Genomic DNA, 114,811 nt, shown 5'->3' with positions numbered 1-114,811 from the left:
GGCGGGCTCGATGGCCGAGCCGGGCAGCACGTCGTGGAACTGGTTGAACAGCACCTGCTTCCACGCCCGCTCCAGGTCGGCGCGCGCGTCGTGGCCGGCGACGGCGGCCCAGCGCTCGGCCGACAGCACCGCCGCCTGCGCCCGCCGCTGCCACGCCTTGACGCCGGAGTGCGAGGAGTAGCAGCCGGCCGCGTGGTGCTGCAGGTCGTCGCGCCACACCGGCAGCTCGGCCAGGCCCTGCTCGCCCAGGCGCTTGGCCATCTCGTCGAAGTAGCGGCGCGGCGAGGACATCGTCAGCTCGCCGAACGTGCCCATCCGGTCGTAGCGGTGGATGGACTCGATGTTGGCCTTGGTGGGGCCGCCGCCGTGGTTGCCCACCCCGTAGAAGATCATCAGGTCGCTCAGGGAGCGGTCGAGCTGGCCCAGCGCCTTCTCCGTCTGGCCGGCCACCTCGCCGGGCGGGCTGCAGTACTCGAACGGGATCCGGTAGGCCAGCACGCGGCTGCCGTCCGGGCTCTCCCACCAGAACATCGTGCCGGGCAGCTCGGCCTCGTGCGGTCCCGGGCGCAGGAAGCAGTAGGAGTCCATGCCCTGGCCGCGCAGGATGGCCGGGAGCATGGCGTTGTGGCCGAACGGGTCGACGTTCATGCCGACCGTCGCGGTGACGCCGAACTTCTCCTTCAGGTAGCGCTGACCGTACAGGCCCTGGCGGGCGAACGACTCACCCGAGGGCATGTTGCAGTCGGGCTCCACCCACCAGCCGCCGACGTTGACCCAGCGGCCCTCGGCGACCCTCTCCCTGATCCTGGCGAACAGCTCCGGGTCCGACTCCTCCACCCAGGACAGGAGCACGACCTGGTCGCAGGTGAAGACGAAGTCGGGGTACTCGTCCATGCGGTGGATCGCCGACCAGAACGTCGCGCGGGCCTCCTGGTAGCCCTCCTGCCAGGGCCAGAGCCACACCGGGTCCAGGTGCGCGTTGCCGATCATGTGCAGGGTGCGGTCGGGCGCGGCCGCCGGGCGGGGGGCGCGCGGCAGCCCCTGCGGCTGGGCGCCGGAGGGGGCGTTGGCCATGGGGGCGGGCCGGCTCTTCATGCGGCCGCCCAAGCGTCGACCTTCTCGCTGATCATGTGCAGCATCAGTGTGTGGATCTCCTGGATGCGCGGCGTTTCCGTGGCGGGGGCGAGGAGGAGGTGGTCGGCGTGCTCTGCTGCGGCGCCTCCGTCTCCGCCGCCGAACAGTACCGTCACCGCGCCGTTGCTCCGTGCGGTTTGGAGGGCGCTGACCACGTTGGGCGAGTTGCCGCTGGTGGTGAACGCGGCCACGACGTCGCCGGGGCGGGCCAGCGCCTGGACCTGGCGGGCGAAGACGTCCTCGTAGGCGTAGTCGTTGGCGATGCACGTCATGACCGTGGCGTCGGTCGTGAGCGTGACCGTGGGGAGGGGGCGGCGGTCGCGCTTGTAGTGGCCGATCAGCTCGCCGGTGAGGTGCTGGGCGTCGGCCGCGCTGCCGCCGTTGCCCAGCGTGTAGAGGGTGCCGCCGCGGGCGAAGGTCTCGATGATCAGGTCGGCTGCGGCCTCGACGGCCGGCACCAGCGCCGCCATGCCCCGCGCGGCCGCCAGGTGCCCCTCCACGTGCTGGGCGAGCACCGACGGCAATTCCGCCGGCACCGGATCCACCCCTTCCGACGGCGCCCGGCCCTCCTCCGGCGGCGCCGCCTTCTGAGACACGCTCCCGGACGCCTCCCCCGAACCGGCGGCCCCGCCCGAACGCGCCGACGCCACCTCGGAGCACGCCTCCTGCGCGGCGCGCGACGCCTGCCGCACGCCGGGAGGCCCGGCAGGGGACGCCTCACGCACGAGCACGGGCGCCTCCCCCCGCACCGGGCGGTCCTCTTCCTGCGCTGCCGGGGACGCCTCCACCGAGCCCGCAGCGCCGCCCGCAAGGGACGGGCGGCGCCCGCCGGTCCCCGGCACTGCCCCGTCCGTGAGGGGCGCGCGCCCAGCGGTCAGACGCGCCTGGGCGGACGTGCCCCCGGACGATGGGGGTGTCTCACGGGACGCACGCCCGGGCACCTGGGACGCCCCAAAGGACGCACCCCCCGACGCCTCGGACGCCCCGAAGGACGCACGCCCCGACGCTTCGGACGCCCCGAAGGGCGAAGGGCCGGTGGCGGGGGACGGGTGGGTGGCGGGCGAGGGCCGGTCAGGCATGAGAGGACTTCCCTGAGAGGAGGAGGTCGTGGGCGACGGCGCCCGCGCCGACCACGCACACACCCGCGCCGAGCTGCGCCAGCTCGATGCGCGCGCTGCGGGCCGCGGGCGGCATGGCGTCCCTGGCGACGACGGCGGCGACGGGGTCGAGGAGCCGGGCGCCGGCCCGGGTGACACCGCCGCCCAGGACCACCAGCTCGGGCTCGAAGGCGTTCACCAGGTCGGTGAGCGCGCTTCCCAGAGCCCATGTGGTCTCGTCCCACACCTCGCTCGCCAGCGGATCCCCGGCCGCGGCGGCGCGGACCACGTCCTCCGCGGTCGGCCGGTCGACGGCGGACAGGAGCGAGGCCCGGCCCGAGGCCAGCGCCTCAAGGGCGCGCTCGGCGATGGCGGTCCCGGACGCGTACGCCTCCAGGCAGCCCAGGCGCCCGCACGTGCACTTGCGCCCGCCGGGCCGCACCATGACGTGCCCGAGCTCGCCTCCGTTGCCGGCCGCGCCGCGGTGCAGGCGCCCGCCGATGACGGAGCCGCCGCCGACGCCGGTCGAGATGGTCAGGTAGAGCATCGTGCTGGTGCCGCGGCCCGCGCCGTACCGGAATTCGCCCAGCGCAGCGGCTGTGGCATCGTTCTCAAGCGCGGCGGGCACGCCGAACGCCTCCGCGGCCATCGCGACCACCGGGACGTCGATCCAGCCCGGCAGGTGTGGCGGGCACTCCAGCACGCCGGCGGCCGCGTCCAGCGGCCCTCCGCAGGAGATGCCGACGGCGGCCACCTCCGGCAGGCCTGCCTCGGCGACCGCCTTCCTGCCCAGGTCGAACAGCCTGGTCAGCACGCGCTGGGGCCCCTCGTCCCTGCGGGTGGGGGTGACCTGCCAGCCGTGGATCCTGCCGTCGCCGGTGACCACGCCCGCGGCGAGCTTGGTGCCGCCGATGTCGAGGGACAGGACGGGGGGAAGATCGTGCTGCATTGGGCCTCCGAGCGGGAACGCGTGCCGCGTCAGGGTTGTGACATCGTTCCCACACGGGATCCTAGGGCGGCCTTTCCCACGGGTCAACGTAAGAGATGGGAGAAATGTCAGATCATGGCCGGGGGCGCAGTCGACTCCCGCGCGACCAGATGCACGTTGAGCACGGTGGTGACGGAATCGGCCTCGGGCATCACGATCCGCTCGTCCAGCCGGCGCACGGCGGTCGCACCGAGGTTGAAGGTGTCCTGGGAGACCGCGGTGACCATGGGCGAGACCATGCTCATCCACGGCGCGTCGTCGAAGGCCACGAGGCTGACGTCGCCGGGCACGCGCAGCCCCAGCTCGTGGATCGCCCGCCAGACGCCCTCGGCCAGGACGTTGTTCGCGGCGAACACGGCGGTCGGCCGGTCGGGCCCGCGCAGCATGTCGAGCGCCCGGCGCCGCGAGTCGGCGACGTCCCAGCCCGCTGAGACGACCAGGTCGGGGTCCACCTTGATGTCGCCTGCCCCCAGCGCCTCCAGATAGCCCTGGTAGCGCTCGTAGCCGGTGGTCCAGTCGGTCTCGTCGATGAACAGCGCGATCCTGCGGTGCCCCAGCTCGACGAGGTGCGCGGTCGCCGTGCGGGCGCCGACCCGGTTGCCGACCACGACGCCGTCGGTCGAGCCGGCCGCGAACTGCCTGTCGACCTCGACCACCGGGATGCCATGGGAGGACAGGTAGGTGGACACGACCGAGGAGTTGGGCGTCACGATCACTCCGGCCACCCGGAGCGCGACGAGCGCCTCGGCCGCCTCGCTCTCCGCCTCGGCCGACAGGCTCGTGTCCGCCAGCACCATCGTGTAGCCGCGCTCGCGGGCCTCCCTGCTCGCCCCGGCCGCGAGCTCGGCGTAAAAGGGGTTGCGCAGGTCGCTCACCAGGACCCCCACGGACCTGCTGACCTGTTGCTTGAGCGTGCGGGCCATCACGTCGGGCACGTAGCCCAGCTCGGCGGCCGCCCGCAGCACGCGCTCGCGCACGTCGCTGGCCGCGTATCCGCGCCCGGTGAGGGCCCGGGAGACCGTGGAGCGGGAGACGCCGGCGGCCTCCGCGACGTCCTTGATCGTGGGTCGCCTGGAACGGCTGAGGGGGGTGCGCCGCTCTATGGTCATCGAATCCCTTCCGCGACCACGTCGACCAGGGCCTCGGCGTGCTGCCCGAGACGCAGATCGCCGATGGTCAAGTCGACTGCGAGGCGAACGCGGCGTCGCGGCACGACGTCGGCACCGAGACGGAGATGCACCTGCTCCATACCCCCTCCGGGGACCCTAAGCGTCAGTGACCCGTGTTCGCGCTCCCAGCCTGGGGGAACGATGGGCTCGATGGTGGCGACGGCCTTCTCGGGGAAGGGGTTGCGCACGGTGGCCGTGAGCGTGAACTCGCCCCCCGCGGGGACGGTCGAATAGTACGGCGTGAGGCGGCACAGCACCCCGTCGGCCCCCAGGTCGAACTGGTCCAGCGGCAGCAGGTCGAAGTGGAGGGCGACCAGCTCCTCGCCGCGTTCGGTGAGCATGTGCAGGTAGTCGTCGTCCACCCAGCGGGGCCTCCAGTGGCCGCTGACCATCAGGTCGGGGCGCAGCCGCCGGTAGAGGGCGGCGCTCTTGCGGTAGTCCTCGATCCTGAACCTGTTCTTGTACTGGAAGTTCAGCGTCTCCTGGCGTTCGCCGGGGATGCCGCATCCGTCCTGCTGGTCGCCGGTGACCAGCACCCGGTGGCCGTCCACCTGGAACTCGTACGCCGCCGCGAACAACGTGTGCCCCGGCAGGTCGTGCACCGTGATCTCGTATTCCCGCCACCGCACCGTCTCCCCCAGCTCCAGCACCCGGTCGGAGGGGATGGGGTCGAACCACTGGCACGGCAGGTCGTGGTGAAGCGGCGTGGCCAGGATGGGCGCCATGTGGGACGGCGCCCAGATCTCCGTGCCCTCGACGTCGCGCAGCAGCGGCATGCCGGCCACGTGGTCGTCGTGGTAGTGGGTGGGCAGGGCGACCTCGATGCCGGTGACGCCGTAGTGCTCGCGCAGCGCGGGCAGCGAGGCCAGCCAGGGGCGGCGGGCCGCGCGGGAGGTGTTGTGCACCAGACCGGTGGACATGTCGTAGCCGAAGTCGAAGACCAGGGCCGCGCCCGACTCCGACAGCAGGACGTAGCTGTGGGAATTGGCGCTCCTGTTCATGAGCAGGTGGGAGGTCACCTCGACGAACGGGTTGGCCAGCAGGCCCTTCACGTCCCAGGGGTGGGGGCGGCGGAAGTTCACGTACCGCTGCATGGAGTCGGAGAGCTGCCTCAGCGCGCCGGCCGGGTCGGTCATCGGCTCGCCGTGCGACGGCAGTAACACCTCGAGCTCCTCCCGCTGGAGGAGCTCGCAGCTCAGGACGGTCATGGCCGGGCCCTCGTTCTCGGTGTAGGACCACTGGGTGGCGGCCAGCGACCACACCTTTCCGGGCGCATAAATGAGGTCGCCGGTGAAGGCGACCTTTCCGACCACGTAGGTGACGGACCCGGGTGTGTGCCCGGGGGTGGGCAACACGCGCACGTCCACGCCTCCGTACGTGGCCGTCCGGTATTCGGGCACCACACCCGCCACGGGCACCGGCTCCAGCAGCGAGAACCGGTCGTCGCGCAGGTCGTAGTCGTTGCTGAGCTGGCGCCCCGACCACATTTCGCCGACCTTCTCGAACAGGTCGAGCTCGACCGGCGGGACGTGGATGGGGATGCCGGCCCCGACCGCCCTGGCCAGTCCTTGTGCCTGGTCACGGTGGTGGTGCGTCATGAGGACGTGGGTGATACGGTCTATTGCCAGCTCGTCGAGGAGGTCGAGCACGCGGCCGGAACCGAAGTCGATCGCGATCCCGGTGCGCTCCTCCCCCGCCTGCACGGGAGCCGCCACGACGTAGACGTGACAGGTGTCCGCTATGCGGAAGACCCCGGGCACAACTTCGGTTACATCACTGCTCACGAGGCACGATTGTATCCGGTATCGTTCCCACAATGGATGCCCTGGAATGGATCGTCCCCAGCCCGAAGAAGGCCACGATCGGCGGGTCCCATGTGGATCTGAGCGGGTGCCTGATCCAGGGCGACGCCGCCGTCGGCACCGCCCTCACCGCCCTCCACGCCACCCTCACCCCCTCCCTCGTCTCTGAGATCGGCGCCCAGCAGGCCGTAGCCACGGCTGAGGACGGGGGCGAGCCGATCACGGCCGCGGCCGCACACAGCTCGGACGCGCACAGCGCCCCAGCAATCGGCGTGCGGGCACGTGGCGCGCGGGCCGATGTGTCAGCCGCGGAGGCCGGGACGCGGAGCGGAGCGGTGGCATCGGGGACAGGGATCCCGGCCGGCGCTTCCGTCCTGGTGGAGGTGCTGGTCGATGAGACGGCCGGGCTGCCCGCCGAGGGTTACACGCTCACCGCCGATGACCGCGGCGTGCTGATCGTCGGGGCCGACCCGGCGGGGGCGTTCTACGGCGCTCAGACGCTGCTCGCGCTGGCCGCCGCCCCGTGCGAGGAGCACGAGAGGTGCGTGCCCGCGTGCGAGGTGCGCGACTGGCCGGACCTGCCGATGCGGGGCACCATCGAGGGTTTCTACGGCACCCCGTGGACCCACGCCGACCGCATGGAGCATGTGCGGTTCTCCGGCCGGCACAAGCTCAACACCTACGTGTACGCCCCCAAGGACGACCCCTACCACCGGGAGCGATGGCGGGAGCCGTACCCGGAGGAGGAGCTGGCGCGGCTGGCGGAGCTGGTCACCGAGGCGGCGGCGCAGCACGTGCGGTTCGTGTTCGCGTTGAGCCCCGGCCTGTCCATGGTCTACAGCGATCCCGCCGAGCGGGCCGCGCTGCGGGCCAAGGCCGAGCAGGTGTGGCGGGTGGGCGTGCGCGAGTTCGCGCTGCTCTTCGACGACATCCCGCCGGAGCTGCGGCACGAGCCGGACCGGGCGGTGTTCGGCACGGCGGAGGGCGCGAGCGCGAGCGCCCACGCGGCCGTGTGCCGGGACTTCGCGGCGGAGTTCCTGGCGCCGCGGGGCGCGGAGCGGCCGCCGACCATGGTGCCGACGGACTACGCGGGGACGGAGCGCACGGCGTACCGGGACCGGCTGGCCGAGGAGTTGCCACCGGACGTGCTCGTCTGGTGGACGGGGTCCGACATCGTGGTCGGCGAGATCACGGCGTACGACATGACCGCGGCCGCGGCCTCGTACGGGCACCGCGTGGCGTTGTGGGACAACTTCCCGGTCAACGACTTCGACTTCGCCCGGGTCTTCCTCGGGCCGCTGGTCGGGCGGGCGACCGAACTCGACGGAGTGCCGCTGGCGGGGATCACGGCCAACCCGATGGTGCAGGCGGCGGCCTCGCGGCTGGCGCTGACGACGGTGGCCGACTACGCCTGGCACCTGGCGGCGTACGAGCCGGTGCGCTCGCACCGGCGGGCCGTGCGGCTGCTGCCGGGCGCCGCCGAGCTGCTTCCCCTGGTGGAGGCGTGCTCGTCGTGGCCGCCCGGCGACGACCAGAGCCCGGCCCTGACGGCCCTCTGCGCCTCCGCCCTGAAGTCCTCCACCCTGAAGTCCTCGGGTCCCGACGCCTCCGCCCTGAAGTCCTCCGCTCCCGACGCCTCCGCCCCGAATTCGTCCGCTCCCGACGCCCCCGGTGTCTCGGCCCCGGATGCCTCCGCCCTCGGGGCCTCCGCTTCCGACGGCGAGGCGCCCGCCGAGCGACTGCGAGCCGAGCTGACGCGGCTCGCCGAGTTGCCGGCGGACGTGCCCGGCCCGATCGCCAGGGATCTGGCCCCGTGGGTGGCCGCCGCCAAGGACATGGCCGCGGCGGGCCTGGCCGCCCTCGACCTGCTCCCGGACGGCACGCCCACCGGGCCGGCGAGCGCCGCCGAGGACCGGGTGGCCGCCGCCGAGCAGGCGCTGGCCCGCGCCGAGGCGCACGAGGCGAACGTCCTGCGCGGCGTGATCCCGCCGTTCGTGCGGGCCGCACTGGAGCGCGCGACGCTGAGCACGACGGCCTGACCCGCGACGGGCCGTTCCGCGCGCACGCGAACCGGCCCTCCACGCGGCGGACCGCCGGCTCCAACACAGGGACCGGCCCGCACGCCGCCGGCCGGCCCGTCCGTTCGAGCGTCCGCTTACAACGACAGCACCTGGCCGGCGGTGGCCAGGCCGGCCTACAGCGACAGCACCTGGCCGGCGGCGACCAGGCCGGCCTGCAGGGCCGCCACGTCGACGTCCTGCACCGCCTTCCCGCTCCCCGCGGCCTGCGCCGCCGCGAGCCCGGCCGCGTGGCCGAGCATCTGGTACTGGACCTCCATCCGGATCGACGAGAACGCCACGTGCGACGCCGACACGCACACCGGCACCAGCAGGTTCGCGCACTCCTCCCGCCGCGGCACGATCGCGCCGTACGGGATCGGGTACGGCGGCACCCCCACCGACAGATACCCCTCGGTGACCACCATCGGCACCGGGTCGGGATGCTCGTACACCCACCGCCAGGTCCGCTGCACCTCCCGGATGTCGAGGTGGTAGGACCCCATCGCGATCACGTCCTCCTGCGGCCGCGCCTGGACGAGGTCGTGCTCGGTGAGGTGTTTCTCCCCCAGCATCCGCCGCGCCTCCCGCACGTACAGCTGGTGCGGCAGGTGACCGGTGTCGGCGAACTCGTCGGCGGGCAGCCCCCACCGCCTGAGTTCCTCCCGCACGTGCGCGGGGACCTCGGGGTCGTGGGAGAGGAAGTACAGCAGGTCCTGGGCGTGGTGCAGGTGGTGGAGCCGGATGCGCTCGCGTTCGGCGGGCCCGGCGTCGGGGTAGGCCCACGCCGACCGGTCGAGCACGCTGAGCGAGAACGGCCCGAGCGAGTTGCCGTCGCACTTGCCGTTCGGCAGGTTCGGCTCCAGCCCGACGAGCCGTCCGGCCCGGGGCTCGATCCCCTGCTCCCGCCAGTGCCTGAAGAGCCGCCGCCCGAGCTCCCAGTGCTCCTCGTCGTACCCGGGCCGGCGCTCGAACGGGATCCGGTCGGGCGCGGTGGTCATGCAGACGCGGTAGCCGTACGACATGACGCCGCCGTCCCCGGCGCCCACGTCGGCCATCGGCCCGTCGGCGACCTGCGGGAGGAGGGAGCCGTCGGCGCCGAACGGGGAGATCCACGGCGGGAAGTTGTGCATGCCGGGCACGACCTCGCGCCGCCCGGCGAACGTCTCCCCGTGCAGCGAGCGGTCCTCGCGGCCGACGCGGTAGCTCACGCCGGCGGCGGCCAGCAGGTCGCCCTCGTAACTCGCGTCCACGAACGCCCCGGCGGCGAAGTCGCCGCGCGCCGTGGCGACCGAGGAGATCCGGTTGCCGCCGGCGACCACTGTGCGCAGCGGGGCGTCGAACACGACCTCCACCCCGGCGCGCTCCAGCCACGACAGGAAGATCTCCTCGGCGACGTGCGGCTCGGGACCGGCGTAGTGGCCGGGCGCGACGCCGTACGCGTCGGCGACGGCCTGGCGGAACTCGGCGGCCATCCCGCCCAGCACGCGCGGGTCGCCGAGGTCGGTGTAGCCGAGCCCGCCCGACGTCATGCCGCCGACGTGCCGGCCGTGCTCCAGCAGCACGGTGTCGAGGCCGCGCCTGGCGGCGGCGACGGCGGCGCACACGCCGCCCGACGTGGCCCCGTACACGACGACCTCGGCCTGTCTCACCGGCGCCACCACTGGGCGACGAGCCGGAGGTCGTCGCCGGTGATCTCCTCGAGGGAGTTGTCGATGGACTCGACGTAGTACAACGCGGGCACGCCGAGCGCGGGCTGCGCCTGGGCGTAGGCCAGCCAGTCGGCCCGGCTCGGCATCGGCCACTGGTCGGTGTCGATGAGGTGCCCCGGCATGGCGTGGGCGGCGACCGCGTGGCGGAAGCGGAGCTGGTCGACGGCGGGGACGGGGTTGTCGTGGAGGTCGCGTTCGAGCACGTCGTTGAGCCTGATCATGTCGCTCACGTCGCCGAAGGCGGGGTGCGGGGTGTGGGTGACCATCAGGGCACCGGGTTTGACGCGCTTGGCGGCCTCGTACAGGGTGGCCAGCAGCTCGTGCAGGAGCGCGAGCCCCCAGGTGGAGCCGTACGACTTCAGGTGCGACCCGCTGGGGAACCACTGCGTGAAGTCGATCTTGAATCCGTCGGCGTCGAGGTCGCCGAGCAGCCGTTCCATGATCTCCTGGACGCGCAGGCGGTAGGCCGGGTTCGACGGGTCGGCGGCGACGGCGCGGCCGCCCGCGTCGAGCACGCACTCCTCGGCGGGCAGCCCATCCGGCGACCAGGCCCGCCACCACAGCAGCACGCGCTGCCCGCGCGCGTGCCTGGCCGCGATCCACTCGCGCAGCGCGGGCCACTTGGCCGGGTCGGGTCGCGGGTCGCCGTAGGTGAGCTGCCAGCGGTCGTCGATGACGACGGTCCCCGGCACGAGCCCGTGCTCCTCGAGCCGGGACAGCCACTCGTCGTAGAGGTCCTGCCGGGACAGCTCCACCGGCGACCGCCCGTCGGCCCGGGCGCACTGGGCGCCCCAGCCGCAGAAGATCGGCTCGCTCCACCAGGCGTGCCGCTCGCTGACCGGCCCGGCCGGCGCCAGACCGTGCTCGACCAGGTCGTCGCGGTGGTGCGCGATCGCCTCCCAGGGGGAGGAGGCGGCGCGGAAGACGACGGCGGGCGAGGCCCACGAGCCGCGTACCACCGTGTGGCCCTCGTAGTCGAAGCGCAGCAGCGTCCCGCCGTCCAGCGGCTCGTACGCGAGCTCGGTGAAGGTCAGGTCGGTGATCCCTGCGCGGACCGAGGCGCCGAGCCACGGCCCGGCGGGGATCTGGGTGGCGCCCTCCGGCTCCTCCTTGGTGAAGGCCAGCACCAGCGGCGGCGGCGAGAAGACCGCGTGCAGGCGCCCCGGCGAGGCGTCGCCGATCACGGTGAGCGCGAGCGGCGTGGACGCCGGCCGCACGACCTGTACGGGGTGCGTGGGGGTGGGGTTGAAGACGCCCCGGGCGTGCAGCCCCGTGCGGAACGTGCCGGCCGCGCGGGAGTTGAGCACGGCCCGCCCGCCGAGCAGCGTCACGTCGCTGAGCACGCCGTCACCCTCGACCCGCACCTCCAGCGCGATCGTCTCGGGGGTGCAGGTCAGCCGGACCGTCTTGGCCTCCCACTGGGTGGTCCGCTGGGGGAAGTCGATGATCGCCACATTGCCGCGTTCGACGAGCACGGGCGGGAGGGTCTCGTACGTCTCGTCCCGCCCGCCCATGGTGCTGACCGAGGCGAGGAGGCTGAGCGTCGTCCAGCCCTCCAGTTCGGCGCTGGGATCGGTGCGGGAGACGGTCAGGCGGTAGTGACCGCTGTCCAGGAAGTAGGCCTGGTCGGTGGTGGTGATGTGCATGTCTTAGCCGAATGCCTCGATCCTGGGCAGGTCGGGGACCGTGCCGCCCCCTGCGATGAGCTGGGCGTAGTATCGCCCGGAATCCTTGATGGTCCGTACGCCGGTCGCGTAGTCGACGTGGACGAGCCCGAACCTGGGCCGGTAGCCCAGCGCCCACTCGAAGTTGTCCATGAGCGACCAGTGGAGGTAGCCGCGCACGTCGGCGCCGGCCGCGAGGGCCGCGCGGACGGCTTCGACGTGGTCGCGCAGGAACGCGATCCTGCGGTTGTCGTGGACCAGGCCGTCGTGGGTGGGGGTGTCGCCGAAGACGCCGCCGTTCTCGGTGATCATCAGCGGCGTGCCGGGGAAGCGGCGGCTCAGCCCGATGAGCAGGTCGCGCAGCGCGCCCGGGTTGATCTCCCAGCCCTCGTCGGTCCTGGCCACGTCGCCGCTGGGGCCGACCACCCGCCAGGGGAACGGGTTGGGCGGCGCGGCCGCCATGACGCGCCTGGTGTAGTAGTTGATGCCCAGGAAGTCGCTGCGGCCGCCGATGGCGGCCTCGTCGCCGTCCCGGACGAAGTCGAGGCCCTCACCATTTCGCCGACCGAGCGCCCGCTCCCAGTGCTCGCGCATGTCGTCGGGGTAGCCGGCGCCGAGCAGCGGGTCGAGGTACCAGCGGTTGACGTAGCCGTCGGAGCCGGCGGCCGCCGCCCAGTCCGCCTCGCTGTCGGTGGCCGGGTCGCAGGGGAAGAGGCTGAGCGCGCAGGCCGCCTTCGCGCCGGGGTACGCGTGCAGCACGTCGGCGGCCGCGCCGTGGCCGAGCAGCACGTGGTGCCCGGCCTTGACGGCCGTGCCCAGGTCGGCGACGCCGGGGGCGTGCAGGCCCAGCTGGTAGCCGAGCAACGCGATGATCCAGGGCTCGTTCTGGGTGATCCACCAGGTGACGCGGTCGGCCAGCCGGCCGGCGACCGCCTCGGCGTACGCGGCGAAAGCACTCACGGTCGAGCGCCGCGCCCAGGTCAGCGCCGCCGGCATGTCCCAGTGGTTGAGCGTGAGCACCGGCTCGACCCCGGCCTCCAGCAGCGCGTCGACGAAGCGCTCGTAGTGGTCGAGCGCCTTCGGCTCGGCACGCGTGCCGTCCGGCATGACCCGCGACCAGCCGGTCGAGAAGCGGTAGGCCCGCAGCCCCAGCTCCTTGATCAGGTCGATGTCCTCGCGCCAGCGCAGGTAGGAGTCGCAGGCCCGGGAGCCGTCGCCGCCGCCCTCGATCGCGCCGGGGCGCCGGCAGAACACGTCCCACACCGACTCGCCGCGGCCGTGGTGCCCCTCGATCTGGTACGCGGACGTGCCTGCGCCCCAGAGGAAACCGTCCGGAAATGTCATCCCTTACTGCCTGTCGTCGCGATGCCTTTGACGAAGTGCTTCTGGCCGAGGAAGAACACGATGATCATCGGGACCGTGGCGATCACGCTGGCCGTCATGACGATCTCCCAATGCCACTCGCCGCCGAAGCCGAACTGGTCGAGCAGCGCCTTCAGCCCGCGCGGCACCGTGAAGGTGGAGGAGTCGCGCAGGTAGATGAGCGGCCGCAGCAGGTCGGTCCAGGCCACCTGGAACTCGAACAGCAGCGTCACCACGACCGCCGGCTTGCACAGCGGCAGCGCGATGCGCGTGAAGATCTTCCAGTTGTTCGCGCCGTCGATCTTGGCCGCCTCGAACGGCTCGCGCGGCAGGCCGAGGAAGAACTGCCGCAGCATGAAGATGTAGAAGGCGCTGCCGAACAGGTTCTGAGCCCACAGGGGCGTCAGCGTGCCGACCATGCCGAGCGAGTTCCAGATGAGGAACACCGGGACCATGGTGACCGCGCCCGGCAGCATCATGGTGGCCAGCACCACGCCGAACAGGAACCCTCTGCCCGGGAAGCGGAAGTAGGCGAAGCCCCACGCCACCATAGCGCTGGTGATCGTCACGGCCACCGCGGCCAGCACGGTCACCAGCAGCGTGTTGAACATCCACAGCGCCATCGGCGCTTCCTGCCACACCTTGATGTAGTTGTCGAAGGTGAAGGTCTCGGGCAGGATCCGGTGGTCGAACACCTCGCTGCGCGGCTTGAACGACGCGCTGATCAGCCAGACGAACGGGTAGATGAACGCGGCGGCGAACGCGCTCAGCGCGGTCCACGTCAGGATCAGCCTGATCCGCCGTCTCACGGCTGTCCCCCTTCGTAGTGGACGAAGCGCCTGGTCACCAGGATCTGCACGGCGGTGATCGCCATGATCACGATGAACAGCAGCCAGGCCAGCGCGGAGGCGTACCCCATGTGCAGGAACTCGAAGGCCTGCTGGAACAGGTAGATGGCGTAGAACAGCGCGGCGTCGTTGCTGTAGGTGGTGTTGCCGGAGCCGAAGAACGCGGTGTACGCCTCGGTGAACGACTGCAGCGCGTTGATGCTGTCCACGATGAACAGGAAGAACAGCGTCGGGCTGATCATCGGCACGGTGATGCGCAGCGTGCGCCGCCACCAGCCGGCGCCGTCGACCAGCGCGGAGTCGTACAGCTCCTGGGGGACGCCGCGCAGCGCGGCCAGGATGATGACCACCGAGGACCCGACCGTCCACAGGCTCATCAGCACCAGGCCGGGCTTGACCCAGTCGGGGTCGGTGGTCCAGGCGGGGCCCTCGATGCCGAAGACCCCGAGGAAGCTGTTGATCAGGCCGTTCTGGCCGTTGAACAGCATCAGCAGCAGGATGCCGACCGCGACGGGCGGCGTCATCTTCGGCAGGAAGAACGCGGTGCGGAAGAAGCCGGTCGCCCTGGTGGCGCTGTTGAGCAGCAGCGCCAGCCCCAGGGAGACGACGAGCTGGGTCGGCACCGACATGATCATGAAGATGAACGTGTTCCTGAGCGCCAGCCCGACCTTGGGGTCCTCGAAGAGCGTGACGTAGTTGTCGAAACCGATGAAGTTCGGGTCGTTGATGACGTCGTAGTCGGTCAGTGAGAGGTAGGCGCTGTTGATGACGGGCCAGGCGGTGAAGATCATGAACCCGATCAGCCACGGGCTGATGAACAGCAGCGCCGCCCGGGTCTCGATCCACCGCATGGACCGCCATCGCGGCGCCTTGGCATGAGACCTGGCCATGTCAGTTCGTACGCTTCGTCCAGCCGGCCCACGCCTTGTCGAGCGCCGCCTGCGCGTCCTGCTGCGCCTTGTCGAGCGCGGCCTGCGGGTCCTCCTGGCCGTTGAGCACCCGGTTGACCGCGTCCTGCCACGCCTTCTTGAACTCCGCGTCGGCCGGGTTGGCCGGCAGGCTGAAGGTGTGGTCGTTGGCCTCGTAGAAGGCCTTGACGCCGGAGTCCCACGGCTCGCCGCCGGAGGTGAGCATCTTCCTGACCTCCTCGTCGGCCTTGACGTTGCCGGTGAGGATGCCGGTGAACGGCTTCTTCTCCTGGTTGCGCTTGTCGAGGCGGGCCTGGGCGGCGGCCTTCCAGGAGTCGACGAGCGTCATGGTCTTGGCGAAGCGGCAGGCGGCCGCGGCGTTCTTGGAACCCTTGGGGATGGCCCAGGCCGAGCCGGAGGAGTACGCCAGCGGCTGCCCCTGCGGGGTGCGGAAGGTGTCGAACACGAGCGGCGCCTTCGGCGAGACGTCGTTGAGCACGTTGACGTACCACTGCTCCATCGGCATGGCGCCCAGCTCGCTCTTGGCGAACTGGTTGCCCTTGCCGAAGAAGTCGGCCGAGTCGCGCACGGCCTTGACCTTGGCGAAGCCGCCCTGCGCGTCGTAGATGCCGACGGCGAACTCCAGCGCCTTGACCACGGCCGGATTGTTGAGCTGGGCGGTCTTGCCGTCGGCCGACAGCAGGTCGGCGCCGTTGGCCTTGGCCCACAGCGGCAGGAACTCCGGCAGCTTGCTGTCGTAGCCGATCACCTTGAGCTTGCCGCCGGGCGCGCTGTAGAGCTTCTTGGCCGCGGCGGTGACCTTGTCCCAGCTGGAGCCGTTGACGTCGGCGATGGTCAGGCCGGCCTGCTTGAGCAGGTCCGCGTTCGCCATCGTGATCTGGACCTGGTTGAACTCCGGGATGCCCCAGATCTCGTTGCCGAAGGTCACCTGGGCGATCGCGTTCTTGTTGTACATCGAGGTGTCGATCTGCTCGCCCTGGATGCACGCCGTTAATGGCACGATGGCGCCCCGCGAGGCGAAGGTCCCGATCTGGTCGCGGTTGGCGTAGATGATGTCCGGCGGGTCGCCGGCCGCGACCGAGGAAAGGAACTGCTGGATGTCGAGGTCGCCCTCGATGAGCTTCACGTCCGCGCCGCCGAGTGACGCCTTGGCCTTCTCCACCCTGGTCGTGCCGACCTCGTCGGTCGCACCGAAGCCCATGACGGAAATGGTGCCCTGGAACGTGGCGCTCGGGTTGAACTGGCCGGGCGACTGCGCCGGGGCCGCGCCGCCGCCGGTGCCCTTGGCGCAAGAGGTGACCGCCAGAGCGAGTGACACGGACAGGACGGACCAACGGACGACGGGGGATCTCATTGGGGGTTTCGCCTCCACACTGATCAAGCGGAGCATCAGGCATGCCGATACGGCCACGTGGCGCCCAGGCCAGTGTGGCAACGTTCACACATCTGAGAACGTACCCATACCGCTGAAATCCCGTCAACCACTCATTTCACAGCGTTTCGCGGTCGTTAAGATCGCCAACGATGTGGGACGCGCGCATCTCCTTCCCAGTCAGGCCCTGCCTACACGCTTTTTCGCTCCCCCGATGTCCCCGCCCGCAAGCGAGCGCTTTTGCGGTGACGGCACGGGAGGGAGCCACGGCCCGCGCCCGGACGAGGGCACGACGGACACACGCGCCACCACCCGCCCGGGACGAGCAGGTCACCGTGGCCACGACGGGGCATCGGGACGAGCCGCATGCGGCCGAGACGCGCGCCTCCGCCCCGGCGGCACGTGAGCGCGTCCAGCCCGGCGCACCTGCTCGCCTGGGTGGGGCGGAGGCGCCGCATCACTTCGCCGCCCCGGAGGAGGCCGCCGCCCGGGGCGATGCCTATCCGTGTCCGCACCGCCACCTGCGCACCCCCGTCGGCCCGCTGGCGGAGGTCCCGGACGACAGGGACGGCACAGACCGAGGTGACCGGGCGGCCCGGTGGGGCGGCCCGGCGGGGCGGACGGCGGGATGCCGGTGCGGTGCCTGCACGGGAAGGGGTCACGGCCAGTGCCCGGACGAAGGGGGCGGGGCACGCAGAAGGGCCCGGCCTCGCGGGGAGGAGGCCGGGCCCTCGGTGCGGAAGACGCCCGGGCGGGGAGTGGGCGCCTTCGGCGGGAGGCGCCTCAGGGCAGGCGGCGCCTCGATGGGGGGCAGGGATCAGTGCGGGGTGGCCTGCTCCGCACCCACGCCGGTCAGCGAGCGGACCTCGATCTCGGCGTACTTGGCGGCGTTGTACTCCTTGCTGAGCACCGTGCCGAGCCAGCCGCACAGGAAGCCGATCGGGATCGACAGGATGCCGGGGTTGCTCAGCGGGAACCAGGCGAAGTCGGCCGTCTTGAACAGCGCCGTCTCCGAGCCGGACACCACCGGCGAGAAGATCACCAGCACCAGGGCGGAGACAAGGCCGCCGTAGATCGCCGAGACCGCGCCGGCCGTGTTGAACCGCTTCCAGAACAGGCTGTAGAGGATCGCGGGCAGGTTGCCCGAGGCCGCCACGGCGAACGCCAGCGCCACCAGGAACGCCACGTTCTGTCCCTGCGCGAGGATGCCGAGGCCGATCGACAGGCCGCCGATGACCAGGGCGGAGACGCGGGCCACCACGACCTCCTGACGCTCGGTGGCCGTGCCACGCTTGAAGACGTGCGCGTACAGGTCATGGGCGAAGCTGGAGGAGGAGGCCAGCGTGAGCCCGGCGACCACGGCCAGGATCGTGGCGAAGGCCACGGCGCCGATGAGCGCCAGCAGGATCGTCCCGCCGACCGGGCCGAAGATCTCCTGGCCGACGGCCTGCGCCAGCATGGGCGCCGCGGTGTTGCCCGCCTTGTCGCCCGCGACGATCGCGTCCTTGCCGACCAGGGCCGCCGCGCCGAAGCCGAGGACCAGGGTCAGCAGGTAGAAGCTGCCGATGATGCCGATGCCCCACAGGACCGACTTGCGGGCGTCCTTGGCGGTGGGGACGGTGTAGAACCGGATGAGGATGTGCGGCAGACCCGCCGTGCCGAGCACCAGCGCCAGACCCAAGCTGATGAGGTCGATCTTGCCGGCGAGTCCCTGGGCGTCGGTGCCGTACTTCAGGCCGGGGATGAGGAAGCTGCCGGGGTTCGCCTTCGGGCCACTGGTGGCGGCGGCCTGGCCGAGCAGCGCCGACAGGTTGAAGCCGAACTTGCCCAGCACCAGCACCGTCACCAGCGCGGCGCCGCCCATCAGCAGCACGGCCTTGACGATCTGGACCCAGGTGGTGCCCTTCATGCCGCCGAACACCACGTACACGATCATCAGCGCGCCCACGCCGACGATCGTCCACGCCTTGCCCGCGTCACCGGTGATGCCGAGCAGCAGGCCGACCAGCGCGCCCGCGCCCACCATCTGCGCCAGCAGGTAGAAGATGCTGACCACGATCGTGGACACGCCGGCCGCGGTGCGGACCGGGCGCGGGCTCATCCGGAACGCCAGCACGTCGGCCATGGTGAACTTGCCGGAGTTCCGCATCAGCTCGGCCACCAGCAGCAGCGCGACCAGCCAGGCCACCAGGAACCCGATCGAGTACAGGAACCCGTCATAGCCGGACAGCGCGATGATGCCCGCGATGCCGAGGAACGAGGCGGCCGACATGTAGTCGCCGCCGATGGCCAGGCCGTTCTGCACGCCGGTGAACGACCGGCCGCCCGCGTAGTAGTCGGCGGCCGTCTTGGTCTGACGGCTCGCCCAGAAAGTGATCCCCAGGGTGGCGGCGACGAAGGCGAGGAAGAGGATCATTCCCAACGTGGTCGAGCTCACTTGGCCTTCTCCTCAACCTCGTGCCGCAGCTTGTCGGCGATCGGGTCCAGCTTCTTCTCCGCGTGCTTGGCGTACGCCCACGCGATCCAGAACGTGGACACGAACTGCAACAGGCCGAAGACGAGCCCCACGTTGATGTCGCCGAGCAGCTTGATCCCCATGAAGCCGCGCGCCCACCCGGACAGCACCACATACAGCAGGTACCACGCGAGGAACGCCACGGTCATGGGGAATGTCCAGGCGCGGAAGCGCCTCTTCAGCTCCTGGAACTCACTGCTCTCCTGAACTTGTTCATAGACCGATGCGTCATGTTCTCTTGTTGTCACGAGACCTCCACTGTGATGCGGATCACGCTCAACGTAAGAGGGGAACCTACCCGGCGTGGAGGGCCGCAGAGGGGTTGTTCGCCGAGCCGCCTCCGTCCGGCGATGAGTTAGGCAGGGTATGCGGTGAATGGTCCGTTCAGCACGACGAACGGTCGCTAGGGCAGGCCCCAGGCGGCCGCGCTCCCGTTCGCCGGGACGTCCCGCGCGCCCGACGGGCGGACGCCGCGCCGGGCGACCACGGCGGTCGCGCCCTTGCGGAGCGGGATCTCGATCGTGTCCGTCCCCCGGTACGGCAGCCGGCCGCCCCGCTCGTCGCGCACCTCGAACGGCCCGGCGATGCCGTGCCTCAGCTTGGGCGGCTCCCCCGCCTCGCTCCTGACCCTGATCCAGTCCGTACGCCCTTCGCTCCGCGAGGCGTCCACCACGAACGCCCCCTGCGTCCTGAGCCGTTCGACGGAGACGTCGGCCCAGGTGGCCGAGACCGCGGGGAACACCTTGACCACCCCGCCGTGGCTCTGCACGAGCATGTCGAGCAGCGACTGGGCGGCGGCCAGCGGGCTCTCAATAGCGAAGTTCGACCCCTCCCTGTACATGGTGTTGGGCGTGATCGCGCAGTTGTCGACCACGTTGCCGTCGATGAAGAACCGCAGGTGGGACAGCGCCTCCTCCGGATTGCCGAACAGCGTCTCCATCGAGGAGGCGGCCGCGAAGCTGTAGCCGTGCCACCGCTCGCGCATGCTCGTCCAGTGCTCGAAGCTGCGCCGGTCGAGCGACTCCTGCAGCGGATAGATCCACAGGAGGTGCGAGTAGTGCCGGTGCGACTCGGCGAGCGGCACGTCCGCCCCGATCATGACGCCCTGATCGTTCCTGTGATACGGCACCAGCCGCTCGAGGATCTCCCGCCACCGGGGCCCGCGCGGGTCGTCGACGCGGAGCCGGGCAGCGGTGTTGAGCAGGGTCCGGCAGCCCCAGCGGATCAGCGACAGGTCGTAGGTCGCGTCGGAGGCGTTGGCGTACTCGGGCGAGCGGGTCTCGGGCAGGTGCAGCCGGCCGTCGGAGCCCTCCACCAGGAACCGGGCGTAGTAGTTGATCGCCCGGGTGAGCACCGGAAGGAGCACGTCCCTGAGCACGCCGGCGTCCATGCTGTGCCGGTAGGCGAGCCAGACGTTGTGCATGGCCCAGGTGAGGTTGCCCGTGTGGTCGTTCGGGCTCACGCCCGGGATGCCGACGTAGCGCGGCCCCGGCCGGAGCATGCGGTCGCCCGGATGGCACAGCGCCCAGGAGTCGCCGTCGCGGTATTCGGGGCGGACGTTCAGCTCGAGATTCTCGTGATATTTCCGGAAGGTCGTGGTGATGGCGTCCAGCTCCGGGTGGTTGGAGCCGTTGATCAGCGGATAGGCGACCTGGACGTTGAGGTTCCACCAGATGTTCGTCCAGCTGTTGCCCACCTCGGGGAACCACGGCCCCCATTCGGTCACCACCGGGGCGTTCTCCCGGGTGGCGGAGGCCATCTTGTAGAGCTGGATCCAGTAGAAGCGCTGCAGCCTCTTGTCCGGGATCGATACCAGGCTGCGCCGGTAGAACCGCTTCCACCGGAGCCGGTGTGCCAGGACCTGGGCCTCCGGGTTGCCGTCGAGCGTCTGGCGCACGGTCCGCACGGCCTGCTCGACGCCGGTCGAGTCCGGGTAGCCGTAGGCGATCGTGGCGGCCAGCAGGCGCCGGGAGCCCTGGCGGGCCTCGCGCCAGGCGGTGGTGTAGCCGCCGCCCGCGTGCATGGGCTGCTCGACGTGCCCGTCGGCGACCACCGGGTCGGGGTTGCCGGTGTAGTCGGGCGGGCGGCGGATCGTTCTGGTCGTGTGGGATGGCAGCGGCGTGAAACCCCACGCCGCCGTCTCCTCCCCCGCGCTGGGCGCGAGGGACACGAGCAGCACGTCCCGCTGGTCGAGCACGAGCGCGCTGAGCCGCACGCTCCCCTGCGAGGTCGTGACCGTGCCGGTCAGCTCGGCGTGCTCCAGGTCGAGCCGCCAGTCCACGGCCGTGACGGTCCCGGCGAAGGTCAGCGTCAGGTAGCCGATGGGCAGCCGCGAGTACCCGATCGCGGCCTCCCACTGGCCCCGTTGGTCCTGCACGAGCGAGTGGTTGAGCATGAACCGCAGCACGTTGCCCTCGCCGGACCTCTGGTAGAGGTGCACGCCGAGGAACCCGTTGCCGAGGAACGGCCCCTCCTGCCACCCGCCGGGCAGACGCCGCCACACCATCGCGGCGTCGGCCAGCACACCGCCGTGCACGTCCGCGCCGGGCGTGGCGGGCGCCCACGCGACAGGGGAGGTCACCGCGGCCGTGGCGGCCGTCTCCGTGCCGACCGCCACCGCGGCCGCCCCGGTCGCGGCCATGAAGGCGCGGCGCGAGATTCCGGTCATCGGGGTCCCTCCAGGGAGAGTGCGAACAGGTGCAGCTGGGGCCGGGTGAGCGCGGGCAGGGTGAGCGAACGCAGCTCCTTGGCCGGATCGAGCGCCGCCTGCGTCTCGAACAGGCCGACGCGCAGCGTGTGCGCGCCGTTCTGGCCGTGCCGGTGGGTACAGCGCAGCACCTCGGTCGTCCCGGCGCCGGGCTGGCCGCCCCAGTCGGGCAGGACGAACGGGACCTGGGCGGTGGAGCCGTCGGCGTACGCGGCGGTCAGCGCGGCGCTGACGCTGCCGGACGTGCCGGCCCCGAGCAGGCGGACCTTGGCGTACGTGCCGGGCGGCACTGTGATGGTCTGGCCCTGGCCGGTGACGTTGTTCTCGACGCCGTCGCCGTAGGCGGGGAAGACGAAGCTCAGCCCTTCGTGGGTGAGCGGCCCGGCGGGCGGCAGCTCCTCGGCCGGGTAGGTGTAGCCGGAGCCGTCCACGTTCCCGTCGGTCATGGCCTCGTGACTGGAGACGCCGTCGTTGTCGAAGTGGGCCGACAGGTCCACCGGCGTGGTGGGCCCGGGCGGCGGGACGGGCGGCAGGCCCCACGGCTCCCCCGGCTTGGCTATCTTGACGGGCGCGATGACCAGATCGGGACGGCGGCCGGTGTGGAGCAGGACCTCCCGGCCCCGGCCGAGGGTGATCTCGGCGATGCCCTCGCCCAGGTCCTTCACCTGGGCGGGCCGTCCGTTGTCGAGCACCGCGGTGAGCGGCCCGTCGAGCCCGTGCCTGATCCGCAGCGGCTCCCCCGCCAGGCTCCTCACCCGGATGAAACGGGTGCGGCCGCCCTGCCGTACGGCCGAGACGAGGAACGCCCCCTCGGTCCTGAAGTCGTGCAGGGTGACGTCCTGCCAGGCCGCGGGCACGGCGGGGAAGACCCGCACGATCCCGCCCCAGCTCTGGCAGAGCATGTCGTGGATGGACTGTGCGGCCGACAGCGGCGTCTCGATGACCGGCCCGCCCTCGGCGTAGTGGGTGTTGGCCCGGCACGGGAAACGGCTGGCCGGGTCGAAGAACCTCTCCAGGTAGGACAGCGCCGTGTCGCCCCGGCCCATCATGGCGTAGAGCGAGGACGCGCCGGTGTAGCTGTAGCCCCGGTGCGCGCTGGTCAGCGACTGCCAGTGGACCACCGACTTCTCGATGAGCTCCCGGTTCTCCGGCTGGTCCCAGTTGACCAGATAGAGCGGGTAGACCATGAGGAGGTGGGAGTAGTGGCGGTGGGACTGCGCGTACGGCGTGTTCGCGCCGATCATGAAGCCGTTGGCGTCCACGGGGTAGTCGGCGAGCTTGTCCAGCACCTCCTGCCACTTTGCCCGGAGCGGGTCGTCGATGCGGAGCCGGCTCGCGGAGTCCAGCAGCGTCCGGCAGCCCCATCTGATCAGCGCCAGGTCGTAGTTGGTGTCCTGCGGCGGCGTGACGGGGTATTCGGGTGACAGCGTGCTAGGCAGGTGCAGCTTGCCGTCGCCGCCCGGGGTCAGGAAGTGCAGGTAGTAGTTGATCGCCCGGCGCAGCAGCGGGAAGACCGTGTCGCGCAGCAGCTTGTCGTCCATGGTGTGGCGGTAGGAGAGCCAGGTGTTGTGCAGGGCCCAGGTGAGGTCGCCGACCTCCGCGCCCGTACCTGGCCTGCCGACGCTCCGGGTGCAGAACATGTCGGAGCTGCGGCCCACACCGGCCGAGTCGGCGCGGTAGGCCTCGGGGACGTTCCTGACGAGCTGCTCGCGGTTCTGGTGGAGCGTGCTGGTGAGCGAGTCGAGCTCCAGGTGGTTGGAGCCGTTGATGAGCCAGTACTCGAGCTGCACGTTGAGGTTCCACCACACCGCCGGCCACGGGGTGGGCTCCAGCCAGGGGCCGGTGGTGGCCACGACCGGGCCGCCCGCCCGGCTCGCCGAGGCGATCTTGTAGAGCTGGATCCAGTAGAAGCTCTGTAACCGCTGGTCGGGCAGGGAGACGAAGCTCTTGCCGTAGAAGTCGTGCCACCAGTCGCGGTGCCGTTTGCGCATGACCCCGTAGGGCCGGGCGTCGCGGATCTTGCCGAGCGCGGTCTCCTGGGCGTCGGCGGACGGGAAGCTGTGGGCCACGGCGACCAGGAGCGTGCCGTCCTCGACGCGGTAGGCGGTGGCGGTCTGCCCGCCTCCGGTGAGCGGCTGGATCACCTGCTCGATCCCGTCGGCGGTGGCGGTGGTCCAGGGCGGGTTGGGGGTGTAGCCGCTCGGTGGAGCCTCCGTGGACGACCGCGGGCTGACGGCCTCCTCGGGGTGGAACGTCCAGCGCACCTGCTCCCCGCCGCTCGCCCCGGCCTTGACGACCAGGATCTCGTCGTGCACGAACGCGGTGAAGGCGAGCTCGCCCTGGTCGGTGGTGATCGTGCCGGTGACCTCGGCGTCGTACAGGCTGAGCCGCCAGTCGACGGCGGTGATCGTGCCGACGGGGTCGAGGGTCAGGTGGCCGACCGGGAGGCGGCAAGTGCCCCAGCCGCTGCCGAACTGGGGACGATGGTCCTGCACGCGGCCGTGCTGCACGGTGAAGCGGATCTTGTTCTGGTTCGGCTCCTGGTAGACCATGCTGCCCAGCAGGCCGTCGCCGAGGAAGGGGCCCTCGTGCCAGGCCTTGGGCATACGGCCCCAGATGAGGTCCTGGCCCTTGAGGAACTCCGGCCAGGACAACCGCTCCCGCAGCCGCCACGGACCGGCGTGCCCGGCGGCGTGCGCGACTGCGGGAGCAAGGGCGAGCGCGAGCCCGCCGGCGGCGGTGCCGAGCACGGCGCGGCGGGACAAGGGGTGATCGTCGGGGGGTGTCATCACGTCTCCAGCTCACAGTCCATACATCGGATCTTTGACGTGTATGACACATGGATTTGACTCCGTCAACCCACCTAGATCGCCAGCTGAAACCTTCAATAAACCTTCCTTTCTACTCCCAATGGCTCTAGCCTGCGGATAAGCAGACCCGCGGACCTCCCGCGCATCACCGCAAAATCTCGTGCCGGAAAATTCGTTGGAGGTATCCATGTCACCTCGCCCGGCGGCCTCCGCCCTCGCCCTGCTGGCCGTGCTGCTCTCCGCGACCCCCGCGAATGCCGCCGCCGACCCCACGGACGGCTGGCGGCAGACCACGTTCACCTACAACCTGCAGAAGCCGTGGAACCTGAGCCTGAGCCAGCGCTACGCGTACGACTCGGCCACCGGTACGCACCGGATGTGGGTCTACTCGACCGACGAGCCCATGACGGAGGGCTCGGCCACGGACCCGCGCACGGAGATGCGCTGGAAGCAGGAGTACACCTCCGGCAAGCACATGTGGGACGCCGACGTGTACGTCCCCGCCGGCACGGACGGGGCCACGGTCATGCAGATCCTGCGGGTCAGGCACCCCGCGGGCACCCCCGCGACCGACTTCATGGTCAACGCGTTCAACCAGAACGGCGGCACCATCAGGATCTACAACGGGACCGTGCTCAAGACCGGTGCGTACAACACCTGGTTCAACCTCAAGGTCGCGCACGACGCCACCGCCGGGAAGATCGAGGTCTACCTCGACGACCGGCGCGTGGCCACCGTCTCCGACCGCGGCCCGGCCACCCGCCACTTCAAGAACGGCGTCTACCACCACGGGAACGGCCGCGCCGAGGCCCGCTTCCGCGACATCCGTTACTGGGTCAGCCCTTGACCGCGCCCGCCGTCAGCCCCTCCATGAGCCTTCTCAGCAGCGGCCTCACCATGGAGGGTGTCAAGGAGGAGGTGTTCCGAAACGATGGCCAGAACACCGCCGCCCGCGCGGTGCCCTCACCACTCGGCCTTCACCGACGACCGATCGGCGTGATCTCGCCTGACCCCCTGGCCACCAGCTCCACCGGCACCTTCACCCGGCGCGACCCCTGGGCGGGGTTCAGCAGCAGGTCCACCGCGCCGCGGGCGAGCCGGGCCACGTCGTAGCGGACCACCGTCACCCCTGGGCTGAACACGTCGGCCAGCGCGAAGTCGTCGAACCCGACGTACGCGGGCCGCTCAGGACGCTCCCGCAGCGCCTGCAGGATCCCGATCGCCGCCCGGTTGTTGGTGGCGAAGAACGCGGTCGGCGGATCCGCCAGATCCAGGAGCCTCGCGACCTCGTGCGCGACCCGCCACGGGTCGAACACGCCCCGCACGACCAGCGCCTCGTCGGCGGCCAGCCCGGCAGCGTCGAGCGCCGCGCGGTAGCCGGTCGTGCGGTCGTGGACCGAGCTCAGGCCCTCGTCGTCGGAGATCAGCGCGATCCGCCGGTGGCCGCGGGCGAGCAGGTGGTCGGTGGCCGCGCGCCCGCCCCGCACATCATCGAGCACCACCACGTCGGCGTTCTCCAGACCGCGCGGGACGCGGTCCACGAAGACCGTGCGGAGGTTCGGGTGCTCGGCCAGCCAGGCGTGGTCGGCCGCCGACGGGACGACGATCAGGGAGTCCACGCCGCGCGCGTACATGGACTCGATCAGCATGCGCTCCTTGTCAGGGCTCTCCTCGTACGAGCCGAACACCACCAGCGCCTCGTGGTCGGCGGCGGCCGCCTCCACCGCGGCGGCCAGGCGCGAGTAGAACTCGTTGGAGATGTTCTCCATCACCAGCCCGAGCGTCATCATGCTCGCGCCCCTGGCCAGGCGGGCGGCGGCCTCGTTGCGGCGGTAGCCGAGCGCGCTGATCGCCTCGTGCACCCGCTGCTGCAGGGAGGCCCGGACGTGCGGCTCCTGGTTGACGACCCGCGAGACCGTCTTGAGACTCACGCCCGCGTGCCGGGCCACGTCCGCCATGGTCGGCTTGCGCGCATCGGCTGTGCTCATGGCCTCACTCCGTTCGGCGGCTCGGTCGCCATATGCCGCCGCCCTCCCCCGTCGCTCCTTCGTCGCTCCTCCTCCAGGCGACGGCACTTCCTCGCTGTCATACTCTGCCCCCATGGATGACGAATGGATCTGTGGCCGGTTGGGTGAGGACGAGCCTTGGGTGCTGGGCGCGGTCAACCCGCCGGTGTTCGAGAACTCGCTGTTCACGTTCGCGACCGCGGAGGAGCTCGGCGAGGCGGTCAGGAACGAGGACGAGCGGTACGTCTACTGGCGGGGGACCAACCCGACGGTCGATCTCGCCCAGCGTAAGCTGGCCGCGCTGGAGCGGGGAGAGCGCGCCAAGTGTTTCGGCTCCGGGATGGGCGCCATCTCGGCGACGATCTCGTCGCTCGTGTCGGCCGGCGATCACGTGCTGGTGCTCGGCGCGGTGTACGGGCCCACCACGCAGTTCCTGCGGTATCTGGAGAAGTACGGCGTCACGCATACGCACGTCGGCGACCTCGCGGGATGTGACAGCGCTATCAGGGCGGACACGCGCCTACTCTACTTCGAGTCGCCCTCCTACATGGCCTACGCCGTCGTCGACATCGAGGAGGTGACGGGGTGGGCGCGCGAGCGCGGGCTGGTGACGGTGATGGACAACACCTGGTCCACGCCGATCTTCCAGAAGCCGCTGACGATGGGCGTCGATCTGGTCGTGCACTCCCTGTCCAAGTACATCGGGGGTCACAGCGATCTGGTCGGGGGTGTCGTGGTGGGACCGGCACGGTTGATCAGGCCGCTCGCCCTGACCGAGTACCAGCTCTACGGCGCCGCCATGTCGCCGCACGACGCGGCCAAGGTGATCAAGGGGCTGCGGACGCTGCCCGTGCGGATGGCGGCCCACGAGGAGCGGGGGCTGGCGGTGGCGCGGTTCCTGGCCGACCATCCGGCCGTGCGGGCGGTCAACCATCCGGGGTTGCCGTCGCATCCGGGGTATGCGATTGCGATCCGCCAGATGTCGGGGTTCTCCAGTTTGTTCAGCATCGAGCTGGCGACCGATTCACGGGAAGAGGTCGCGATTTTTCTCGATAAATTGCGGCATTTCAGGATCGGTGTGTCCTGGGGAGGCTTCGAGAGCCTGGTGAACGCGCCCGCGCTGTCCACCGAAGAGAGCGTGCGGGCCACCATGGGCATCCCGGTCGGCCTCGTCCGCCTCTCGGTCGGTCTGGAGCCCGCCGACACGTTGATCAAGGACCTCGGGCTAGCGCTGGAAGGGGTCGGTCGCCTAGCGTGACTGACAGCGCTGTCTAACCCCCCAGGCGCTGACTCGAACCACCGCGGAGGCTCCCCATGAGAAAGCCCCTCCTGGCGACCGCGGTCGCCGCCACGCTGGTGCTCGCGGGTTGCGGCTCCGGCGGATCGTCGTCCTCGGACGAGGTACGGCTCCGCATGATCGAGAGCCTGACCAGCCCCGAGCGCACGAAGCTCATCAAGTCCCTGATCGCCGACTTCGAGAAGGCCAACCCGGGCGTCACCGTCGAGCTCGTCTCGCCGCCGCTCGACAGCGCCGACCAGAAGATCACCCAGATCCTGCAGACCAAGAAGGACCTGGACGTGCTGGAGGTGCGCGACCACACGGCCAAGTCCTTCTCCAACAACGGCTGGCTGGCCGAGCTGCCCACCGCCGACTGGCCCGGCTGGTCGGACCTGACCGAGCTGGCCCAGAAGAAGGCCGTCGAGGTCGGGGGCAAGGCCTACCTGATCCCGTACGGGTTCTACCAGCGGACCCTGTTCTACCGTACGGACCGGGGCATGGCGCAGCCGCCGACCACCTGGCAGGAGCTGTACGAGGCCGGCAAGAAGATGACCTCGGGCGACCGGTTCGGCTACTCGTTCCGGGGCGGCAAGGGCGGCGCCGACTACGCGGTCCAGATGATCAGCGCGTACAACGGCGACAAGCTCGACCCCGAGAAGTCCTTCTACCTGAAGGACAAGCGGACGATCTTCTCCACTCCCGAGGCCGCCCAGGCCATGGACCTGTACGTCAAGATCTTCAAGGAGGCGTCCCCGCCCGACTCGGTGTCCTGGGGCTACCCGGAGATGGTCCAGGGCTTCACCTCCGGCGTCACCGGCATGCTCATCCAGGACCCCGAAGTGATCAAGACGGTGGAGGACAGCGGCGTCACGGCCTGGTCCACCGCCCCCATCCCCAAGGGTCCCAGCGGGTACGCCTTCCAGCCCGTCGGCTACGCCGGCTGGGGCGTCACCTCCTTCACCAAACACCCGAAGGAGGCGGTCAAGCTCGTGCAGTTCCTGTCGGAGGCCAAGCAGAGCATCGCCTTCGCCAAGGGCAACTCGCTCATCCCGATCTCCAAGCAGGCGCAGAACGACCCGCAGTTCTCGCAGGGCGCGTGGAAGGCGTACCTGCAGGCGCAGCAGGACCCCAAGCAGGTGATCACGATCAGGCCGGTCGACTACCCGGGCTGGAGCCAGTGGGGGGTCGACTCGGACCGAGACGTCCAGTCCCTGCTCACGGGCAAGAAGAGCATCCCCGAGGTGCTCAAGTCGTGGGACGCCTTCTGGACGGACCAGGCCAAGAAGGTCTCATGAGCGCTCCTCCGCGCACCTTCACCGCCCGCCGGGCCAGGTTCATCGCCCTGTGCCTGCTGCCCGGCGTGGTTTTCGTGGCGCTGTTCACGTACTACCCGGTGATCCGGGGGGTGGTGATCGCCTTCCAGCGCTACAACCTGTTCGACATCACCTCGACGCCCTTCGTCGGGCTGGACAACTTCCGTGCCGTGCTGGCCGAGGACCGGTTCTGGACGGCGCTGCGGAACACCGGCACGTGGGTGGCCGTGTCGCTGTTCTTCCAGTTCTTCCTCGGGTTCGGGCTGGCGCTGCTGCTCCGCAGGCACTTCCGGGGGCGCGGGCTTTACCAGGCGTGGGTGTTCTTCCCCTGGGCCATGTCGGGGTTCCTGATCGGGCTGCTGTGGCGGTGGATGTTCAACGGGCAGTTCGGAGTGATCAACGACCTGCTGCTCAAGACGGGGATCATCGATCAGCGCATCGGGTTCCTGGCCACGCCGGGGTGGGCCATGACGTCGGTCATCGTGGCCAACGTCTGGTACGGCGTGACGTTCTTCGCCATCATGATCATGGCCGCGCTGCAGTCGGTGCCCAAGGAGCTCTACGAGGCGGCGGCCGTCGACGGGGCCTCGCGGCTGCGGCAGTTCTGGCACGTGACGCTGCCGCACATCCGGCCCACGCTGGCGCTGATCGTGCTGCTGCGGATCATTTGGATCCTGAACTTCCCCGACCTCATCTACTCGATGACCGGCGGTGGCCCCGCCGGCAGCACCGACATCATCACGACCTTCCTCATCCAGCAGGTCATCGGCGGCGACTACGGCCGGGCCGGCGCGGTCGGCCTGCTCGTCCTCGGCCTGCTGCTGTCGTTCAGCGTCTTCTACCTCAACGCGACCAGATTCGAGAAGGCCAGATGAGACGAGTTGCGACCGCGGCCAAAGTGGTGGTGCTGGCCGCCTGGCTGCTGATTACCCTGTTCCCGCTCTACTGGATCGTCATCACCTCGCTCAAGCCCAAGCCCGAGATCTTCTCGATGCCGCTCAAGTACTGGCCGGGCACTGTGACGTTCGAGCACTACGCGGAGCTGTTCGAGTTCGCCGACTTCGGGACGTACCTGCTCAACAGCCTCATGGTGTCCCTGGTCGCGGCCGGCGTCGTCACCGTGATCGGGGTGCTGGGCGGCTACACCCTCGCCCGCTTCTCCTTCCCCGGCCGCGGGACGGTGATGATGGCGTACCTGGTCACCCAGATGCTCCCGCTGTTCATCGCGCTCGCCCCGCTCTACCTGCTGATGTCCGACCTCGACCTGCTCAACCGGCTCGCCGGGCTCATGCTCGTGTACGTCGCCATGCTGGTGCCGTTCTCCACGATCATCATGCGCGGCTTCTACGAGCGGGTGCCGGTCGCGCTGGAGGAGGCCGCGCAGGTGGACGGGGCGTCGCGACTGGAGGCCATGGTGCGGGTGGTGATCCCGGTCATGCTGCCGGGGATCGCGGCGACGTTCATCTTCGCGTTCGTCCAGTGCTGGAACGAGCTCTTCCTGGCGATCACCTTCATCGACAGCGAGGACGCCAAGACCATTCCGGTGGCCATGAACTCCTTCATCACCCAGTACGACATCGACTGGGGCTCGATGGCGGCCGCCACCGTGGTGTCCGTGGTGCCCACGCTCGTGCTGTTCGCCGCCATCCGCCGCTACATCGTGGAGGGGCTGACGGCGGGCGCGGTCAAGGGCTGACCGAGCGTCGTACCCCGCACCGCCCCGTCCTCTGGCACACCCGCACCCGTTCCGCCTGGGCAAGCCGTTACATGAGTCCGTTACTCCGGGAGGCGGCGCTCGGCTTGCGCGGCCCCGGCTGGATGCCGGAGCTGACGCCGCAGGCGGCTATGAACCGCGTCGCGGACTGCGGCGACCTCGCCTCAGCCGGGATTCGGAGAGTCCCCACCCGGCACTATTCCTCCAGAAGCTGTCGGGTCGCCTCGGCCCGGTGTTCGGCGAGCTGCCGGCTCTCCTCGACAAGGTCATCAACCCCGCCAGGCTCATCGTCCGTTCCGCGCGAGGCCGGAACCAAGGTCGGGGAGCGGCGGTCCACCGGTCTGATAGGTGAGATCGCGCAGCTGGCCTGCCGACCATCGACCATATTCAGCGAGAACCCCGTCCATGATTTCGGCGAACTCGGTATCGATGTCGACGTGCGGCGCGTCGATCAGGTGGACGATGCATTCGCGGTATCCGGCGAAGGGGTCGGCGCTCTCCTCGACCTGGATGACACCTGCTTCAGACAGGTCCCGTTCGACCTCCGCAAGACGAAGGCTGTGCGGACCGTAGTGACGCCGGCGCCACTCGACGCCAGATCCGGGCGGAAGGGACCGCTGCAGGGCCAGTTCATAACTCTATGGTGGTCGTCTTGCTACCCTGCGTTGCGGATCAGCTAGGAGGACCGGGGGCGCCAGTCGCCGCGGTCGAGGTCGAGGTTCTCCGGGGTGTGCAGGCGGACCATGGTCCTGGCCACGCCGGGCGGGACGCGGTGCGGGGTCAGGAAGGACACCGCCACCATCACCGCGAACGCGATCGGCACCGTCCACGCCGCCGGCTGGGCCAGCAGCGCCTTCATGAAGCCGCCGTACGACGTCCCCGTGATCGTGGCCAGCACCGCGGCGCAGGCGAGGCCGCCGCCCACGAACAACCCCGCCAAGGCGCCGGTGGTGGTGAGCCGGCGCCACCAGATGCCCAGCACGAGCAGCGGGCAGAACGACGAGGCCGCCACCGCGAACGCCAGCCCCACCACGTCGGCCACCGGCAGCGCCCGCGCCCACAGCGCCAGCCCCAGCGGCACCGCCACAGCCATGAGCGTGGCGATCCTGAACGAGCGCACGCTGCCCTTGAGCAGGTCCTGGGCGATCACTCCGGCCACCGACACGGTCAGCCCCGAGGACGTGGACAGGAACGCGGCGAACGCCCCGGCCGTGACCAGCGCCGTCAGCAGGTCGCCGAGCGTGCCGCCGATCATCTTCGCCGGCAGCGTCAGCACGACCGTGTCGGTGCGCGCCAGATCGGGCGCGTAGAGGCGGCCGAGCCAGCCGTACACGGCGGGCAGCAGGTAGAAGGCGCCGAGCAGCGACAGGACCACCAGCGTGGTCCTGCGGGCGGCCTGGCCGTCCGGGTTGGTGTAGAAGCGCACGAGCACGTGCGGCAGCCCCATGGTGCCCAGGAACGTGGCCAGGATCAGCGAGTACGTCGAGTAAAGCCCGTACTCCTTGGCCCCGGACAGCGGCATCTGCCAGGTGGCCGCGTCCTGCGCGCTGACCCCGGGCGCGCCGTCGGCCTGCCAGGCCAGCAGCAGGAACACCAGCGGCACGGCCAGCGCCGTCAGCTTGAGCCAGTACTGGAACGCCTGCACGAACGTGATCGACCGCATGCCGCCGGACAGCACGTTCACCGCGACGACGACGGCGACCAGCAGCCCGCCGACCCACACGGGAGCGCCGGTGATCGTACGCAGCACCAGCCCGGCGCTCTGGAACTGCGGCATCAGGTAGAGCCAGCCGATCAGCACGACGAGCACGCTGGCCGTGCGGCGCACGGTCATCGACTCGAGCCTGGCCTCCGCGAAGTCGGGCAGCGTGTACGCCCCGGAGCGGCGCAGCGGCGCCGACACCAGCACCAGCAGCACCAGGTAGCCGCCGGTCCACCCGACGGGCAGCCACAGCATGTCGACGCCGAAGGACAGGATGAGCCCGGCGACGCCCAGGAACGAGGCCGCCGACAGGTACTCGCCGCCGATGGCCGAGGCGTTCCAGAGCGGGCTGACCGTGCGTGAGGCGACGTAGAAGTCGGAGGTGGTGCGGGAGAACCTGATGCCGAACGCCCCGATCAGCACGGCCGCCACGACCACAACCAGGACGGCGGTCAGGCTCATCGGCGTTCGACCAGTTCGGCGAAGTGGCGTTCGTTGCGCTCGGCCTGGCGGACGTACAGCCACGCGCCGATGACGAAGGCCGGATAGATCAGGCCGGCGAGCACGGCCCACGGCAGCGGCACGCCGAGCAGGTGCACCTCGCGCAGCTCCGGGATGAGCAGGAACAGCAGCGGCAGGCCGCCGACCACGCAGGCCAGCACGGTGCAGACGAACAGCGCCAGCCGGAACTGCGTGCGCAGCAGCGAGCGCATGTAGACCTCACCGAGCCGCGTCTGCTCGTCGATCTCGCGGGTGGCGGGGTAGCGGGGGCGGCGGGCGGCGGCGGTGCGCGGGCTCGTCACGGTGACACGTCGCGGCGTGTCCGTCCGCCGGAAGGCGTCGACTCTGCGGGGCGGGTCCTCCCGCCGGGAGGGGTCGCGGCGCGCGGGGTCGGTGCGCGGGAGCGGCCCGCGGCGGCCGGGGCGCGGTTCGGGGCTCATTCGGTTCTGCCTTTCCGCGCGCGGCGTACCAGCAGGTCGCGTAGCTCGCGGGTGTGCCTGCGGCTGACCGGGATCTCCGTGTCGCCCACCCGTACGGTGCACTTGCCGGAGTCTATGTGCAGCTCCTCGATGTGCTTGACGGCCACCAGGTGACTGCGGTGCACCCGGACGAACCCGGCCGAGGCCCAGCGTTCCTCCAGCGTGGCCAGCGGGATGCGGACGAGGTGGCTGCCGGCCGCGGTGTGCAGGCGCGCGTAGTCGCCCTGCGCCTCGACGTACATCACGTCGGCGCTGGAGACGAACCGTGTCACCCCGCCCAGTTCGACGGGGATCGTGTCGGTCTCGCTGCCTTCGACGGGCACGTCGGCCGACACGGCGACCCGCCGGATGGCCTCGGCGAGCCGCTCGGGGCGTACCGGCTTGAGCAGGTAGTCCTCGGCCTTGATCTCGAAGGCGTCCACGGCGTGCTCCTCGTACGCCGTCACGAACACCACCCGGGGCGGGTTGGCGAACTGCGACAGCAGCCGCCCGAGCACCACCCCGTCGAGCCCGCGCATCCTGATGTCGAGGAACACCGCGTCGATGGGCCTGCCGTCGGCGATGGCCCGGTCGAGCAGCCGCAGGGCCGCGGCGCCGTCCCTCGCGGTGGCCACCTCGCCGATACGGGGGTCGGCGCGCAGCAGGTACGAGAGGTCTTCGAGGGCGGGCAGCTCGTCATCGACCGCGAGGACCCGGAGTTGTGCCATAGATAGTGATAAAACCGACAACAAAGATCGAGGTCAACGGGCAGATACGCCTGGGTGATATTTCGGCAACCTGATGTTGACCTTGGTGCCTGCCCCTTCGCCGGTCTCGACGACCAAACCGTATTCGTCGCCGTAGACCTGGCGCAGCCGCTCGTCCACGTTGGCCAGCCCGACGCCGCCGGCCGGGACGATCTCTCCGGCGAGGATGAGGCGCAGCCGGTCGGGGTCCATGCCGAGGCCGTCGTCCTCGACGCTGATGCGGCACTCGGACCCGGCGTCCTCCGCGACGATCGTGATGCGGCCGACGCCGTTGCGGCTCTCCAGGCCGTGCCTGACGGCGTTCTCGACCAGGGGCTGCAGGCACAGGAACGGCACCGCGACCGGCAGCACCTCGGGCGCGATGCGCAGCGTGACCTGCAACTGGTCGCCGAACCTGGCCCGTTCCAGTATCAGGTAGCGGTCGATCGAGCGCAGCTCCTCGGCCAGCGTGGTGAACTCGCCGTGCCGGCGGAAGGAGTAGCGGGTGAAGTCGGCGAACTCCAGCAGCAGCTCTCTGGCCCGCTCGGGATCGGTGCGGACGAACGAGGCGATCGTGGTGAGCGAGTTGTAGATGAAGTGCGGCGAGATCTGCGCCCGCAGCGCCCGCACCTCGGCCTCCATGAGCCGGGTGCGCGAACGGTCGAGCTCGGCCAGCTCCAGCTGCGAGTCCACCCATCCGGCCACCTCCTGGGCGGCCCTCACCAGTCCGGCCGAGGCGCTCTGCCCGTAGGCGGCCAGCGCGCCGACGACCCGGTCGTCAGTGGTCAGCGGCACGACCACGGCCTGCCTGATCGGGCATTCGAGCAGGTCGCAGTCGATGGTCAGGACCTGGGTGCGGCCGTCCTTGAGGGTGGCGGCGGCGTGCTCGAACGCCTGCTCGGCGTGGTGGTCGTCGCCGGCGCCGTCGTACACGAGCAGCCGCTCGCCATCGGTGATCGCCAGGGCCGCCGAGCCCAGCAGGGCGCGCAGGTGCTTGGAGGCACGCTCGGCGCCGTCGGCCGTGAGCCCGGCCCGCAGCGGCGGCCCCGCCAGCGAGGCGGTGTGCAGTGTCTCGAACGTGGCCCGCTCGGCCGGGCTGGTGCCCAGCTCGCGGCGGCCGCGCATGACCCGCCACAACACGATCGCGGGCACGCCCATGAGCACCGCGACCACGGCGACCCCCACCAGGTACTCCACGCGGCCTGAGCCTAGCGCGCAGTCAGAGTGCCTCGGCGATCCTGGCGGCGTACGAGGCGGCCTCCTCGGCGGAGTCGTATTTCGTACGCGGCCAGAAGAACCCTCGCAGCCCGTCCTTCTTGTGCCGGGGGACCACGTGGACGTGCAGGTGGGCCACGCTCTGGCTGATGCGGTTGTTCATGGCCACGAACGTGCCGCCGGCCTCCAACCCGGCCTCGACGGCCCGCGCCATGGCCTTCACCCGCTCGAAGAACGGCCCGACGTCGTCGAGGTCGCCCAGCGTCTCCACGTGCGCCCTGGGCACCACCAGCACGTGGCCCTTGAAAACGGGCCGCACGTCGAGGAACGAGACCGCGACCTCGTCGGACCGCACCACGTGGGCGGGCCGCTCACCGGCGATGATCTCGCAGAACAGGTCGGCGCTCATCGGCGGGCCCGGTCGGCGAAGGCGGTCCAGCTCGTCATGTTGGGCCCCGACCACTCCTCCGGCGCGTGCAGGAACCGCTCCCCCACGCGCTCGCGCAGCCGCTCGGGCACCTCCGGCACCTTCGCGCCCCGGCAGTGGTAGACCAGCCCGCCCCCGCGCTGCCCCATCGCCATCCACGGCAGCCACGGCGAGACCCGGCACCAGGAGAACACGCACGGCACGTCGGCCGCGCCCGAGTCGAGATCGGCGGCGGAGACGAAGAACTGGAACAGCTCCAGTGCCCGGTAGGTGTCGCTCGCCGAGTTCTCGGGATAGTCGGCGACCTTGAGCGGCGACGGGTAGGCCAGCCGGACGTCGACGTTGTAGACCACGTGGCCGCCCAGGCGCGTGACCGGCACCGGGTAGGCGCCGAGCCGCTGGTTGACCGGGTCGTTGAAGACGTGCTGCACCTCGACGGCCCGCCCCGTGAACGGGTTGTCCCAGGTGTCGATCACCTGCCGGGTGCGGGGGTCGAGGTAGAGCGCGGCCTCCCTGGTCAGCAGCTGCCAGCCGCCGTCGGACTCGACGGCCCTGGCCACGTTGACGCCCTCGAACCCGAACAGGTGGTGGGGGCCGTCGTCGTCCTGCCACCCGTATACGTCGCCGGTCCAGTACGAGATCGCCTCGGCGCCGTCCGCGGAGGCGCGTACCCGGATGAAGTCCATGATCGGAGACTAACCCGTGACGGTGACGGAGAAGACGGCCTCGCCCGACATCCGCCTGCTCTCCTCGGTCTTCGGCGTGCGGTCCTGGCCGCACCGCCAGCAGTCGTGCAGCCTGATCTCGGTCGTCCCCGGCCGCTTGGAGTTGAACACGAAGTACGTCGTGCCGCCGGCGCCGACCCCGTCCCCCTCGCGTTCGTGCTCCTCGCTGATGTAGGAGGCCACCTTCGTGTCCGGCATCGCCGCCAGCGACCAGCTGTCACCCACCGACGGATTGGCGGGCACGGCCAGCGAGAACCGCTGGCCGGACTTCACCTCGACGCGGACGGTCGCGCCCTTGGCGCCCTTGACCACCGTGCCGTAGTCGCTCACCGCGGTCCCGCCGCCGCACCCGGCCGCGAAGGTGGCCAGCAGGGCGGCGGCGACCATATGACGCATCATTCCGGCAGGTTATCGCCCTGCGGCGGATCCCGGGGCACCGCGTACGGCTCCCGCTCGGCGGGTTGCCCCTCGGCGATGCGGCGCTCCCTCATCAGCTCGGCGTCCAGCTCCGCGCCGAACAGCAGCGCCATGTTCGACAGCCACAGCCAGACGAGGAACACCACGACCCCGCCGAGGGCTCCGTACGTCCGGCCGTAGGAGCCGAAGTACGCGACGTACAGAGCGAACCCGCCCGACACGACCACCCACAGCGCCACCGCGAGCACGCTCCCCGGGCTGATCCAGCGCATGCCGGGCTGGCGCACGTTCGGCGCCGCCCAGTACAGGAGCATGATCAGCCCCGCGGCGACGAGCACCATCAGCGGCCACTTGAGGATGTTCCACATGACCACCACCGCCGGCCCCAGGTTCAGCGCGCCGCCGACGGCCTCGGCGATGTCGCCGGTGAGGGTGACCGCGATCGCGCCGAGCGCCAGCAGCACGGTCGCGAGCACCGTGAGGCCGATCCTGAGCGGGGTCGTCTTCCAGAACGGGCGGCCCTCCTCGATGTCGTAGATGGCGTTGCCCGCCCTGATGAAGGCCGCCACGTAACCGGAGGCGGACCACAGGGCGAGCACCAGCCCGGCGACCGCCACGACGCTCGCAGCGCCGCCGCCGTGCTGGGCGGCCTCCGCCCCCTTCACGATCAGGGTGCGCACCTCGGCGGGCACCAGCACCACGACGCTGCCGACCAACGCCGCCGTGTCGTTCCTGCCGAGCAGCCCGAAGACCGCCACCAGCACGATCAGCGCAGGGAACACCGACAGCACCGCGTAGTAGGTGAGCGCGGCGGCCAGGTCCTGGACCCGGTCGTCCTTGAACTCGACGACGGTCCGCCTCAGTACGTTCCACCAGCTTCTGCGGGGGAGCTCGCCGGGCCGGTCCGGAACGTCACGGGGGGAAGGCGGCACTACTTGTCCTTGCGGCGCCTCATCATGCGGCGCACCACGAACGCGGCCACCGCGCCGGCGGCGGCGATGAGCAGCACGGGCCGCTTCTTCGCTTCCTCGGCGGCGTCCTTGACCCGGTCGGGCGTGGCCTCGCTGACCTTGTCCGCGACCTCCGAGGTCTTCCCCTTCACCATCTCGGCGGCCTCGGTCGCCTTGCCCTTGGCCGTCTCGGCCGCGCTGGTCGCCCGGCCCTTCACGTCGGCCTTGCCGGCCAGCTCGCTCACGGTCTCGCCGAGCTGTTCCCGCGTCTGGCTGATGTTCTTGCGCACGTCGTCGTCCTCTCCCTCGCCATGGCTCCCGCGCGCCCCGCGCAGAGACTCCTCCTCGGTTCGCAGGCTTTCCGCAGCCTCGGACCGTTCATCTCGTATGGGGGCTTCCGGGATGAATGTCTCGTGTTCTTCGCGGGCGGCCTCCGCCTGCCGCGCGTTCTCCGCCGCACCCGGGCGCGTCGGGGGTACGTTGATGGACTCCCGCTCGGTCGGCGTGCCCACGGTCGCCCTCCGCGCGCCGACGTCACCGGCGTGCTGATCGCTGTATCCGGGGTCGGTCTCGCTCATCGCCGTGCCTTCTCCCTGACCATGTCGATATCGGCCTTGACGCTCGCGATGGTCTCCTCGGGGACCGGCGGCGTGGCTCGTTTCACCTGGTTCTTACCGATCATGCCGAGCACGGCGGCGACGATGAACAGCGCTCCCGCCACGATCGCGGCGGCCGCCCAGCCGGGCATGACCAGAGCGAGGAGCAGGATGACGGCGGCCACGAGCGCGGCGCCGCCGAGGAACGCGACCGTGCCGGCCGCGCCGAACAGGCCCGCGCCGAAGCCCGCCCGCTTGCCCTTCTCCGTGAGCTCCATCCTCGCCAGGCGGAGCTCGTCCTTGACCAGCCGGGAAACCTGGTCGGAGAGATCGTTGACCAGCTTGTGGGTGTCGTTCACGTTCGCCTCCTCCGCTGAGGAAGGCGACTACCCAGGCGCAAGGCCTTCTATCACGCGCTATTTGCGCTTGGCGGCCTTGAGCACGAAGCCGAGGACCGAGAGCACGGGGTCCTTCGGCACGTCACACCAGTTGTCCGGCTGCTTCGGCTTGCTCCACGGAGACGGGAGCTCGCACGGCGGAGCCTGCGGCTTGGGCCGTTCACACCACGATCCGGGAGGGTTCATACCAAGAATTCTACTCCTCCAGGTATGGGATATATAAGCCGCTGCTCATGAATGAGGGCTTCTCACCGATGAGGTGGGAGCGGCGCCAGGGCGTCGCCGTTGCGGACGGGCACCTCATGCCGCGGATGCCAGACGGACTCGATCTTGCGTCGGCGGAGGTAACCTGCCGAGGTGCTGGTACACGGGGTTTGGACGGCGGACGGGCTCGCCTTCTGGGCGGAGACCGACGTGGCCGCCGTGACTCCGTCCGGCCGTCCGCGCGGGGGCGACGTGGCACGGCGGCATCCGTTCGCCGCGCCCGCGTCCGACGTGGCCGACGCGCTGGGGCTGGAAGACACGCCGGCCCGGACGCTGGAGCTGCTGCTTCCCGGCTCGATCAAGGAGCCGCTGCCGTCGCCGGAGACCGGGCGGCTCGCGGAGGTGGCCCGGCCGCGGCTGCGCCTGTGGCAGGTGCCGGCCGTCGTGCCGCCCGCCGCGGCGGCGCTGCGGGTGCTGGGAGAGCATCCCGCCACCGCCACGATGCGTCACTGGGCCGCCGTCGCCGACTTCGCCCGCGACCTGGTACGCCGCGGCCGCGTCATCCCCCAGCTCGTCCCCGGCCCGGCTCCTGCCGTCCCCGGCACCGGCCACGTGGGCGACGCCATGGCCCCTGACGCCCCGGGCGATGCGGCGGTGAGCGATCACGGTGCCGAGCGCGACGGCGGCGCCCGAGCGACCGCCGCGGCATCGAGCGGGACCGCTCCAGCCGGCGTCGCTGCCCAACCGACCGCCACCCGGCCAAGCGGCGGCAGCCGCGGCGACGTCTCGGCCGGCAGCGGTGGTGGCGGTGCCAGGTCTGGTAGCGGTGGTGGCGGCGGGCGGGAAGGCAGGTTCGGTGCCGCTGGTGGCGCCTCGGCCGACGGCTCTGGGGCCGATGGGGTCGTAGGTGTGTGGGCTCTCCCCCTGGCCGACGCGCGGGCCGTGTGGCGGCCTGTGGTGACGGGGGCGGACGCCGCGTACTTCCGGGAGCTGGCGCTGGCCATGCCGCCCGCGTGCCGTACGTCCCGCACCGAACGTCCCTCCGCCGGCGTGCTCCGCGAGGCCCTTGAGGCGTTCACCGACGCGATCGTCCGCCACACCCTCACCGCACCCCTCGTCGCCCGCCCCAAGACCCTCCAGGACCGCTGGCTGGCCGCGCTGACCGGCGACGACCCCGCCTGCCCCGACGTGCCCGAGCTCCGCCTCGAGCTGGAGAAGTGGCACACCGCCGCCACGGCGGCCGAGGGCGCGGCACGCGTGTGCTTCCGCCTGCTGGAGCCTGACGACATCGACGACTGGCGGGTCGAGCTGGCGCTGCAGGCCGCCGACGACCCCAGCCTCTACGTGCCGGCGGCCGAGCTCTGGAGCGGCGAACGGGTGCCAGGCCTGCCCTCGATCCCGGAACGGGAGCTGCTGGCCGGTCTGGGCCGGGCCGTCAGGCTCTACCCCGAGCTCGACCGCGCCCTGCGCGTGCCGCGGCCGAGCGAACTGGCGCTGGACACGGCGGGGGCGTTCGGGTTCCTGCGGCAGGCCGCGCCGCTGCTGCAGGCGGCCGGGTTCGGGGTGCAGCTGCCGCGCTGGGCCGGCCGTACGAGGCTGGGGCTCAAGCTGACCACCAGGACGAAGACGCAGACGGCGGCCGTGAGCCAGGGGTTCGGCATGCGGGAGCTGGTCGACTTCCGCGTCGACCTGGCGGTGGGCGACGAGACGATCAGCGAGGCGGAGCTGGCCGAGCTGGCCAGGCTCAAGGTGCCGCTGGTGAGGGTGCGCGGCCAGTGGGTGGAGCTGGACGACCGGCAGCTGAAGGCCGCGCTCAGGGCCGTGGAGGGCGAGCGTACGGGCGAGGCCACCGCGGCCGACATCCTCCAGCAGGTCATCCAGAGCGACGACGAGCTGCCGCTGCTGGAGGTCGACGCCGACGGGGTGCTCGGCGACCTGCTGTCCGGCCAGGCCGAGCGGCGGCTGGAGCCGATCAGGACCCCTGCCGGGCTGGACGCCACGCTCCGCCCCTACCAGGAGCGCGGCCTGGCGTGGCTGAGCTTCCTGTCGCAGCTGGGGCTGGGCGGGGTGCTGGCCGACGACATGGGGCTGGGCAAGACGGTCACCACGCTGGCGCTGCTCGTCCACGAGCGGGCCGAGACCCCGACGCTGCTGGTGTGCCCGATGTCCCTGATCGGCAACTGGCAGCGGGAGGCGGCCAGGTTCGCACCGGGGCTGCGCGTCTACGTGCACCACGGCAGCGGCCGCGACGCCGCCCTGATCGGGGAGGCCGACCTGGTGATCACCACGTACGGCACCGCGTACCGCGACCTGGAGACGCTCAAGCAGCACGAATGGCGCCGGGTCGTGTGCGACGAGGCCCAGGCGATCAAGAACAGCGGCACCCTGCAGTCCCAGGCCGTGCGGTCGATCCCGACGCCCACCCGGCTGGCGCTGACGGGCACCCCGGTGGAGAACCATCTGGCCGAGCTCTGGTCGATCATGGAGTTCGCCAACCCGGGCCTGCTGGGGTCGCGGTCGCGGTTCAGGACCAGGTTCCAGGAGCCCATCGAGGCCCGCCAGGACGAGGAGGCCGCGCGGGCGCTCAAGCGGGCGACGGGCCCGTTCGTCCTCCGCCGCCTCAAGACCGACAAATCCATCATCTCCGATCTGCCGGAGAAGCTGGAGGTCAAGGAGTGGTGCCCGCTCACGCCCGAGCAGGCCTCGCTCTACCAGGCGGTCGTGGACGACATGCTGGCCAAGATCGCCGGCAGTGAGGGCATCGAGCGGCGCGGCCTGGTGCTGGCCACCATGGCCAAGCTCAAGCAGGTCTGCAACCACCCGGCCCACCTGCTCAAGGACGGCTCCCGGCTGGCGGGCCGGTCGGGCAAGCTCACCCGGCTGGAGCAGCTGTCGGAGGAGATCCTGGCGGAGGGCGAGAAGGCGCTGCTGTTCACCCAGTACGCCGAGTTCGGCACGATGCTCCAGCCCTACCTCGCGGGGCGGCTGGACCGGCCGGTGTTGTGGCTGCACGGCGGCCTGCCGAAGAAGACCCGCGACCGCCTGGTCGACCGGTTCCAGAACGACCCGGAGCCGATGCTCTTCGTGCTGTCGCTCAAGGCGGCCGGCGTGGGGCTCAACCTGACGGCCGCCAGCCATGTCGTGCACGTGGACCGCTGGTGGAACCCGGCCGTCGAGGACCAGGCCACCGACCGCGCCTTCCGCATCGGGCAGCGCAAGAACGTCCAGGTACGCAAGCTGATCTGCGCGGGCACCCTGGAGGAGCGGGTGGACGAGATGATCGAGCGCAAGAAGGCCCTGGCCGAGCGCGTGGTCGGCACGGGCGAGGAGTGGCTCACGGACCTGTCCACCGACGAGCTGCGCGAGGTGTTCGAGCTGACCGCGGAGGCGGTGAGCTGACCATGGAGTGGTACGACGGGCCGATCAGGGTCGAGGGCGGGATCAAGGCCCGCAGCCGGCGCGGGTCGATCGGATCGACCTGGTGGTCCAGGCGGTTCATCGACATCCTGGAGCGCATCTGCGACAAGGGCCGGCTCTCGCGCGGCCGGGCGTACGCCCGTCAGGGCCAGGTGCTCTCGATCGACCTGACCCCGGGTGAGGTGCGGGCCGCCGTGCAGGGGTCGCGGCGCACCCCGTACGAGGTCGTGATCAGGATCGAGGCGTACGCCGAGAGCCGCTGGGCCGCCCTCGAGGAGGCCATCGCGGCGCAGGCCGTCTACCGGGCGAAACTGCTGGCCGGGGAGATGCCTTCGGAGATCGAGGAGCTGTTCGCCGCGATGGGCGTCGACCTGTTCCCGCGCGACCTGGACATGGACTGCTCGTGCCCCGACTGGGGTTTCCCGTGCAAGCACCTGTCGGCGGTGCTCTACCTGCTGGCCGAGTCGTTCGACGACGACCCGTTCCTGGTGCTGGCGTGGCGCGGGCGCACCAAGGAGCAGTTGCTGGGGTCGCTGGCCGCCGAGGACGGCGAGGAGCTGGAGGTGGCCGACGTGCCGTTCGCCGACCGCCTGGCCGACTTCTACGCCCCCGGCGCGACGGCGCACCGCCCGGAGCGCCGCCCTGCGACCGCCGCCCCGGACCTGCTGCTGCGCGTCTTCCCGCCGCCCGCCGACCTGGCCCTCGTGCTGGGCCCGGCCTACCGGGACCTGGCCTAGCCTCCTTCCCGCACGTCGCCACGACTCACCCGCGCATGTCCGCCGCCCCGTTCTTCGGTGGGGTCCCCACTGAGGAGGAGTCGAAGGGTGCCAGGCACCGTGGCGTTGAGTGCTAGGAAGCGGCACGTGCGGAACACGGGCCTGGCGCGCCCACCACTCCGTTCCCGAAGGGATCGCTCCCCAAGGGACGGCGCGGCGAGGAGGAGCGCAGGCCGCCCAGGGCGACGTGCGGAAGCCTGCCTAGCGGTCCTCGAAGGAGGCCGGGACCATGACGCGGACGCCGTTGGGGACCACGCGGAGCCGGATCGGGGTGCGCAGACGCACCTCGCCGTCCACGTCGGCGGCCATCGGCGGGTCGGTCTCCAGCAGCATCTCCCGCCCCATCACGAACGGCCCGCCGGCGAGGCTGCGCCAGCGGCCGGTGGTGGCCCTGATCAGGGTCTCGCCCAGCAGCCGCAGCTTCTTGCCCGAGCCGAGCTGGTAGGCGACCAGCATGCCGTTGTCGATGCTGATGTCCTTGGCCACCTGCCAGCCGCCGTGGAAGCGGCCGTTGGCGATGTTGAGCTGGTGGGTGAGCAGCTCGTGGCGCTGCCCCTCGACCGTGATGTACGCACGGAACGGCCGGTGGTTCGGCAGGATCGTCAGCGCGGTCAGCGGGTAGGCGGGCCGCCCCACGACCCTCTTGAGCCACGGCTTGACCTTGCCCGCGACCTCGACCGACACGCCGAAGCTGGCCAGGTTGGCGAACGGCCGGTCGTCGGCCATGCCCAGGTCGATGTCGGCCACCTTGCCGGTGGCGAACACCCGGATGGCCCCGGCCAGATCGAGCGGCAGGCCGAGGCTGCGGGCGAAGTTGTTGGTGGTGCCGAGCGGCAGCACGCCGAGCGCCACGTCGCGGTGCGCCACGTGACGCACGGCCGAGGAGAGCGTGCCGTCGCCGCCGCCCACGATGAGCAGGTCGGGCTTGGTCTCCAGGGCGGTGTCGAGCAGGTCGCGCAGCCGCTTGGGGTTGTAGACCGACAGCTCGGCCAGCGGCTCGAACCCGAGGTTGTGGATCTGCTCGATGACCTCGAAGTAGTGGCGGCGGCCCCGGCGCGAGCGAGTGTTCACCACCACCGCCACCCGGCGATCCCTCAGGATCGCCTCAGTGTGCTCCGACTTGGTGCGCAGCTCGCTCATGGTCATCAATCGTAGGGGCAGAAATCGCACCCTGAGGCCGCCCGCTGAACGCGGCCGGCCTTGGGGCCGCCGGGGGACCCCGGCGGCCCTCCTCAATCTACTTCTTGGGCGGCACCACTTGGACAACCGCTCCCAGATTGCCTGGAAGCGGGCTGACCAGCTTGAACTGGACGCCCAGCGCCTTGCCCTCGTCACCGGGGTTTCCGGTGCCGAGGACCGAGCCAGCCGCCACCTGGCCGTACAGCTCGGTGGCCGGGGTGCCGTCCGCGTGTACCACGCGGGTGGTGTACGCCTGGTCGCCCTTCGACGGCACGACCACCGAGGCGTCGAAGTCGCGGTACGCGAGCGCCCCGTTGAGCACCTCCAGACCCGGGTACCAGGTCTTGGCGTCGGTGAAGTGCGGCACGCCCTTCTGCGCGGGGAAGTCCGTGCAGTACTCGCTGAACGGCTCGTCCGCCGCCTCGATGCACTCCTTGAACGGGTACGTCTTCCCGAAGCCGAACGCCGCGTTCGACGTCTGCACCCGCCCCTGGAGGTTCTTGTTGGCCGACGGGTCCTTCTCGGCCGCGGTGCCGGTGCGGCGCAGCGGCTCGTAGTGCGAGTCCACGATCAGCAGGCTGCCCTTGGGCCCGAGGCTCGGCGGGAGCCGCAGGGTGCTGGCGAGGTTGTTGTTGACGTACGTCGAGTCGCGGTACCACACCAGCAGGCCCGGCGCGTTGTACTTCAGCTTCTGCACCTTCCAGGCGCCGTCGCGCTGGTAGTCGGTGTCGTAGGTGTACTGCAGCCCCTTGTCGAAGCCGTCGAAGTTGCGCCACTCGGCCAGGTAGAACCGGGAGATCTCGCGCTCGCCGTTGTTGCGCGTCCAGCCCTGGCCGCTGGTGTTGGTGAACGTGCCGACGACGGGCTTCCACCCGTTGTCGCCGCCCTCGACGTCGTCGCTCCACACGGCCGTGCCGCCGTTGGTGAGCTGGAAGTCGTCGACGTGCCAGCCGCGCTCCTGGAAGGCGGCGTCGGTGTTGAACGTCAGCCGCAGCTTGATCGTCTGCCCGGCGAAGGGCGTGAGGTTGACGTAGTCGTGCCGCCAGCCGCCGCTGTCACCGGTGAGGCCGTACTTCTTGTTGCCGAAGGCCTTGAGGTTCTTGTTCGGGTCCGGGTAGTCGTCCGGCGTGCTGACCTCGTTGCCGGCCTCGTCGTAGACCTTCTGCTGGGCCCACGTCTGGCCGCCGTCGGTGGAGACCTCGACGAAGCCGAAGTCCCAGTCCTGCTCGATCACGAAGTTGTTCCACATCCACAACTTGAGATCGGTCCCGGCGGGGACGGGCAGGTCACGGGTCAGCGTGAGGTTGGCCCAGTCCTGGTCCAGGCCGGTCCACCAGGCGTTCGAGCCGCTGTGGACGTCGATCATCTTCTGCGGCGTGGAGGCCAGGTTGACGCGGATGCCGTCGGCGGTGAGCTTGGGCGTGCGCGAGGACTGGCCGACCGTGACCAGCTTGGCGGCGTCGCCGGGGTTGAACACCTTCGGGTTCGCCCAGCCGAGCACCCACTTGTCCCACAGGCCCATGTGGGCAGGCATCGACTGGAAGATCGGCCCGGAGTGTGAGCCGCTGGACATCAGGTCCCAGAAGTCGACGGCCGAGCTGGCCTGGCCGGAGGTGTCGTACAGGTCGGGCAGGCCGAGGTCGTGGCCGTACTCGTGGGCGAAGACGCCGACGCCGGAGTCCTCGGGCTGCACGATGTAGTTGGAGATCTTCTTGTCGGTGCCGGGGATCTTGTAGCCGCCCGCGACCGCGCTGGAGTGGGCCCAGATGGCGTAGGTGCCCTCGGCGCCGCCGTCGGCGGACTTGTCCTTGCCGGCGTGCACGAGCACCAGGTGGTCGATGACGCCGTCGGGCTCCTGGTGGTTGCCGTCGCCGTCGGCGTCGGAGATGTCCTCGACGTCGTAGTCGGCCCACCGGAAGCTGGGCTGGGCCTGGGCGAGGGCGTTGACCGAGTCGATGGCCAGCTGCTGGGCGCCGAGCGGGTTGTCGGGGTGGCCGGACATGTCCTGCGGGGCACCGCCGCAGGCCGCGGCGCCGTACCAGGCCTCGGAGTGCGGGACCTTGATCCAGCCGATCGCCGACCCGGTGACGGAGTAGGTGCCCTTCGACATCTCCTCGTACATCTTCTTCATCGTGAAGCCGGAGATGTCGATGCCGGGCTTACCGTCGCGCGGGTCCTTCAGGTCGGGGCGCACGCGCTCGGTGATGCCCTTGTCGCTGTAGAGCATCTTGTTGAAGTGCTCGGGGCTGAAGTCCTTGACCCAGAAGGAGTTGTTGTCCTTGTGCGGCAGGCTCGCCGGGTCGGGGATGTTGTTGTGCAGGGGGCCGTTCTTGAGCGTTCCAGGCGGCTCGACCACGCAGTCGTCGGGCGCGCTGTCGACGGTGCGCAGCCGGTTGAAGCCGGAGAAGTCGTCGCCCGCCTGCTCGTTGAACTCGACGAGCAGGGTCAGGAGCTTGGCCGTGCGGGTCTGCCTGGAGTTCTTGAAGATCCATTCAGCGGGGTTGCGGCCGGTCCTGATCGCCTGGTCCTCGCGGGCGGCCAGAATGCGGCCGGCGGCCGGGTTTCCGCTGGTGAACTTCCGGTCGAACTTCTCCGCGGGGGTGAGGGAGCGGGAGTTCCGATCGGTGAGGCGGGGCTCCTCGTGTTCCTTGTCGACCTGGGGCGGGGCGTAGTTGATGTAGAAGTCGGCAGCCGACGGCTCGTAGGTCGCGACGGACGCCGCTTGAGCGCTGGGGGCGGACAGGGCGGCGCCGAGGAGTGCGATCGCCGGGAGAGTTGCTAATAAGCGCTTCGTGCTGGGCACCAGGAACCCTCTCTGCCCGGGGTGGCCGGGCGCATGGCCATGGGGTATGCAATGCCGGACGCTAAAGCTTGACTCAACCCGTCGTAAAGTACGTTGTTGAAACGTGATCAAACTACGACAAATCAGAACATCAGAAGCGCGGCCACGACCCCGCCCGCGACCGCGCCGCCGTAGCAGATCACCGCGATGATGAGGTCGAACCTGGCGATGCCGAGCAGCTCCTCACTGGTGAACCTGATCCGGTGGGCGGCGTGGAAGAGACAGAGCACGACGACCGCCAGCAGCGCGAGCCGGACGAGCACGTTGTCCACCAGCGCCCGCAGGTGCTCGGCGGCCGGCCAGTCGATCACGCCGAGCGGCATGAGCACCCCGAACAGCAGCACGAGCACCGGCAGCGTGAGCGCGGCCACCACTCCCCCGCCGCTGAACAGCAACCACAGGTACGGCTCCGGCGTCCGGTGCTTCATGGCGACCTCAGGACGAAGAAGGCGATCACGGCGGAGACCAGCAGCCAGAGTGAGTGGTTGCCGCCCTGGATCATCCAGGCGGGCACCCGCCAGCCGTCCAGGCGGACGACGGTGGCCTTGGGCGCGAGGTTGAGGAACGTGATGGCGTGGAAGGCGGTCGCGGCCAGGGCCAGCACGTTGATCGCTATCATCCAGGGCTGCGCGGCCAGCGCGGCGAACTCCTGAAGGGTGCCGCCGAAGACGGCGCCGACCAGCATGAGCACGAAGACGATCGACCAGGCCACGAAGACGCTGGTCAGCTCGCGCAGCACGAACACGGTGTAATTGCGGCTGCGGGCGAACCACAACGTGTCGCGCCGCGGCCGGTAGCCTGCCCCGGCGGTGGGGATGGTCTTGTCGGTCATCGCTTCTTGCTCCACGGCAGGACCGAGCGCATGGCGGCGGTCAGCTTGTAGCGCTGGATGGCCTCGGCCGGGTCCACGTGCTTGGGGCAGACGCGGGTGCACTCGCCGACGAACGTGCACCCCCACACGGCCTCGTCCAGGTTGAGCACGTCGAACCTGTCGCCCATGTCGCGCGAGTCCAGGTTGTAGCGCTGGGCGAGGGCGATGGCGGCCGGGCCGAGGAAGTCGGGGTCGAGCACGTAGACCGGGCAGGCGGAGTAGCACAGCAGGCAGTTGATGCACATGCTGTACTGCTTGTACGCCTCCAGTTGCTCGGGCGTCTGGGCGTACTCGGTGGTCAGCGGGAGCTCCTCGCCCTCCCTGATCAGCCAGGGCCGCACCGACGACAGCTTGGCCAGGAAGTCGTCGATGTCCACGACCAGGTCCCTGATGATCGGGAAGCCCTTCAGCGGCTCGATCCTGACCGGGCCGTCGCCGTACTCGGTGAGGAAGGTGCCGCAAGTGAGCCTGGCCTCGCCGTTGACGGTCATGCCGCACGAGCCGCACACGCCCATCCGGCACGACCAGCGGTAGGACAGGCTGCCGTCGAGCTGGTCCTTGATGTAGTTGAGCCCGTCGAGCACGGCCCAGTCCTCCATGAGAGGCACGTCGAACCCCTGGAAGACCGGCTCGGCATCCTCCCCCGGCCGGTAGCGGGCGACCTCCATCCTGATCGTGCGGGTGCCGGCCGCCTGCTCGACTCGCTCCCTCGTGTCAGTCACGGCCGTAAACCCTTTCTCCCGGAGGCCAGCGGGTGATCGTCACGGGCAGCAACGTGACCGACGGCGTGCCGTCGGGCGCGCGGTGCACCAGCGAGTGGGCCAGGTAGGCGTCGTCGTCCCTGGCGGCGAAGTCGGTGCGCTGGTGCGCACCGCGCGACTCCTCCCTGTTCAGCGCGCAGGCCACGATCGTCTGGGCGATCTCCAGCATGACGTGCAGCTCCTGCAGGTTGATCAACTCGGTGTTGAACGCGGTGCTCGTGTCCTCGATGCGGGCCTCCTCGGCGCGCTCGCGCAGGTCGGCGAGGGTGTCGACGGCCTTGGTCAGCACGTCGCCCGAGCGGTAGATGCCGGCCGCCCCTTCCAGGGTGTGCTGCATCTGCTCACGCAGGTCGGCGATCCGCTCACCGGTCCTGCTGCCCTCGCGCAGGCGTTCCAAGCGCCGCCGCTCGTCGTCGCCCTGGCTGCGGACGGCCGCCGCCTCGCCGTCGCGGTGGGCCCGTGCGAACTCGGCGGCGGCGGTCCCGGCGCGGCGGCCGAAGACCAGGCATTCCGGGAGCGAGTTGGAGCCGAGCCGGTTGGCGCCGTTGATGCTCACGCAAGCGGTCTCGCCGGCCGCGTACAGGCCCGCGATGGGGGTGGCGCCGTCGATGTCGGTGTGGACGCCGCCCATCATGTAGTGCACGACCGGGCGCACCGGGATGAGGTCGGTGGCCGGGTCGAGGTTCTGGTAGCTCTTGCACAGCTCGCGCACGAACGGGATGCGGGTGTCGATCTTGTCCTCGCCGAGGTGGCGCAGGTCCAGGTAGACGACCGGCCCGTACGGGGTGTCGACGGTGCGGCCCATCTGCTGCTCGTGCACGAACGCCTGGGAGAGCCGGTCGCGCGGCCCCAGCTCCATGCTGCGCAGCTTCGGGGTGGGCGTGGGCTTGCCGAGGTCGTAGTCCTGCAGGTAGCGGTAGCCGTCCTTGTTGATCAGCCAGCCGCCCTCCGCCCTGGCCGCCTCGGTGATGAGGATGCCGGTGAACGGCAGGCCGGTCGGGTGGTACTGGACGAACTCCATGTCCTTCAGCGGGGCGCCGGCGCGGTAGGCCAGGGCCATGCCGTCACCGGTCTTGATCGCCGCGTTCGTGGTGAAGGGGAAGACGCGGCCGCAGCCGCCGGTGGCCAGAATGACGGTCCTGGCCGGAATGGTCTCGATGCGGCCGGTCCTGATCTCGACGGCCACGACGCCGTGGACGCGGCCGTCGTCGACGACGAGCTTGGTGACGTGCCACTCGTCGTACCTAATGATGTCCTGATATTTCAAAGTTGTTTGGAACAACGTGTGCAGCAGGTGGAAGCCGGTCTTGTCGGCGGCGTACCACGTGCGCATCTTCTTCATGCCGCCGAACGGGCGCACGGCGACCCGCCCGTCCGGCTCGCGGCTCCACGGGCAGCCCCAGTGTTCGAGCTGCATCAGCTCGCGCGGCGCCTCGTACACGAACGCCTCGACCGCGTCCTGGTCGGGCAGCCAGTCGCCGCCGGAGATCGTGTCGTAGCAGTGCTCGTCGAGCGTGTCGTCGAGGCCGATCACGCCCGCCGCGCCGCCCTCGGCGGAGACGGTGTGGCTGCGCATCGGATAGACCTTCGACACGACCGCCACCTTCAGCGACGGATCCGCCTCGGCGACCGCGACGGCCGCACGCAGACCCGCCCCTCCTCCTCCGACGATCAGCACGTCGATCATTGGCGCTCAGCTCCCGTGGTCGGGTTCTACCTGGTCCTTTACCCGCTTGCCGTCGTGTCGGACGGCGGAAAGATGGATGCTGCCGTCGTGGTACTCGTGGCGGATCCTGCGGCAGCCGCACTCGAAGAGCTGGTCGCGGATCAGCAGGCCGTAGCCGTCATCGTCGAGAAGACGCTCACCTCCGACCTTCTTGCCGCAGGGCGCCGTCTCGGGATCGAAGGGAGTTCGTGTTCCTGTCATCGCCGGTCTCCCTCGAGCGGACGAACGTCATTTCCAATCAAGCACCAACGGGCCGCTTCTGGAAGACCGGGAATATGACCTGCCCCAAATAATCGGGAATGCCGAATTATCAAGATATCTATTGATGCCGAGAAAACATCCCCATATCGTTCGCGTGGATCATGCGGCCGGTGCGAAATGACGCACCCGACGAATGGGGGACACATGGTCACATCCACGCTTGCGCTCAATCGCCTGGCAGCCGACGGGGCACGGCTGACCGTCGACCTCCCGCTGGAGGCGGGAACCCTGGAATGGCACGGCCACACCCGGATCGCGGCGCCGGGGCTCCTGCGGGCCTTCAGCCTCGCGCCGGCCGGCCACAGCAAGGCCGTTCCCACGCACATCTTCCCCGGCGGGCGGGTCGAGACGTTCCGCCGCCGCGGGTACGACCTGCGACTATACGAGGCCGTGGACCGTTCCAACAGCTGCCTGATCTGGGCGGGGCCGTACCACGAGGTCACCACCTGGTTCAACGGCCCCGCGCCGCGCCAGTCGGTGCTCAACGCCCTCGTCGCCGCCGTCGAGTTCGCCGACGGCCCGGAGGGCGCCAAGATCACGCCTCGCGTCCAGGTCGGCACGCAGCAGTTCGGGACGACGGTGTTCGGGATCAACGACCGCGTCCTGATCATGGCCCTCGACGCGCGCTCGGCCCGCGAGTCCCTGCCCGACTGGCAGGGCATGACGAGAGGCGACATGGAGGTCTGGAAGGACGCGCTGGCCCTCGACCCCGAGCAGAAGGCCGCACTGGCCGGCACGCCGTTCGAGTGGCGCTACACCTTCGCGAGCCCGACCGCGGTCTTCACGGTCATCTTCCCCAAGGACGGCACCGAGGTGGGGGCGCTCGGGGATCCTCAGGACCACGCCATGGTCGAGGCCGTGCTGGGCGGCGTGCGGGTCGAGTGGGCCGCATGAGCCTGCCGCTCGCCCTGTCCCTGCTCTCCCTCCTCATCGCGATCTTCGCGGTCATCGCCGTGGCCGCCGTGTACTCCAGGCTCAGGGCCCTGGAGCAGACCGCGCTGAACCCGGACACCGACCGCCTGGCCGACGAGGACCGGACGCTGCCCGCCACCCTCCTTCCCGGGCCGGGGCAGCGGGCGACCCTGGCGATGCTGCTCGACGGCGGCTGTGGGATCTGCCAGGGGGTGTGGGAGTCCCTGCAGGCGGCCGACCTGCCCGGCGTCCGGCTGGTCGGGGTGACCGGCGACGCCGGTGCGGCGGCCGCCTTCGCCAAGGGCGTCGTTCTGGCCGATCCGGATCTGTGGACGGCGCTGTACGAGGGATACGCGCCGAGCCTCACCGTCATCGATGGAACGGGCGCCGTCCTGGCCCGCCGCTTCGTTTACGGCGACACCGAAATTTCCACTCTTCTCAGCGAACTTCTACCAACGGGGAGCAGTCATGCGCTATGAGTCGATTCCGGAGATGGGATCCGCGCCGGAAGGGGCGCCCCGGAGCAGGGTCCGGGCCATGATCGCAGAACTTCCCGCCAGCCGCAGGAACCTGATGAAGGGCCTGGCGGTCACGGCGATGGCGGCCACGCTCGTCCCCATGGACTGGGCGCTGTCGCGCCGTGCGGCCTTGGCCGGACCGACCTCGGAGTACACCGCCGGCAACTGCGATCCCCCCTTCGGCGACTATATCCAGGAGCGCAACAACTGGTGGGGGGACGGCCGGGCCATCTGCTTCGGGGGCTGGCGCATGGGCTCCTACCCGTGCAGCGGCGGCTTCCATTTCGAGGGCAGCCGCACGCACAAGCCCGGCGCGTCCGACCAGGAGCGCTACACCAATGTCGTCCGCATCGCGACGTCCTGCGGCGGCAGGAACGCCTGGCGCTGGGCGAACGGTGCCTGGCGGTGCTCCGACGCCATGACCACGGTCACCTGGCGGGACGGCACCTACCATCGCGGCCTGACCATCGCGATGTGCGCCGTATGAGCCGAGCCCTGCGGCGCCGGGTCCTTCATCCGCTTGTCCTGGCCGTGCCGGTCGTCCTCGGCTCGGCACTGCCCATCGCGGTGAAGGGCCCGGCCGGATCGGGCGCCGTCGCGCTGATGTTCCTGTGGGCGGGGCTCAACGCGGGCTACGCCAACTCCGGCAGCCCTTGAAGCCACAACTCGGCGTTCCTGCTGAGCGCGTCGGTCTGGCGCGGTCGTGGTGCCCTGGCCGTCTACGGCGCGGGGCTGTTGCTGGGAGCCTGGACGGTCGCGCTGGTCGCCGTGGTGCTCGGCGGCGTGGTGCAGGCCCTGGTCCCCGCGCCCGTGCGGCTCGGGTTGCTCGCGCTGCTCGCGGCGGTCGTCGTCCTGCGTGAGTTCGGGCTGATCAGCGTGCCGATGCCGGAGAACGCCCGCCTGGTGCCCGAGCACGTGGTGCACAAGGGCCGGCTCGCGGGCGGCATCCAGTTCGGCTTCGAGATGGGCACCGGCATGCGCACGTACTCGCCGTCGGCCCAGCCGCACCTGGTGCTGCTGGCGATGCTGCTGGCCCTGCCCTGGTACGGCGCACTGGCGGCGGCCACCGGCTTCGCGTTCGCCCGCTGGGCCATGGCGGCGGCGAGCATCGCGCACAGCGACGACGGCGGTTGGAGCGACCTGTGGCACGCCAACGCCAGGGTGCTGGCCGCGGCCACCGCCGTGGGGACGGTGACCGCGCTGACGTCCGGGCTGCTGTCATGAGGCGGCTGGTCGTGATCGCCGACAGCTCCTGCGGGAGCTGTTCGGCGATCGCGGCCGAGCTGGCGGGGATCCTCGCGGTGCCCGTGGTGATCCGCTCGTGCCGGGACCCGCACCTGCCGGTGGAATTCCCCGTCGTACGAGGCCGGCGACCGTGTGCCAGACCGCTGGCCGTGGAGGAGGACGAGACGGGTTCGGTCCGGCTGCTCGGCGGCGTACCGTTGTTGTGGCGGGGCGCCAGGCTCGTCGCCCCCGGCCGGCGGGCGGCGGCGGCCCGGCTGGCCTGGACGCTCGCCGGGCTCAGGCTCCGTCATCTCCTGGGAACCTCTCGGACCATCCGGCGGTAGGAGAGAGCATGAGACGTCTCGTCGTCGTCCTCGCGGCGGTGCTGCTCCCCCTGGCGATCGCCTCCCCGGCCACCGCCAAGCTGGTGGAGCGGGGCACGCTGACCGGCCCCGGCCTGTCGCGCCCCATCGAGATCAAGCCGGGCACGGCCGCCGACGACCGGCGGCTCAACACCGTGCGCACCGGCACCGCCGTGAACAACACGCTGCTCGAAGGGCTGCCCGACGTGTTCTCGGCCGAACGCCCCGACGGCAGGCTCGGGCCCCGCTACCGGATCGACTGGTACGAGCCGGGCGACGACCGGCCGGTCGTCGTCCAGTACGTCTACCCGTACGCGGGCGAGCGGCCGGTCGTCCACACGCCCGCGCAGAAGAACGTCGTGAGCCCCGGCTGGATGCGCGCGCCCGCGTACCTCAAGAGCACGCTCAGAGCGCTCGGGCTGCCCGCGAAGCCCCCGGCTCAGGCGCGGCCCTCCCCCTCGCCCTCGTGCTCGTGAGGGCCGAGCGCGGGGGTCTCGTCCTCGTCCACCGCTGACGGCTGCTCGGCGATCTCCCGGGGGTAGTGCAGGTCGAAGGCGGGCCGCTCGGAGCGGATGGGCGGGATGCTGGTGAAGTTGTGCCGCGGCGGCGGGCAGGACGTGGCCCACTCCAGGGAGTTGCAGTAGCCCCACGGGTCGTCGACCGTGACCTTGGGCGCGCGCCGGGCCGTCTTGTACACGTTGTAGAGGAACGGCAGCGTGGAGGCGCCCAGCAGGAACGCCCCGACGGACGAGACCTGGTTGAGCCAGGTGAAGCCGTCGGCCGGGCCGTAGTCGGCGTACCTGCGCGGCATGCCGAGCTGTCCGAGCCAGTGCTGCACCAGGAACGTGGTGTGGAAACCGATGAACAGCGTCCAGAAGTGCACCTTGCCGAGGCGGTCGTCGAGCATCCGGCCGGTCATCTTCGGCCACCAGAAGTAGAAGCCGGCGAACATCGCGAAGACAACGGTGCCGAAGACCACGTAGTGGAAGTGGGCGACCACGAAGTAGGTGTCGGTGATGTGGAAGTCGAGCGGCGGCGAGGCCAGGATGACCCCGGTGAGCCCGCCGATCAGGAAGGTCACGAGGAAGCCCACGGCGAACAACATGGGCGACTCGAACGTCAGGTGGCCCCGCCACATGGTGCCGATCCAGTTGAAGAACTTCACCCCGGTCGGCACCGCGATCAGGAACGTCATGAACGAGAAGAACGGCAGCAGCACCTGACCGGTCGGGAACATGTGGTGCGCCCACACCGTCATCGACAGCCCGGCGATCGCGATCGTGGCGCCCACCAGCCCCATGTACCCGAAGAGCGGCTTGCGGCTGAACACCGGGATGACCTCGGAGATGATGCCGAAGAACGGCAGCGCGATGATGTACACCTCGGGATGGCCGAAGAACCAGAACAGGTGCTGCCAGATCAGCGGCCCGCCGTTGTCGCTCAGGAAGACCTGCGTGCCGAGCTTGCGGTCCGACTCGAGCACGAGCAGCGCGGCGGCCAGCACCGGGAAGGCCATCAGCACGAGCACGCTGGTCAGCAGCACGTTCCAGGTGAACAGCGGCATGCGGAACATGGTCATGCCGGGCGCCCGCATGCCGATGATCGTGGTGATGAAGTTGACCGCGCCCAGGATCGTCCCGAGCCCGGACAGCGCCAACCCCATGATCCACAGATCGCCGCCGATCTGCGGAGAGTAGATCGACGTCGACAGCGGCGTGTACGCGAACCACCCGAAGTCGGCCGCCCCGCCCGGGGTGAAGAACCCCGCCAGCACCATCAGCCCGCCGAACAGGAACAACCAGTACGCGACCGCGTTGAGCCGGGGGAAGGCGACGTCGGGCGCGCCGATCTGCAGCGGCATCACCACGTTGGCGAACCCGGCGAACAGCGGCGTGGCGAACAGCAGCAGCATGATCGTGCCGTGCATGGTGAACAGCTGGTTGTACATCTGCTGGCTGACGAGATCCATGCCCGGCTGTGCCAGCTCCGCCCGGATGACCATGGCCATGATGCCGGCCACGAGGAAGAACCCGAACGAAGTGATCAGATAGAGGTATCCGATGACCTTGTGGTCGGTCGTCGACAGCCAGGAGGCGATGACGGTGCCGGTACGGCGGCGCCGGACCTGCTCGATCGAGGGCTCGCGAACGGTCGTCACGGCTGCTCCCTCCACAACGGAGATTGGCCTGCCCCGATCTACCCATTCCACGCCAACGGTAGCCGCGCGTGAAGTCGTTGTTTGACATTCGCCGCCGAAGACTTTGCCGGTAGGACGCGACCGGGCCACGGACCACGTGCCGCCCCCGCTTGCCGTCCACATGCCGGATGATGACCGGGCCGCTCCGGGAGTTCTTCTATCCTTGCGGTCACGGACCGATTCGGAGGAGAGATCTCTGTGACCGCTCAGCGTGACTACGACGCCCTCGTCCAGCGTGGGCTCTCGCTCGACCTCACCAGGGGCAAGCCGTCGCCGCGCCAGCTCGACCTCTCCAACGACATGCTCAAACTGCCGGCCTCCTACCGGGCGGCCGACGGCACTGACGGCCGCAACTACGGCAACCTGCAGGGCCTGCCCGAGCTGCGCGAGCTGTTCGCGCCGCTGATCCAGGTGCCGGCCGGGCAACTCGTCGTGGGCGGCAACGCCAGCCTGGCGCTCATGCACGACACGGTGGTGCACGCGCTGCTCACGCCGATGCCGGGCGCCGAGCGCCGCTGGGTGGAGGAGCCGGAGATCACGTTCCTGTGCCCGGTGCCCGGCTATGACCGGCATTTCACGATCTGCGAGCGGTTCGGGATCAAGATGGTCCCCGTGCCGATGACCGCCGACGGCCCCGACATGGACGTCGTCGAGCGCCTGGTCGCCGCCGACGCGAGCGTCAAGGGCATGTGGTGCGTGCCGAAGTACAGCAACCCGTCCGGCATCGTCTACAGCGACGAGACCGTCCGCCGGCTGGCCTCCATGCCCACCGCCGCCCCCGATTTCCGGATTTTCTGGGACAACGCCTACGCGGTGCACCACCTCACCGACACCCCGGCCGAGCTGGCCGACCTGCTGGCGCTCGCCGCCGGGCACGGCAACGCCGACCGGGTGTTCGTCTACGCCTCCACGTCCAAGGTGACGCTGGCCGGCTCGGGCGTGTCATTCTTCGGCTCCTCGCCGGCGAACGTGAAGTGGTTCCTGCACAACACGTCCAAGCAGTCCATCGGCCCCGACAAGATCAACCAGCTCCGGCACGTGGAGTTCCTCCGTGACGCCGCGGGCGTGGCCGCGCACATGCGGCGGCACGCCGAGCTGATCGGGCCGAAGTTCGAGCTGGTCGACAAGGTGCTGACCGAGCGGCTCGGCGACCTCGCCACCTGGACGAGCCCCAAGGGCGGCTACTTCATCAGCCTGGAGGTGCCGCACGCGGCCGAGGTGGTGTCCAGGGCCAAGGCCGCGGGCATCGCGCTGACACCCGCGGGCGCCACGCACCCGTACGGTGACGACCCTGACGACCGCACGATCAGGATCGCGCCGACGTACCCCGAGCTCGACGAGCTGGAGCAGGCCATCGAGGGCCTGGCCGTCTGCGTCCGCCTGGTCGCGGAGGAGCGGGGCTAACGCGGGCCGCGGAAGCCGAAGATGTACTCGCGCGTCTCGCTCGGATGGAACGAGACGCCGACCCCCGGCTCGTAGACGACGTTGTCGCGGGTGCAGTAATAGAGGCGTTCCCAGACGGCCAGGGCTTTCTCCCTGGCCGGAGCCTCCTGGTTGTCGCGCCTGCGGGCGCCGTGCGAGCCGATCACGTTCAGCAGCCCGAGCCCCCAGAACAGGCCCGTCAGACAGAACGGGGCGAGCAGCACCTCGCCCCACTTCGGGTCCTGGCCCATCGCGATCACCAGCGACACGACCAGGTGGACGAGGGCCGCCGCGCAGAGCAGGACGTAGCCCTGGTTTCTGGCCCACGGCGTGTAGTGGCGGCTCGGGAACGACAACCAGACCGCGAGCTGGGTGCGGCTCATGACGTGTTTCGAGGCGCCCAGCGACGCGGCCATGGGCAGGTCGGCGACCTCCCGCGTGCCGGGCAGCCGCACCCGCCCGAGCTTGTACGTGGTCCCCGCGGCGACCGCGCCCGGGACCGCCACGACCTGGTCGGTCTCCGAACACACCGGGCACCTGACTTCCACCCGGGCAGTTTGTCCCTAAGCAGCACTCTGCGCAAACCGTAGGGTGGGCCGCGCTCAGCGGTCCGCTGCAGGTAGCGGTTTTGTACATCTAGGGTGCTTTATGTGAGACCGATTGATGCCTTGGTGAGCGCGCTACCCGACGGCCGCGTGCTGACCGACCCCGACGTGATCGACTCCTATGCCCGCGACCGGACGTTCCTGGAGCCCGGCAAGCCGCTCGGCGTGGTGCTCGCGGCCTCCCGCGACGACGTGGCGATCACCATGAAGTGGGCGAGCGAGCACCGGGTGCCGGTGGTGCCGCGCGGCGGGGGCACCGGCCTGGCGGGCGCGTCCGTCGCCGGCGACGGCGCGATCATCCTGTCGCTGGCCAGGATGACGGCCATCAAGGAGCTCTCCCCCGCCGACGAGATCGCCGTGGTGGAGCCGGGCGTCATCACCGCCGACCTGGACCGGGCCGCGAGGAAGCACGGGCTGATGTACGCACCGGACCCGTCGTCGTACGAGATCTCCACGATCGGCGGCAACCTGGCCACCAACGCCGGCGGGCTGCGCTGCGTGAAATACGGCGTCACCAGGGACTCCGCGCTCGGCCTCGAAGTGGTGCTGGCCGACGGCCGGATTCTGAACACCGGCCGGCGCACCATGAAAGGCGTCACGGGCTACGACCTGACGGGCCTGTTCGTCGGCTCGGAGGGCACGCTGGGCGTGATCACCGCGGCCACCGTGCGGCTGCGCCGGGCGCCCGCCGGAGCGCCTGCGACGTTCGCGGCCGAGTTCGGCTCGCTCAGGGACGCCGGGGCGGCCGTGTCGGCGATCATGGCGGCCGGCTGCCAGCCCTCGCTCATGGAGCTGCTCGACCGCGCCACGCTGGAGGCCATCAACGACCTGCGCAACTTCGGGCTGGAGGCGGGCACGACGGCCATGCTCATCGGCCAGTCCGATGCGACGGACGCGCAGGCGATGGCCGAGCGCATGGAGCGGATCTGCATGGACAACGGCGCCTCCTTCGTGGCCGTGTCCTCCAGCCCGCAGGAGGCCGCGGAGCTGATCGGACTGCGCAGGCTGGCGTACGACGCCAAGGAACGGCTCGGGGCATGCCTGGTGGAGGACGTGTGCGTGCCGCGTTCCGTGCTGCCCGACATGATCATCGCCATCGAGGCGGCCGCGGTCCGGCACGGCGTGAAGATCTGCACGGTCGCGCACGCCGGGGACGGCAACATCCACCCCGTCTTCATCTTCGACCGCGGGACGGCGGAGCCGCCGCCCGAGGTGTGGGCGGCGGCGGACGAGGTGTTCAGGCACGCGCTGGAGCTGGGCGGCACGCTCACCGGGGAGCACGGCGTGGGCCTGCTCAAGCAGCGGTGGCTGGCGATGGAGGCCGGGCCGGTGGCGGCGGAGGTGCAGCGCGGGATCAAGGCGGTCTTCGATCCCCTGGGCATCCTGAACCCGGGCAAGGCGATCTGACACGAACGGCCGGGGAGTTCACCAAGCCGTGACCTTGGTCGTCGCTGCGCACACTACCTGCGACGAAACGCTGACTCGCCACGTCAGAAGACGAAACTTCTGATACGTCCGGCAGACGTCTCAACTGTCACGCTGGTAGCGTTTTGCCTCATCTATTGGGGTTGTAATGGGGGTCCGACGTGAATCAGTTCCAGCCGTTGGCGGCGGACGACCCGCGACGGCTGGGGGCGTACGACATCGTCGCCCGGCTCGGCGAGGGCGGCCAGGGCGTTGTCTATCTGGGCAGGAGTGACTCCGGGGAGCAGGTCGCGGTCAAGCTGCTGCACCACGCCCTGGTGGCGGACAACGACGCCAGGACCCGGTTCCTGCGCGAGGTGGCGGTGGCGCAGCGGGTGGCCCGGTTCTGCACCGCTCCCGTGCTCCACGCCGATCTGGAGGGCAGCCGGCCGTACATCGTGAGCGAGTACGTCCCCGGCCCCTCCCTGCGTGAACTCGTCATCAACGAGGGGCCGCGGCGGGGCGCGGCACTTGAACGGCTCGCGATCAGCACGGCCACCGCGCTCGCCGCCATCCACCGCGCGGGGATCCTGCACCGCGACTTCAAGCCCGCCAACGTGCTCATGGGCCCCGAGGGGCCCGTCGTGATCGACTTCGGCATCGCCCGCGCCCTGGACTCGCCCGGCGCCACAGCCACGGGGATGGCCATGGGGACGCCGTCGTACCTGGCTCCCGAGCAGCTCAGCGGCGCGCCGGTGTCGGAGGCGGCCGACGTGTTCGCCTGGGGCGTCACCATGGTGTTCGCCGCCACCGGGAAGCCCGCGTTCGGCGCGGACTCCATTCCCGTGGTGATGAACCGGATCCTGAACGAGGAGCCGGAGCTCGGGGGGATGGACGGGGAGCTGGGCGAGCTGGTGGCCGCCTGCCTCTCCAAGGACCCGGCGCAACGCCCGACCGCCGACGACCTCATCGTCCGCCTCACCGGCCAACCGGCCCCGAAGGCCGCCATCGAGCCGGTGACGGCAGGCACCTCTTCGACGGGCCAGGCAGGCACCTCTCCGGCGGGCCAGGACACCTACCCTGGCCCCTGGACACAGCCGACCGGCCCACAGCCCACAGCCCCTCCGCAGACCGGCCCCTACGGCCGCCCCGCCGCCGCACACTCCGGCCCCGGCCAGGGCGCCTCCCCCATGGGAGGTGGGCCGGCGGGTAACTCGCCCCACAGCGGCCCACAGCCGGGCACTCCCGGCGGCCCACAGCTCGGCCCTCTGGCGGGGAATCCCTCTGGCCCTCAGCCCGGGACGCTCGGCGGCCCGCACGGCGCACCCGGGGCGGTCGGAAGCCCGCACGGCGCACCCGGGACGATCGGCAGTCCACAGGGCGCAGCAGGGGCGGCCGGCGGCCCGCAGAGCGCGGCAGGGGCGGCCGGCAGCCCGCAGGGCGCCATGCCCGGGAACGGCCCTCACGGTGCCGCGCCGCATGGCGGCGGCCTTCAGAGCGGCCCCCAAGCCGCCGCCTCAGGCATGCCCTCCCAAGGCCCCGGCATGCCCGCAGGCGGCCCGTTCCAGGGCGGCGCTCCCGGAGCGCCGGGTGCCCACGCAGGAGCCGGCACGCCCGGAGGACACGGCACGCCCGGTGGAGGCTCAGGCCACGGCGGACCCGGCACCCCGGGCGGGCCCGCTCGGCCGGGAGGACCGGGAGGACCGGGAGGACCCGCCGCACCGGGCGGCGGCCCCGGAGGTTCTTCGCGGCCGGGTGACGGCGCGCCCGCGAGGCAGCGCCGCACCATGACCCTCGCCCTGTCCGGAGTCGCCGCCGCGGCCCTGCTCGTGGTCGCCGGCGCCGTGGTGGTGCAGGCGAACAGCAAGAAGATCCCGGTGGTGGCCGTGGGCGACTCGACCCAGACCACTCCGGGTGACGGCTCGGGCGCCGGCCAGCCCGGCGAGCCGCCCTCGCTCCAGCCGACCCCCGACCCCGCCGTGCCCACGGACAGCGTGCAGCCGGTCCCCACGCTGACCATCGACAAGAAGACCAAGCGGCCGAAGAAACCGTCCGAGCAGCCGGTCGCCCAGCTTCCGACCACACCGGTCGAGACCAGCCAGCCGCGCCCCCAGACGACGACGAAGCGGCCCGACCCGACTCCGACTAGGACGAAGAAGAAGCAGGACGACAACATCGTCGAGCCGGATACGCAGCCGTCGGCGACGCTACCGGACAACCCGGAGCCGTCGTCAACAGTGTCCAGCGCTCCCAAGCCGACCCAGAAGCCGGTGCCCACCGTTGCCTCAAAGCCCAACCCGTACAAGCCGACCTCGGTCTGCGGCGCGGGCTACAAGATCATCGCCTCCCATGCCCTGAGCTTCAACGCCACTGTGTACCTCCTGTACAACTCCGGCGCAGGCAAGAACTGCGTAGTCACGATGTCGCGCTTCGTTCATCCGAACAAGGTTCAGATGAACGCGATTCTCCAGGTCAAGGGCGGCTCCAGCGGCAGCAACCCGGGCATGTTCACCTCCTACGCGGGCCCGGTCCGCCTGCCGGCCGCCAAGAAGTGCGTCATCTGGGGTGGTTCCTGGGGTCGCACGACCTGGAAGTCCGGCTGGAGCCACTGCAAGTAAGCCCGTGCCATCCATCGGCCCGCGACCGCTGCCCCTTCCCCACCGGCGACCTGACGGCTACCGTAGTTGACGTGATCGTCAGATCTCAGGTGCTGACGGCCCGGGGCAGGCGGACGCGGGCCGCGTTGCTGCAGGCCGGGCGGGAGGCGTTCGAGGAGCACGGATATGACGCCGTGCGGATCGACGACGTGTGCCGGCGGGCCGGGGTCTCCCATGGCTCGTTCTACACGTACTTCGGGTCCAAGGAGGCGCTGTTCGGCGAGGTGGCGCAGGCGGTGGTCGGGGAGATGTTCGCGGCCAGCGTCGTCGGCGACGCGGCCTCCGGCGACCCGTACGCGCGCATCGAGGCGGCCAACCGGCTCTACCTGCGCGCATGGGCGGCCAACTCGCGGCTGATGCGCATGCTGGAGCAGGCGGCCATCGGCGACGACAGGTTCGGGCGGCTGCTGCTGGAGCTGCGCGAGGTGTTCGTGCGGCGCGGCGCGGAGGGGGTGCGGCGGCTGCAGGAGCAGGGGTTGGCGGACGCGTCGCTGGACCCCAGGCTCACGGCCGTCATGCTCGGCGGAATGGTGGAGCATTTCGCCCATGTCTGGCTGGATCTCGGGGAGCAGGCCGACGAGGACGTGGCCGTCGACCACCTCACCCGGCTGTGGGCCCAGGCCATCGGATTGACGCCGGCGTCAAGTACGGAGGGTGGCCAATGATCAGGAGCAGGCTCGACCCAGCCGGTGACGAATACCGCAGCCGACGCGAGGCGATGCTGGCCAAGGTCGCCGAGCTCGACGCCGAGCACGCCAAAGCCGTCGCCGGGGGCGGGGAGAAATACGTCGAGCGGCATCGCCGGCGCGGCAAGCTGCTCGCCAGGGAGCGCATCGAGCTGCTCGTCGACCCCGACTCGCCGTTCCTCGAGCTCTCACCGCTCGCCGGCTGGGGCACCGAGTTCCAGGTGGGGGCCGGGATGGTGGCGGGGATCGGCGTCATCGAGGGGGTCGAGTGCGTGATCACGGCCAACGACCCCACGGTGCGCGGGGGCGCGTCCAATCCGTGGACGTTGAAGAAGTCGCTCCGGGCGGCCGACATCGCGTTCCAGAACCGCCTCCCGTACGTCAACCTGGTCGAGAGCGGCGGCGCGGACCTCCCCACGCAGAAGGAGATCTTCATCCCGGGTGGGCGGATATTTCGGGACCTGACCAGATTGTCGGCAGCCGGAATCCCCTCCGTCGCACTCGTCTTCGGCAACTCCACGGCAGGCGGCGCGTACGTGCCCGGCATGTGCGACTACGTGGTGATGGTCCGGGAGCGCGCCAAGGTGTTCCTGGGCGGCCCGCCGCTGGTCAAGATGGCGACCGGGGAGGAGTCGGACGACGAGTCGCTGGGCGGCGCCGAGATGCACGCGCGGGTCAGCGGCCTGGCCGACTACCTCGCCCAGGACGAGCACGACGCGCTCAGGATCGGGCGGCGCATCATCAGGTCCCTCAACTGGCGCAAGCTCGGCGTCATTCCGCAGCCCTCGCAAGAGCCGAGATATCCGGCGGACGAGCTGCTCGGCATCGTGCCGGAAGACCTCAAGGTGCCGTTCGACCCGCGCGAAGTGATCGCCAGGGTGGTGGACGGGAGCGAGTTCGAGGAGTTCAAGCCGCTCTACGGAGCCTCGCTGGTGACCGGATGGGCACGCGTCCACGGCTATCCGGTGGGCGTGCTGGCGAACGCCCGCGGCGTGCTGTTCAGCGAGGAGTCGCAGAAGGCGACCCAGTTCATCCAGCTCGCGAACCAGTCGCGCACCCCGCTGCTCTTCCTGCAGAACACGACCGGCTACATGGTCGGCAAGGACTACGAGCAGGGCGGCATCATCAAGCACGGCGCCATGATGATCAACGCGGTCTCCAACTCGACCGTGCCGCACCTGACGATCGTCATGGGCGCCTCCTACGGCGCCGGCAACTACGGCATGTGCGGGCGGGCCTACGACCCGCGCTTCCTGTTCAGCTGGCCGAGCGCCAAGTCCGCGGTGATGGGCCCCGCGCAGCTGGCCGGCGTGCTGTCCCTGGTGGGGCGGGCGTCGGCGCAGGCCAAGGGGCAGGTGTACGACGAGGAGGCAGACGCGGCGATGCGTGCCATGGTGGAGGCCCAGATCGAGTCCGAGTCCCTGCCGTTCTTCCTGTCAGGGCGGCTCTACGACGACGGGGTGATCGATCCGCGCGACACGCGTACCGTCCTGGGCATGTGCCTGTCGGCGATCAACAGCGCGCCGGCGCCGGAGCCCGCGGGGTTCGGGGTGTTCCGGCCGTGATCACCCGCCTGCTCGTCGCGAACCGGGGCGAGATCGCCCGCCGCGTCTTCCGCACCTGCAGGTCGCTCGGCATCTCGACGGTCGCCGTCTTCTCCGACCCCGACGCGGACGCGCCACACGTGACCGAGGCCGATCTCGCCGTACGGCTGCGCGGCGCCCATCCCGCCGAGACCTATCTGGCCGTCGACGCCGTGATCGCGGCCTGCCGGACCTCCGGGGCGGACGCGGTACATCCCGGCTACGGCTTCCTGTCGGAGAACGCCGCGTTCGCGCGGGCGGTGCTGGCCGCGGGGCTGACCTGGGTGGGCCCGCCGCCCGCGGCCATCGAGGCCATGGGCTCCAAGATCGCGGCGAAGCGGCTGATGGCGGAGGCCGGGGTGCCGGTGCTGCCCTCGTTCGACGTGGCATCGCCCGGGGAGTTCCCGCTCCTGGTGAAGGCGTCCGCTGGGGGCGGCGGGCGGGGCATGCGGATCGTGCGCGAGGTCGGGGAGCTGGCCAGGGAGGTCGCCTCGGCGCGGCGGGAGGCGGAGGCGGCGTTCGGTGATCCGGCCGTGTTCGCCGAGCCGCTGCTGGAGCGGGCCAGACACGTCGAGGTGCAGGTGCTGGCCGACGCGCACGGGACCGTGTGGGCGCTGGGCGAGCGCGAGTGCAGCGTCCAGCGGCGGCACCAGAAGGTCGTCGAGGAGTGCCCCTCTCCCGGGACCTCGGCAGAGCTGCGCGCGCGGCTCTGCGAGGCGGCGATCAGGGCCGCGCGGAAGATCGGCTATGTCGGTGCCGGGACGGTCGAGTTCCTGGTCAAGGGCGATCGGGTGGCGTTCCTGGAGATGAACACCCGGCTCCAGGTCGAGCATCCGGTCACCGAACTGGTCTATGGGGTCGATCTCGTCCGGTTGCAGCTGGAGGTGGCAGAAGGATCCGCGTTGCCACCGGTTCCTCCGCCACCGTCCGGGCACGCGATGGAGGTGCGGCTCTATGCGGAGGACGCTGGCTATCTCCCGCAGTCGGGGGTGTTGCGGCGGTTCGAGGTCACCGGGAATGTGCGGGTGGATGCGGGGGTGGAGTCCGGATCGGTGGTCTCGCCGTACTACGACGCGATGCTGGCCAAGGTCATCGCGTACGGGTCGTGCCGGGCGGAGGCGGTGCGGAAGCTGGTCGCGGCGTTGCGGGGCGCACGGCTGCACGGCCTCACGACAAATCGCGATTTGTTGCTGAAAATCCTGACAAATCCAGCCTTTGGCGCCGGTGACACCCACACCGGCTTCCTCGGCCCGGACGGCCCCGTCCAGCCGGACCACGGCGAGGAGCGGCCCGACGAGCTGAGCACGCTGGCCGCCGCCCTGGCCGTGGCCGCCGCCAACCGCCGCCGCGCGCCGGTGCTGGCCGGCCTGCCGAGCGGCTGGCGCAACGTCCGCTCCGAGCCCCGCCGCGCGCACTTCAAGGAGGCGGAGATCGTCTACGACCCGCTGCCCGACGGCGTGACGACGATCAGCGCGGAGCCGGACAAGGTGGTCCTGGAGCGCGACGGCGTACGCCACACCTTCGCCATCGCCCGGTACGACGAGGACGGCCCCGTCTACGTCGACCACGCCGACGGGCACACGGAGCTGACCCCGCTGCCGCGCCTGCCCGAGCCCGCCGAGCACGTCGCCCCCGGCTCACTGCTGGCCCCCATGCCGGGCAGCGTCCTGCGGGTCGAGGTGGAGGCCGGCGACCGGGTGGAGAAGGGCCAGTCGGTGCTGGTGCTGGAGGCGATGAAGATGGAGCATCGGATCGCCGCCCCGGCCGACGGCGTGGTCAGGGGTGTGCACGTCGAGAAGGGGCAGCAGGTGGAGGCGGGCGCCGTACTGGCGATCATTGAGGAGGGGGACCGATGACGAGCCTCGTGCACCAGGACCTGACGGACGGCGTCGCCACCGTCACGTTGGACTCGCCGCACAACCGCAACGCCCTGTCCGTACGCCTGCTCGCCGAGCTGGAGGACCGGCTGAGGTGGGCGCTGGCCCAGGCGGACGCCAGAGTGATCGTGCTGACCGCCACCGGCGCCGTGTTCTGCTCGGGCGCCGACCTGAAGGAGCAGCGGGCGGCGGGCGCGCCGGTGACGGAGTCGCTGCCGGAGATCTTCACAATGCTCTGGGAGAGCCCGAAGCCCGTCGTCTGCCGCCTCAACGGCACCGCGCGGGCGGGCGGACTGGGGCTGGTGGCGTCCTGCGACTTCGCGATCGCGCCGCTGACGGCGTCGTTCGCGTTCACGGAGGTACGCCTCGGCGTCGTGCCCGCCATGATCTCGGTGCCGGTGCTCAGGAGGCTCGATCCCCGCGCCGCGGCCGAATACTTCCTGACCGGTGAGGTCTTCGACGCCGCCAGGGCGTCCGAGATCGGGCTGCTGTCGCGGGCCGTGCCGGAGGACGAGCTGGACGCGACGGTCGCACGTTACACCGAGATGCTGATCAAGGGCGGCCCGGAGGCGCTGGCGATCACGAAGCGGCTGCTCAGGGAGGTGCCGCGGCTGTCGTTCGAGGAAGGGCTGCGCCAGATGACGGAGCTGTCCGAGCAGCGGTTCACCTCGGAGGAGGGGCAGGAGGGCATCGCGGCGTTCTGGGAGAAGCGCCCGCCGAAGTGGGCGTCGCGATGACGCTCAGGATCGCCAACTGCAGCGGCTTCTACGGCGACCGGCTCTCGGCGGCCCGCGAGATGGTCGAGGGCGGCCCCATCGACGTGCTCACCGGTGACTGGCTGGCCGAGCTCACCATGCTCATCCTGGCCGGCAACCGCCTCAAGGGCCGCCCCGGCTACGCGCCGACGTTCCTGCGGCAGCTGGAGGACGTGCTCGGCACCTGTCTCGACAAGGGCATCAAGATCGTCTCGAACGCCGGCGGCCTGGACCCGGCCGGCTGCGCCGCGGCCGTGCGCGAGCTGGCCACCCGGCTGGGCCTGTCCCCCGCGGTCGCCCACGTCATCGGCGACGACCTCACCGGCCAGCCGCTCGACCTGGTCAACGCCGACACCGGCGAGAAACTGGCGGCGACCCCGCTGACCGCCAACGCCTACCTGGGCGGCCGCCCCATCGCGGCGGCGCTGTCGGCGGGCGCGGACGTCGTGGTGACCGGCAGGGTGACGGACGCGGCGCTGGTGACGGGGCCGGGCATGTGGAGGTACGGCTGGGGTCCCGACGACCTCGACGCGCTGGCGGGCTCGGTCGTCGCCGGGCACGTCATCGAGTGCGGCTGCCAGGCCACCGGCGGCAACTACGCCTTCTTCCAGGACGTGCCGGACCTGGCGCACTGCGGCTTCCCCATCGCCGAGCTGCGGGCCGACGGGTCGGCAGTGATCACCAAGCATCCCGGCACGGGCGGCATGGTCACGGTCGGCACGGTGACCGCGCAGCTCGTGTACGAGATCGCCGGCCCGCGCTATCCGGGGCCCGACGTGGTGGCCAGGTTCGACACGATCACGTTGACGGAGGACGGGCCGGATCGGGTGCTGGTGTCGGGCGTCCGGGGCGAGCCGCCGCCCGGCACGCTCAAGGTCGCCGTCAACTACCTGGGCGGTTACCGGAACACGATGACGCTCGTGCTGACGGGCCTGGACGTCGCGGCGAAGGCGCGCGTGGCGGAGGAGGCGATCTGGGCGCGGATCCCGCGCGAGTCGTTCGACCAGGTCGACGTGGCGCTCACGGAGGCCGGGCTGCTGCGGATCACGGTCATGGACGCCAACAGGGACAAGGTCGGCCGGGCCTTCTCCGCGGCGGTGGTGGAAACCGGTCTGTCCAGCTATCCGGGCTTCTACGGGCTCACGCCGCCGGGCGACGCCTCGCCGTACGGCGTGTACTGGCCGGTGCTCGTCCCGGCCGACGAGGTCCGCCCGCGGGTGTTCATGGACGGCAACGAGCTCACCTTCGGCATCGAACCCCCGCCCGCGCCGAGGGCATCTGGCTCGCTCCCTCCGCCGGGCCGGGGAGAGAGGCGGCGGGCGGCCGGGGACGGCGGGCCGACGGTGCGGGCGCCGCTGGGGCGCGTCGCCGGGGCCCGCTCGGGCGACAAAGGCGGCAACGCGAACCTGGGCGTCTGGGCCGACACCGCCGGCCGCTACGACTGGCTGGCGGGCCACCTGACGGTCGCCAGGCTCAAGGAGCTGCTCCCGGACCTGGCGGCGTACCGGATCGACCGCTACGAGCTGCCCAACATCAAGGCGCTCAACTTCGTCGTCCACGGCCTGCTCGGCAGGGGCGTCGCGGCGAGCCCGCGCATGGACCCGCAGGCCAAGGCGTTGGGCGAGGAGCTGCGCGCCCGGGTCACGGACATCCCCGCGGCGCTGCTCCCGGACGGTGTGGACTCCCTGTGACCTCCTGTGCCCGCCATCCCAGCAGCCCCGCCCCCAGCAGCCCGGCGTTCGTGCCGAGCCGGGAGGCCCGTACGGCGGGGGCGGGGCGGAAGGCGAGGCGCTCCCGCAGCCGGGCACGCAGCGGATCGAGGAGGGCGTCGCCCGCCAGGGACAACCCGCCGCCGATGACGATCAGCGCCGGGTCGAGCAGCAGCGTGTACGTGGCCAGCGCCAGCGCGAGCGCCTCGACCGCCTCCGCCCACACCGCGACCGCCGCCTCGTCCCCTTCCATGACCCTGCGGACGACGGGCTCGGCGGAGGTCTCGCCGCACCGGGCCGCGACGGCCCCGGCCGAGGCGTAGGCCGCCAGGCAGCCCCGTTGCCCGCACCCACACGGCAGGCCGTCCGGCCGGACCGGGATGTGCCCGATCTGCCCGGCCCAGCCCGCCGCACCGCCGTACAGGGAGCCGGACAGGACGACCGCGCCCGCGATGCCGGTGCCGATCGGGACGAACAGCACGTCCCGGCCACCCGCTCCGTAGGCGAGCTCGGCCTCCCCCGCCGCGCGCACGTCGTGTCCCAGCGCCACGGGCAGGTCCACGTCCGCGAACGCGGAGACCGGCACGTCACGCCACCCGAAGGCCGCCGAGTAGACGGCGTGGGTGTCCGTGACGAGCCCCGGCACCGCCAGCCCCACGGCCACCGGCCCCGCCCGGCACAGGTCGGAGACGAACGCGGATATGGCGGCGATCACCCGGTCGGGCCCTTCGGCGCGGGGCGTGGGACGGCGTTCTCGGCGGAGGATCGTGCCGTCACGGGCGACGAGTCCGCCTTTCATGGTGGTCCCGCCGACGTCGATGGCCGCAACGTACTCCATCGAGCGATCCTCTCACCGGTAATCACTTTGAGGTCGGCATCCCCTTTGGAGAAAGATGTCGCCTATGACCCCTCGCCGTCTCACCACTGACGACCTGGACGACTGCGCCCGCCTGGCCAAGGATCGCGGCTGGCTCCCCGAGCGTCACAAATGGCGCCTGCTGCTCGAGATCGGGGAGCCGTACGGGATCGACGCGCCGGACGGCGACGGCCTGGCCGCGACGAACGTCCTGACCTGCTACGGCGACGACCACGCGGTGATCAGCATGGTCCTCACGGCCGCCAGGTTCGAGCGGCGGGGCCTGGGCCGCCGGCTCATGGAGCACGTGCTGGAGCGGGCGGGCGCCCGGACCGTCTCGCTCTACGCCACCGAGTACGGCCGCCCGCTCTACGAGCGGCTCGGTTTCCGCGCCGTCGGCGTGGCCGCCAAGCACGGGGGCGTCTTCACGGGCGAGCCCTCGGGGCGGACCCGCCGCGCGACCCCGGACGACCTCGACGCCATCCTGGCGCTCGACGCCGAACTGTTCGGCACGGACCGGTCCGCGGCGCTGCGGCGGATGTTCACGTTCGGCGAGCAGGTCAGGATCGCCGACGGCGGCTTCGGTCACTGCTGGCGCAACGACGACAACACCGTCATCGGCCCCGTCGTGGCACGGGACGAGGAGACCGCGCGGGCGCTGATCGGCGACCTGGCGCGGGAGGTGGACGGTGAGGTGCGGATGGACTTCGACCTCGCGCACGAGTCGATGATCAGGTGGGCGGGCGAGCACGGCATCACCGAGGCGTGGCGGGTCACGCGCATGGTGCGGGGCGGCGGCCTGCCCGGGGATCGGGCCCGCCAGTTCCTGCCGTTCATGCAGGCGCTCGGTTGACCGTGTCGGCGGCGCTCTCGTAGGGTCGCGGCCAGAATTTCATTCTGTCGAAGGGCGGTACATGACCTCCACGCACATCGACGTCAACGCCATCGACCTCGACGCGCTCGGCGTCTGGATGGACGCCGAGGGGCTGCCGGGCGGGCCGATCACGGGTGTGGCGCCGGTCCTGGGCGGCACGCAGAACGTCATGGTCCGCCTGGAGCGCGGCGGCCGCCCGTACATCCTGCGCCGTCCGCCCCTGCACGCCCGCCAGAAGAGCAACGAGGTGCTGCGCCGCGAGGCGCGGGTGCTGGCGGCGCTGCGCGACACCGCCGTGCCCGTGCCGGTGCTGGTGGCCGCGCAGACCGCACAGGAGCCGGTCTTCTACCTGATGGAGCCGGTGGACGGGTTCAACCCCTCCACGGGGCTGCCCGAGCCGCACGCCTCGGACCCGGCGATCAGGCACCGGATGGGGTTCGAGGCCGCCGCGGCGCTGGCGGAGCTGGGGCGGGTCGATCCGGCGGTGCTGCCGGGCTTCGGGCGGCCGGAGGGGTTCCTGGAGCGGCAGGTGCCGCGCTGGCTCAAGGAGCTCGACTCCTACGCCGCCCTCGACGGCTACCCCGGCCCCGACATCCCCGGCCTGCGCGAGACCGCGGACTGGCTCACGAGCCACCTGCCGGCGTCCTTCACCCCGGGGATCATGCACGGCGACTACCACTTCGCGAACCTCATGTTCGCCTGCGACGGCCCGCGCGTGGCCGCGATCGTGGACTGGGAGATGTGCACGATCGGCGACCCGCTGCTCGACCTGGGCTGGCTGCTGGCCACCTGGCCGTCCAACGACGGGCACGTGCCGGGGTTGCCGGCGCCGCAGGAGCTCGTCGCGTACTACGCGGCACTGTCCGAGCGCGACATGTCGGCCGTCGACTGGTACGCGGTGATGGCCTGCTTCAAGCTCGGCATCGTGCTGGAGGGCACGCACGCCCGGGCGTTCGCCGGCAAGGCGCCCAAGGACATCGGCGACCTGCTGCACGCGACGACGCTGGGGCTGTTCGAGCGGGCGCGGGAGTTCATGGACGGCGTTCTGGGCTGACCGGATATCACGATTTTCGGGATCTTCAGGAAAAACGATCATATACTTCTCAGAGAAGCGTACAATTGCGCGCAATTGCACTTTGTGTTTTCGGGGAAGGATCGTCATGCGCATGCGGTTCCTCGGCTCCACCTCGGAGGCGGGCGCCTGTCCCACCCTGTACGAGACCGACCGCGGCACCATCGTCGTACAAGGCCTCCAAGTCACCGACCCGGAGGCGCTCGCGGACCTCCGCGACGTCCTCGACGGCGAGACCGCGGTGGAGGTGCCCCGCGAGCTGCTCACCGAAATCGCCCGCCGCGTCCTGTCCGACGGGGCGGCAACCGCTTTCCCGACCAGCGGAGGAACACCTGCTGCAACCGGTTGATCACAATTGCGCTCAACGCTGGCATGATCGACGCAAGCGAGACTAGCCTCTTGCGGCGTGACGTCGTTTCAGCAGGCGCGCATCGACCTCGGCGGCCAGCTACGCCAATTGCGCGAGGCCGCCCATTTGTCGGGCAAAGAGCTGGCCGAGCGCGTGCGCTGGCAGCCGTCCAAGGTCTCCCGGCTGGAGAACGCCCGGCAGACCCCCACTGAGGACGACGTGGTCGTGTGGGCGCAGGCCGTGGGCGCCGCGCCCGATACGACGGACGAGCTGATCAGTCAGGCCCTCGCCCTTCAGGAGCGGCACGACAGCTGGAAGCAGCGCTATCGCAGTGGCCTCGCCGCCATACAGGAGGACATGCGGGACCTCGAGGCCCGCACGAAGCTGTTCCGCGCGTTCGAGCCGGGCATCGTCATGGGCCTGCTGCAGACCGCCGAATACGCCAGGCACGTCTTCCGCAAGGTCAAACGCCTCTACAGCGCCGCCGACCAGATCGATGCGGCGGTGCGGGTGCGGATGCAGCGCCAGGAGATCCTGTACGACCGCAGCCGGACGTTCAGGTTCGTGGTGCCGGAGACGGCGTTGCACACCATGCTGGCCCCGGCCGACGTCATGCGCGGTCAGCTCGACCGGCTGCTGGCCGTGAGCACGCTGCCCAACGTCGAGTTCGGCGTGATCCCGTTCGGCACGGAGCTGCCCTCCGCACCGATCAACGGGTTCTGGATCTACAACGAGGCCATGGTGGGCGTGGCCACAATGACGAAGGACCTCGTCCTGCGCGATCCCGATGACATCGCCTTCTACGTCCAGGCGTTCGACGACTATGCGAAAGTGGCGGAGTTTGACGAGGGCGGACGGGAAGTCATGATCCGCATTCTTCACGCTTACCGGAGACAAAAACCACATTAACCGCAGCAATTGCTTGCCTCCTGGCCCAAGATCGTGCAATTCTGTCGCGAGACGTTGCGGAGGTGACGCATGATGCTTGATACCGCGCTCAGCCTCGAGCGCTTCGCCTGGCACGCGGGTCGTCACGCCGACCTGTCCGTCCAGAGCCTGGCCCTGGCCAGCGACCCGGCGTACGTATCGGTCCGCAATCGCTTCTCGGCCACCCTCGCGGAGACCGTGACGTGCTCGGAGGAGGGCGCGTTCGTCACGTCGTGGGGCTACCGGCTGGGCACGACGGAGGACGTCGAGTCCGCCGCCGCCCGCCTCGCCTTCCTCCTGGCCGCCCTCCCTGCCTGACTTTCACCGGCCGTCTGCCACCGGCCGCGCCGCCCCGGCTACCACTCATCGCCACCGCCCGCCCTCGCATGGCCTCACCCGGCCATCTTGGCGCCAGGCGTCCGGGTCACCGCACCGCCCCACCGAGCCGGGCGACCGCCCTCCGAGCAACCGCCCTCCAGCGACGCCTCTCCTTTCCCGACGGCCGCGCGCGCCCGACGCCTGGTGGGTCCGGCCACGCGGACACCCGCCGGGCACCTGACCGCCGGAGGACCATGCCTTGCGCCGTCCGCGCAAGCCCGATCAACAGCCGGCCCGGCGACCTAACCACTCGGCCACCCGGCCGCCGGAGGGGGCGTCCGGCGAGGCCGAGGCGCTGTGTAACCGGCCGAAGGCCGCCCGCGACAGCCGTAGCTCAGCAGCCTGCCTTGTAGAGGATCTTCTGCACCTCCGGCCGGTCCACGTTCTGCGCGGTGACGATCGTGGCGTCGGTCGGGATCGACGGCGTGACAGGCTGCCCCTTGACCGCCGCGACCGCCTGCTCAATGCCCTTGGCCCCGATGTCGCCGGGCAATTGCGCGATCAGCGCCTGCACGACGCCGTCCTTGAGCTGCTTGACCTGCGCCGGCCCCGCGTCGAAGCCGACCATCTTGACCTCGCCCAGCTTCCCGGCCTGCTGCAGCGCCGACCCCGCGCCGGTGGCCGAGTTGAGGTTCGTGGCGAACACACCCGCCAGATCCGGGTCCTTGGCCAGCGCCGCGTTGACGATCTTGGACGCCTCGCTCACGTCGTTGTGCGAGTACTGCACCCCCAGATAGTCGATCCCCGGGTGGCTGGCCTTGATCTCCTCCTCGAAGCCCTTGATGCGCGCGTCCACGGTGCTCACGCCCGGGTCGGTGGAGATCACCAGCGCCTTGCCCTTGCCGCCGATCTGCTCCGACAGCGCCTTGGCCGCCGCGGCGCCGCCCTTGAGGTTGTCGGTGCTGATCCTGGACAGTCCGATGCTCTGGTCCTCCACCACCGTGTCCACCAGGATGATCTTGATGTTCTGCTGCTTCGCCTGGGTCAGCGGCGCGATCATCGCCTTGACGTCGGTCGGCGCGATGAGCATCGCGTCAGGAGCGCTCGCGACGACGGAGTTGACGATCGGGGTCTGGAGCGTCGGGTCGAACTTCTGCGGCCCCTGCACGTCCAGCGTCACGCCCAGTTCCTGGGCCTTGGCCTTCGCCCCGCAGGCCATGGTCTCGTAGAACTCCTCCCCGGCCAGGCCCTGCACGAGCGTGACCCGGATCTGGTCGCCGCCTCCGGCGTCCCCGCCCTGACCGCCGCAGGCGGCGATCAGCAGCAGCGCTCCGAGAGCGGCCATGGCCTTGCGCATGGTGTGTCTCCTATCGGTCCCGGGTTCTGCGCCTCCACTGGTCCGCGTACACGGCGGCGATGAGCACCGCCCCCACCACCACTTGCTGCCAGAACGGGCGGACGCCAAGGATCTGGAAGCCGTTCTGCAGCACGACGGGGATGAACACGCCGATGACCGTGCCGGCCACCGTCCCGATCCCGCCGAACAGGGACGTGCCGCCGATCACCACGGCCGCGATGGCCTGGAGGTTGTCGGTGGAGTGCGCGGAGACGCCGGTGATGCCGTATTTGGCCAGCGACAGGTGCCCGGCCAGCCCCGCCAGCAGTCCGGCCAGGCCGTACACCTTGATGAGGTGCTTGCGCACGGCCACGCCGCCGCGGCGGGCGGCCTCGGCGTTGGAGCCGATCGCGTACGTGTGACGGCCGAAGCGGGTGCGGGCCAGCGTGAACGCGAGCACGGCGGTCACGGCGGCGCAGATCCACACGATCAGCGGCACGCCCAACCACCGGGCCAGCCCGAGCCCCAGGTTGAGCTCCGCCGGGGCACGCAGGTCGACGCCGCCGGTGAGCAGCAGCGCGCCACCGAGCGACATGCCGAGCGTGCCCAGCGTCACGATCAGCGCGGGGATGCGGCCGAGCGCGACGAGAACCCCGTTGAGCACGCCCCACGCCAGCCCCGTGACGACGGCCGCCAGGGCGCCCAGCGCGAGCGACCCCGTGGCCTCCATGACCTCGGCCGCCACCACCGCGGAGAACACCAGCACCCCGCCGACCGAGAGATCGATGCCCGCCGTGATGATCACGAATGTCATGCCGGTGGCCAGGAGCAGCAGGATCGCGGCGTCGCTGACCAGGTTGAGCAGATTGAACGAGGTCGGGAACGTACGGGGCGCCAGCACGGAGAAGGCCACGAGCAACGCGACCAGCACCAGCCCGATCCACACGACCTGCCGCTCACCCAGCCGCAGCGCCTTCATCCGCCGTTCTCCCACTCGAACGCGCCCGTCATGGCGCCGACCAGTTCCTCCATCGAGACGTGCGCGGTGTCGAAGCGGGCCACCCGGCGCCCCAGCCGCAGCACTTCGACCCGGTCGGACACCGCCTTCACGTCCTGCATGTTGTGGCTGATCAGCACGACCGACACGCCCGAGTCCCGCACGGTTCGGATCAGGTCGAGCACCCGCCGCGTCTGCACGACGCCGAGCGCGGCGGTCGGCTCGTCCATGAACAGCACGCGCCGCGCCCACGTCACGGCCCGTGCCACAGCGACGCCCTGCCGCTGCCCGCCCGACAGCGTGGACACCGGCGCGTTCTGGGAGGCGAGCCGCACGCCGAGCCGCTCACACGCCTCCCGGGTCTCGCGCCGCATGGCGGCGTTGTCGAGCACGCCCAGCAGGCCGAGGGGGCCGGGCTTGAGGCGCTCCCTGCCGAGGAAGAAGTTGGCGGCGGGGGTGAGGTCGGCGCAGAGCGCGAGATCCTGGTAGACCGTCTCGATCCCGGCGGCCCTGGCCTCCTCGACCGAGCCGAACGCCACGGGCTCGCCGTCGATCTCGATCGTCCCCGCGTCCGGCCGCTCGACCCCCGACAGGATCTTCGCCAGCGTGGACTTGCCCGCGCCGTTGTCGCCGATCAACGCGACCACCTCGCCGGGCGACACCGCGAAATCCGCCCCGCGCAGCGCCTCGACCTGGCCGTAGCTCTTCACGATCCCGCGGGCGTCGAGCAGAGGTGCGGCCATAGCACCATCAAGAATGGGCCTGACATCGTTGTCAAGACCGAAACGCTCATGAGAAGAGCGGGCCCGTGACGTGTACGGGCCCGCTCTTCGGCATGGGGTGGGGCTAGTTGGCGCTGGCCTTGTCGGCCTCCGGCTTGTCGATTTCGAGCTTGCGCTGGATGGCGATGAGGATGCTCATCATCTCCGTCTGGCTGCTCTGGATGCCGGTGACCTTGGTCTCCAGCCTGTCGAACCGAGCGTCGACCTGCTCGAAGCGGGCGTCGATCTGCTCGAAGCGGGCGTCGACCTGCTCGAAGCGGGCGTCGACCTGCTCGAAGCGGGCGTCGATCTGCTCGAACCGAGCATCCACCTGCTCGAACTTCGCGTCCATCTTCGCTGCGAGCCTGTCGACTTTGTCTTCGACCCTGGTGACCCGCTCATCGAGCGTGGTGACCTTCCCGTCGAGGACCTTGACGTGGTTGGCCACTCCATTGATCCGCTCAGTGAGGTCCTGTGCGAGCTCGGCCTGGTCTGCCCGGACCCGGATGAACTCGTTGTCCAGCGCCGTGCCGAGCCCGCAGCAGATCTCCTTGAAGCCCACGGTGTTCTCCCTTACCTTGGGGGGTGAGGGGACCGGGGATCGTAGGTATCTCCGGTCTTCCTCGTTTCTTGGTCGCCTCGAAAATACCCCTCCAAGCGCCGCCTCGCACTGGATCCGAAAGAAGTTTCCCCAGGTCAGAGGGAATATCGTGTTACTAAAATCGGACTTATCCACCTATATCGTGGCCAAAAAAATTTGGGGCGCCGACAATCGCGGCGCCCCTTTTCGGAATTACGTGGTGCAGTCGTAGAGACCGTCCTGACCGTCCACCACCGTGCAATTCTCCTGCACCCAGCTCGTCACCTCAGCATTCCCCCGCCCAGGACCACCGCCGTTCCCGCCCACGAGGACGTACCGGAGCTGCCCCGACGCCACGAGCACCTGGAGCCGTTCCACGGTCATGGCGGGATCGCTGCCCGTGAAGCCGCCCATGGCGAGCACCGGCTTGCCGGTGGACAGGATCAGCGACGACGCCTGCTGGGCGCTGCTCACCGCGACCAGCCAGGTGGCCGAGCCCTGGTTCGCGACGAGGTACGTGGCCAGGGAGTCGCTCACCCCGCCGCCGAAGCCGCCGCGCATGAGCCCGGACGGCCGTTCCTGCCCGGTCGCGCGGCCGGGCAACCCGCCTCCGGGCATGCCTCCGGGCCGCCCGAACCCGCCCATGCCGCCCGCCGACGGCCCGGCCGTCGGGTTGCCGCCGTTGATCTGGGACTGCAGCGGCGTGACCGCGTACGCGGCGGGCCCCGCCAGCCCCGCGACCACCGCGGCCGCCATCGCGATCGCCGCCACCTTGGCCGTGACCTGCGCCCGCGCCCGGGCCAGTGCCAGCACCGCCACGGCCACCAGGGTCGCCCCGAGCACGACCCAGGCCAGCCACGGCGCCCAGTCGGGCGTGCGGCGCAGCACCACGAAGGACCAGGCGCCGGTCACGGCCACCGCCAGCGGCAGCACCCACCCCCAGGCCCGCGACCGCCGGTACGCCTGCCACATGACCACCACGCCCATCCCGCTCAGCGCGGCCACCGCGGGCGCCATGGCAGTCGTGTAGTACGGGTGGAAGCCGCCGCTGGAGAAGCTGAACACCACGTAGTGGACGGCGAGCCAGCCGCCCCACACCAGCCACGCCGCCCCCGACGGCCCGTCGCCGAGCCGGCGCAGCCGCATGACGACCGCGAACGCCAGCGCCGCCGCGCAGAACGGCAGCAGCCAGGAGATCTGCCCGGCCATGACGTCGTTGAACAGCCGCCCGGCCCCGGACTCGCCGCCGAAGTTGGCGCCACCGCCACCCCCGCCGGCCCCGCCCCGCCCGAAGATCCGGCCGAGGCCGTTGTAGCCGACCACCAGGTCCCAGACGGAGTTGTCGGTCGAGCCGCCGATGTAGGGCCGCGAGTCCGCCGGCCACAGGTCCACGATGACCATCCACCAGGCGCTGGACGCCACCAGCACCGCACCCGCCGCCAGCAGGTGCCCCACCCGCTTGAGCCAGGAGATCCGGGCGCACGCCAGGTAGGTCAGCGCGAACGCGGGCACCACCAGGTACGCCTGCAGCATCTTGGTGTTGAACGCCAGCCCCACGAACATCGCGGCGAGCAGCAGCGACCGCAGCCGCCCCGTCCGCAGCGACTCCAGGCAGAACCACCCCGCCAGCACCAGCAGCAGCACGAGGATCGTGTCGGGGTTGTTGTCCCGGTTGATCGCCACGGTGATCGGCGTGAGCGTCATGACGACGGCCGCGACCAGGGCGGCCGCGTGTCCCGCCCGTACCTCGGAGAACGCCCGGCGCACGGCGGAGTGGACCAGCCCGACGGCGGCCACGCCGGCCAGGGCCTGTGGGATCAGCATGCTCCACGTGCTGTAGCCGAAGATCCGCGCCGACAGCCCCATGACCCACAGGGCGAGCGGCGGCTTGTCGACGGTGATGAAGGACCCGGCGTCGAGGGCGCCGAAGAAGAACGCCTTCCAGCTCTGGGTGCCCGAGACGACGGCGGCGGCGTAGTAGGAGTTGGCGTTGCCGCTGAGCCCCCACGCGTAGAGGACGAACGCGATAGCGAGCACCGCCCACAGCGCGGGGTGCGACCAGCGGGGATCCTCCTCGGCGCCCAGGAACACGCGGGCGGGCAGGGCGCGGCTCGTGGCGGCCCGGTGCGCGGGCCGCGTCGCGGTCGTGGTCGTGGTCGTGGTCATCGTACGGTCCTCCGCTTCGGGTTGAAGACCCACACACGCAGGAGGAGGAAGCGGACGAGCGTGGCGGCGGCGTTCGCGACGATGACGGCGATGAGCTCCACGCCGTGGGAGACCCCCGCGGGCAGCAGCGACAGGCTACCGGAGGTGAGCGCCAGCCCCACGAGGAACGCGATCAGCCCCTCCAGCTGGTGCCGCATCGCCCCGGCCGAGCCGGTGACGCCGAAGGTGAAGCGCCGGTTCGCGGCGGTGTTGGCCACGGCCGTGACCAGCAGCGCGACCGCGTTGGCCGCCAGCGGCGGGACCACCTGGCGCAACAGGGAGTACAGCGCCAGGTACGCCAGCGTGCTGACCACCCCGACGATCGCGAACCTGGGCAGCTGCCTGGCCATGCCCTTCGGAAGTTCGGCCCGCTGCACCCGCGCGGGCACCGGGATGCGCGCGGCCCCGGACAGCGCCTTGCGTGCCACCCTGGCCAGGCCGCGCAGGTCGTCGAGCGCGGTCCGGAGGATGTCGACCCGGCTGTCCGGATCGTCCACCCAGTCCACCGGCACCTCGTGGATGCGCAGCCCGTGCCGCTCGGCGAGCAGCAGCAGCTCGGTGTCGAAGAACCACTCCTCGTCCTCGACGCCCGGCAGCAGCGCCTGGGCGATCTCGGTGCGGACGGCCTTGAAACCGCACTGCGCGTCCGAGAACCGGGCGCCCATGACCGAGCGGAGCAGCAGGTTGTACGAGCGGGAGATGAACTCGCGCTTCGGACCCCGCTCGACCCGCGCCGCCCTGGCCAGGCGGGTGCCGATGGCCAGGTCGCTGTGGCCGGACAGCAGTGGCGCCACCAGCGGCAGGAACGCGTCCAGGTCGGTGGACAGGTCCACGTCCATGTAGCTGACGACGTCGGCGTCGCTCTCCGACCAGGCCCGGCGCAGAGCCCGCCCGCGTCCCTTCTCCTCGAGGTGCACGACCCGCACGTGCGGGAGCTCCTCCGCCAGCTCCGTGGCGATCTGCCAGGTGTTGTCGGTGCTGGCGTTGTCGGCGATCGTGATCCGGAAGCCGTACGGGAAGTTCCCGGTGAGGTAGGCGTGCAGCCGGGTGATGCTGGGGCGGAGTGCGCGCTGCTCGTTGTAGACCGGAACGACCACCTCGACCAGGCGCGTCCGTATTGCTGTTGTCTCCATGCGCCTAGCACATGGTTTCGGTCTTTAACGGGACTTATTCGAGTCTGAGTTACGGATGAGAGTTCCGAAGGGACCCCAGCGTTTCCGTGCGCATAGGGGCTCCGGGGAGCTCCACCGTGTCGGTACGCATGGGGCTCCCGGGGAGCTCCATCGTCGCGATCGCCCCGCCGCCTGGCGCGTTCGCCAGGCTCACCTTCCCGCCGGCCTCGGCCACGGCCTGGGCCACGATCGCCAGGCCGAGCCCGGATCCGGGCAGGCCACGCGCGGACGGCGAGCGCCAGAACCGGTCGAAGACGTGCGGCAGCTCTTCCTCGGGCAGCCCGGGACCGTGGTCGCGGACGGTCAGCCGGCCACCGGACAGCGACACCTCGACCTGGCTGTCAGGGCTGAACTTGGCGGCGTTGTCGATGAGGTTGAGCACGGCGCGTTCCAGCGAGGCGGCGCCGCCGACGACGTACCACGGGGTGAGGTCGGTGACGACCTCGGCGCCGCGCAGCCTGGCGCGCTCCACGGCCGCCGTCACCACCTCGTGGAAGGCCAGCTCGACGTGCGGCTCGTGCTCGGTGTCGCCCCTGGCCAGCTGGAGCAGGTCCGCCACCAGCGTGGACAGCTCGGCGAACTGCGCCTTCACGTTGACCAGCAGCCGCCGCTTGGCCTCGGGATCGAGGCTGCGGCCGGTCTGCTCGCTGCGCAGCAGCAGGTCGATGTTGGTGCGCAGGGTGGTGAGCGGCGTGCGCAGCTCGTGTCCCGCGTCGGCGACGAGCTGTTTCTGGCGTTCCCGGGAGCCGGCGAGGGCGGTGGTCATGGCGTTGAAGGAGGAGGACAGGCGGGCGATCTCGTCGTTGCCCTTCACGGGGATCCGGGTGTCGAGGTCCTCGGTCTGCGCGATGTGCTCGACGGCCCTGGTGAGCCGGCCCACCGGTCTCAGCGCCGCGCGGGCGATGAGCAGGCCGGCGGTCGCCGCGACCAGGATCCCGAGCGCCGCCACGCCCCCGAGCATCAACGCCACGATCTGCAGGGTGCCCCGGATTTCACGGAGCGGCATCGCGTCCATCACGGCCACGCCGGGAGCAACCTGCTCGGTGCGGATCCGCACCTGCGTGCCGTCCACGGTGACGCCGTTGTGACAATGCTTGGAATCCTTCCACGTACCGGCGGCCACCTGCCGATCCTCGTCGGTGACCACCAGGGCCGGTCCGTCGTAGCAGGGAGGGCTGCCGTCAGCGTAGATGATCTGGGTCGAGTGGATCGGTCCGAAGTGCGGCTCGACCACCGGGTCGGGCCTGCATTTCTGCTCAAGGTAGTGAAACCACCCACGCGGGTCCTTGCCCGGCCCTGGACCGAGCTGCCGGTCCGCCTGCTCGTACACCTGATGCCGGACGATCATGAAGCACGCGCCCGCGCTGACGGCGACCGCCAGCGCGACGGCGACCGTGACGAGCAGCGTGAGGCGGGTGCGCAGGCTGCTCCAGATCACGGCGTGTTCCGGAGCACGTAACCGACCCCGCGCACCGTGTGGATCACTCGGGATTCTCCGCCTGCCTCGGTCTTCCGCCGCAGGTACATCACGTACACGTCGAGCGAGTTGGACGTCGGCTCGAAGTCGAAGCCCCACACCTCGCTCAGGATCTGGTCCCGGGTCAGCACCTGGCGCGGATGCGCCAGGAACAGCTCCATCAGCAGGTATTCGGTCCTGGTGAGGTCGAGCCTGCGGTCGCCCCGCGTCACCTCCCTGGTCGTCAGGTCCATGCGGAGGTCGCCGAACGACAGCGTCTCCTCGCCCTCGGGGGTGCCCGCGTTGAGCGCGCCGCGCCGCAGCAGTGCCCGCACCCGGGCCAGCAACTCGTCCAGCTCGAACGGCTTGACGAGGTAGTCGTCGGCCCCGGCGTCCAGCCCGGACACGCGGTCGCCGACGGCGTCGCGGGCCGTCAGCATGAGGACCGGGATGTGGTTGCCTGACGACCGCAGCCGGCGGCACGCGGTCAGCCCGTCGAGCCGCGGCATCATGACGTCGAGCAGCACGGCGTCGTAGGACTCGCAGGCCAGCTCGTCCAGCGCCGCTTGTCCGTCGTTGGCCGTGACGATCTTGTAGCCTTCGAACTCCAGGCTCGACTGCAACGCCTCGCGCAACGCGGGCTCGTCGTCCACTACCAGCAACCGTGCGGGCTCACTCATGGGTCAAACGCTAAGGGGGAATCATGAAAACGCGATGAATGAGATTATGCGCGTTTTATGAGGATCACTAGGTGACGGGTCGGACTTTGAGCCCGAGGATGACGCAATCATACAAGGTCACACCAGGAGGGCCATCGCGGCGTTGTGCCCGCCGATCCCGCTCACGCCGCCGCCCCTGCGGGCGCCGGCGCCGCACATGAGGATGCGTTCGTGTTCGGTCTCCACGCCCCATCCGCCGCCGCCACGGTCGTCGTCGGCGTACGGCCAGCTCAGGTCGGTGTGGAAGATGTGGCCGCCGGGCAGGCCCGCGTCCGTCTCCAGGTCCACGGGGGTCTTGACCTCCACGCACGGGGTGCCGTCCGGGGCCTGGAGCAGGCAGTCCTCGAGGGGCTCGGCGAGGACGGCGTTGAGGGAGGCGAAGGTCGCGCGGAGGGCATCCTCGCGGGCTTTCTCCGGATTTTTCCGGAAAAGTCGGGCGGGCATGTGCAGGCCGAACAGCGTCATCGTCTCGGCCCTGCCCTGGAGATCCGGCCCGAGGATCGACGGGTCGGTCAGTGAGTGGCAGTAGACCTCGGCCGGCGGCAGTTCCGGGATCTCCCCCGCGGCCGCCTGGGCGTACGCCCTGGCGAGCTGATCGCGTCCCTCGTTGATGTGGAACGTCCCACTGAAGGCCGCCCGCGGGTCCACGGCCGGGTCCTTGAGCCTGGGCAGCCTGGCGAGCACCATGTTGACCTTCAGTTGCGCCCCTTCCGGAACGGTCGCCGATCTGCCGAGCAGCCGGTCGAGGACGGCCGGAGACAGGTTGACCAGCACGTGCCCGGCGTTCACCGCGTGCTCGCCTGCCTCGTCCGTGAACGCGACCTCCCCGGACGGCGAGATCCCGATGATCTCCGCCCCGGTCCTGATCTCGGCGCCCGCCCGCCGGGCCGCCGCCTCCAGCGCGCCGGACACCGCTCCCATGCCGCCCACCGGCACGTTCCACTCGCCGGTGCCATCGCCGATCACGTGATAGAGGAAGCAGCGGTTGGCCAGGAGGTCGGCGGCGGGGTCGGCGAACGTGCCGATCAGCGCGTCGGTGAGCACGACGCCGCGTACGGTGTCGTCGCCGAACCGCTCGTCCACGGTCTCGCCGATGGGCCGCTGGAACAGGTCGCGCCAGGCCTCCGCGCCGACCAGGCGCTCGATCTCGGCGGGCGTGCGGAGGGGTTCGAGCAGCGTGGGTGCCAAGGTCCGCGCCACCCGCGCGGTCATGCCGTAGAAGTCCTGCCACGCCTTGTGATCGGCCTCGCCGCCGGTGACGGCCATGAACGAGGCCTTCGTCGGTGCCGCGTCCTCGTTGTCGACGAGCAGCCCGGTGTCGCCCTTGGGGGTGTAGGAGGCGTAGCGGCGGCGGCGCAGCTCCAAGTCGAGGTTCAGGTCGCGGACGATCCTGGCGGGCAGGAGGCTGACGAGGTAGGAGTAGCGCGACAGCCGCACGTCGACACCGGGGAAGGGCCGCGCCGAGATCGCCAGGCCGCCCACGTGGTCGAACCGTTCCAGAACGAGCACCCGCCGACCGGCCAGGGCGAGGTACGCGGCCGCGACCAGCCCGTTGTGCCCGCCCCCGGCGACAACCACGTCATACGACACCATCCCCGCACTTTACGACCCAAACCACGCCCACAGTCAATGGTCACCGCGGTCACGGCGGACCCGCCCTCTGGGTAGGCGGCGGTCTGGTCGTGGAAGACGGGTGACGCACACCGCCAAAGGCCACCACGGTCACGGCGGACCCGCCCTCTGGGTAGGCGGCGGTCTGGTCGTGGAAGACGGGTGACGCACACCGCCAAAGGCCACCACGGTCACGGCGGACCCGCCCTCTGGGTAGGCGGCGGTCTGGTCGTGGAAGACGGGTGACGCACACCGCCGAAGGTCGCCGTGGTCACGGCGGGCCGGGCGTTTGCGCAGGCGGGTCTGGTCGTGGAAGGCGGTGAAGGTGCGCGTTGCCCGTGAGGTCACGGCGGGGAGGCGATGGCGAGCAGGGTGGTGGCCGGGCCGGTGAGGGGGCGTCCGCGCCGCCACACCGCGCACAGGTCCCTGACGAGGTCGAGGCCCACCAAGGGCACCTCCACCAGCCGGCCGGTGGCCACCTCGGCCTCCACCGCGTACGCACTGAGCACCGCCGGCGCCGCCCCCGCCTGCGCCGCGCCCTTGACCGCGGAGTTCGACCCCAGCTCCAGCCGTGGGCCGGCCCGGTGCAGGCGCAGGTCCTTGAACGCCACCTCCAGCGTCTCCCGGGTGCCCGACCCCGGCTCGCGCACCACGAGCGGCGTCGCGGCCAGCTCCGCTCCCCTCAGCGGGGTGCGCCGCCGTGCCCACGGGTGGTCCGGGGCCACCACGACCACCAGCCGGTCGGTCCCCACGACGCGGCTGCCCAGCCCCTCCGGCACGCTCGGCCCCTCCACGAACCCCAGCTCCACCTCCTCGGCCAGCACCCGGGCCGCGACGTCCGCGGAGTTGACCACGTCCAGCCCGACCTGGACCTCGGGCTCACGATGCTGCAGCTCGCCGAGCCACCTCGGAACCAGGTACTCGGCCACCGTCATGCTCGCCGCCACGCGCAGATGGGCCGCCTCGCCGCGGCGTACCGCCTGGACGGCCCGCATGAGCTCCTCGGCGGCGGCCAGCACCTGGACCGCCCAGCCCGCCACCATCCTGCCCTCTGCGGTGAGCGTGGAGCCCCTGGGCGTGCGCTCGACCAGGGGGAGGCCGAGGCGGCGTTCGAGCTGGACGACGCGCTTGCTCGCCGACGGTTGCGCGATCCCGGCCGCCCGCGCCGCCTGGCCGAGGCTGCCGAGCTCGCCCACGTCCACCAGGAGCTTCAGGGAATCCAGGTCCGGCAGCCCACTCATAGCCACAGGGTATGACCTCCAAGGCAACGCGCGTCTACCGGCCGCTCCCCGCGCTCAGAACACTGAGATCATGCCCACAGGCGACCGCCCACCCGCCGTGACGCCACATGTCACATCCCTAGTTGCCCCGCGCACCACGCACACGCCGGCCACTTCAGCGCGCACGTCGCCGGGAGCCGCCTCAGCGCCGCCCACGGCGAGGTCCAGAGGCGAGAGGCCTCGTGATGGAGTGCCCGGCCTTGGCACATCCGGCCCCGGGGTGGCGGTGGCGGCGGTGGCGACCGTGGGGGCACTGATCGTCAACCAATTCCTTCCGGCGCTCAGCCCCGCCGTGATAGCGGTGGTCTGCGGCGCGGCGCTGGCCAACCTCGCCGGGATCCCCGGACGGCTCGCGCCCGGGCTGGCGTTCGTCTCCAGGCGGGTGCTGCGGGTGGCGATCGCCCTGCTCGGCCTGCAGATCGCGGTGCCGGAGGTGCTGGCCCTGGGCTGGCAGACCCTGGCCGTCGTGGCCGTGGCGACCGGCGTCACGTTCGCGGTGACGCCGCGGATCGGCCGCGCGCTCGGCCTCACCCCCGGCACGTCGCTGCTGGTCGCCACAGGGGTGTCCATCTGCGGCGCGGCGGCCGTCGCCGCGATGCGGGAGGCCGCGCCCACGTGCGATGACGACGACGCGGCGAACGCGCTCAGCGTCGTCGTCCTGTACGGCACCGCCGCCGTCGTGCTGATGCCCGTCCTGGCGTCCCTCCTGGGCCTGTCGCCCACCCAGCTCACCGTGTGGGCCGGTGCCGCCGTGCACGAGGTCGCCCAGGTGGCCGCGATCGGCGCCGCCTCCGGTGTCCTGGCGGGCGCCGTGACGGTCAAGCTAGCCCGCGTCGTCCTGCTCGCCCCCATGGTCGCCCTGGTGTCCCACCGCCACCGCCGACTCCCGATGCATGCCGCCCCTCCCCACGGCAGCCCCACGAGCGCAACCAGCCCTGCGCGGAGCCGCCCCACCGCCCCTCTTCACGGCCACTTGCCCGATGGTGTCCGGGGCAAGAGGCCGGCGGTCGTGCCGATGTTCGTGGCGGCGTTCCTGGCCATGGTGGCGTTGCGCAGCACCGGATGGGTCCCATCGGCCCTCACCGACGCGGTGCCGCACGTGACGGGGGCGCTGACGGCGGCCGCCATGTTCGGCCTGGGAACCGGCATCGACGTGCGGAACCTGGTCAAGGGCGGCAGGGCCGTGCTGCTCGGCGGCATCGCCACGGGCCTCATCGCCGCCGTCTCACTGGCCGGTGCGGCATTCCTCGTGTGATCATCGAATAGCTGGCCGTCGCTGGGCGCCCGTAATGGAACAAATGCCGTAAAATTCGCCGTTCCCCCGAAACGGGGCCCAGGACCACTCAAGGAGTACGAAACCCGCCATGCGCAGCACCGCCGACTCGATCCTCCAGCCGTCCGACGAGGTAGCCGAGGCCCTGGCCAGTGGCGCGCCGGTCGTGGCGCTGGAGTCCACGATCATCTCCCACGGGCTGCCGCAGCCGCGCAACCTGGAGGTGGCGCGGGAGCTGGAGGAGGTCGTACGGGCCGCCGGAGCCGTGCCGGCCACGATCGCCGTGCTGGACGGCGTGCCGAGGATCGGCCTGAACGAGGTGGAGCTGGAGCGCATCGCGACCGAGTCGGGGCTGCGCAAGCTCGGCCAGCGCGACCTGCCCGTGGCGGCGGCGCTCAAGGCCAGCGGCGCGACCACCGTGTCGGCCACGTCGTTCCTGGCCGCCCGCGCCGGGATCCGCATCTTCGCGACCGGTGGGCTCGGCGGCGTGCACCGGGGCTGGACCGAGGACCAGGACGAGTCCGCCGACCTGGACACGCTCGCCCGTACCCGCATCACGGTGGTGTGCGCGGGCGTGAAGTCGATCCTGGACGTGCCGGCGACGCTGCAGCGCCTGGAGACCAGGGGCGTGAGCGTGGTCGGCTACCGTACCGACACCTTCCCCGGCTTCTACCTGCACTCCTCCGGCCAGCCGATCGACTGGCGGATCGAGTCGCCCGGCGAGGCGGCGGACATCATGCGCGGCCAGGACGCGCTCGGCGGCCAGGAGACCGCGTTGATCGTCGCCAACCCGGTGCCCGAGGACCGGCAGCTCGACCCCGAGCTGCACGACCGCGTGCTGGCCGAGGCGCTGGCCGCCGCGGAGCGCGAGGGCGTCAAGGGACAGGCGATCACCCCGTTCCTGCTGGGCTACCTGGTCGACGGCACCGGCGGCGCCTCCCTGGAGGCGAACCTGGCCGCCGTCCGCGGCAACACCGCCCTGGCGGCCCAGATCGCCCTGCGGTGGGCCCGCTCGTGACCGACCGCGGCCTCCTGGTCATCGGTGACGTGGTCACCGATGTGGTGGCATTGCATGGTTCGCCGGTCATGTCGGGCACCGACACGGCCGCCGACATCGTGCTGCGTCCCGGCGGCTCCGGCGCGAACACCGCCGCCTGGGCCGCCCACCTCGGCGCCGACGCCCGCCTGCTGGCCAGACTCGGTTACGACAGCAGCGACTGGCACACCGCCGAACTGGTCAAGGCAGGAGTACGCCCGCACGTGACGGTGGATCACGACCACCCCACGGCGGTCGTGATCGCGATGGTGGACAAGAGCGGCGAACGTTCGATGCTCACCAACCGCGGTGCGGGCGGCCTGATCTCGGAGGACGACTGGGACCCCGCGCTGCTGGACGGCGTGAGCCGGCTCCACCTGTCCGGGTACGTGCTGTTCGCCGAATCCGGCCTGCGTCTGGCCCGGGCCGCGATGGCGGACGCGGCGGCCGCGGGCGTGGCGATCAGCGTCGACCCCGCCTCCACCGGGCCGCTGCGCGACTTCGGCGTTGAACGTTTCATCCGCGAGAGCGCCCCCGCCGACCTCGTCATCCCGAACCTCGACGAGGCCCTCCTGCTCAGCGGCGCCACGACGGCGGAGCGCGCCGCCGAACTGCTGAGTGAGAGATATGGCACATCGGTCGTGAAACTGGGCGCCACAGGCGCGCTGGCCGCGGTGGACGGAGCGGTCGTGGCCCGGGCTGCGGGCGTGCCCGCCGACGTTCTAGACTCGACCGGAGCAGGTGACGCGTTCGCGGCCGGGTTTCTCACAGCAAGCTTGCAGGGTGCCCGCGTCGACGCCGCTCTGGGGGCAGGTTGCCGTACAGGTGCTGAATGTGTGGCCCAGGTGGGCGGCCGTCCACGGTACGGTTTGGATCTGAACCGTCTTTACCCTATTCACACTGATTGATAGCTTGCCGCGTAGGCTGCACCATTAGCCACATGCGTTACGGGCAGCACCACGCGGCTCACTGGGGAGGATAAGGTCCGCCGATGGAAGTCGAGTCATCGATCTGCCTGAGCGACCTAGTCCCTGCTCTGCGCTGGAGCCGACCGCAGCAGGTGGCCGAGGCGCTGGGCGATCCGCGCCTGCCCGCGGGGTGGTGGTCCTCGCTCCCGCTGTCGAAGGCACTCGGCATGGCCGGTCTCGACTGGGTCTGCGAACGCCTGGCCCGGCTGGCCTCCTCCCGCTGGGATCACCTGCCCCTGGCCGATCTGCTTCCCGCGCTGACGGTCCACCACACGGATCCGGCGCTGCCCGGCTGGCCGGAGGCCACCCGTATCGCGGTCACCGGGCTCGGCGGCTGGCAGCGGCTGCGCCGCCTGTCCCCCAGCGATCTCAGCACGCCGTCGGCCACGCCCGAAGTGGTGATGGGGTCCGTCTTCCGCGAGATCCTCAGCCGCATCCCGGCCCAGCGCGAGGCCCCGCAGGCGGATCACCCTGAGGTGACGCGCCCCCTGCAGCGCGGCACGGTCCCCGCCGCCTCGCCGGACGAGGCGAGGGGCACCGGTCCGTTCCCCGTCCAGCCCGCGACCGCGCCGCCCCAGACCGGCTCCTTCGCCGCACAGAACGGCCTTATGGCCGCCGCCCAGAGCGGCCCGCCGGCCACCGCCCCGAGCGGTCCGTCGCCCGCCACGCCGAGCGGCTCACCGTCCGCCACGCCGGGTGGTCCGCTGCCTGTCGGGCAGAGCGGTCCTCCGGCCGGCGCACAGAGCGGTCCGCAGGCTGCCGCGTCCCATGGCGAAGGTCCCTCCGGCGCGCCGGCGGAGGGCGCCGGCCAGCAGCGGCAAACCGGCCCGTTCGGCGCGCCCGCGCAGGGTGACAGCGGGCCGCACCGCCAGACCGGCTCCTTCCCCGACCAGCCACAGCGTCAGACCGGGGCGTTCCCCGCTCAGGCCGCGGACGCCGGCTCCCAGCGCCAGACGGGCTCGTTCCCCGCACAGCCATCGCCGGACAGCGGCTCCCAGCGCGCGACCGGCTCGTTCCCCGCGCAACCGGCGGACGGCGCCACGCAGCGCCTGCCCGGGCCGTTCGCGGGGCAACCGGAGAGCGGCCCGCAGCGGCAGACGGGGCCGCTCCCGGCGCCGGGCGGAGACAGCGGACCCCACCGCCAGGCCGGGCCGTCGCCCGCGCAGAGCGGTCCGTTCTCCGCGCAGCCGTCGGGTGACGGCCCGCGGCAGGGTTTCGCGGGCGAGGGCCTCCCCCAGCGTCCCGCCCCCGGCCAGGCCGGACGCCTCCCACAGCGCCCGGCGGACCCGCAGCCAGGACGCCCCGACACCGGCTCCTTGCCAAGCGGTCCGGCCCTCGGCGCTCCGCTCCCCGGCGGCTCGACCCCGGGCGGACCTCTCCCTGGCGGCCCGAGCACCGGGTCGATCCCGGCCATCCCCGCCCTCCCCGGCGCGAACGGCTCCACGAGCAGCACGGGAACGCCCGCGTACCCGTCAGGGTCCGGCCCCGTGCCGTCCGACACCGACCACGCCATGGTCCGCGTCGTGGACAATCTGTTCCGCAGCCTCAACAAGCTCGAATTGTCCGTGGCCGTGCACCGGCTCTTCGCTGAGGACCCGGTCAGCCTGCGTACGCTCGCGCACAAGATGCTGGTCGAGAAGGAGGCCCTGTCCCAGGCGCAGCGCACCGCCGAGGAACGCGTGCTGCAGTGGCTCCGCTCGTCGGAGTCCGCCCCGGTCACCGGGCACATGTTCCGCCTGACCGAGTGGCTCGGCGCGGCCGCCACGGAGGACCAGCTCATCGGCGCCGACCCGGCCCACCCCGTGACGGTCCCCTCGCTGCGTACGCCGCTGTGGCGGGTGCTGGTGACGCTCATGCCCGACCGCAGGCTCCAGGACGGCTGGCTGGTGGTGGGCGACCTCCACCGTCTGCAGGCCCGTACGAGGCAGCTCCTGGCGGCGAGCCCGCCCGACGCCGACGTCGTGGAGCTCATGGCCGAGCTGGGCATCCGCGCCCATTCGGCCCAGGCGTGGCTCGACGCGCTGCCTCCCGAGACCGCCTCCGATCCGGTGAGCTCGGCTCCGTCGCCGTCCCAGCCGCTGCCCCGCCGCACGCCGGGGGCCAACGGCCACCATCACCGGGGCGGCCAGCCCATCCCGCCCGTGGCGACCAGCTCGATCGACCCGTCGGCCGCGCTGGCGACGCTGTCGGCGCTGTCCGGCGGCCGCTCGGGCATGCTGCCCGTGGCAGGCACCCCGGCCACGCCGCCCCCGCCATTGCCGAGCCCGTCCTCGGACCCGCGCCGCTGGCAGCGCATCGAGGTCACCCCCGAGCACCTGCGCGGGGGTCCGGTGCCGGTGCCGGAGGGGTACGCGGCCCAGCTCGGCATGCGGCCCGGCACGCTGCTGTCGGTCACGGGCCCGGGCGACAACGCCATCGTCCTGGTCTGGCAGGGCCACCAGCCCGTCTTCGACTCCCTCCAGCCGGTGCTGATGCGCCTGAATGCCCGGCCGGGCGACCAGGTGTACGTCACGGTGGACGGCTACCGCCTCGAGGCCCAGCTCACCGCCTGACCCCGGCGAACAAGCCCGGCGCCGAAGCACTCCTGGGGCCGCTGCCACGTCACACGGCCGACGACGACGCCAGCCCGTCGACGCAGTCCGACACCGGTCAAGCCGAAGACCAGCCGGCGGCCGCGGTGAGCGAACCCGACGCCGCCCAGGAAGCGGCAGCGGCCAGGTCGCGACGGCGCTGGCGAATGAGTCGGCGCTGGACGAGCCCCGAGGCCTATGCGGGACATCGCCGCGGCCCAGGCGCGAAGCCCGCGCAGGACACGTACTCGGCGGCCGTGGTGAGAGCCGGCCTCGTGGCGGGTCTCACCACCGTGACGAGCCCCAGTACCGTGACGAGTCCCAGCACCGTGAGGAGGCTCAGTGCCGTGACGAGGCTCAGCGCCGCGGCCAGTCCAGCGCCGTAGCCAGTCCAGCGCCGTAGCCAGTCCAGCGCCGTAGCCAGTCCAGCGCCGTAGCCGGCCCAGCGCCGTAGCCGGCCCAGCGCCGTAGCCGGCCCAGCGCCGTAGCCGAGCCCAGACCGACGGTTCGGCGACCAGCGACAAGCGGCATGAGGGCCGGGGCGGACGACGCCCGACTTGGCGCCGCAGTAAGTGACGGCGGCGGGTGTATTACAGGGTGTCGTCGAACAGGCGGAGGCGGTGGGCCATCGCGGCGGCTTCGCCTCGGGTGGCGGCGCCGAGCTTGGCCAGGATGTTCGACACGTGCACGCTCACCGTCTTCACCGAGATGAACAGCGCCTCGGCGATCTCCCGGTTGCTCCGCCCATTGGTGACCTCGCGCAGCACCTCCAGCTCCCGAGCCGTCAACCCCAGCGACTGCCCGTCCCCGGCATCCTCGGACCCGCCGATCCGGGCCCGCCGCCCGAAGACGTCGAGCTGCTCCAGCAGCGGCGTGGCGCCGAGCCGTCCGGCGAGCTCCCGCGCCCGTCCCAACCGCACAGCCGCCCCCTGCCGGTCACCGGCCGTCAGCGCCGCCTGCGCCCCGCCCACCAGGCTCGTGGCCTCCGCGTACGGCTGCCGCAGCCCCACCCACGCCTCTGTCGCCAGATCCCACGCCTTGACCTGGTACGCGACCAGCGTGGCAGCATCGTCGATCGCCGCCTCCGGCCCCATCAGCGCGGCGAACGTGAGCCGCTGCGCCTGCTGCAGATCGCCCTCGACCCCGAGCTCCTGCCCCAGCGCCCGAAGCTGCGGCAACAGGGAGAGGCCGAGCCGGGCGAGTGCGCCGGGAGGCTGGCCGGCTGATCCGGGAGGCCGGCCCACCGAGCCGGGGAGCTGGCCAGCCGAGCCGGCAGGATGGCCGGACGTGCCGGAAGGGTGCCCGGACGTGCCGGCGAGCCGGCCGGACGTGTCGGCGGCGGGTCCGAGTCGCAGCCCGGCGGGCACGACGGCGGTCAGGAGGCCGGCGAAGGTGAGCAGCACCGGCCAGGCGTAGCGCGGGGTCGATAGCAGGTCGCGTTCCTCCAGGGCACGGGCCGCCGTCCGCACCGCCTCCTCCACCTGCCCCCGCGCGTGCAGCAGTTTCACTTCCCTGCACAGATGCGGCAGCACGGTCTGATCACGGAACGAACCCCGCGTGAGCACGTGACGCGAGGACGCCAGCAGTTGCTCGGCCCGGTCGAGCTGCCCCCGCGCGAGCGCGATGTCCGTGGCGAACCCCTGCAGGCTGGCCCGGTAGGGCGGGGGCGGCGCGAGGTCGAGCGCGTGCTCGATCACCTCCAGTGCCTCGTCCCACCGGCCCAGCGACACCAGCGGCTCGGCCAGGTTGATCGCCAGGAACGTGCCGGACGTGCGGGCCAGGCCGTAGTGGGCGGCGTTTTCGATGCCGTCGCGGGCCACCTGCGCGGCCCGCTCGTGCCACCCCGCGCCCTCCAGCGCGTCGGACTCGGAGATCGCGCAGCGCATCAGCGCGTTGTACGCATCACTGGCGGCGGCGATGCGGCGCGCCTCGGCGAACGCCTCCAGCTGGGCTTCGACCTCCGCGTAGCCGAAGCGCGCCCAGGTCAAGTTGATCAACGCGTGGGCCTCGACGTTGGCGTCGCCCACCTGGCGGCCGATCTCCCTGGCTTGCTGGGCGGTGGCGATCTTCTCCGGCCAGTCGTCCGCCCCGTGGAGCATGCGCGACAAACTCTCGAGCACCTGCCCGCGCAGTTTGCTGGGCGGCTCGGCGGGCACCAGCTCGGCGGCGCGGCGCAGGTCGTCGACGTGGCCGAGGCGGCCGAGGTCGTAGCGGGTGAGGCCTCGCTGACGCAGCACCACGGCGGTCCTGATCGGGTCGGCCTCGTGATCGAGCTCGGCGAGGGCGGCGCCTGCCAGGGCGATGCTGCGTTCGTACTCGCCGGCTAGGTGGGCGACCGTGGCGATCTGCTTGAGCACGTCGAGCCGGTCGCAGCCGATGCGCTCGGCGGCGTCGGGCACCTGGTCCCACAGCTCCAGGACCCTGGACAACATCCCGAGCTGCTCGTCGTACGCGGTGGACTTGCGTGCCGCGGCGGCCGCGTGCCATGCGCTGACCAGCGCCCAGGTGGAGTCGTGAGCCGAGTGCCAGTGGTGGGCCAGCTCGATCGCGCCGCGCGGGGCCGGCAGGATCGACAGGTCGCGCTCCAGGGCCTCGGCGTAGCGGGTGTGCAGGCGGGTGTGCTCGCCGGGCAGCAGGTCGTCGTGGAGGGCTTCGCGGATGAGCGCGTGTCTGAAGCTGTAGCCCTCGCCGTCGACGACCAGCACGTTGCCCGCCACGGCGGGCCGCAGCGCGCGGGAGAGCGCGGCCTCGTCGAGCCCGGCCACGGCGGAGAGCAGGTCGTGCTCGATGCGCTGCCCGCCCGCGCTGGCCACCCGCAACAGCTCCTGCGTCTCGTCGGGGAGCCGCTCGACACTGGCGAGCAGCAGGTCGCGCAGCGACTCGGGCAGCGCGTCACCGCCGCCGCCCTCGCTGAGCAGCGCCTCGACGAACAGCGGGTTTCCCTCGCTGCGGGCGTAGATCAGGTCCATGTCGGCGGGGGACGGCTCCCGCTCCAGGATGCCGGTCGCCTGGGCGACGGCCTCCTTGCGGGTGAGCCTGCGCAGGTCGGCCCTGACCACCCACTCCACCCGGCCCAGCTCGGCCAGCATCGGCCGCAGCGGGTGGGTGCGGTGCAGCTCGTCGGTGCGGTAGGTCACCACGATCAGCAGCCGCCCCGCGGTGCGCTGGTAACGGACCAGGAAGGACAGCAGGTCGCGGGTGGACCGGTCGGCCCAGTGGGCGTCCTCGACCACCAGCACGACCGGGCACTCTTCGGCCAGCCGCTCCAGCAGCCCGAGCACGAGCTCGAACAGCCGCGCCCTGGCCTCAGGGCCGTCCTTGCCCGGCTCGCCGAACTCGGGCAGCAGCCGCGCCAGGCCGCGGGTCGCACCCCCGGGCACGAGCGCCGCCACCCTGTCGCGGCCCGGCTCGCGCACGAGCGCGCGCAGCACGGCGGTGAAGGGCGCGAACGGCAGGCCCTCCGTGCCCAGCTCCAGACAGCCTCCGACGAGCACCCTGGCGTCGTCGGCCCGATCGGCGAACTCGCCGACCAGCCGCGTCTTGCCCACCCCGGCCTCGCCGCCGACGAGCACGGTGGACGGCATCCCGGCACGCGCCCTGGTCAGCGCGTCGCCGAGCACGGCGAGCTCGCGGGCGCGCCCGACGAACCGGGGGCTGACGGCGTGGATACTCACGTACGCAAGGATGCCATCCGCAGGCGACAAGAAACTCCGGCCGGTGCCGGCTCCCCGGGGTCCGTGCTCCCGCGCGGCCCCGAAAGCGCCACGCGCCACACACCCCTGCGCCATGCAGCCTGCGCCAAGCGCCGCCCACCCCCCTGCGCCACGCCGCACGCCCTATCCCCCGCCTGGCACGGGTCGGCGCTGCTGTCGCCAGAGGGCGGGCCTCCCGGCGGGCGCCGCTGATTTTCAGCGCACGGACAGGCCGACGGAGAGCCGGCCGCAGGAGGCCGGGCGGACCGCCGCCGGACGCCGGCCGGAGCGCCGGTGGCCGGATGGATGGGGCGGCTTGAGGACGGGCAGGCCGCCGGGCGCGACGTCGCTCATTCTGATGAAGGCACGAACGAGCGGCATGTGCGGAAAGAAGCTCGCACAGGGCCTTGGAGAACCGGGGAGGAGGCTAGCGCAGGACCTTGCGGAAGAAGGTGGCCGAGGCCTCGTAGCCGAGCGCGTGGTAGAACTCGGGCGCTCGCCGGGTCGCCATGGCCACGTAGCCCGCCTCTCGCGTGCGGGCCCACCGTTCGAACTCCTCCAGCAGCGCCCGCCCGATCCCCTGCCGCCGCGCCCCCGACTGGACCATGGCCTCCTCGACCCAGGCGACGGGCCCGTTGGCGAACAGCGTCAAATGGACGAACCCCAGCAGATAGCCACGGACCCGCCCCTCCATGACGGCCGCGAGCAGCAGGGCGTCGTCGTTCGCCAGCAGCTCGGGCAGGGCGGCGTCGAAGGCCTGGCGCTCGGGCCGGAACGTCAGACCGAAGTCGCGCGCCAACGCGAACACCTCGTCCGCGTCCGCCTTCTCCGCCCTCCTGATGAGAAGATCGTCAGCCGTCATGAGCAATGACACTAGATCGTGCGACCTGCGCTGCGCAAACACCGTTCACAATTCCCCCAGGCCCAGCTGGCGGGCGATGAGCATGCGCTGGACCTCGCTCGTGCCCTCGCCGATCTCCAGGATCTTGGCGTCGCGGTAGAAGCGGCCGACGGGGAACTCGTTCATGAAGCCGTACCCGCCGAACACCTGCGTGGCGTCCCGTGCGTTGTCCATGGCGGCGTTGGAGGCGACCAGCTTGGCGATCGCGGCCTCCTTCTTGAACGGCATCCCGGCGAGCATGCGCTCGGCCGCGTGGTAGTAGGCCAGGCGGGCGGTGTGCGCCCGCGCCTCCATGTCCGCGATCTTGAACTGGATGGCCTGGTAGTGGCCGATCGGATGGCCGAAGGCCCGCCGGTCCCTGACGTACTTCAGGCATTCGTCCACGCAGCCCTGGGCCAGGCCCACGCTGACGGCGGCGATCGCGACGCGGCCCTCGTCCAGCGTCTGGAGGAACTGCGCGTAGCCGCGGCCGCGCTCGCCGAGGAGATTCGCGGCGGGCACGCGGCAGTCGGTGAAGGACAGCTCGCGGGTGTCTGAAGCGTTCCACCCGACCTTGGAGTACTTCTTGGACACCGTGAAGCCGGGGGTGCCACTGGGCACGAGGATCGTGGAGATCTCGCGCTCGCCGGTGAGGGCGGCCACGCCGACGACGGCGGTGATGTCAGTGCCGGAGTTCGTGATGAACGCCTTCGTGCCGTTGATCACCCATTCGGCGCCGTCGAGCACGGCCGTGGTCCGCATGCCGCCCGGCACGTCCGTCCCGCCGCCGGGCTCGGTCAGGCCGAATGCGCCCAGCTCGGCGCCGGAGGTGAGCCGGGGCAGCCAGTGCGCCTTCTGCTCCTCGGTCCCGAACCGGTAGATCGGCATCGCGCCCAGCGACACCGCGGCCTCCAGGGTGATCGACACGCTGGAGTCGACGCGGGCCAGCTCCTCCAGCGCCAGGCAGAGGGCGAAGTAGTCGCCGCCCATCCCGCCGTACTCCTCCGGGAACGGCAGGCCGAACAGGCCCATCGCGCCCATCTGCCGCACGATGTCGTACGGGAACTCCTCGCGCTCGTAGTAGTCGCCGATCACGGGCGCGACCACATCGTGGGCGAACGCCCGGACCGTTTTCCGCAGCTCTTCGTACTCGTCCTTGAGCATGTCAGCGTCTCTGATCAGCCTGGTAGTCCTGAGCCGGGAGGGATCCGGCGGCCAGGCCATGCCGATCGCCGTCATGCCCTGGTGCTGAAGGGCTGCGCAAGGCAACCGATGTCGGCCCGTTGGTGCGTGTCCCTCCGGACGCTTGCCCGCCCCGCCCTGAGGTCGGACGGGGGAGGGTGCCCCGCGTCGCCTGGGCACGGGGCGTGTGACCAAGAGTAGTCATTCAATCTCCAATCGCGAGTCTGGTGAGGAGCCTTTCGAGAGGGCCTGTACGACGCGGGATGGGCTGGGCCGGCCAAGCAGCTCCGCCAGCCAGGTGCTGGTGGCCACGAGCTTGCCCAGGTCGAGCCCGGTCTCGATGCCGAGCCCGCGCAGCATCCAGACCAGGTCCTCGGTGGCGAGGTTGCCGGTCGCCGACTCCGCGTACGGGCAGCCGCCGATGCCGCCCGTGGAGGCGTCCACGGTGGTCACGCCCGCCCTCAGCGCGGCCAGGGTGTTGCCGAGCGCCTGGCCGTAGGTGTCGTGGAAGTGCACGGCGAGCCTGTCCGGCGTGCGGAAGGCCCCGATCAGGGCGGTCACGTGGCCGGGCGTGCCCACGCCGATGGTGTCGCCGAGCGACAGCTCGTAGCAGCCGAGCCCGAGCAGCCGCTCCCCCACCGTGACGACCTGCCGGATCGGCGTCGGGCCCTCCCAGGGGTCGCCGAAGCACATCGACACGTACGCCCGCGCCCTGATCCCGTGGTCCAGCGCCCTGGCCACGACCGGCTCGAACATGTCGAACTGGCTCTCCAGGCTCCGGTTGAGGTTCTTGGCCGCGAACGTCTCGGTCGCGCTGGCGAAGATCGCGATCTCGTCCACGCCCAGGGCGAGCGCCCGGTCCAAGCCCCGCACGTTGGGCACCAGCACCGGGTAGCGCACGCCCGGCCTGCGGTGCAGCCTGGTCAGCAGGTCGTCGGCGTCGGCCAGCTGCGGCACCCACTTCGGGTGCACGAAGCTGGTCGCCTCGATCACCTTGTGTCCCGCGTCCGCGAGCCGGTCGATGAACTCGGCCTTGACCTCGACGGGCACGATCGCCTGCTCGTTCTGCAGCCCGTCGCGCGGCCCCACCTCGTAGATCGTGACCTGCTTCGGGAGGCCTTCCATCGGGTACGGCATCACGCCTCCTGGGTGCTCACCACGGCCAGGACGGCGTCCATGTCGACCGGCCTGCCTGCCTCGGCGGGCAGCTCGGTCACGACGCCGTCGCACGGGGCGGTGACCGTGTGCTCCATCTTCATGGCCTCCACGATGACCAGCGGCTGCCCCTCGCTCACCCGCTCGCCGACCTGCGCCTTGACGACGAGGACGGTGCCCGGCATGGGGCTCCTGACCACGCCGTCCGCGGCTCCCGCCGCGCCCGGGCGGTCGCCGGGGTCGCCGATCAGGTGCCGCGTGAACGCCCACGCCCTGCCCTCCCTGCCGAGCCAGAGCGTGTCGGCGTCGCGGACGTGGAGATAGTGCTCGGTGCGCCCGCCGATCGTGACGGCCAGCCCGGCGCCGTCCGTCCGGATGCGGGCTGGGACCTTCTCGCCGTTCAACAGCACTTCGGCCGATTCCTCCGGCAGGCCGCGGACCTGGATCGCGTGCACGCCGTCCCGCGACTCCAGCCGCCAGGTCGTCCACGCGGGCTCGCCGACCCGCCAGCCGTCGGTGATCTCCCACGGGTCGCGGCCCTGCGGCATGGCGTGGAAGACCAGCCCCGCGGCCGCGAGCACCTCGCCGGGCACCTCCACGGCGGGGACCAGGTCGGGGAGCACCCGCTCGACCAGGCCGGTGTCCAGCTCGCCCGCCAGGACGGCCGGGTGGGCGGCGAGGGCGCGCAGGAACGGGACGTTGGTGACCACGCCCAGCACGGCCGTGCCCGCGAGTGCCCGGTCCAGCGCGCGGTACGCCGCCTCCCTGCCCGGCGCCCAGGCGACGACCTTGGAGAGCATCGGGTCGTACTCGCTGCCCACGATCCCGCCCTCGGCCAGCCCGGAGTCCACCCTGGTCCCGGGCGTGCCGGGCTCGCGGAGGAGCAGGACGCGGCCGCCGGTCGGGAGGAAGCCGCGGGCCGGGTCCTCGGCGTACACGCGGGCCTCGACGGCGTGCCCGTCGAGCCGCACGTCCTCCTGGCCGATCGGCAGCCGCTCGCCCGCCGCCACCCGCAACTGCAGCTCCACCAGGTCGAGACCGGTCACCAGCTCCGTGACGGGGTGCTCGACCTGCAGGCGCGTGTTCATCTCCATGAAGTGGTAGGCGCCGGTGGAGCCATCCACGATGAACTCGACCGTGCCCGCGCCGACGTACCCGACCGCGCGGGCGGCCTCCACCGCCGCCGCCCCCATGCGGGCGCGCGTCTCGGGGGTCACGAACGGCGAGGGCGCCTCCTCGATGATCTTCTGGTGCCTGCGTTGCAGGCTGCACTCGCGCTCGCCCAGGTGCACGACGTCGCCGTGGGCGTCGGCCAGGACCTGGATCTCGATGTGGCGGGGGCGCTCGACGTAGCGCTCGACGAGCAGGGTGTCGTCGCCGAACGCCGCCCGCGCCGTACGCCGGGCCGACTCCAGAGCGTCGGGCAGCTCCGCGGCCGAGCGCACCAGCACCATGCCCTTGCCCCCGCCGCCGGCGGACGGTTTGATCAGCGCGGGGAAGTCGCGCCACTCCGTCAGCGCGTCGTCCGGCTCGGCCGCGCCGGGCACCACCGGCACCCCGGCGGCCGACACGGTGGCCTTGGCGCGGATCTTGTCGCCCATCGCCTCGATGGCCTCGGCCGGCGGGCCGACGAAGACCAGCCCGGCCGCCGCGCACCGCCGCGCGAAGGCGCCGTTCTCGGCCAGGAAGCCGTACCCGGGGTGCACGGCCTGCGCCCCACAGTCCTGGGCCGCCCGCACGATCGCCTCGATATCCAGATATGTCGGCACCTCAAGGGCGAGGTCGGCCTCGATCACGTGCCTGGCGCCCGCGTCGGACGCCGTGTGCACGGCCACCGACGTGATGCCGAGCCCGCGCAGCGTGCGGGCGATGCGTACGGCGATCTCGCCTCTGTTGGCGATCAGAACACGGTCGAACAACATGCGTCACATCCGGAAGACGCCGTAGCCGGCGGGCTCGAGCGGCGCGTTGGCCGCCGCGGACAGCGCCAGGCCCAGGACGGTGCGGGTGTCGAGCGGGTCGATCACGCCGTCGTCCCAGAGCCTGGCCGTGGAGTAGTACGGGTTCCCCTGGTGCTCGTACTGCGCCCTGATCGCGTCGGCGTCGGCGTTGCCGACGGTCGTGAGCACGTTCGCGGCCTGCTCACCGCCCATGACGGAGATGCGGGCGTTCGGCCACATCCACAGGAACCTGGGAGAGTACGCCCGCCCGGCCATCGCGTAGTTCCCCGCCCCGAACGAGCCACCGATCACGACCGTGAACTTGGGCACCCGCGCGCAGGAGACAGCGGTGACCATCTTGGCACCGTGCTTGGCGATGCCGCCCGCCTCGTAGGCCTTGCCGACCATGAAGCCGCTGATGTTCTGCAGGAACACCAGGGGGATGCGGCGCTGGTCGCACAGCTCGATGAAGTGGGCGCCCTTCATCGCCGACTCGCTGAACAGGATGCCGTTGTTGGCCACGATCCCCACCGGGTGGCCGTGCAGGTGGGCGAAGCCGGTGACGAGCGTCGGGCCGTATTCGGCCTTGAACTCCAGGAAGCGCGAGCCGTCCACGATCCTGGCGATCACCTCGTGCACGTCGTACGGCTGGCGGGTGTCGCCGGGCACGATGCCGTACAGGTCGCGCGGGTCGTGCCGGGGCGGCTCCGGGTCGATCGTCTCCCAGGGACGCGGCGGGCGCGGCGCGAGCGTGGAGACGATGTCGCGGACGATGGCGAGGGCGTGGGCGTCGTCCTCGGCGAGGTGATCGGTGACGCCGCTGACCCGGGAGTGCAGGTCGCCGCCGCCGAGCTCCTCGGCCGTGACCTCCTCTCCGGTGGCCGCCTTCACCAGCGGCGGGCCGCCCAGGAAGATCGTGCCCTGGCCGCGCACGATGACGGCCTCGTCGCTCATCGCGGGCACGTACGCGCCGCCCGCGGTGCAGGAGCCGAGCACGGCGGCGATCTGCGGGATGCCGCGGGCCGACATCGTGGCCTGGTTGTAGAAGATGCGGCCGAAGTGCTCGCGGTCGGGGAACACCTCGTCCTGCTTGGGCAGGAACGCTCCACCGGAGTCGACGAGGTAGACGCAGGGCAGCCGGTTGTGCAGGGCCACCTCCTGCGCGCGCAGGTGCTTCTTGACGGTGATGGGGTAGTACGTGCCGCCCTTGACGGTCGCGTCGTTGGCCACGATCACGCACTCGCGGCCCGAGACCCGGCCGACCCCGGTGATGATCCCCGCGGCCGGCGCCTGGTCGTCGTAGAGGCCGTTCGCGGCCAGCGGCGACAGCTCCAGGAAGCGGGAGCCGGGGTCGAGCAGGCCGTCGACCCGGTCGCGCGGCAGGAGCTTGCCCCGCTCCACGTGCCGCTGCCGCGACCGCTCCGGGCCGCCGAGCGCGGCGACGGCGAGGCGTTCGAGCAGCTCAGCGGCGAGCCGCTCGTTGAGCTCGGCGTTGCGTTTGTACGCCGCGCTCCCCCGGTCGGCCACCGACGTCAGCACCGGCCAGTCGCTGCTCATGAGTGCCCTCTCATGGCACGAATGTTAGTCATCATTAACCTAAGCGTCTAGTATGTGAGACGTGACCACGGCCTCTGCCACCTCTACCCGGAATCGGCGCAACAGGCGCGCGGAAATCCTGGAGGCGGCCGCCCGCCTGTTCGCGGCGCGCGGCTTCCACGGCGTCTCGATCGAGGACATCGGCGGCGCGGTCGGCGTCTCCGGTCCCGCGCTCTACCGCCACTTCAGCGGCAAGGACGCGCTGCTCGCCGAGATGCTGCTGGACATCAGCTCGCGGCTGCGCGAGTCGGCCGTCGCGGTCGCCACCTCGTCCCCGGACCCGCGGCAGACCCTCGACGCGCTGCTCGACGTGCAGATCAGGTTCGCCACCGAGCAGCCGGCGCTGATCATCGTGCACGACAGGGAGCTCGGCAACGTGCCCGAGCCGCAACGGCGGCGGATCAGACGGCTGCAGCGGCTCTACGTGGAGGAGTGGGTGACCGTGCTGGCCGAGCTGCATCCGGCGTGCCCGGCCGCCCGGCTGCGCGCGGCCACCCACGCCGTCTTCGGCCTGCTCAACTCGACCCCGCACAGCGCGGGCGAGCTGCCGGGGCAGGAGATGCGGCCGCTGCTGCACGCGATGGCCAGGGCGGCGATCGACGCCGCTGTTAACGCTCGCTAACAAAGGCCTCTATGCCAGAAATGCCCTTGCTGCCCCAACTATCTAGATATATCGTCAAGATATCTCGATAGTTGGAGGTCGTCATGCAGGACCCGGACTTCTGGGATGCCACTCCCCCGCCGCCACCGCCCCCGTTCCCTCCGGGACCGCCGGGTGCGCCGGGCGGGCCCGCCACGTTCGCCGGGCCGCCGTTCGCGGGCTCGCCGCCGTTTCCGCCGGGGCCGGGCTTCGGCACGGTGGTCCACTGGGATACGCCCGCGCCGCGCGTGCGCCGCGGCGACGTCAGGGCGGCCCTGCTGGCACTGCTCCACGAGGGGCCGCAGAACGGCTACCAGATGATCCAGGGCATCGAGGAGCGCAGCCGCGGCGTCTGGCGGCCCAGCCCCGGCTCGGTCTATCCGGCGCTCCAGCAGCTCGAGGACGAGGGCCTGGTGACGGCCGACGAGTCGGGCGGCAGCCGCACGTACCAGCTCACCGAGCAGGGCCGTGAGCAGGCCGCCAGGCACGCCGGCGAGGCGCCGTGGGAGGAGGTCGCCCGCACGGTGCCGGACGCCCACCACGAGCTGCGCCTGCTGTGGGCGCAGCTCAACGATGCCTTCGCCCACCTCGTGCGCACGGCCAGCGACCGGCAGGTCGAGGAGGCCAAGAAGCTGATCAGGCAGACCCGTAAGTCCGTTTTCCAGATCCTGGCGGAGGACTGAATGGCCGGAGAGTCAGCGGTCGCCGTACGGGGCCTGCGGAAGTCGTACGGCAAGGTCGAGGCCGTCAAGGGCGTCGCCTTCGAGGTGCGGCCCGGCGAGGTGTTCGGTTTCCTCGGGCCGAACGGCGCCGGCAAGACCACCACCATCAGCATGCTCTGCACCCTGGTCAACCCGACGGGCGGCAGCGCCACCGTGGCCGGGTACGACGTGGTGCGCGAGCGCGACGAGGTCCGCAGGAACATCGGCCTGGTCTTCCAGGACCCCACACTCGACGGCTACCTGAGCGCCGAGCAGAACCTGCGTTTCCACGCCGAGCTGTACGGCGTGCCGAAGAGCGTGGTCGGCGACCGGATCCGCCAGGTGATGGAGATGGTCGCGCTCTGGGACCGCAAGGACGCCAAGGTCATGACGTTCTCCGGCGGCATGAAGCGGCGGCTGGAGATCGCCCGCGGCCTGCTGCACTCGCCGCGCGTGCTGTTCCTCGACGAGCCGACGGTCGGGCTCGACCCGCAGACCCGGGCGGCCATCTGGGGCTACATCAACCAGCTGCGGCTCATGGAGGACATCACCATCTTCATGACCACGCACTACATGGACGAGGCCGAGTACTGCGACCGGATCGCGATCATCGACCACGGGGAGGTCGTGGTCATCGACTCCCCCGAGGCGCTGAAGGCCAGCGTCGGCAAGGACCGCGTGCAGATCCACACCGACGACGACGCCAAGGCGATCGAGGCGTTGCGGGAGCGGTTCGGGCTGGAGGCGGCCGTGCGCGAGGGGGCGGTGACGTTCGCGGTGGCCTCCGGCGAGGAGTTCGTGCCCAAGCTGTTCGCCGGCCTTGGCATGCCGATCAAGTCGGTGAGCGTGTCGCGGCCGTCCCTGGACGACGTCTTCATGTCGTACACCGGCTCCACGATCCGCGACGCCGAGGCCGAGAACGGCAACATGGCGTTCATGCGAGCGATGGCGAGGCGATGAGCGATGGCCGCCGACTCTGCCGCGATCAGCGTCCGGGTGCCCGCGCGTGGCGCCGGGCACGACCTGCGGGCGATCAAGATCGTGCTCCATCGGGAGATCCTGCGCTTCGTCAACGACCGCACCCGGATGCTGTCCATGCTGGTGCAGCCCGTGCTGTGGCTCTTCGTCATGGGCACCGGGCTGGGGTCGCTGGTGCAGGGCTCGATCCCGGGGATCGACTTCCGCACGTTCATGTACCCCGGCATGATCTCCATGACGGTGATCATGACGGGCATGTTCTCGGCCGGGTCCATCGTGTGGGACCGCGAGTTCGGCTTCCTGCGGGAGATGCTGGTCGCGCCCGTCTCACGCGGGGCGATCGTGGTCGGCAAGTGCCTGGGCGGCGCCCTCGTGGCCACCGCGCAGGGCGTTATCATCCTCGCCATGGCGGGGCTGGTGGGAGTCCCCTACTCGCCCGGGCTGATGATCACGCTGCTGGCGGAGATGTTCCTGGCCGCCTTCACGATCACCGCCTTCGGGGTGATGCTGGCCGCGCGGATGAAGAACATGCAGACGTTCTTCGGACTCGTTCAAATGGCAGTGATGCCCATGATCTTTTTGAGCGGCGCAATGTTCCCGCTAGCGAACCTTCCGGGCTGGCTGCACACACTCACCGTAGTCAACCCCATGACCTACGCTGTGGATCCGATGCGGCAAGCCATCTTCGCTCACATCGAGACACCACCGCAGGTCAGCGCCATGCTTAACCCCGGAGTGACCTGGTTCGGCTGGCAGGTGCCGGTGCTTCTGGAGGTCGGCATCGTCGGCGCGCTCGGCCTGATACTACTCTCCGTATCCATCGCCCAATTCCGGCGGGCAGAGTAAATCCGGGGTCTCGTGTACCCTCTCCTCAAGGTCGGCCAATGACGGGTCCATGAGAGGAGCGGCTTGTGGAGAGGGTGGGTCCATGATGGCCCGCGTAAATTGGGGCGAAGGAACGATTCGGAAGATCCTGCCCAAGCGCGGGGTTACCGACTGCCCCCATGGTAAGTCACGATGCAACTGCGTCTACCGCCTCCAGATCCAGGATGAGAACGGGAACCAGTTCGAGCGCCGGTACAAGACGTACAAAGAGGCGTCGGACATGCGGACCAAGATCAATGACCTGAAGAAGTCACAGGGCCGGATCCCTGGCTATCTCAAGGGCGAGAGCCCGCCCTTCGACGAGTTCGCCTGGGAGTGGCTGGAGAACCGTAGGGATCTCGCTGAGGGGTCGAAGGTCACCTACCGGTCGAAGATCGCCAACCAGCTCATCCCCGAGTTCCAGAAGAAGCCGGTCGGGAAGATCAACAAGGCGGATGTAGAGAAGCTCGCTACCCGGCTCTACGCCGAGGATGTGAACAAGGGGAACGTGGACATGATCGTGTCCGCGATTCTGGGCGGGATCTTAGACGCGGCGATCAAGGAGGACTTCCGGTTCGACAACCCGGCGCGGGAAGTCGAGCTGGAGCCGGTTCCCGATGCCGTGGCCTATCTTCCTGAGACGTTGGAAGTCTGGGAGCTGGCCGACAAGATCATTGAGAAGTACCGGCTGGCGGTGTTCCTGGGAAGTCTGGCGGGACTTCGCGCCGGGGAGATCTGCGCGGCGGGAACTGAGTGCGTGCGGAGGGAAGGCGTCTTCCGGGTCTCCAGGCAGTGGACTACCGCTTCCAAGTACGCGCCGCCGAAGGGCAAGCGGGAAGGCGAGTTCCGGGAGATTCCGATCTGCGACACCCTGAGAGAGGAGATCGAGCGGCACTGTGAGACCTTCGGGATCCTCAAAGGCCCGTTCTTCCCATCGCCTCGCAGGCCGGGACTTCCCGTGGGTCGTTCGAGCTTCCAGGACGCCTTCCAGATGGCCTCGATCCGGGTGGGGAATGAGAAGCTGATCCCGCACGGGCTACGGCACTGGTTCGGGACGCACATGACGATCCAACTCCAGGACATCGCCGCTGTGGCGATCTTCATGGGGCATGACGACATCAACACGACCTTCAAGCGCTACTACCACCTGATCGCGGATCAGAAGCGGAAGGGTGGCGTACTCATCGGGTCGGCGTTGGAGGCCGGGCGGCCTGTGGCTGCGTAGGAGATGCCTGAAGGCCCCAGTCCGTGATGGGCTGGGGCCTTCGTGGTGCCTGGTCTCAGGCTGCCTCTTGGAGGACGGCTTGGATGCACTTGTCTGGGTCGTCGGCGTTGCGGAAGGCCCACTGGAGGACGTCGCTGCGTAGGGCGCGGAGGTTGTTGCCGCCGATGTCGAAGAGGTTCAGGCCGTGGGCGCGGGCGCTGCGGTAGACCCACTGCTCGCCCTTGCCGATGAAGGCCGCGATGGTGGGGACGTCCCACATGACGTCTCTCGGTGTCTTGGTGGTGGTCTTGCGTGTCGCCATGGGTTAATCGTGGCCGTTGGTGGCTCTTGGCCTCTTCTAACCCAGTAACTGGTTGACTTGTGGCGTAGGTCACACGTGGTGGACGGCGAGGGCGTCGGCGATGCCGTCGAGCGTGGAGAGGTTCGTCAGGAACTCCACCAGGTACGCGGTGTCAGCCTCGCGCTTGTAGGCATCGAGGCACTTCCAGGTCAGTCCCAGGTACTCCTCCGCGTAGTGCGTGATCTCGGCTGGGGTGAGCTGGGCCATGCGCTGGGCGGCCTTCTCCCGGATCTCGTCGCGGTGCTCGGGTGTCGGCGTCTTGGGCTTGCGCTTGAAGAGGCTCATGTCAGTTCCATCTCATTCAGCAGGTGCCACTCAATGTCGGGGTCGCCGTCGGCGAATTCGGCGAGGAGTGTGCGCATCGTGTCTTCGATGATGCGCAAGTACGGCTCATGCTCCGGCTGGCTCATCGTCTTCCCAGTCGGTGTCGTTCTCGCCGAGTTTCGGGAGTTCTTCCTTGTCGATGCAGTTGAGCGCCGCGAGGAGGGCGTTATCCTCGTCTAGGCGTTCTCCGGTCCACTTGCCGACGACCAGCCCGATTTTCGTGCCCCACAGATGGAGGATGGCGCTGCGGCCGACGAGGTAGGGCGGCTCCTGGGTAAGGGTGGTGCGCCGCTCGAAGACGGGACCGAGCCGGTTCAGCCGGATCCAATGGGCGAAGTACTTGCGGTATTGCATGCCGAACTCAGATTCCTGTTTCGGGCCGAAGTCGAAGGTCTGGGGCATGTCGGAAGCCTATTGAGACTGCTGCCCGATTTGTTAACGCGTGCGCCTGCGATAGGTGCTGGGGTTGGCCGTGCGATACCCCTTCGTGCGGAACCGATCGTAGATGCGGTCATCGATCAGCGGCTCGGTTTCCCGCTCGTAGCTGTAATGGTTCAGCACGCGGTTGATGAATCTGCCGGGCGACTTGACGCGCTTGAAGTTCTTCCACACGTTCGGAGGAACTTGGTAGTAGACGTAGCGCGAGCCGTCGCGGAACTGGACGCGCAGCTCTTTCCGCCTGCGGCTGTATCCGGCCGCCTGGGTTCTCGGGCGCGGCGGGAAGGAGCTGGGGGTGGGCCGGTACGGCAGGAGGTCGTCTTCATCCTGGTCTTCGGCCCATTCAATGTGGTCCCATTGGTCCTGGCCGAATCGGGTCCGAACCCTGGGGTCGATGCGGGGAAGCTCGTTGCCGTCCTCGTCGCGGGGCGGCGGGGAGAGGAATTCCCTTGACCACTCGTCGGCCTTGCTTTTCGCGTAGCGCGCTAGGTCGTCCCACGAAGGGATGGGCTCTCGGCGCTCTTCGGCCACGGGTACTCCTCTCGGTGCTCCATAGCCCCCAGGAGCGCGCCTGGGGGCGTGTGGGGTGTCTGGCTACTCGCCAGCCTCGTCGGCCGCCTCAGCGGGCTCCACGGCCTCGAAGACGATGCCGCGCTTCCACTGGTCGGGGTCGATACCGGCGGCGCGCTGGGCCTCGGGGTCGGGGAGCTGGTCGGCGGTGAAGGTGTTGCCGACGCGGTGATCCACGTCATCGGGCTTCGGGAAAGGGGACTGGACGGTCCAGCCGATCGAAGCTTCGTCGCCGTCAATGGTCTTAGCCACTTATTCGCCTTTCAAAGGGAAGGTACGTACCTGTCCCATTATGGCGTTTCCGGCGCGATTTCTTGTTGTACGGTCCAGCCCCACGGCTTGATCTCGCCGAATTCGTCCCGCTCCTGCGTGTGGTAGCAGTTTTCGGGGCCGTAGTGGTACCCGTCCTTGATGACGCACATCTCTCGATACATCAGAACTTCCAAGCCCTCAGCAGCCGCGCATTGTTGCCGAGAATCTCATCGAGGGTCGCCAGGTGCGCTTGCATAGTGCGCTTGTGGGTCTCGATGATATCGACGTCCGTTACTGGTCCCTGGTCCGCAGGAGCGCCGTCACCTCGTGAAACGCTTCGGTATTCCGCGTGATCAGTTCGGTGTTCTGTTCGCATACCTCTACCAGTTTCGCCGTGAGGGGAATGACGGTCTCGACCAGCTCGCGGAGCCGGGCGTTTTCCTCCTGCTCGCGCCGGAAGGTCTTGCCCGGCACGATGACCTCGTACACGAAAACGGCGAAGATGAACCCGGCGATAGGGCCGAGCACAATGGGATTCGCGAGCGAGAGACCTGGGTCTTCCGCTGCGAGGACCGCGAGAGCTGCGATGAACACAAAAACCGCCATTCCGGTACAGGGAACTCTTTCCCAGATTAGGTGGAATGGCGGTTTTGTTTGTAAAGATCGGGTTGGGGCTAAGAGCCCTCCGCCTCCTCGAACTTGACCGCGTAGACGCCGCGCCAGAACTGCTCCTCTTCGAGCATCGTCATCGGACGAGCTGGCGGGGCATCTTTGTCCTTGTCGAGCAGCTCGGCCAGCTCTAGGTAAGTCTTCTCGTCGGCCGTCGTGGGCGACCCCGCGTGAAGCGACCAGATGAGGTCGGTCCTGTTGTCCTTGCCTATGGCTTGCCGTGTGACGCGCTTCCTACCTCTGGCCCACTTGACGTACCTGTTGAGGTAGGCGAACTGGGCTGCGGGATTGGGGAGCCATCGGTCCAGCATCTTGTCCGCGTTGAAGCCTGTCGGCAGGTTCCTGGCCAGCAGCGCCGCCATCCGGCCCCAAATTTCGGCGGCGGGCATGGTCTCGGGCATCGCACCTCTCCTTCGTCGGCATGACAGGAAGCGCCACACGCAGCGCAGGGCGTGCGGCGTCAGTGCGTTTCAATGCTCAGCCCGGAGGCTGCCACAGGCCGCCCTCAAGCGACCTAGGACGACGGTACCGCAGCGCTCCGACAGATTTCGATTGTTGTAGCGTTGGGCCAGTTACACACACATTGGAGGAGCGGTGTCGGACGAGCCGGTTGTGGAGCGCTCAGTCATAGCGCAGATCTCCTTCGGCTCACGGGCCATCCACGTCTGCGACACCCAGATCCTTGCGACCGGCGAGCGTGTGGCTGAGATCATCGACTACGTCACCAACCCGGCTCCCGGCCGCGAGCCCTACGGCGCGGGCGCGATCGTCCCCCTGGAAGCGATCGACGACGTGATCACCGCCCTCCAGCTCATCAAGAAGCGCCATCTGCGGTGAGCGAGATCCTGTACTGCAAGGGCTGCGGCTCCTTCGTCGCCTACGCCGACAAGCGAGTGGCGGTCTCCTGTAGCGCGGCCTGCAAGTACCTGCGCGGCACGATCAGCCGCCAGGAGGCGCGCAATCGGATCATTGGTTATCTGTATGACGTGCGCCAGCTCCCCACAACGAAGCTCGGGGAGATGTTCGGCATGGAGCGCTCGGAGGTGACCCGCGTGCTGCGCCAGCTTGGGATCCCGAGACGACCACCGGGCCAGATACCGTACGGCTCATAAGAAGCCCGGATTCATATCCGGGCTTTTTCTATTTGTACGCTCGAAAAGGGGGTTTCGAGGGTATGAATAGTGGAACTGGTAGACGACGAATATCTTGATGAAGAGCTGACGGACGAGACCGAGACCGAGCGGCAGGCTCGTCTTGATACGGAAGTCGAGCTGGACGAGCTGACGGCCGAGTTTGTGGCCATGCTCGTGGACAAGCTGATGGTCGTGGTCGATACTCTGAGTGGCCATCCGCTGTATCACTATCAGCGTCCCTTCGCTCGGCGGCTGATCGAGTCTGTGATTATCGGGGATGGCGCGACGATCACTGCCCTATTTTCCAGGCAGTCCGGAAAATCTGAAACTGTCGCCAATGTTGTCGCCGCTCTGATGATTATGCTGCCGGTCCTCGCGCGCATCTACCCAGATCTTCTCGGGCACTTCAAGGAGGGGCTCTGGGTGGGTGCTTTCGCGCCGGTCGATGACCAGGCGGACACCCTTTTCTCGCGTATTGTGAGTCGTCTCACAAGCGAGCGCGCGGTGGAAATCATGGCCGAGCCCGAAATCAATGACGCGCTCAAGGGAAAGGGCCGGACAGTAACGCTTCGCTCGGGTTCCCTGGTGCGTCGGCAGACCTGTCACCCGCGAGCCATCATTGAAGGCCGGACTTACCACCTGATCCTGATTGACGAGTGCCAAGGCGCGGATGACCGGATGGTCAACAAGTCAATCGCCCCCATGGGCGCGAGCACCAACGCGACCATGGTCTTCACCGGCACTCCGAGCTATGAGAAGGGCGTGTTCTACAAGGCGATCCAGCTCAACAAGAGACTGGCTAGCCGTCGAGGCGCAAGGTGCAATCACTTCGAGGCCGACTGGAAAGCGGCGGCGAAGGCGAACCCTCGCTACGGGAAATACGTCAAGAAGGAGATCTTGCGGGTCGGCGAGGACTCCGACGAGTTCAAGCTGTCCTTCAGGCTGATGTGGCTTCTCGAAAAGGGAATGTTCACGACCCGCGAAGTCCTGGACTCTCTGGGCGACAAGAGCATGGAGGCCGTCAAGTACTGGCATCAGACGCCCGTGGTCGTCGGAATCGACCCCGCCAGAAAGCAGGACTCGACCATTGTGACGGTGGTCTGGGTGGACTGGGATCGCCCCGACGAATTCGGGATGTATGAGCATCGGATCTTGAACTGGCTCGATCTGGAAGGCATGGACTGGGAGAGCCAGTACTACCGCATCACCGAATTTCTCTCGAACTACAACATCTTCGCCATCGGCATCGACGTCGGCGGCGTAGGTGACGCGGTGGCCTCGCGCCTGAAGGTCCTGATGCCTCGCGCGAATATCGTGGAGCTGGGGTCCATGGCCGGTGACCAGAGCAAGCGGTGGAAGCATCTCAACCAGCTCCTTGAACGCCGGATGATCGGCTGGCCTGCGCATGCGAAGACTCGGCGGCTGCGGACTTACCGGCGCTTCGTGCAGCAGATGGAGGATCTCCAGGTCGAATTCAAGGGTCCGAACATGATGGCGGAAGCTCCGAATGAAACTGGCGCTTTCGACGACTACGCCGATAGTTTGGCGCTCGCCTGTGTTTTGACGCAGGAGACGCAGATGCCCGTGATGGAAGTGGCGAACAACCCCTTCTATTAACAAATGAAACTTCTCTGATCCTAGCCTGGAAATGTAGCGCTACGGCTTTCAAGGAGTTTCATCAATGGCAGAGAACGTTTCGCCGCTCTCTCCGGCCCCGCACATCCCCGAGCGGATCACGCCGGTTTATGAGCGCAAGATGGCCGCCAACCAGGCGCGGCGTGGTCCTCTTCGTTTCGAGGAGGGGATCGCCAGCGACACCGATGTCCCGTCGGATTTCCAGCTCGGCGTCAACAACGGGTACGTGACGGCTCCCGGCCGCCCGAACCGTGTCACCCCGACCTGGGTCCAGCCGCCGGAGAAGACGCTCCAGCAGCGGGCGCACGTCGGCAGCGCCGCGTGGGTGGAGGCTCCGACCTACCTGGGCGAGTTCGCGCATGGCGGCCTGGGCAACCACGGCGAGCGCGAGTTCGAGCAGGTCACTCGCTCGGGTGGCCACTACATGCGGACCAACCCGGCTCAGGTCAACGACTGATCATGACGCCCGGCGATCTCGACAACCGCTTCAACTACCACAAGCCGGATGAGAAGGCGGTGGTGGCCCACGAGACCATCCGCCGCCTCTGCCGGAATCTGGCCGGGTCGCTGAACGAGCTTCTCCCGGAAAGCCGGGAGAAGGCTCTGGCGATCACTCATCTCGAAGAGACGATGATGTGGGGCAACGCGGCCATCGCCCGCTCCGCCTGATCACCCCCTACTCAAGAAGAGAGGTCCCTTTGCCTGATACTCCAGTCGGAGTCGGCTACAGGTATCCGGTGCAGAGCGCGCCGTCCTGGGCCACCAACGCCGCCGTCATGGACCCCGAGTTCCTTAGCACCTGGGCCATTCGCATGCAGGTGCCCGCTGGTCAGGACGTTCGTGGGGCGGCAATCGCCTTGGTACGCAAGACCAATGTCAAGGGCCGCGTTCGAGCTGCCGTCTACGGCACGCCGGAGAATGAGGCGGGGGATGCACAGCTCCTTCCACTCGGGGTCTCCTACGGGGTCACGCTCAACACGGAGGGAGCTGGCTGGACCTACATGGACTTCCCCCGTACTCTCCCCGCACGCTCCAGTGAGTGGACGGCCTGGCTGATGGTGGAGTTCACGGACCCCATGGCAGTGCAGATCCCTGCCGTACAGCCTTACGTCTGGGACGAACGGTACGGGTCGGGCGATGTGTATTCGTCCGTCCTTGGCACTAAGGTGGCGCTTCCGCCCTACCTCGATTTCGCGGGAATGAAGCTCGACCATCGCGTTCCGCTGGTCGCGCTCGGTTAGGCATTACAACTCTTCACATCAACTCAAATAGCCTGAATTGTGTGAGCAATTCGGGCTATTTGCGTGAGGAGGTGATGCCAGGTTGAGCGGCTTCAATTTTTACAGTCCGAGCCAGCAGGCTAGCGGGCTGACCGTGTCAATCTCCCCGCTTGGTCTTGTCGAACTGTCGGACCAGGAATGGGAGGTGAGCGGTCCGCGTCTCAACCGCTACTTATGCGCGGAACTGGGCCTTCTATCTCGGCTGGCATTGGGCTAGCCGTCGAGAATATGGTGAGCCGCAGCTTACCTTCAATTACGTTCGGGCGCTTACCCGATTCGTAAACGACTTCACGTTCTCCCGTGGCGTCCACTTCACGTCTGCCAAGCAGTACGAACACATCATTCCCGCGCTTTTGAACCGCGTGTGGGAGGTGGACAACGACAAGCCGACCGTGCTGGCCGAGATGGGCGAGAACGGCTCGGTAAGCGGTGACTGCTTCGTGAAGATCGCGTACGAGAAGCCGTACGTCGATCGTGCCCGGAATTGGCACGCGGGTCGTGTGCGTGTGCTTCCGCTCAACGCGGCGCATTGCTTCCCAGAATGGCATCCGCACGACCGCGAGAGGCTCGTGCGCTTCCGCCTTCGCTACAAATTCTGGGCCACCACGAATGATGGGACCAGGAAGGTCTTCACCTACCAGGAGATCATCACCGAGGACCTTATAGAAGAGTGGGTGGATGACCAGCTCATCAACCGGCGGAAGAACCCTCTGGGTGTCATCCCGATCGTCCACATCCCCAATGTTTCCGTCTCGGGATCGCCGTGGGGGCTGTCGGACATCGAGGACATCATCCCCCTGAACCAGCAGTACAACGAGCTTGCCGTAGCCATCTGTGACATCATCAATTACCACTCGGCACCTGTCACGGTGATCACTGGCGCTCGCGTGAACAACCTGGAGAAGGGCGCGCGGAAGATCTGGGGTGGCTTGCCGCCGGACGCCAAGGTCTTCAACCTCGAAAACGGCGTAGATCTGCAATGGCCTCTCCAATGGATGGAGACGCTAAAGCGCGCCATGCATGAGATGATGGGCGTCCCAGAGAGTTCCTTGGGTCAGGCCCAGCCGATCTCCAATACCTCCGGCGTTGCCCTCGCTCTGCAAATGTTCCCGATGATGCAGAGATACAACGCAAAAAAGCGGCAGTACACGCAGGGTCTTCGGCGTATCAACGAGCTGATCTTGAGGACATTGTTTCTCTTCGAGCCTGAAACTCTGAAGTACGACCCGGACACCGACGGCATCATCCAGGACGGTCAGCCGTTGGTCATTGACCCTCGCGACCCGCTCGTTTACCAGACGGCTTGTGAGTGGCCTCCGCCGCTGCCGGTGGACAACCTCATCAAGCTCAACGAAATCCAGCTCCGTATGGGCCTTGGCTTGGAGTCCAAGCGCGGCGCTCTCAAGGATATGGGCGAGGAATTCGCCGACGAGAAGTTGCAAGAGCTGTTTGAAGAGCAGGTGCGCGACGCTAAGGAACAGGGAGCCCTGGACCTTATTACTGCGCAAATCGCTTCTGCTATTCTCCAAATGACGGGGATGTCACCTACGGGTGACGGTGCCCCGGCCCCGCTCACTGGGACCACGAATTCGGATACTGCGGGCAACACGCCTCCCACGGCTATCGGGCAACCGGCAGTCATGGCAGGTGCCGAAGAAGCATTGATGACCGAACTCGTGACACAGGCATACGGCGCTAAGACGCCTGAACGCCAGAATCCGGAAAACAAATTCTAAGGATTCGAGCTAAGTGCCCGACCAGATTTTCAGTGAGCAGCCCGGAGACGTCGTGGACGCTCCGGTTTCCCCGGCCCCGACTTCTGATAGCCGCTACACCGCCGAGGACATTCAGCGGGCGAGGCAGCAGGAGAAGGACAAGCTCTACGGTCGCCTGACGGAGGCCGAGGAGCGAACGCGCACGATGCAGTCCCAGCTTGAGGAGCTGCTGGCCGCGCGTAAGGCCGAGGACGACGCCAAGGCCGAAGCCGAGAGGCAGCGTGCCGAGGCCGAGCGCCAGAAGGCTGAGGAGGAGATGTCCGTACGGGATCTCGTCCTTCAGCAGAAGGCCGAGTTCGAGGCCAAGCTTGCCGCGATCGAGGCTGAGCGCGAGCGGGAGCGGGTCCTTTTCCAGAAGGAGAAGGAGATGGCTCAGCTCCAGGCTTATATCCAGACCCGAGTGAACGAGGAGAGGGAGCGCATCGCGCCCCAGCTCCTCGACCTGATCACCGGCAACAGCCCCGAAGAGGTCGAGGCGTCCATCGCCACGATGATCGCCAAGACCGACGCCATCACTTCGGAGCTGGCAGCGGCGCAGACTGCGCTGGCTGCCGAGCAGCAGGGCGTGTCTCCCTACGGATACACCCCGATGGATGGCCCCATGGACAACTCTCTGAACAC

106 protein-coding genes and 1 pseudogene (2 of these 107 only partly in view) are annotated in these 114,811 nt (G+C 70.2%); 45 read left to right on the top strand and 62 right to left on the bottom strand.

The genetic code is table 11. The features are described 5' to 3' along the window. The 5 genes from ID574_RS06040 to ID574_RS06020 all read right to left on the bottom strand — a co-directional run. A protein-coding gene (locus ID574_RS06040; protein ID WP_188187724.1) for an alpha-mannosidase crosses the window boundary here: on the bottom strand, positions 1-1,095 show its start. 1,458 nt of this gene lie to the left of the window's left edge; 1,095 of the gene's 2,553 nt are visible here — the first part of the coding sequence; its start codon is at positions 1,093-1,095; the stop codon falls past the left edge of the window. After that, on the bottom strand, positions 1,092-1,865 hold the full coding sequence (locus ID574_RS06035; protein WP_223166388.1) for a D-sedoheptulose-7-phosphate isomerase: 774 nt from the start codon (positions 1,863-1,865) through the stop codon (positions 1,092-1,094). Before ID574_RS06035 ends, ID574_RS06040 begins: the two co-directional genes overlap by 4 nt. A gap of 340 nt (positions 1,866-2,205) precedes the next feature. Continuing rightward, positions 2,206-3,180 carry an ROK family protein gene (locus ID574_RS06030; RefSeq protein WP_188187723.1) on the bottom strand — a complete coding sequence of 325 codons (975 nt, stop codon included), beginning with the start codon at positions 3,178-3,180 and terminating at the stop codon, positions 2,206-2,208. 107 nt (positions 3,181-3,287) lie between these two features. Beyond that, positions 3,288-4,328 carry a LacI family DNA-binding transcriptional regulator gene (locus ID574_RS06025; RefSeq protein WP_188187722.1) on the bottom strand — a complete coding sequence of 347 codons (1,041 nt, stop codon included), beginning with the start codon at positions 4,326-4,328 and terminating at the stop codon, positions 3,288-3,290. Further along, positions 4,325-6,172: an MBL fold metallo-hydrolase gene (locus ID574_RS06020; RefSeq protein WP_188187721.1), complete on the bottom strand. Its 1,848-nt coding sequence runs from the start codon at positions 6,170-6,172 to the stop codon at positions 4,325-4,327. The genes ID574_RS06025 and ID574_RS06020 overlap by 4 nt, the downstream gene beginning before the upstream one ends. A 32-nt stretch (positions 6,173-6,204) precedes the next feature. Between ID574_RS06020 and ID574_RS06015 the strand changes: the two genes are divergently transcribed. After that, complete coding sequence (locus ID574_RS06015) at positions 6,205-8,229, top strand: protein O-GlcNAcase (protein ID WP_188187720.1); 2,025 nt, start codon at positions 6,205-6,207, stop codon at positions 8,227-8,229. Positions 8,230-8,384: 155 nt separating this feature from the next. Here ID574_RS06015 and ID574_RS06010 read toward each other — a convergent pair whose 3' ends face one another. The 10 genes from ID574_RS06010 to ID574_RS05965 form a co-directional block, all read right to left on the bottom strand. Then, positions 8,385-9,899, bottom strand: a complete 1,515-nt coding sequence (locus ID574_RS06010) for an FAD-dependent oxidoreductase (RefSeq protein WP_188187719.1) — start codon at positions 9,897-9,899, stop codon at positions 8,385-8,387. Continuing rightward, positions 9,896-11,605: an alpha-galactosidase gene (locus ID574_RS06005; protein ID WP_188187718.1), complete on the bottom strand. Its 1,710-nt coding sequence runs from the start codon at positions 11,603-11,605 to the stop codon at positions 9,896-9,898. Before ID574_RS06005 ends, ID574_RS06010 begins: the two co-directional genes overlap by 4 nt. A 3-nt stretch (positions 11,606-11,608) precedes the next feature. After that, entirely contained in the window at positions 11,609-12,967 is a 1,359-nt protein-coding gene (locus ID574_RS06000; protein ID WP_188187717.1) for a GH1 family beta-glucosidase, read from the bottom strand. Further along, on the bottom strand, positions 12,964-13,794 hold the full coding sequence (locus ID574_RS05995; RefSeq protein ID WP_188187716.1) for a carbohydrate ABC transporter permease: 831 nt from the start codon (positions 13,792-13,794) through the stop codon (positions 12,964-12,966). Before ID574_RS05995 ends, ID574_RS06000 begins: the two co-directional genes overlap by 4 nt. Next, on the bottom strand, positions 13,791-14,684 hold the full coding sequence (locus ID574_RS05990; RefSeq protein ID WP_188187715.1) for a carbohydrate ABC transporter permease: 894 nt from the start codon (positions 14,682-14,684) through the stop codon (positions 13,791-13,793). The genes ID574_RS05995 and ID574_RS05990 overlap by 4 nt, the downstream gene beginning before the upstream one ends. Before the next feature lie 40 nt (positions 14,685-14,724). After that, the gene (locus ID574_RS05985) at positions 14,725-16,080 is read right to left on the bottom strand and encodes an ABC transporter substrate-binding protein (protein WP_223166387.1); all 1,356 of its coding nucleotides are present in this window, start codon (positions 16,078-16,080) and stop codon (positions 14,725-14,727) included. 871 nt (positions 16,081-16,951) lie between these two features. Then, complete coding sequence (locus ID574_RS05980; protein ID WP_188188312.1) at positions 16,952-18,550, bottom strand: solute symporter family protein; 1,599 nt, start codon at positions 18,548-18,550, stop codon at positions 16,952-16,954. Positions 18,551-18,567: 17 nt separating this feature from the next. Next, positions 18,568-18,897, bottom strand: a complete 330-nt coding sequence (locus tag ID574_RS05975; RefSeq protein ID WP_188187713.1) for a DUF485 domain-containing protein — start codon at positions 18,895-18,897, stop codon at positions 18,568-18,570. 155 nt (positions 18,898-19,052) lie between these two features. Further along, positions 19,053-21,317 (bottom strand): glycosyl hydrolase family 95 catalytic domain-containing protein, encoded by a 2,265-nt coding sequence (locus tag ID574_RS05970; RefSeq protein WP_188187712.1) that lies wholly within the window; start codon positions 21,315-21,317, stop codon positions 19,053-19,055. Next, positions 21,314-24,145, bottom strand: a complete 2,832-nt coding sequence (locus ID574_RS05965; protein ID WP_188187711.1) for a glycosyl hydrolase family 95 catalytic domain-containing protein — start codon at positions 24,143-24,145, stop codon at positions 21,314-21,316. The genes ID574_RS05970 and ID574_RS05965 overlap by 4 nt, the downstream gene beginning before the upstream one ends. Before the next feature lie 208 nt (positions 24,146-24,353). Between ID574_RS05965 and ID574_RS05960 the strand changes: the two genes are divergently transcribed. After that, entirely contained in the window at positions 24,354-25,013 is a 660-nt protein-coding gene (locus ID574_RS05960; RefSeq protein ID WP_188187710.1) for a polysaccharide lyase family 7 protein, read from the top strand. Positions 25,014-25,143: 130 nt separating this feature from the next. Here ID574_RS05960 and ID574_RS05955 read toward each other — a convergent pair whose 3' ends face one another. Continuing rightward, a complete protein-coding gene (locus tag ID574_RS05955; protein ID WP_188187709.1) occupies positions 25,144-26,154 on the bottom strand; it encodes a LacI family DNA-binding transcriptional regulator in 1,011 nt (336 codons plus the stop codon). A gap of 112 nt (positions 26,155-26,266) precedes the next feature. On the opposite strand from ID574_RS05955, the gene ID574_RS05950 reads away from it, so the two are divergent. From ID574_RS05950 to ID574_RS05935, 4 genes are read left to right on the top strand one after another with little or no spacing between them, the layout of a single operon-like run. Beyond that, positions 26,267-27,430, top strand: coding sequence for a trans-sulfuration enzyme family protein (locus ID574_RS05950; protein ID WP_188187708.1), 1,164 nt, complete (start codon positions 26,267-26,269; stop codon positions 27,428-27,430). 56 nt (positions 27,431-27,486) lie between these two features. Continuing rightward, a complete protein-coding gene (locus ID574_RS05945; protein ID WP_188187707.1) occupies positions 27,487-28,746 on the top strand; it encodes an ABC transporter substrate-binding protein in 1,260 nt (419 codons plus the stop codon). Continuing rightward, a complete protein-coding gene (locus ID574_RS05940; RefSeq protein ID WP_188187706.1) occupies positions 28,743-29,639 on the top strand; it encodes a carbohydrate ABC transporter permease in 897 nt (298 codons plus the stop codon). The genes ID574_RS05945 and ID574_RS05940 overlap by 4 nt, the downstream gene beginning before the upstream one ends. Continuing rightward, positions 29,636-30,460, top strand: coding sequence for a carbohydrate ABC transporter permease (locus tag ID574_RS05935; protein ID WP_188187705.1), 825 nt, complete (start codon positions 29,636-29,638; stop codon positions 30,458-30,460). The genes ID574_RS05940 and ID574_RS05935 overlap by 4 nt, the downstream gene beginning before the upstream one ends. A 694-nt stretch (positions 30,461-31,154) precedes the next feature. Here ID574_RS05935 and ID574_RS05930 read toward each other — a convergent pair. From ID574_RS05930 to ID574_RS05880, 11 genes are read right to left on the bottom strand one after another with little or no spacing between them, the layout of a single operon-like run. Continuing rightward, positions 31,155-32,642, bottom strand: coding sequence for a sodium/solute symporter (locus ID574_RS05930; RefSeq protein ID WP_188187704.1), 1,488 nt, complete (start codon positions 32,640-32,642; stop codon positions 31,155-31,157). Beyond that, positions 32,639-33,121: a hypothetical protein gene (locus tag ID574_RS05925; RefSeq protein ID WP_223166386.1), complete on the bottom strand. Its 483-nt coding sequence runs from the start codon at positions 33,119-33,121 to the stop codon at positions 32,639-32,641. The genes ID574_RS05930 and ID574_RS05925 overlap by 4 nt, the downstream gene beginning before the upstream one ends. Then, a complete protein-coding gene (locus ID574_RS05920) occupies positions 33,118-33,867 on the bottom strand; it encodes a LytR/AlgR family response regulator transcription factor (protein ID WP_188187703.1) in 750 nt (249 codons plus the stop codon). The genes ID574_RS05925 and ID574_RS05920 overlap by 4 nt, the downstream gene beginning before the upstream one ends. Positions 33,868-33,900: 33 nt before the next feature. Next, a complete protein-coding gene (locus ID574_RS05915; protein ID WP_188187702.1) occupies positions 33,901-35,082 on the bottom strand; it encodes a sensor histidine kinase in 1,182 nt (393 codons plus the stop codon). 22 nt (positions 35,083-35,104) lie between these two features. Further along, positions 35,105-35,509, bottom strand: a complete 405-nt coding sequence (locus tag ID574_RS05910) for an HIT family protein (RefSeq protein ID WP_188187701.1) — start codon at positions 35,507-35,509, stop codon at positions 35,105-35,107. Then, positions 35,506-36,213, bottom strand: coding sequence for a DUF1838 family protein (locus ID574_RS05905; protein WP_188187700.1), 708 nt, complete (start codon positions 36,211-36,213; stop codon positions 35,506-35,508). The genes ID574_RS05910 and ID574_RS05905 overlap by 4 nt, the downstream gene beginning before the upstream one ends. A gap of 9 nt (positions 36,214-36,222) precedes the next feature. After that, positions 36,223-36,651, bottom strand: coding sequence for a protease inhibitor I42 family protein (locus ID574_RS05900; protein ID WP_188187699.1), 429 nt, complete (start codon positions 36,649-36,651; stop codon positions 36,223-36,225). Next, positions 36,648-37,601 carry a YihY/virulence factor BrkB family protein gene (locus tag ID574_RS05895; protein ID WP_188187698.1) on the bottom strand — a complete coding sequence of 318 codons (954 nt, stop codon included), beginning with the start codon at positions 37,599-37,601 and terminating at the stop codon, positions 36,648-36,650. Before ID574_RS05895 ends, ID574_RS05900 begins: the two co-directional genes overlap by 4 nt. After that, positions 37,601-38,197, bottom strand: a complete 597-nt coding sequence (locus tag ID574_RS05890) for a DUF3618 domain-containing protein (protein ID WP_188187697.1) — start codon at positions 38,195-38,197, stop codon at positions 37,601-37,603. The genes ID574_RS05895 and ID574_RS05890 overlap by 1 nt, the downstream gene beginning before the upstream one ends. Next, on the bottom strand, positions 38,194-38,574 hold the full coding sequence (locus ID574_RS05885; RefSeq protein ID WP_188187696.1) for a phage holin family protein: 381 nt from the start codon (positions 38,572-38,574) through the stop codon (positions 38,194-38,196). The genes ID574_RS05890 and ID574_RS05885 overlap by 4 nt, the downstream gene beginning before the upstream one ends. Positions 38,575-38,631: 57 nt before the next feature. Then, positions 38,632-38,799 (bottom strand): hypothetical protein, encoded by a 168-nt coding sequence (locus ID574_RS05880; RefSeq protein WP_188187695.1) that lies wholly within the window; start codon positions 38,797-38,799, stop codon positions 38,632-38,634. A gap of 171 nt (positions 38,800-38,970) precedes the next feature. Here ID574_RS05880 and ID574_RS05875 point away from each other — a divergent pair, with 171 nt between their 5' ends. Both ID574_RS05875 and ID574_RS05870 read left to right on the top strand, forming a co-directional pair. After that, positions 38,971-42,216, top strand: coding sequence for a DEAD/DEAH box helicase (locus ID574_RS05875; RefSeq protein WP_188187694.1), 3,246 nt, complete (start codon positions 38,971-38,973; stop codon positions 42,214-42,216). 2 nt (positions 42,217-42,218) lie between these two features. Then, positions 42,219-42,971, top strand: a complete 753-nt coding sequence (locus ID574_RS05870) for an SWIM zinc finger family protein (RefSeq protein WP_188187693.1) — start codon at positions 42,219-42,221, stop codon at positions 42,969-42,971. Positions 42,972-43,211: 240 nt separating this feature from the next. Here ID574_RS05870 and ID574_RS05865 read toward each other — a convergent pair whose 3' ends face one another. The 7 genes from ID574_RS05865 to ID574_RS05835 form a co-directional block, all read right to left on the bottom strand. Further along, positions 43,212-44,150, bottom strand: coding sequence for a diacylglycerol/lipid kinase family protein (locus ID574_RS05865; protein WP_188187692.1), 939 nt, complete (start codon positions 44,148-44,150; stop codon positions 43,212-43,214). A 97-nt stretch (positions 44,151-44,247) separates the two neighbouring features. Then, positions 44,248-46,992, bottom strand: a complete 2,745-nt coding sequence (locus tag ID574_RS05860) for an immune inhibitor A domain-containing protein (RefSeq protein WP_223166385.1) — start codon at positions 46,990-46,992, stop codon at positions 44,248-44,250. A gap of 122 nt (positions 46,993-47,114) precedes the next feature. Then, entirely contained in the window at positions 47,115-47,459 is a 345-nt protein-coding gene (gene frdD, locus ID574_RS05855) for a fumarate reductase subunit FrdD (protein ID WP_188187691.1), read from the bottom strand. Then, positions 47,456-47,863: a succinate dehydrogenase/fumarate reductase transmembrane subunit gene (locus tag ID574_RS05850; protein ID WP_188187690.1), complete on the bottom strand. Its 408-nt coding sequence runs from the start codon at positions 47,861-47,863 to the stop codon at positions 47,456-47,458. The genes frdD and ID574_RS05850 overlap by 4 nt, the downstream gene beginning before the upstream one ends. Beyond that, positions 47,860-48,624: a succinate dehydrogenase iron-sulfur subunit gene (gene sdhB, locus ID574_RS05845; RefSeq protein WP_336245488.1), complete on the bottom strand. Its 765-nt coding sequence runs from the start codon at positions 48,622-48,624 to the stop codon at positions 47,860-47,862. The genes ID574_RS05850 and sdhB overlap by 4 nt, the downstream gene beginning before the upstream one ends. Then, positions 48,617-50,350, bottom strand: coding sequence for a fumarate reductase (quinol) flavoprotein subunit (frdA, locus tag ID574_RS05840; protein WP_188187689.1), 1,734 nt, complete (start codon positions 50,348-50,350; stop codon positions 48,617-48,619). The genes sdhB and frdA overlap by 8 nt, the downstream gene beginning before the upstream one ends. A 6-nt stretch (positions 50,351-50,356) precedes the next feature. After that, positions 50,357-50,590 carry a hypothetical protein gene (locus ID574_RS05835; protein WP_188187688.1) on the bottom strand — a complete coding sequence of 78 codons (234 nt, stop codon included), beginning with the start codon at positions 50,588-50,590 and terminating at the stop codon, positions 50,357-50,359. A 204-nt stretch (positions 50,591-50,794) separates the two neighbouring features. On the opposite strand from ID574_RS05835, the gene ID574_RS05830 reads away from it, so the two are divergent. The 7 genes from ID574_RS05830 to ID574_RS05800 all read left to right on the top strand — a co-directional run bounded on the left by ID574_RS05830 (position 50,795) and on the right by ID574_RS05800 (position 54,142). Beyond that, the gene (locus ID574_RS05830; protein ID WP_188187687.1) at positions 50,795-51,544 is read left to right on the top strand and encodes a hypothetical protein; all 750 of its coding nucleotides are present in this window, start codon (positions 50,795-50,797) and stop codon (positions 51,542-51,544) included. Continuing rightward, a complete protein-coding gene (locus ID574_RS05825; protein ID WP_188187686.1) occupies positions 51,541-52,041 on the top strand; it encodes a hypothetical protein in 501 nt (166 codons plus the stop codon). The genes ID574_RS05830 and ID574_RS05825 overlap by 4 nt, the downstream gene beginning before the upstream one ends. 58 nt (positions 52,042-52,099) lie before the next feature. Further along, positions 52,100-52,567: a hypothetical protein gene (locus tag ID574_RS05820; RefSeq protein ID WP_188187685.1), complete on the top strand. Its 468-nt coding sequence runs from the start codon at positions 52,100-52,102 to the stop codon at positions 52,565-52,567. Further along, a complete protein-coding gene (locus ID574_RS05815; protein ID WP_188187684.1) occupies positions 52,564-52,737 on the top strand; it encodes a hypothetical protein in 174 nt (57 codons plus the stop codon). Before ID574_RS05820 ends, ID574_RS05815 begins: the two co-directional genes overlap by 4 nt. A 78-nt stretch (positions 52,738-52,815) precedes the next feature. Continuing rightward, entirely contained in the window at positions 52,816-53,304 is a 489-nt protein-coding gene (locus ID574_RS05810; RefSeq protein ID WP_188187683.1) for a hypothetical protein, read from the top strand. Then, complete coding sequence (locus ID574_RS05805) at positions 53,301-53,648, top strand: hypothetical protein (RefSeq protein ID WP_188187682.1); 348 nt, start codon at positions 53,301-53,303, stop codon at positions 53,646-53,648. The genes ID574_RS05810 and ID574_RS05805 overlap by 4 nt, the downstream gene beginning before the upstream one ends. A gap of 8 nt (positions 53,649-53,656) precedes the next feature. Continuing rightward, entirely contained in the window at positions 53,657-54,142 is a 486-nt protein-coding gene (locus ID574_RS05800) for a hypothetical protein (RefSeq protein ID WP_188187681.1), read from the top strand. Here the strand turns inward: ID574_RS05800 and ctaD are convergent. Then, positions 54,106-55,824 (bottom strand): aa3-type cytochrome oxidase subunit I, encoded by a 1,719-nt coding sequence (gene ctaD, locus ID574_RS05795; RefSeq protein WP_188187680.1) that lies wholly within the window; start codon positions 55,822-55,824, stop codon positions 54,106-54,108. The two genes, ID574_RS05800 and ctaD, sit on opposite strands and share 37 nt — an antisense overlap. A gap of 237 nt (positions 55,825-56,061) precedes the next feature. On the opposite strand from ctaD, the gene ID574_RS05790 reads away from it, so the two are divergent. Next, positions 56,062-57,267, top strand: coding sequence for an aspartate aminotransferase type Ic (locus tag ID574_RS05790; protein ID WP_188187679.1), 1,206 nt, complete (start codon positions 56,062-56,064; stop codon positions 57,265-57,267). On the opposite strand, the gene ID574_RS05785 is transcribed toward ID574_RS05790, so the two are convergent. Next, a complete protein-coding gene (locus ID574_RS05785; RefSeq protein ID WP_188187678.1) occupies positions 57,264-57,815 on the bottom strand; it encodes a hypothetical protein in 552 nt (183 codons plus the stop codon). The two genes, ID574_RS05790 and ID574_RS05785, sit on opposite strands and share 4 nt — an antisense overlap. A gap of 120 nt (positions 57,816-57,935) precedes the next feature. Here ID574_RS05785 and ID574_RS05780 point away from each other — a divergent pair, with 120 nt between their 5' ends. From ID574_RS05780 to ID574_RS05750, 7 genes are all read left to right on the top strand, one after another. Then, positions 57,936-59,297: an FAD-binding oxidoreductase gene (locus ID574_RS05780; protein ID WP_223166384.1), complete on the top strand. Its 1,362-nt coding sequence runs from the start codon at positions 57,936-57,938 to the stop codon at positions 59,295-59,297. Between the two features lie 179 nt (positions 59,298-59,476). After that, complete coding sequence (locus tag ID574_RS05775; RefSeq protein ID WP_188187677.1) at positions 59,477-61,912, top strand: serine/threonine protein kinase; 2,436 nt, start codon at positions 59,477-59,479, stop codon at positions 61,910-61,912. 71 nt (positions 61,913-61,983) lie between these two features. Beyond that, positions 61,984-62,616, top strand: a complete 633-nt coding sequence (locus tag ID574_RS05770) for a TetR/AcrR family transcriptional regulator (RefSeq protein ID WP_223166383.1) — start codon at positions 61,984-61,986, stop codon at positions 62,614-62,616. Further along, the gene (locus tag ID574_RS05765; RefSeq protein WP_188187676.1) at positions 62,613-64,202 is read left to right on the top strand and encodes an acyl-CoA carboxylase subunit beta; all 1,590 of its coding nucleotides are present in this window, start codon (positions 62,613-62,615) and stop codon (positions 64,200-64,202) included. The genes ID574_RS05770 and ID574_RS05765 overlap by 4 nt, the downstream gene beginning before the upstream one ends. Next, positions 64,199-66,076: an ATP-binding protein gene (locus ID574_RS05760; protein ID WP_188187675.1), complete on the top strand. Its 1,878-nt coding sequence runs from the start codon at positions 64,199-64,201 to the stop codon at positions 66,074-66,076. The genes ID574_RS05765 and ID574_RS05760 overlap by 4 nt, the downstream gene beginning before the upstream one ends. Next, complete coding sequence (locus ID574_RS05755; protein WP_188187674.1) at positions 66,073-66,834, top strand: enoyl-CoA hydratase-related protein; 762 nt, start codon at positions 66,073-66,075, stop codon at positions 66,832-66,834. Before ID574_RS05760 ends, ID574_RS05755 begins: the two co-directional genes overlap by 4 nt. Next, positions 66,831-68,543 (top strand): acyclic terpene utilization AtuA family protein, encoded by a 1,713-nt coding sequence (locus tag ID574_RS05750; RefSeq protein ID WP_188187673.1) that lies wholly within the window; start codon positions 66,831-66,833, stop codon positions 68,541-68,543. Before ID574_RS05755 ends, ID574_RS05750 begins: the two co-directional genes overlap by 4 nt. Here ID574_RS05750 and ID574_RS05745 read toward each other — a convergent pair. Next, entirely contained in the window at positions 68,494-69,399 is a 906-nt protein-coding gene (locus ID574_RS05745; protein WP_188187672.1) for an ROK family protein, read from the bottom strand. The two genes, ID574_RS05750 and ID574_RS05745, sit on opposite strands and share 50 nt — an antisense overlap. Before the next feature lie 64 nt (positions 69,400-69,463). Here ID574_RS05745 and ID574_RS05740 point away from each other — a divergent pair, with 64 nt between their 5' ends. The 5 genes from ID574_RS05740 to ID574_RS05720 all read left to right on the top strand — a co-directional run bounded on the left by ID574_RS05740 (position 69,464) and on the right by ID574_RS05720 (position 72,957). Beyond that, a complete protein-coding gene (locus tag ID574_RS05740) occupies positions 69,464-70,270 on the top strand; it encodes a GNAT family N-acetyltransferase (RefSeq protein WP_188187671.1) in 807 nt (268 codons plus the stop codon). A gap of 61 nt (positions 70,271-70,331) precedes the next feature. Continuing rightward, positions 70,332-71,345, top strand: coding sequence for a phosphotransferase family protein (locus ID574_RS05735; RefSeq protein ID WP_188187670.1), 1,014 nt, complete (start codon positions 70,332-70,334; stop codon positions 71,343-71,345). Between the two features lie 106 nt (positions 71,346-71,451). Next, positions 71,452-71,712 carry a hypothetical protein gene (locus ID574_RS05730; protein ID WP_188187669.1) on the top strand — a complete coding sequence of 87 codons (261 nt, stop codon included), beginning with the start codon at positions 71,452-71,454 and terminating at the stop codon, positions 71,710-71,712. Positions 71,713-71,769: 57 nt separating this feature from the next. Then, on the top strand, positions 71,770-72,621 hold the full coding sequence (locus ID574_RS05725; protein ID WP_188187668.1) for a helix-turn-helix domain-containing protein: 852 nt from the start codon (positions 71,770-71,772) through the stop codon (positions 72,619-72,621). A gap of 69 nt (positions 72,622-72,690) precedes the next feature. Continuing rightward, positions 72,691-72,957, top strand: coding sequence for a hypothetical protein (locus ID574_RS05720; RefSeq protein ID WP_188187667.1), 267 nt, complete (start codon positions 72,691-72,693; stop codon positions 72,955-72,957). Between the two features lie 394 nt (positions 72,958-73,351). Here ID574_RS05720 and ID574_RS05715 read toward each other — a convergent pair whose 3' ends face one another. From ID574_RS05715 to ID574_RS05670, 10 genes are all read right to left on the bottom strand, one after another. Then, positions 73,352-74,314, bottom strand: coding sequence for an ABC transporter substrate-binding protein (locus ID574_RS05715; RefSeq protein ID WP_188187666.1), 963 nt, complete (start codon positions 74,312-74,314; stop codon positions 73,352-73,354). Between the two features lie 10 nt (positions 74,315-74,324). Beyond that, a complete protein-coding gene (locus tag ID574_RS05710; RefSeq protein WP_188187665.1) occupies positions 74,325-75,272 on the bottom strand; it encodes an ABC transporter permease in 948 nt (315 codons plus the stop codon). Then, positions 75,269-76,033, bottom strand: coding sequence for an ATP-binding cassette domain-containing protein (locus ID574_RS05705; RefSeq protein WP_188187664.1), 765 nt, complete (start codon positions 76,031-76,033; stop codon positions 75,269-75,271). Before ID574_RS05705 ends, ID574_RS05710 begins: the two co-directional genes overlap by 4 nt. A gap of 103 nt (positions 76,034-76,136) precedes the next feature. Next, positions 76,137-76,613 carry a coiled-coil domain-containing protein gene (locus ID574_RS05700; protein ID WP_188187663.1) on the bottom strand — a complete coding sequence of 159 codons (477 nt, stop codon included), beginning with the start codon at positions 76,611-76,613 and terminating at the stop codon, positions 76,137-76,139. Between the two features lie 231 nt (positions 76,614-76,844). Continuing rightward, entirely contained in the window at positions 76,845-78,797 is a 1,953-nt protein-coding gene (locus ID574_RS61475) for an ArnT family glycosyltransferase (RefSeq protein WP_188187662.1), read from the bottom strand. Next, positions 78,794-79,969: a bifunctional glycosyltransferase family 2/GtrA family protein gene (locus ID574_RS05690; protein ID WP_188187661.1), complete on the bottom strand. Its 1,176-nt coding sequence runs from the start codon at positions 79,967-79,969 to the stop codon at positions 78,794-78,796. Before ID574_RS05690 ends, ID574_RS61475 begins: the two co-directional genes overlap by 4 nt. Before the next feature lie 49 nt (positions 79,970-80,018). Next, a complete protein-coding gene (locus ID574_RS05685; RefSeq protein ID WP_223166382.1) occupies positions 80,019-81,446 on the bottom strand; it encodes a sensor histidine kinase in 1,428 nt (475 codons plus the stop codon). Continuing rightward, positions 81,443-82,144, bottom strand: a complete 702-nt coding sequence (locus ID574_RS05680; protein WP_188187660.1) for a response regulator transcription factor — start codon at positions 82,142-82,144, stop codon at positions 81,443-81,445. The genes ID574_RS05685 and ID574_RS05680 overlap by 4 nt, the downstream gene beginning before the upstream one ends. Positions 82,145-82,261: 117 nt before the next feature. Next, positions 82,262-83,776 carry a phytoene desaturase family protein gene (locus ID574_RS05675; protein WP_188187659.1) on the bottom strand — a complete coding sequence of 505 codons (1,515 nt, stop codon included), beginning with the start codon at positions 83,774-83,776 and terminating at the stop codon, positions 82,262-82,264. 362 nt (positions 83,777-84,138) lie between these two features. Further along, complete coding sequence (locus ID574_RS05670; protein ID WP_188187658.1) at positions 84,139-85,035, bottom strand: LysR substrate-binding domain-containing protein; 897 nt, start codon at positions 85,033-85,035, stop codon at positions 84,139-84,141. A gap of 229 nt (positions 85,036-85,264) precedes the next feature. Between ID574_RS05670 and ID574_RS05665 the strand changes: the two genes are divergently transcribed. From ID574_RS05665 to ID574_RS05650, 4 genes are all read left to right on the top strand, one after another. Continuing rightward, positions 85,265-86,329 (top strand): YeiH family protein, encoded by a 1,065-nt coding sequence (locus ID574_RS05665; protein WP_188187657.1) that lies wholly within the window; start codon positions 85,265-85,267, stop codon positions 86,327-86,329. 109 nt (positions 86,330-86,438) lie between these two features. Then, positions 86,439-87,365, top strand: a complete 927-nt coding sequence (locus tag ID574_RS05660) for a pseudouridine-5'-phosphate glycosidase (RefSeq protein WP_188187656.1) — start codon at positions 86,439-86,441, stop codon at positions 87,363-87,365. Beyond that, positions 87,362-88,291: a carbohydrate kinase family protein gene (locus ID574_RS05655; RefSeq protein ID WP_188187655.1), complete on the top strand. Its 930-nt coding sequence runs from the start codon at positions 87,362-87,364 to the stop codon at positions 88,289-88,291. Before ID574_RS05660 ends, ID574_RS05655 begins: the two co-directional genes overlap by 4 nt. 83 nt (positions 88,292-88,374) lie before the next feature. Then, positions 88,375-90,903 carry a hypothetical protein gene (locus ID574_RS05650; protein ID WP_188187654.1) on the top strand — a complete coding sequence of 843 codons (2,529 nt, stop codon included), beginning with the start codon at positions 88,375-88,377 and terminating at the stop codon, positions 90,901-90,903. A gap of 608 nt (positions 90,904-91,511) precedes the next feature. On the opposite strand, the gene ID574_RS62245 is transcribed toward ID574_RS05650, so the two are convergent. From ID574_RS62245 to ID574_RS05615, 7 genes are all read right to left on the bottom strand, one after another. After that, positions 91,512-94,595 carry a helix-turn-helix transcriptional regulator gene (locus tag ID574_RS62245; protein WP_188187653.1) on the bottom strand — a complete coding sequence of 1,028 codons (3,084 nt, stop codon included), beginning with the start codon at positions 94,593-94,595 and terminating at the stop codon, positions 91,512-91,514. Between the two features lie 234 nt (positions 94,596-94,829). Next, positions 94,830-94,967 (bottom strand): hypothetical protein, encoded by a 138-nt coding sequence (locus ID574_RS05640; RefSeq protein ID WP_188187652.1) that lies wholly within the window; start codon positions 94,965-94,967, stop codon positions 94,830-94,832. Between the two features lie 73 nt (positions 94,968-95,040). Next, the gene (locus ID574_RS05635; RefSeq protein ID WP_188187651.1) at positions 95,041-95,475 is read right to left on the bottom strand and encodes a GNAT family N-acetyltransferase; all 435 of its coding nucleotides are present in this window, start codon (positions 95,473-95,475) and stop codon (positions 95,041-95,043) included. A gap of 45 nt (positions 95,476-95,520) precedes the next feature. Further along, positions 95,521-96,657, bottom strand: a complete 1,137-nt coding sequence (locus ID574_RS05630; protein WP_188188305.1) for an acyl-CoA dehydrogenase family protein — start codon at positions 96,655-96,657, stop codon at positions 95,521-95,523. 219 nt (positions 96,658-96,876) lie between these two features. Next, the gene (locus tag ID574_RS05625; protein WP_188187650.1) at positions 96,877-97,812 is read right to left on the bottom strand and encodes a hydroxymethylglutaryl-CoA lyase; all 936 of its coding nucleotides are present in this window, start codon (positions 97,810-97,812) and stop codon (positions 96,877-96,879) included. Then, entirely contained in the window at positions 97,812-99,752 is a 1,941-nt protein-coding gene (locus ID574_RS05620; RefSeq protein WP_188187649.1) for an acetyl/propionyl/methylcrotonyl-CoA carboxylase subunit alpha, read from the bottom strand. Before ID574_RS05620 ends, ID574_RS05625 begins: the two co-directional genes overlap by 1 nt. Before the next feature lie 3 nt (positions 99,753-99,755). After that, positions 99,756-101,327 carry a carboxyl transferase domain-containing protein gene (locus tag ID574_RS05615; RefSeq protein WP_188187648.1) on the bottom strand — a complete coding sequence of 524 codons (1,572 nt, stop codon included), beginning with the start codon at positions 101,325-101,327 and terminating at the stop codon, positions 99,756-99,758. Between the two features lie 61 nt (positions 101,328-101,388). Here ID574_RS05615 and ID574_RS05610 point away from each other — a divergent pair, with 61 nt between their 5' ends. The 5 genes from ID574_RS05610 (at position 101,389) to ID574_RS05590 (ending at position 105,774) form a co-directional block, all read left to right on the top strand. After that, positions 101,389-101,988 carry an SACE_7040 family transcriptional regulator gene (locus tag ID574_RS05610; RefSeq protein WP_188187647.1) on the top strand — a complete coding sequence of 200 codons (600 nt, stop codon included), beginning with the start codon at positions 101,389-101,391 and terminating at the stop codon, positions 101,986-101,988. Positions 101,989-102,071: 83 nt separating this feature from the next. Next, positions 102,072-102,689 carry a PadR family transcriptional regulator gene (locus ID574_RS05605; RefSeq protein WP_188187646.1) on the top strand — a complete coding sequence of 206 codons (618 nt, stop codon included), beginning with the start codon at positions 102,072-102,074 and terminating at the stop codon, positions 102,687-102,689. Continuing rightward, positions 102,690-103,667 (top strand): ATP-binding cassette domain-containing protein, encoded by a 978-nt coding sequence (locus ID574_RS05600; protein WP_188187645.1) that lies wholly within the window; start codon positions 102,690-102,692, stop codon positions 103,665-103,667. A 3-nt stretch (positions 103,668-103,670) separates the two neighbouring features. Further along, positions 103,671-104,531 (top strand): ABC transporter permease, encoded by an 861-nt coding sequence (locus tag ID574_RS05595; RefSeq protein ID WP_188187644.1) that lies wholly within the window; start codon positions 103,671-103,673, stop codon positions 104,529-104,531. Positions 104,532-104,613: 82 nt separating this feature from the next. Continuing rightward, on the top strand, positions 104,614-105,774 hold the full coding sequence (locus tag ID574_RS05590; protein ID WP_188187643.1) for a tyrosine-type recombinase/integrase: 1,161 nt from the start codon (positions 104,614-104,616) through the stop codon (positions 105,772-105,774). A gap of 55 nt (positions 105,775-105,829) precedes the next feature. On the opposite strand, the gene ID574_RS05585 is transcribed toward ID574_RS05590, so the two are convergent. From ID574_RS05585 to ID574_RS05550, 8 genes are all read right to left on the bottom strand, one after another. Further along, on the bottom strand, positions 105,830-106,075 hold the full coding sequence (locus tag ID574_RS05585; RefSeq protein WP_188187642.1) for a hypothetical protein: 246 nt from the start codon (positions 106,073-106,075) through the stop codon (positions 105,830-105,832). Positions 106,076-106,144: 69 nt separating this feature from the next. After that, positions 106,145-106,399 (bottom strand): hypothetical protein, encoded by a 255-nt coding sequence (locus ID574_RS05580; RefSeq protein WP_188187641.1) that lies wholly within the window; start codon positions 106,397-106,399, stop codon positions 106,145-106,147. Between the two features lie 105 nt (positions 106,400-106,504). Continuing rightward, complete coding sequence (locus ID574_RS05575) at positions 106,505-106,840, bottom strand: hypothetical protein (protein ID WP_188187640.1); 336 nt, start codon at positions 106,838-106,840, stop codon at positions 106,505-106,507. 33 nt (positions 106,841-106,873) lie between these two features. Continuing rightward, positions 106,874-107,407, bottom strand: a complete 534-nt coding sequence (locus tag ID574_RS05570) for a KTSC domain-containing protein (RefSeq protein WP_223166381.1) — start codon at positions 107,405-107,407, stop codon at positions 106,874-106,876. A gap of 63 nt (positions 107,408-107,470) precedes the next feature. Next, positions 107,471-107,698: a hypothetical protein gene (locus ID574_RS05565; protein WP_188187639.1), complete on the bottom strand. Its 228-nt coding sequence runs from the start codon at positions 107,696-107,698 to the stop codon at positions 107,471-107,473. Between the two features lie 38 nt (positions 107,699-107,736). After that, positions 107,737-107,880 (bottom strand): hypothetical protein, encoded by a 144-nt coding sequence (locus ID574_RS05560; RefSeq protein WP_188187638.1) that lies wholly within the window; start codon positions 107,878-107,880, stop codon positions 107,737-107,739. Positions 107,881-107,989: 109 nt separating this feature from the next. Continuing rightward, on the bottom strand, positions 107,990-108,304 hold the full coding sequence (locus ID574_RS05555) for a hypothetical protein (protein ID WP_188187637.1): 315 nt from the start codon (positions 108,302-108,304) through the stop codon (positions 107,990-107,992). Positions 108,305-108,372: 68 nt separating this feature from the next. Further along, positions 108,373-108,768 (bottom strand): hypothetical protein, encoded by a 396-nt coding sequence (locus ID574_RS05550; RefSeq protein WP_188187636.1) that lies wholly within the window; start codon positions 108,766-108,768, stop codon positions 108,373-108,375. A gap of 211 nt (positions 108,769-108,979) precedes the next feature. Here ID574_RS05550 and ID574_RS05545 point away from each other — a divergent pair, with 211 nt between their 5' ends. The 8 genes and pseudogenes from ID574_RS05545 to ID574_RS05510 form a co-directional block, all read left to right on the top strand. Then, entirely contained in the window at positions 108,980-109,204 is a 225-nt protein-coding gene (locus ID574_RS05545) for a hypothetical protein (RefSeq protein ID WP_188187635.1), read from the top strand. Further along, positions 109,201-109,479 (top strand): hypothetical protein, encoded by a 279-nt coding sequence (locus tag ID574_RS05540; protein WP_188187634.1) that lies wholly within the window; start codon positions 109,201-109,203, stop codon positions 109,477-109,479. Before ID574_RS05545 ends, ID574_RS05540 begins: the two co-directional genes overlap by 4 nt. Before the next feature lie 69 nt (positions 109,480-109,548). After that, positions 109,549-111,117, top strand: coding sequence for a phage terminase large subunit family protein (locus tag ID574_RS05535; RefSeq protein WP_223166380.1), 1,569 nt, complete (start codon positions 109,549-109,551; stop codon positions 111,115-111,117). 64 nt (positions 111,118-111,181) lie between these two features. Then, positions 111,182-111,592, top strand: a complete 411-nt coding sequence (locus ID574_RS05530) for a hypothetical protein (RefSeq protein WP_188187633.1) — start codon at positions 111,182-111,184, stop codon at positions 111,590-111,592. Positions 111,593-111,594: 2 nt separating this feature from the next. Continuing rightward, positions 111,595-111,804, top strand: a complete 210-nt coding sequence (locus ID574_RS05525; RefSeq protein ID WP_188187632.1) for an Acb2/Tad1 domain-containing protein — start codon at positions 111,595-111,597, stop codon at positions 111,802-111,804. A gap of 107 nt (positions 111,805-111,911) precedes the next feature. Then, on the top strand, positions 111,912-112,376 hold the full coding sequence (locus ID574_RS05520; RefSeq protein WP_188187631.1) for a hypothetical protein: 465 nt from the start codon (positions 111,912-111,914) through the stop codon (positions 112,374-112,376). A gap of 290 nt (positions 112,377-112,666) precedes the next feature. Then, positions 112,667-114,151 (top strand): annotated as a pseudogene (locus tag ID574_RS05515) (phage portal protein); the annotation flags it as partial. Between the two features lie 13 nt (positions 114,152-114,164). Next, on the top strand, positions 114,165-114,811 hold the 5' portion of the coding sequence (locus ID574_RS05510; protein WP_188187630.1) for a hypothetical protein. It continues 109 nt past the right edge of the window; 647 of the gene's 756 nt are visible here — the first part of the coding sequence; it begins with the start codon at positions 114,165-114,167; the stop codon falls past the right edge of the window.

Source organism: Nonomuraea sp. SYSU D8015 (genome assembly GCF_008065375.1).
GTDB lineage: Bacteria > Actinomycetota > Actinomycetes > Streptosporangiales > Streptosporangiaceae > Nonomuraea.
The sequence above is the reverse complement of the archived record's forward strand: the minus strand, read 5'-3'. Positions and strand labels throughout refer to the sequence as shown.

Bases quoted from the DNA above. Each gene is read 5' to 3' on its own strand.
- ID574_RS05525 (WP_188187632.1), top strand. From the start codon at position 111,595: ATGACGCCCGGCGATCTCGACAACCGCTTCAACTACCACAAGCCGGAT.
- ID574_RS05595 (WP_188187644.1), top strand. From the start codon at position 103,671: ATGGCCGCCGACTCTGCCGCGATCAGCGTCCGGGTGCCCGCGCGTGGC.
- ID574_RS05965 (WP_188187711.1), bottom strand. From the start codon at position 24,145: ATGACACCCCCCGACGATCACCCCTTGTCCCGCCGCGCCGTGCTCGGC.
- ID574_RS61475 (WP_188187662.1), bottom strand. From the start codon at position 78,797: ATGACCACGACCACGACCACGACCGCGACGCGGCCCGCGCACCGGGCC.
- ID574_RS05735 (WP_188187670.1), top strand. From the start codon at position 70,332: ATGACCTCCACGCACATCGACGTCAACGCCATCGACCTCGACGCGCTC.
- ID574_RS06015 (WP_188187720.1), top strand. From the start codon at position 6,205: ATGGATGCCCTGGAATGGATCGTCCCCAGCCCGAAGAAGGCCACGATC.
- ID574_RS05660 (WP_188187656.1), top strand. From the start codon at position 86,439: ATGCGCAGCACCGCCGACTCGATCCTCCAGCCGTCCGACGAGGTAGCC.
- frdD (WP_188187691.1), bottom strand. From the start codon at position 47,459: ATGAAGCACCGGACGCCGGAGCCGTACCTGTGGTTGCTGTTCAGCGGC.
- ID574_RS05550 (WP_188187636.1), bottom strand. From the start codon at position 108,768: ATGCCCGAGACCATGCCCGCCGCCGAAATTTGGGGCCGGATGGCGGCG.
- ID574_RS05600 (WP_188187645.1), top strand. From the start codon at position 102,690: ATGGCCGGAGAGTCAGCGGTCGCCGTACGGGGCCTGCGGAAGTCGTAC.
- ID574_RS05755 (WP_188187674.1), top strand. From the start codon at position 66,073: ATGACGAGCCTCGTGCACCAGGACCTGACGGACGGCGTCGCCACCGTC.
- ID574_RS05630 (WP_188188305.1), bottom strand. From the start codon at position 96,657: ATGCTCAAGGACGAGTACGAAGAGCTGCGGAAAACGGTCCGGGCGTTC.
- ID574_RS05830 (WP_188187687.1), top strand. From the start codon at position 50,795: ATGGTCACATCCACGCTTGCGCTCAATCGCCTGGCAGCCGACGGGGCA.
- ID574_RS05745 (WP_188187672.1), bottom strand. From the start codon at position 69,399: ATGGAGTACGTTGCGGCCATCGACGTCGGCGGGACCACCATGAAAGGC.
- ID574_RS05635 (WP_188187651.1), bottom strand. From the start codon at position 95,475: ATGACGGCTGACGATCTTCTCATCAGGAGGGCGGAGAAGGCGGACGCG.
- ID574_RS05835 (WP_188187688.1), bottom strand. From the start codon at position 50,590: ATGACAGGAACACGAACTCCCTTCGATCCCGAGACGGCGCCCTGCGGC.
- ID574_RS05590 (WP_188187643.1), top strand. From the start codon at position 104,614: ATGATGGCCCGCGTAAATTGGGGCGAAGGAACGATTCGGAAGATCCTG.
- ID574_RS06025 (WP_188187722.1), bottom strand. From the start codon at position 4,328: ATGACCATAGAGCGGCGCACCCCCCTCAGCCGTTCCAGGCGACCCACG.
- ID574_RS05740 (WP_188187671.1), top strand. From the start codon at position 69,464: ATGACCCCTCGCCGTCTCACCACTGACGACCTGGACGACTGCGCCCGC.
- ID574_RS05575 (WP_188187640.1), bottom strand. From the start codon at position 106,840: ATGCCCCAGACCTTCGACTTCGGCCCGAAACAGGAATCTGAGTTCGGC.
- ID574_RS05710 (WP_188187665.1), bottom strand. From the start codon at position 75,272: ATGAAGGCGCTGCGGCTGGGTGAGCGGCAGGTCGTGTGGATCGGGCTG.
- ID574_RS05620 (WP_188187649.1), bottom strand. From the start codon at position 99,752: ATGTTGTTCGACCGTGTTCTGATCGCCAACAGAGGCGAGATCGCCGTA.
- ID574_RS06030 (WP_188187723.1), bottom strand. From the start codon at position 3,180: ATGCAGCACGATCTTCCCCCCGTCCTGTCCCTCGACATCGGCGGCACC.
- ID574_RS05765 (WP_188187676.1), top strand. From the start codon at position 62,613: ATGATCAGGAGCAGGCTCGACCCAGCCGGTGACGAATACCGCAGCCGA.
- ID574_RS05560 (WP_188187638.1), bottom strand. From the start codon at position 107,880: ATGTATCGAGAGATGTGCGTCATCAAGGACGGGTACCACTACGGCCCC.
- ID574_RS05940 (WP_188187706.1), top strand. From the start codon at position 28,743: ATGAGCGCTCCTCCGCGCACCTTCACCGCCCGCCGGGCCAGGTTCATC.
- ID574_RS05930 (WP_188187704.1), bottom strand. From the start codon at position 32,642: ATGAGCCTGACCGCCGTCCTGGTTGTGGTCGTGGCGGCCGTGCTGATC.
- ID574_RS05705 (WP_188187664.1), bottom strand. From the start codon at position 76,033: ATGGCCGCACCTCTGCTCGACGCCCGCGGGATCGTGAAGAGCTACGGC.
- ID574_RS05990 (WP_188187715.1), bottom strand. From the start codon at position 14,684: ATGCGGTGGATCGAGACCCGGGCGGCGCTGCTGTTCATCAGCCCGTGG.
- ID574_RS05900 (WP_188187699.1), bottom strand. From the start codon at position 36,651: ATGATGCGTCATATGGTCGCCGCCGCCCTGCTGGCCACCTTCGCGGCC.
- ID574_RS05585 (WP_188187642.1), bottom strand. From the start codon at position 106,075: ATGGCGACACGCAAGACCACCACCAAGACACCGAGAGACGTCATGTGG.
- ID574_RS05950 (WP_188187708.1), top strand. From the start codon at position 26,267: ATGGATGACGAATGGATCTGTGGCCGGTTGGGTGAGGACGAGCCTTGG.
- ID574_RS05690 (WP_188187661.1), bottom strand. From the start codon at position 79,969: ATGGAGACAACAGCAATACGGACGCGCCTGGTCGAGGTGGTCGTTCCG.
- ID574_RS05870 (WP_188187693.1), top strand. From the start codon at position 42,219: ATGGAGTGGTACGACGGGCCGATCAGGGTCGAGGGCGGGATCAAGGCC.
- ID574_RS05865 (WP_188187692.1), bottom strand. From the start codon at position 44,150: ATGAGCGAGCTGCGCACCAAGTCGGAGCACACTGAGGCGATCCTGAGG.
- ID574_RS05925 (WP_223166386.1), bottom strand. From the start codon at position 33,121: ATGAGCCCCGAACCGCGCCCCGGCCGCCGCGGGCCGCTCCCGCGCACC.
- ID574_RS05935 (WP_188187705.1), top strand. From the start codon at position 29,636: ATGAGACGAGTTGCGACCGCGGCCAAAGTGGTGGTGCTGGCCGCCTGG.
- ID574_RS05530 (WP_188187633.1), top strand. From the start codon at position 111,182: ATGGCAGAGAACGTTTCGCCGCTCTCTCCGGCCCCGCACATCCCCGAG.
- ID574_RS05805 (WP_188187682.1), top strand. From the start codon at position 53,301: ATGAGGCGGCTGGTCGTGATCGCCGACAGCTCCTGCGGGAGCTGTTCG.
- ID574_RS05955 (WP_188187709.1), bottom strand. From the start codon at position 26,154: ATGAGCACAGCCGATGCGCGCAAGCCGACCATGGCGGACGTGGCCCGG.
- ID574_RS05980 (WP_188188312.1), bottom strand. From the start codon at position 18,550: ATGATCCTCTTCCTCGCCTTCGTCGCCGCCACCCTGGGGATCACTTTC.
- ID574_RS05820 (WP_188187685.1), top strand. From the start codon at position 52,100: ATGATCGCAGAACTTCCCGCCAGCCGCAGGAACCTGATGAAGGGCCTG.
- ID574_RS05670 (WP_188187658.1), bottom strand. From the start codon at position 85,035: ATGAGTGGGCTGCCGGACCTGGATTCCCTGAAGCTCCTGGTGGACGTG.
- ID574_RS05960 (WP_188187710.1), top strand. From the start codon at position 24,354: ATGTCACCTCGCCCGGCGGCCTCCGCCCTCGCCCTGCTGGCCGTGCTG.
- ID574_RS05720 (WP_188187667.1), top strand. From the start codon at position 72,691: ATGATGCTTGATACCGCGCTCAGCCTCGAGCGCTTCGCCTGGCACGCG.
- ID574_RS05555 (WP_188187637.1), bottom strand. From the start codon at position 108,304: ATGGCGGTTTTTGTGTTCATCGCAGCTCTCGCGGTCCTCGCAGCGGAA.
- ID574_RS05945 (WP_188187707.1), top strand. From the start codon at position 27,487: ATGAGAAAGCCCCTCCTGGCGACCGCGGTCGCCGCCACGCTGGTGCTC.
- ID574_RS05615 (WP_188187648.1), bottom strand. From the start codon at position 101,327: ATGAGCAGCGACTGGCCGGTGCTGACGTCGGTGGCCGACCGGGGGAGC.
- ID574_RS05715 (WP_188187666.1), bottom strand. From the start codon at position 74,314: ATGCGCAAGGCCATGGCCGCTCTCGGAGCGCTGCTGCTGATCGCCGCC.
- frdA (WP_188187689.1), bottom strand. From the start codon at position 50,350: ATGATCGACGTGCTGATCGTCGGAGGAGGAGGGGCGGGTCTGCGTGCG.
- ID574_RS05800 (WP_188187681.1), top strand. From the start codon at position 53,657: ATGAGACGTCTCGTCGTCGTCCTCGCGGCGGTGCTGCTCCCCCTGGCG.
- ID574_RS05625 (WP_188187650.1), bottom strand. From the start codon at position 97,812: ATGCCGTACCCGATGGAAGGCCTCCCGAAGCAGGTCACGATCTACGAG.
- ID574_RS05750 (WP_188187673.1), top strand. From the start codon at position 66,831: ATGACGCTCAGGATCGCCAACTGCAGCGGCTTCTACGGCGACCGGCTC.
- ID574_RS05825 (WP_188187686.1), top strand. From the start codon at position 51,541: ATGAGCCTGCCGCTCGCCCTGTCCCTGCTCTCCCTCCTCATCGCGATC.
- ID574_RS05580 (WP_188187641.1), bottom strand. From the start codon at position 106,399: ATGAGCCTCTTCAAGCGCAAGCCCAAGACGCCGACACCCGAGCACCGC.
- ID574_RS06005 (WP_188187718.1), bottom strand. From the start codon at position 11,605: ATGCACATCACCACCACCGACCAGGCCTACTTCCTGGACAGCGGTCAC.
- ID574_RS05970 (WP_188187712.1), bottom strand. From the start codon at position 21,317: ATGACCGGAATCTCGCGCCGCGCCTTCATGGCCGCGACCGGGGCGGCC.
- ID574_RS05850 (WP_188187690.1), bottom strand. From the start codon at position 47,863: ATGACCGACAAGACCATCCCCACCGCCGGGGCAGGCTACCGGCCGCGG.
- ID574_RS05640 (WP_188187652.1), bottom strand. From the start codon at position 94,967: ATGAGCGACGTCGCGCCCGGCGGCCTGCCCGTCCTCAAGCCGCCCCAT.
- ID574_RS05880 (WP_188187695.1), bottom strand. From the start codon at position 38,799: ATGAACCCTCCCGGATCGTGGTGTGAACGGCCCAAGCCGCAGGCTCCG.
- ID574_RS05920 (WP_188187703.1), bottom strand. From the start codon at position 33,867: ATGGCACAACTCCGGGTCCTCGCGGTCGATGACGAGCTGCCCGCCCTC.
- ID574_RS06000 (WP_188187717.1), bottom strand. From the start codon at position 12,967: ATGACATTTCCGGACGGTTTCCTCTGGGGCGCAGGCACGTCCGCGTAC.
- ID574_RS05675 (WP_188187659.1), bottom strand. From the start codon at position 83,776: ATGGTGTCGTATGACGTGGTTGTCGCCGGGGGCGGGCACAACGGGCTG.
- ID574_RS05680 (WP_188187660.1), bottom strand. From the start codon at position 82,144: ATGAGTGAGCCCGCACGGTTGCTGGTAGTGGACGACGAGCCCGCGTTG.
- ID574_RS05650 (WP_188187654.1), top strand. From the start codon at position 88,375: ATGGAAGTCGAGTCATCGATCTGCCTGAGCGACCTAGTCCCTGCTCTG.
- ID574_RS05905 (WP_188187700.1), bottom strand. From the start codon at position 36,213: ATGGACTTCATCCGGGTACGCGCCTCCGCGGACGGCGCCGAGGCGATC.
- ID574_RS05815 (WP_188187684.1), top strand. From the start codon at position 52,564: ATGAGCCGAGCCCTGCGGCGCCGGGTCCTTCATCCGCTTGTCCTGGCC.
- ID574_RS05910 (WP_188187701.1), bottom strand. From the start codon at position 35,509: ATGAGCGCCGACCTGTTCTGCGAGATCATCGCCGGTGAGCGGCCCGCC.
- ID574_RS05890 (WP_188187697.1), bottom strand. From the start codon at position 38,197: ATGAGCGAGACCGACCCCGGATACAGCGATCAGCACGCCGGTGACGTC.
- ID574_RS05520 (WP_188187631.1), top strand. From the start codon at position 111,912: ATGGACCCCGAGTTCCTTAGCACCTGGGCCATTCGCATGCAGGTGCCC.
- ID574_RS05730 (WP_188187669.1), top strand. From the start codon at position 71,452: ATGCGCATGCGGTTCCTCGGCTCCACCTCGGAGGCGGGCGCCTGTCCC.
- ID574_RS05605 (WP_188187646.1), top strand. From the start codon at position 102,072: ATGCAGGACCCGGACTTCTGGGATGCCACTCCCCCGCCGCCACCGCCC.